At 71.4% G+C, this 111,388-nt stretch carries 107 protein-coding genes, 1 tRNA gene, 1 other RNA gene, 4 pseudogenes and 1 riboswitch (1 of these 114 cut by a window edge); of the genes and pseudogenes, 56 read left to right on the top strand and 57 right to left on the bottom strand.

The genetic code is table 11. From position 1 onward, the window contains the following. Positions 1 to 196, top strand: partial view of an iron uptake transporter permease EfeU gene (gene efeU / locus ACIHIX_RS42375; protein WP_399965911.1) — the final stretch only. 677 nt of this gene lie to the left of the window's left edge; only the last 196 of its 873 coding nucleotides appear in the window; its start codon lies off the left edge, out of view; the stop codon is at positions 194 to 196. After that, complete coding sequence (locus ACIHIX_RS42370; RefSeq protein ID WP_399965910.1) at positions 156 to 1,160, top strand: hypothetical protein; 1,005 nt, start codon at positions 156 to 158, stop codon at positions 1,158 to 1,160. Before efeU ends, ACIHIX_RS42370 begins: the two co-directional genes overlap by 41 nt. A 12-nt stretch (positions 1,161 to 1,172) precedes the next feature. Here ACIHIX_RS42370 and ACIHIX_RS42365 read toward each other — a convergent pair whose 3' ends face one another. From ACIHIX_RS42365 to ACIHIX_RS42340, 6 genes are all read right to left on the bottom strand, one after another. Further along, complete coding sequence (locus ACIHIX_RS42365) at positions 1,173 to 1,907, bottom strand: bifunctional DNA primase/polymerase (RefSeq protein ID WP_399965909.1); 735 nt, start codon at positions 1,905 to 1,907, stop codon at positions 1,173 to 1,175. A gap of 229 nt (positions 1,908 to 2,136) precedes the next feature. Further along, a complete protein-coding gene (locus ACIHIX_RS42360; RefSeq protein WP_399965908.1) occupies positions 2,137 to 2,766 on the bottom strand; it encodes a TetR/AcrR family transcriptional regulator in 630 nt (209 codons plus the stop codon). A gap of 45 nt (positions 2,767 to 2,811) precedes the next feature. Then, entirely contained in the window at positions 2,812 to 3,645 is an 834-nt protein-coding gene (locus ACIHIX_RS42355; protein WP_399965907.1) for a ricin-type beta-trefoil lectin domain protein, read from the bottom strand. 151 nt (positions 3,646 to 3,796) lie between these two features. Next, entirely contained in the window at positions 3,797 to 4,792 is a 996-nt protein-coding gene (locus tag ACIHIX_RS42350) for a small ribosomal subunit Rsm22 family protein (RefSeq protein ID WP_399965906.1), read from the bottom strand. 52 nt (positions 4,793 to 4,844) lie between these two features. Further along, a complete protein-coding gene (locus tag ACIHIX_RS42345; protein WP_399965905.1) occupies positions 4,845 to 6,020 on the bottom strand; it encodes a serine hydrolase domain-containing protein in 1,176 nt (391 codons plus the stop codon). After that, positions 5,972 to 7,267, bottom strand: coding sequence for a multidrug effflux MFS transporter (locus tag ACIHIX_RS42340; protein ID WP_399965904.1), 1,296 nt, complete (start codon positions 7,265 to 7,267; stop codon positions 5,972 to 5,974). Before ACIHIX_RS42340 ends, ACIHIX_RS42345 begins: the two co-directional genes overlap by 49 nt. A gap of 107 nt (positions 7,268 to 7,374) precedes the next feature. On the opposite strand from ACIHIX_RS42340, the gene ACIHIX_RS42335 reads away from it, so the two are divergent. Beyond that, entirely contained in the window at positions 7,375 to 8,397 is a 1,023-nt protein-coding gene (locus ACIHIX_RS42335; RefSeq protein WP_399965903.1) for a Gfo/Idh/MocA family protein, read from the top strand. Here the strand turns inward: ACIHIX_RS42335 and ACIHIX_RS42330 are convergent. Further along, complete coding sequence (locus tag ACIHIX_RS42330) at positions 8,384 to 10,027, bottom strand: alkaline phosphatase D family protein (protein ID WP_399965902.1); 1,644 nt, start codon at positions 10,025 to 10,027, stop codon at positions 8,384 to 8,386. The two genes, ACIHIX_RS42335 and ACIHIX_RS42330, sit on opposite strands and share 14 nt — an antisense overlap. Before the next feature lie 132 nt (positions 10,028 to 10,159). Between ACIHIX_RS42330 and ACIHIX_RS42325 the strand changes: the two genes are divergently transcribed. The 3 genes from ACIHIX_RS42325 (at position 10,160) to ACIHIX_RS42315 (ending at position 13,549) form a co-directional block, all read left to right on the top strand. Next, positions 10,160 to 10,918, top strand: coding sequence for an SDR family oxidoreductase (locus ACIHIX_RS42325; protein WP_399965901.1), 759 nt, complete (start codon positions 10,160 to 10,162; stop codon positions 10,916 to 10,918). A gap of 380 nt (positions 10,919 to 11,298) precedes the next feature. Continuing rightward, entirely contained in the window at positions 11,299 to 12,771 is a 1,473-nt protein-coding gene (locus tag ACIHIX_RS42320; RefSeq protein ID WP_399965900.1) for an ABC transporter permease, read from the top strand. A gap of 76 nt (positions 12,772 to 12,847) precedes the next feature. Beyond that, positions 12,848 to 13,549 (top strand): ABC transporter ATP-binding protein, encoded by a 702-nt coding sequence (locus tag ACIHIX_RS42315; protein ID WP_399965899.1) that lies wholly within the window; start codon positions 12,848 to 12,850, stop codon positions 13,547 to 13,549. Between the two features lie 47 nt (positions 13,550 to 13,596). On the opposite strand, the gene ACIHIX_RS42310 is transcribed toward ACIHIX_RS42315, so the two are convergent. Next, on the bottom strand, positions 13,597 to 13,923 hold the full coding sequence (locus ACIHIX_RS42310; RefSeq protein ID WP_399965898.1) for a nuclear transport factor 2 family protein: 327 nt from the start codon (positions 13,921 to 13,923) through the stop codon (positions 13,597 to 13,599). A 132-nt stretch (positions 13,924 to 14,055) separates the two neighbouring features. On the opposite strand from ACIHIX_RS42310, the gene ACIHIX_RS42305 reads away from it, so the two are divergent. From ACIHIX_RS42305 to ACIHIX_RS42290, 4 genes are all read left to right on the top strand, one after another. Continuing rightward, positions 14,056 to 14,622 carry a DoxX family protein gene (locus ACIHIX_RS42305; RefSeq protein ID WP_399965897.1) on the top strand — a complete coding sequence of 189 codons (567 nt, stop codon included), beginning with the start codon at positions 14,056 to 14,058 and terminating at the stop codon, positions 14,620 to 14,622. Between the two features lie 73 nt (positions 14,623 to 14,695). Continuing rightward, positions 14,696 to 15,100, top strand: a complete 405-nt coding sequence (locus tag ACIHIX_RS42300; RefSeq protein WP_399965896.1) for a DUF6153 family protein — start codon at positions 14,696 to 14,698, stop codon at positions 15,098 to 15,100. Between the two features lie 77 nt (positions 15,101 to 15,177). After that, positions 15,178 to 15,816, top strand: coding sequence for a DUF305 domain-containing protein (locus ACIHIX_RS42295; RefSeq protein ID WP_399965895.1), 639 nt, complete (start codon positions 15,178 to 15,180; stop codon positions 15,814 to 15,816). Between the two features lie 23 nt (positions 15,817 to 15,839). Further along, a complete protein-coding gene (locus ACIHIX_RS42290) occupies positions 15,840 to 16,202 on the top strand; it encodes a MazG-like family protein (RefSeq protein WP_399965894.1) in 363 nt (120 codons plus the stop codon). Here the strand turns inward: ACIHIX_RS42290 and ACIHIX_RS42285 are convergent. Genes ACIHIX_RS42285 through ACIHIX_RS42270 form a run of 4 tightly spaced genes read right to left on the bottom strand, consistent with a single transcriptional unit; the run spans position 16,141 to position 20,723 of the window. Then, positions 16,141 to 17,442 (bottom strand): hypothetical protein, encoded by a 1,302-nt coding sequence (locus ACIHIX_RS42285; protein ID WP_399965893.1) that lies wholly within the window; start codon positions 17,440 to 17,442, stop codon positions 16,141 to 16,143. The two genes, ACIHIX_RS42290 and ACIHIX_RS42285, sit on opposite strands and share 62 nt — an antisense overlap. A 1-nt stretch (position 17,443) precedes the next feature. Then, positions 17,444 to 18,802, bottom strand: coding sequence for a dipeptidase (locus ACIHIX_RS42280; protein WP_399965892.1), 1,359 nt, complete (start codon positions 18,800 to 18,802; stop codon positions 17,444 to 17,446). Continuing rightward, the gene (locus ACIHIX_RS42275; RefSeq protein WP_399965891.1) at positions 18,799 to 19,242 is read right to left on the bottom strand and encodes a hypothetical protein; all 444 of its coding nucleotides are present in this window, start codon (positions 19,240 to 19,242) and stop codon (positions 18,799 to 18,801) included. The genes ACIHIX_RS42280 and ACIHIX_RS42275 overlap by 4 nt, the downstream gene beginning before the upstream one ends. After that, on the bottom strand, positions 19,239 to 20,723 hold the full coding sequence (locus ACIHIX_RS42270) for an APC family permease (RefSeq protein WP_399965889.1): 1,485 nt from the start codon (positions 20,721 to 20,723) through the stop codon (positions 19,239 to 19,241). The genes ACIHIX_RS42275 and ACIHIX_RS42270 overlap by 4 nt, the downstream gene beginning before the upstream one ends. 268 nt (positions 20,724 to 20,991) lie before the next feature. Between ACIHIX_RS42270 and ACIHIX_RS42265 the strand changes: the two genes are divergently transcribed. The 4 genes from ACIHIX_RS42265 to ACIHIX_RS42250 all read left to right on the top strand — a co-directional run bounded on the left by ACIHIX_RS42265 (position 20,992) and on the right by ACIHIX_RS42250 (position 23,454). Then, complete coding sequence (locus ACIHIX_RS42265; RefSeq protein ID WP_399965887.1) at positions 20,992 to 22,233, top strand: threonine/serine exporter family protein; 1,242 nt, start codon at positions 20,992 to 20,994, stop codon at positions 22,231 to 22,233. Positions 22,234 to 22,404: 171 nt separating this feature from the next. Continuing rightward, the gene (locus tag ACIHIX_RS42260) at positions 22,405 to 22,863 is read left to right on the top strand and encodes a hypothetical protein (RefSeq protein WP_399965886.1); all 459 of its coding nucleotides are present in this window, start codon (positions 22,405 to 22,407) and stop codon (positions 22,861 to 22,863) included. 7 nt (positions 22,864 to 22,870) lie between these two features. Continuing rightward, entirely contained in the window at positions 22,871 to 23,116 is a 246-nt protein-coding gene (locus tag ACIHIX_RS42255; protein ID WP_399965884.1) for a hypothetical protein, read from the top strand. 209 nt (positions 23,117 to 23,325) lie between these two features. Next, positions 23,326 to 23,454, top strand: a complete 129-nt coding sequence (locus ACIHIX_RS42250; RefSeq protein WP_399965883.1) for a DUF6408 family protein — start codon at positions 23,326 to 23,328, stop codon at positions 23,452 to 23,454. Between the two features lie 52 nt (positions 23,455 to 23,506). On the opposite strand, the gene ACIHIX_RS42245 is transcribed toward ACIHIX_RS42250, so the two are convergent. The 6 genes and pseudogenes from ACIHIX_RS42245 to ACIHIX_RS42220 form a co-directional block, all read right to left on the bottom strand. Further along, the gene (locus tag ACIHIX_RS42245; protein WP_399965937.1) at positions 23,507 to 25,624 is read right to left on the bottom strand and encodes a DNA/RNA helicase domain-containing protein; all 2,118 of its coding nucleotides are present in this window, start codon (positions 25,622 to 25,624) and stop codon (positions 23,507 to 23,509) included. A gap of 180 nt (positions 25,625 to 25,804) precedes the next feature. Continuing rightward, positions 25,805 to 27,715 (bottom strand): DNA/RNA helicase domain-containing protein, encoded by a 1,911-nt coding sequence (locus ACIHIX_RS42240; protein ID WP_399965882.1) that lies wholly within the window; start codon positions 27,713 to 27,715, stop codon positions 25,805 to 25,807. A 238-nt stretch (positions 27,716 to 27,953) separates the two neighbouring features. Further along, positions 27,954 to 28,358: RNase P RNA component class A (rnpB, locus tag ACIHIX_RS42235), an RNA gene on the bottom strand. 115 nt (positions 28,359 to 28,473) lie between these two features. Then, positions 28,474 to 29,187, bottom strand: a pseudogene (locus ACIHIX_RS42230) (DMT family transporter); the annotation flags it as partial. A gap of 82 nt (positions 29,188 to 29,269) precedes the next feature. Next, positions 29,270 to 30,088, bottom strand: a complete 819-nt coding sequence (locus ACIHIX_RS42225) for a helix-turn-helix domain-containing protein (protein ID WP_399965881.1) — start codon at positions 30,086 to 30,088, stop codon at positions 29,270 to 29,272. Between the two features lie 236 nt (positions 30,089 to 30,324). Beyond that, on the bottom strand, positions 30,325 to 31,755 hold the full coding sequence (locus tag ACIHIX_RS42220) for an RNB domain-containing ribonuclease (protein WP_399965880.1): 1,431 nt from the start codon (positions 31,753 to 31,755) through the stop codon (positions 30,325 to 30,327). 64 nt (positions 31,756 to 31,819) lie between these two features. Between ACIHIX_RS42220 and yaaA the strand changes: the two genes are divergently transcribed. Both yaaA and ACIHIX_RS42210 read left to right on the top strand, forming a co-directional pair. Next, a complete protein-coding gene (yaaA, locus tag ACIHIX_RS42215) occupies positions 31,820 to 32,605 on the top strand; it encodes a peroxide stress protein YaaA (RefSeq protein WP_399965878.1) in 786 nt (261 codons plus the stop codon). A gap of 72 nt (positions 32,606 to 32,677) precedes the next feature. Further along, positions 32,678 to 33,319: a bifunctional 4-hydroxy-2-oxoglutarate aldolase/2-dehydro-3-deoxy-phosphogluconate aldolase gene (locus ACIHIX_RS42210; protein WP_399965877.1), complete on the top strand. Its 642-nt coding sequence runs from the start codon at positions 32,678 to 32,680 to the stop codon at positions 33,317 to 33,319. Here the strand turns inward: ACIHIX_RS42210 and ACIHIX_RS42205 are convergent. Genes ACIHIX_RS42205 through ACIHIX_RS42195 form a run of 3 tightly spaced genes read right to left on the bottom strand, consistent with a single transcriptional unit; the run spans position 33,291 to position 36,257 of the window. Further along, positions 33,291 to 34,607: a bifunctional RNase H/acid phosphatase gene (locus ACIHIX_RS42205; protein WP_399965876.1), complete on the bottom strand. Its 1,317-nt coding sequence runs from the start codon at positions 34,605 to 34,607 to the stop codon at positions 33,291 to 33,293. The two genes, ACIHIX_RS42210 and ACIHIX_RS42205, sit on opposite strands and share 29 nt — an antisense overlap. A gap of 31 nt (positions 34,608 to 34,638) precedes the next feature. Further along, positions 34,639 to 35,382: a zinc ribbon domain-containing protein gene (locus ACIHIX_RS42200; protein WP_399965936.1), complete on the bottom strand. Its 744-nt coding sequence runs from the start codon at positions 35,380 to 35,382 to the stop codon at positions 34,639 to 34,641. Then, positions 35,379 to 36,257, bottom strand: coding sequence for a Nif3-like dinuclear metal center hexameric protein (locus tag ACIHIX_RS42195; RefSeq protein WP_399965875.1), 879 nt, complete (start codon positions 36,255 to 36,257; stop codon positions 35,379 to 35,381). The genes ACIHIX_RS42200 and ACIHIX_RS42195 overlap by 4 nt, the downstream gene beginning before the upstream one ends. A gap of 187 nt (positions 36,258 to 36,444) precedes the next feature. Here ACIHIX_RS42195 and ACIHIX_RS42190 point away from each other — a divergent pair, with 187 nt between their 5' ends. Beyond that, positions 36,445 to 37,722, top strand: a complete 1,278-nt coding sequence (locus tag ACIHIX_RS42190; protein WP_399965874.1) for a hypothetical protein — start codon at positions 36,445 to 36,447, stop codon at positions 37,720 to 37,722. A 96-nt stretch (positions 37,723 to 37,818) separates the two neighbouring features. Then, the gene (locus ACIHIX_RS42185) at positions 37,819 to 37,977 is read left to right on the top strand and encodes a hypothetical protein (RefSeq protein ID WP_399965873.1); all 159 of its coding nucleotides are present in this window, start codon (positions 37,819 to 37,821) and stop codon (positions 37,975 to 37,977) included. Positions 37,978 to 38,030: 53 nt separating this feature from the next. Here the strand turns inward: ACIHIX_RS42185 and ACIHIX_RS42180 are convergent, their stop codons facing one another. From ACIHIX_RS42180 to ACIHIX_RS42170, 3 genes are read right to left on the bottom strand one after another with little or no spacing between them, the layout of a single operon-like run. Further along, positions 38,031 to 38,969 carry a 3-oxoacyl-ACP reductase gene (locus tag ACIHIX_RS42180; protein ID WP_399965871.1) on the bottom strand — a complete coding sequence of 313 codons (939 nt, stop codon included), beginning with the start codon at positions 38,967 to 38,969 and terminating at the stop codon, positions 38,031 to 38,033. Positions 38,970 to 38,981: 12 nt separating this feature from the next. After that, entirely contained in the window at positions 38,982 to 40,058 is a 1,077-nt protein-coding gene (locus ACIHIX_RS42175; protein ID WP_399965870.1) for a Zn-dependent alcohol dehydrogenase, read from the bottom strand. A gap of 46 nt (positions 40,059 to 40,104) precedes the next feature. Then, complete coding sequence (locus tag ACIHIX_RS42170) at positions 40,105 to 40,980, bottom strand: MaoC/PaaZ C-terminal domain-containing protein (protein WP_399965869.1); 876 nt, start codon at positions 40,978 to 40,980, stop codon at positions 40,105 to 40,107. 269 nt (positions 40,981 to 41,249) lie between these two features. Here ACIHIX_RS42170 and ACIHIX_RS42165 point away from each other — a divergent pair. Both ACIHIX_RS42165 and ACIHIX_RS42160 read left to right on the top strand, forming a co-directional pair. Beyond that, a pseudogene (locus ACIHIX_RS42165) lies at positions 41,250 to 42,599 on the top strand (sensor histidine kinase); the annotation flags it as partial. 745 nt (positions 42,600 to 43,344) lie between these two features. Further along, positions 43,345 to 43,977: a response regulator gene (locus ACIHIX_RS42160; protein ID WP_399965935.1), complete on the top strand. Its 633-nt coding sequence runs from the start codon at positions 43,345 to 43,347 to the stop codon at positions 43,975 to 43,977. A 21-nt stretch (positions 43,978 to 43,998) separates the two neighbouring features. Here ACIHIX_RS42160 and ACIHIX_RS42155 read toward each other — a convergent pair whose 3' ends face one another. From ACIHIX_RS42155 to ACIHIX_RS42145, 3 genes are read right to left on the bottom strand one after another with little or no spacing between them, the layout of a single operon-like run. Then, positions 43,999 to 44,838 (bottom strand): hypothetical protein, encoded by an 840-nt coding sequence (locus tag ACIHIX_RS42155; RefSeq protein ID WP_399965868.1) that lies wholly within the window; start codon positions 44,836 to 44,838, stop codon positions 43,999 to 44,001. Beyond that, positions 44,838 to 45,377 (bottom strand): SigE family RNA polymerase sigma factor, encoded by a 540-nt coding sequence (locus tag ACIHIX_RS42150; RefSeq protein WP_399965867.1) that lies wholly within the window; start codon positions 45,375 to 45,377, stop codon positions 44,838 to 44,840. The genes ACIHIX_RS42155 and ACIHIX_RS42150 overlap by 1 nt, the downstream gene beginning before the upstream one ends. 51 nt (positions 45,378 to 45,428) lie before the next feature. Continuing rightward, the gene (locus ACIHIX_RS42145) at positions 45,429 to 46,886 is read right to left on the bottom strand and encodes an MFS transporter (RefSeq protein WP_399965866.1); all 1,458 of its coding nucleotides are present in this window, start codon (positions 46,884 to 46,886) and stop codon (positions 45,429 to 45,431) included. Between the two features lie 147 nt (positions 46,887 to 47,033). Here ACIHIX_RS42145 and ACIHIX_RS42140 point away from each other — a divergent pair, with 147 nt between their 5' ends. Beyond that, positions 47,034 to 48,767, top strand: coding sequence for an MFS transporter (locus ACIHIX_RS42140; RefSeq protein ID WP_399965865.1), 1,734 nt, complete (start codon positions 47,034 to 47,036; stop codon positions 48,765 to 48,767). A 164-nt stretch (positions 48,768 to 48,931) separates the two neighbouring features. After that, complete coding sequence (locus tag ACIHIX_RS42135; RefSeq protein ID WP_399965864.1) at positions 48,932 to 49,582, top strand: class I SAM-dependent methyltransferase; 651 nt, start codon at positions 48,932 to 48,934, stop codon at positions 49,580 to 49,582. A 13-nt stretch (positions 49,583 to 49,595) separates the two neighbouring features. Here ACIHIX_RS42135 and ACIHIX_RS42130 read toward each other — a convergent pair whose 3' ends face one another. After that, positions 49,596 to 49,811, bottom strand: a complete 216-nt coding sequence (locus ACIHIX_RS42130; protein ID WP_399965863.1) for a chaplin family protein — start codon at positions 49,809 to 49,811, stop codon at positions 49,596 to 49,598. A 118-nt stretch (positions 49,812 to 49,929) separates the two neighbouring features. On the opposite strand from ACIHIX_RS42130, the gene ACIHIX_RS42125 reads away from it, so the two are divergent. The 4 genes from ACIHIX_RS42125 (at position 49,930) to ACIHIX_RS42110 (ending at position 53,311) form a co-directional block, all read left to right on the top strand. Further along, positions 49,930 to 50,895 carry an N-acetylmuramoyl-L-alanine amidase gene (locus ACIHIX_RS42125; RefSeq protein WP_399965862.1) on the top strand — a complete coding sequence of 322 codons (966 nt, stop codon included), beginning with the start codon at positions 49,930 to 49,932 and terminating at the stop codon, positions 50,893 to 50,895. A gap of 167 nt (positions 50,896 to 51,062) precedes the next feature. Beyond that, complete coding sequence (locus ACIHIX_RS42120; protein ID WP_399965861.1) at positions 51,063 to 51,863, top strand: DUF5336 domain-containing protein; 801 nt, start codon at positions 51,063 to 51,065, stop codon at positions 51,861 to 51,863. A 104-nt stretch (positions 51,864 to 51,967) separates the two neighbouring features. Continuing rightward, on the top strand, positions 51,968 to 52,978 hold the full coding sequence (locus ACIHIX_RS42115; RefSeq protein WP_399965860.1) for an LLM class F420-dependent oxidoreductase: 1,011 nt from the start codon (positions 51,968 to 51,970) through the stop codon (positions 52,976 to 52,978). 42 nt (positions 52,979 to 53,020) lie between these two features. Next, complete coding sequence (locus ACIHIX_RS42110; protein ID WP_399965858.1) at positions 53,021 to 53,311, top strand: hypothetical protein; 291 nt, start codon at positions 53,021 to 53,023, stop codon at positions 53,309 to 53,311. 19 nt (positions 53,312 to 53,330) lie between these two features. On the opposite strand, the gene ACIHIX_RS42105 is transcribed toward ACIHIX_RS42110, so the two are convergent. From ACIHIX_RS42105 to ACIHIX_RS42095, 3 genes are read right to left on the bottom strand one after another with little or no spacing between them, the layout of a single operon-like run. Further along, a complete protein-coding gene (locus ACIHIX_RS42105; protein ID WP_399965857.1) occupies positions 53,331 to 54,401 on the bottom strand; it encodes a prenyltransferase/squalene oxidase repeat-containing protein in 1,071 nt (356 codons plus the stop codon). After that, the gene (locus tag ACIHIX_RS42100) at positions 54,398 to 55,132 is read right to left on the bottom strand and encodes a class I SAM-dependent methyltransferase (protein WP_399965856.1); all 735 of its coding nucleotides are present in this window, start codon (positions 55,130 to 55,132) and stop codon (positions 54,398 to 54,400) included. Before ACIHIX_RS42100 ends, ACIHIX_RS42105 begins: the two co-directional genes overlap by 4 nt. Further along, a complete protein-coding gene (locus ACIHIX_RS42095) occupies positions 55,126 to 56,529 on the bottom strand; it encodes a glycosyltransferase family 4 protein (protein WP_399965855.1) in 1,404 nt (467 codons plus the stop codon). The genes ACIHIX_RS42100 and ACIHIX_RS42095 overlap by 7 nt, the downstream gene beginning before the upstream one ends. 214 nt (positions 56,530 to 56,743) lie before the next feature. Between ACIHIX_RS42095 and ACIHIX_RS42090 the strand changes: the two genes are divergently transcribed. After that, positions 56,744 to 57,406, top strand: coding sequence for a TetR family transcriptional regulator (locus tag ACIHIX_RS42090; RefSeq protein ID WP_399965854.1), 663 nt, complete (start codon positions 56,744 to 56,746; stop codon positions 57,404 to 57,406). Between the two features lie 67 nt (positions 57,407 to 57,473). On the opposite strand, the gene ACIHIX_RS42085 is transcribed toward ACIHIX_RS42090, so the two are convergent. The 3 genes from ACIHIX_RS42085 to ACIHIX_RS42075 are packed head-to-tail and all read right to left on the bottom strand — an operon-like array spanning position 57,474 to position 60,083. Then, positions 57,474 to 58,337: a tetratricopeptide repeat protein gene (locus ACIHIX_RS42085; protein WP_399965934.1), complete on the bottom strand. Its 864-nt coding sequence runs from the start codon at positions 58,335 to 58,337 to the stop codon at positions 57,474 to 57,476. A 46-nt stretch (positions 58,338 to 58,383) separates the two neighbouring features. Then, complete coding sequence (locus ACIHIX_RS42080) at positions 58,384 to 58,617, bottom strand: ferredoxin (protein WP_399965933.1); 234 nt, start codon at positions 58,615 to 58,617, stop codon at positions 58,384 to 58,386. Positions 58,618 to 58,625: 8 nt separating this feature from the next. Continuing rightward, entirely contained in the window at positions 58,626 to 60,083 is a 1,458-nt protein-coding gene (locus tag ACIHIX_RS42075; RefSeq protein WP_399965853.1) for an aldehyde dehydrogenase, read from the bottom strand. Between the two features lie 170 nt (positions 60,084 to 60,253). Here ACIHIX_RS42075 and ACIHIX_RS42070 point away from each other — a divergent pair, with 170 nt between their 5' ends. Then, positions 60,254 to 61,291, top strand: a complete 1,038-nt coding sequence (locus ACIHIX_RS42070; protein ID WP_399965852.1) for an MBL fold metallo-hydrolase — start codon at positions 60,254 to 60,256, stop codon at positions 61,289 to 61,291. 12 nt (positions 61,292 to 61,303) lie between these two features. Then, complete coding sequence (locus ACIHIX_RS42065; RefSeq protein WP_399965851.1) at positions 61,304 to 61,774, top strand: nuclear transport factor 2 family protein; 471 nt, start codon at positions 61,304 to 61,306, stop codon at positions 61,772 to 61,774. Here the strand turns inward: ACIHIX_RS42065 and ACIHIX_RS42060 are convergent. Together ACIHIX_RS42060 and ACIHIX_RS42055 are read right to left on the bottom strand one after the other, a co-directional pair. Beyond that, positions 61,755 to 61,904, bottom strand: a complete 150-nt coding sequence (locus tag ACIHIX_RS42060) for a hypothetical protein (RefSeq protein WP_399965850.1) — start codon at positions 61,902 to 61,904, stop codon at positions 61,755 to 61,757. The two genes, ACIHIX_RS42065 and ACIHIX_RS42060, sit on opposite strands and share 20 nt — an antisense overlap. 53 nt (positions 61,905 to 61,957) lie before the next feature. Then, entirely contained in the window at positions 61,958 to 62,602 is a 645-nt protein-coding gene (locus tag ACIHIX_RS42055; protein WP_399965849.1) for a phosphotransferase, read from the bottom strand. A 101-nt stretch (positions 62,603 to 62,703) separates the two neighbouring features. Next, a riboswitch (cobalamin riboswitch) is annotated at positions 62,704 to 62,784 on the top strand. Positions 62,785 to 62,919: 135 nt separating this feature from the next. Between ACIHIX_RS42055 and ACIHIX_RS42050 the strand changes: the two genes are divergently transcribed. From ACIHIX_RS42050 to ACIHIX_RS42020, 7 genes are all read left to right on the top strand, one after another. Beyond that, entirely contained in the window at positions 62,920 to 64,152 is a 1,233-nt protein-coding gene (locus ACIHIX_RS42050; protein ID WP_399965848.1) for a prenyltransferase/squalene oxidase repeat-containing protein, read from the top strand. Next, the gene (locus tag ACIHIX_RS42045) at positions 64,152 to 64,793 is read left to right on the top strand and encodes an SCO2322 family protein (protein WP_399965847.1); all 642 of its coding nucleotides are present in this window, start codon (positions 64,152 to 64,154) and stop codon (positions 64,791 to 64,793) included. Before ACIHIX_RS42050 ends, ACIHIX_RS42045 begins: the two co-directional genes overlap by 1 nt. Before the next feature lie 55 nt (positions 64,794 to 64,848). Continuing rightward, positions 64,849 to 66,024: a CbiQ family ECF transporter T component gene (locus ACIHIX_RS42040; protein ID WP_399965846.1), complete on the top strand. Its 1,176-nt coding sequence runs from the start codon at positions 64,849 to 64,851 to the stop codon at positions 66,022 to 66,024. Then, positions 66,021 to 67,754, top strand: coding sequence for an ABC transporter ATP-binding protein (locus ACIHIX_RS42035; RefSeq protein ID WP_399965845.1), 1,734 nt, complete (start codon positions 66,021 to 66,023; stop codon positions 67,752 to 67,754). Before ACIHIX_RS42040 ends, ACIHIX_RS42035 begins: the two co-directional genes overlap by 4 nt. Continuing rightward, entirely contained in the window at positions 67,751 to 68,551 is an 801-nt protein-coding gene (locus ACIHIX_RS42030; protein ID WP_399965844.1) for an ECF transporter S component, read from the top strand. Before ACIHIX_RS42035 ends, ACIHIX_RS42030 begins: the two co-directional genes overlap by 4 nt. 308 nt (positions 68,552 to 68,859) lie before the next feature. Next, positions 68,860 to 69,279, top strand: a complete 420-nt coding sequence (locus ACIHIX_RS42025) for a transglycosylase SLT domain-containing protein (protein ID WP_399965843.1) — start codon at positions 68,860 to 68,862, stop codon at positions 69,277 to 69,279. 100 nt (positions 69,280 to 69,379) lie between these two features. Next, a complete protein-coding gene (locus tag ACIHIX_RS42020; protein WP_399965842.1) occupies positions 69,380 to 70,063 on the top strand; it encodes a YoaK family protein in 684 nt (227 codons plus the stop codon). A gap of 120 nt (positions 70,064 to 70,183) precedes the next feature. Here ACIHIX_RS42020 and ACIHIX_RS42015 read toward each other — a convergent pair. Continuing rightward, a pseudogene (locus ACIHIX_RS42015) lies at positions 70,184 to 70,794 on the bottom strand (alpha/beta fold hydrolase); the annotation flags it as partial. Between the two features lie 162 nt (positions 70,795 to 70,956). Between ACIHIX_RS42015 and ACIHIX_RS42010 the strand changes: the two are divergent. After that, on the top strand, positions 70,957 to 73,269 hold the full coding sequence (locus ACIHIX_RS42010; RefSeq protein ID WP_399965841.1) for an ATP-binding protein: 2,313 nt from the start codon (positions 70,957 to 70,959) through the stop codon (positions 73,267 to 73,269). 12 nt (positions 73,270 to 73,281) lie between these two features. Here ACIHIX_RS42010 and ACIHIX_RS42005 read toward each other — a convergent pair whose 3' ends face one another. Then, positions 73,282 to 73,689 carry an ATP-binding protein gene (locus tag ACIHIX_RS42005; RefSeq protein ID WP_399965840.1) on the bottom strand — a complete coding sequence of 136 codons (408 nt, stop codon included), beginning with the start codon at positions 73,687 to 73,689 and terminating at the stop codon, positions 73,282 to 73,284. 74 nt (positions 73,690 to 73,763) lie between these two features. Here ACIHIX_RS42005 and ACIHIX_RS42000 point away from each other — a divergent pair, with 74 nt between their 5' ends. Beyond that, on the top strand, positions 73,764 to 74,588 hold the full coding sequence (locus ACIHIX_RS42000; protein WP_399965839.1) for a Scr1 family TA system antitoxin-like transcriptional regulator: 825 nt from the start codon (positions 73,764 to 73,766) through the stop codon (positions 74,586 to 74,588). Beyond that, positions 74,572 to 74,760 (top strand): DUF397 domain-containing protein, encoded by a 189-nt coding sequence (locus ACIHIX_RS41995; protein ID WP_399965838.1) that lies wholly within the window; start codon positions 74,572 to 74,574, stop codon positions 74,758 to 74,760. The genes ACIHIX_RS42000 and ACIHIX_RS41995 overlap by 17 nt, the downstream gene beginning before the upstream one ends. On the opposite strand, the gene ACIHIX_RS41990 is transcribed toward ACIHIX_RS41995, so the two are convergent. Continuing rightward, complete coding sequence (locus ACIHIX_RS41990; RefSeq protein WP_399965837.1) at positions 74,744 to 75,913, bottom strand: steroid 3-ketoacyl-CoA thiolase; 1,170 nt, start codon at positions 75,911 to 75,913, stop codon at positions 74,744 to 74,746. The two genes, ACIHIX_RS41995 and ACIHIX_RS41990, sit on opposite strands and share 17 nt — an antisense overlap. Positions 75,914 to 76,149: 236 nt before the next feature. On the opposite strand from ACIHIX_RS41990, the gene ACIHIX_RS41985 reads away from it, so the two are divergent. Further along, complete coding sequence (locus ACIHIX_RS41985) at positions 76,150 to 77,385, top strand: cytochrome P450 (protein WP_399965836.1); 1,236 nt, start codon at positions 76,150 to 76,152, stop codon at positions 77,383 to 77,385. 79 nt (positions 77,386 to 77,464) lie between these two features. Here ACIHIX_RS41985 and ACIHIX_RS41980 read toward each other — a convergent pair whose 3' ends face one another. The 4 genes from ACIHIX_RS41980 to ACIHIX_RS41965 all read right to left on the bottom strand — a co-directional run bounded on the left by ACIHIX_RS41980 (position 77,465) and on the right by ACIHIX_RS41965 (position 82,537). Beyond that, entirely contained in the window at positions 77,465 to 78,610 is a 1,146-nt protein-coding gene (locus tag ACIHIX_RS41980) for a flavin-containing monooxygenase (protein ID WP_399965835.1), read from the bottom strand. Then, a complete protein-coding gene (locus ACIHIX_RS41975; protein WP_399965834.1) occupies positions 78,607 to 78,792 on the bottom strand; it encodes a tetratricopeptide repeat protein in 186 nt (61 codons plus the stop codon). Before ACIHIX_RS41975 ends, ACIHIX_RS41980 begins: the two co-directional genes overlap by 4 nt. Before the next feature lie 78 nt (positions 78,793 to 78,870). Further along, complete coding sequence (locus ACIHIX_RS41970) at positions 78,871 to 80,523, bottom strand: LuxR C-terminal-related transcriptional regulator (protein ID WP_399965833.1); 1,653 nt, start codon at positions 80,521 to 80,523, stop codon at positions 78,871 to 78,873. 43 nt (positions 80,524 to 80,566) lie between these two features. Next, the gene (locus ACIHIX_RS41965) at positions 80,567 to 82,537 is read right to left on the bottom strand and encodes a bifunctional glycosyltransferase 87/phosphatase PAP2 family protein (RefSeq protein ID WP_399965832.1); all 1,971 of its coding nucleotides are present in this window, start codon (positions 82,535 to 82,537) and stop codon (positions 80,567 to 80,569) included. Positions 82,538 to 82,892: 355 nt separating this feature from the next. On the opposite strand from ACIHIX_RS41965, the gene ACIHIX_RS41960 reads away from it, so the two are divergent. After that, on the top strand, positions 82,893 to 84,026 hold the full coding sequence (locus ACIHIX_RS41960) for a DUF2330 domain-containing protein (RefSeq protein ID WP_399965831.1): 1,134 nt from the start codon (positions 82,893 to 82,895) through the stop codon (positions 84,024 to 84,026). Then, positions 84,023 to 84,694 (top strand): O-methyltransferase, encoded by a 672-nt coding sequence (locus ACIHIX_RS41955; RefSeq protein WP_399965830.1) that lies wholly within the window; start codon positions 84,023 to 84,025, stop codon positions 84,692 to 84,694. The genes ACIHIX_RS41960 and ACIHIX_RS41955 overlap by 4 nt, the downstream gene beginning before the upstream one ends. A gap of 19 nt (positions 84,695 to 84,713) precedes the next feature. Here ACIHIX_RS41955 and ACIHIX_RS41950 read toward each other — a convergent pair whose 3' ends face one another. Then, positions 84,714 to 85,106 (bottom strand): hypothetical protein, encoded by a 393-nt coding sequence (locus ACIHIX_RS41950; protein ID WP_399965828.1) that lies wholly within the window; start codon positions 85,104 to 85,106, stop codon positions 84,714 to 84,716. Positions 85,107 to 85,209: 103 nt separating this feature from the next. Here ACIHIX_RS41950 and ACIHIX_RS41945 point away from each other — a divergent pair, with 103 nt between their 5' ends. Further along, positions 85,210 to 85,641, top strand: a complete 432-nt coding sequence (locus tag ACIHIX_RS41945; RefSeq protein WP_399965827.1) for a DUF1992 domain-containing protein — start codon at positions 85,210 to 85,212, stop codon at positions 85,639 to 85,641. Here ACIHIX_RS41945 and ACIHIX_RS41940 read toward each other — a convergent pair. The 3 genes from ACIHIX_RS41940 to ACIHIX_RS41930 all read right to left on the bottom strand — a co-directional run bounded on the left by ACIHIX_RS41940 (position 85,627) and on the right by ACIHIX_RS41930 (position 89,145). Continuing rightward, positions 85,627 to 86,115: a hypothetical protein gene (locus ACIHIX_RS41940; protein WP_399965826.1), complete on the bottom strand. Its 489-nt coding sequence runs from the start codon at positions 86,113 to 86,115 to the stop codon at positions 85,627 to 85,629. The two genes, ACIHIX_RS41945 and ACIHIX_RS41940, sit on opposite strands and share 15 nt — an antisense overlap. Positions 86,116 to 86,120: 5 nt before the next feature. Then, on the bottom strand, positions 86,121 to 86,765 hold the full coding sequence (locus ACIHIX_RS41935; RefSeq protein ID WP_399965825.1) for a hypothetical protein: 645 nt from the start codon (positions 86,763 to 86,765) through the stop codon (positions 86,121 to 86,123). A gap of 325 nt (positions 86,766 to 87,090) precedes the next feature. Continuing rightward, positions 87,091 to 89,145: a DHA2 family efflux MFS transporter permease subunit gene (locus ACIHIX_RS41930; protein WP_399965824.1), complete on the bottom strand. Its 2,055-nt coding sequence runs from the start codon at positions 89,143 to 89,145 to the stop codon at positions 87,091 to 87,093. Between the two features lie 160 nt (positions 89,146 to 89,305). Between ACIHIX_RS41930 and ACIHIX_RS41925 the strand changes: the two genes are divergently transcribed. Further along, complete coding sequence (locus tag ACIHIX_RS41925) at positions 89,306 to 90,259, top strand: peptidoglycan-binding domain-containing protein (RefSeq protein WP_399965823.1); 954 nt, start codon at positions 89,306 to 89,308, stop codon at positions 90,257 to 90,259. Between the two features lie 617 nt (positions 90,260 to 90,876). Here ACIHIX_RS41925 and ACIHIX_RS41920 read toward each other — a convergent pair. Together ACIHIX_RS41920 and ACIHIX_RS41915 are read right to left on the bottom strand one after the other, a co-directional pair. After that, complete coding sequence (locus ACIHIX_RS41920) at positions 90,877 to 91,545, bottom strand: HAD-IA family hydrolase (RefSeq protein WP_399965822.1); 669 nt, start codon at positions 91,543 to 91,545, stop codon at positions 90,877 to 90,879. A gap of 167 nt (positions 91,546 to 91,712) precedes the next feature. Continuing rightward, positions 91,713 to 92,294 (bottom strand): TMEM165/GDT1 family protein, encoded by a 582-nt coding sequence (locus tag ACIHIX_RS41915; RefSeq protein WP_399965821.1) that lies wholly within the window; start codon positions 92,292 to 92,294, stop codon positions 91,713 to 91,715. A 348-nt stretch (positions 92,295 to 92,642) separates the two neighbouring features. On the opposite strand from ACIHIX_RS41915, the gene ACIHIX_RS41910 reads away from it, so the two are divergent. The 4 genes from ACIHIX_RS41910 to ACIHIX_RS41895 all read left to right on the top strand — a co-directional run bounded on the left by ACIHIX_RS41910 (position 92,643) and on the right by ACIHIX_RS41895 (position 97,556). Beyond that, positions 92,643 to 93,287 carry an HNH endonuclease family protein gene (locus ACIHIX_RS41910; protein WP_399965820.1) on the top strand — a complete coding sequence of 215 codons (645 nt, stop codon included), beginning with the start codon at positions 92,643 to 92,645 and terminating at the stop codon, positions 93,285 to 93,287. 62 nt (positions 93,288 to 93,349) lie between these two features. Further along, positions 93,350 to 94,984, top strand: a complete 1,635-nt coding sequence (locus ACIHIX_RS41905) for an alkaline phosphatase D family protein (protein WP_399965819.1) — start codon at positions 93,350 to 93,352, stop codon at positions 94,982 to 94,984. 132 nt (positions 94,985 to 95,116) lie between these two features. Further along, positions 95,117 to 97,027, top strand: a complete 1,911-nt coding sequence (locus ACIHIX_RS41900; protein ID WP_399965818.1) for an FAD/NAD(P)-binding protein — start codon at positions 95,117 to 95,119, stop codon at positions 97,025 to 97,027. A gap of 85 nt (positions 97,028 to 97,112) precedes the next feature. After that, complete coding sequence (locus tag ACIHIX_RS41895; protein WP_399965817.1) at positions 97,113 to 97,556, top strand: DoxX family protein; 444 nt, start codon at positions 97,113 to 97,115, stop codon at positions 97,554 to 97,556. A 71-nt stretch (positions 97,557 to 97,627) separates the two neighbouring features. Here ACIHIX_RS41895 and ACIHIX_RS41890 read toward each other — a convergent pair whose 3' ends face one another. Then, positions 97,628 to 98,161 (bottom strand): superoxide dismutase family protein, encoded by a 534-nt coding sequence (locus tag ACIHIX_RS41890; RefSeq protein WP_399965816.1) that lies wholly within the window; start codon positions 98,159 to 98,161, stop codon positions 97,628 to 97,630. A gap of 160 nt (positions 98,162 to 98,321) precedes the next feature. Here ACIHIX_RS41890 and ACIHIX_RS41885 point away from each other — a divergent pair, with 160 nt between their 5' ends. Beyond that, a complete protein-coding gene (locus ACIHIX_RS41885; protein ID WP_399965932.1) occupies positions 98,322 to 98,915 on the top strand; it encodes a DedA family protein in 594 nt (197 codons plus the stop codon). Positions 98,916 to 98,949: 34 nt separating this feature from the next. On the opposite strand, the gene ACIHIX_RS41880 is transcribed toward ACIHIX_RS41885, so the two are convergent. Continuing rightward, positions 98,950 to 99,177 carry a DUF2277 domain-containing protein gene (locus ACIHIX_RS41880; protein WP_399965815.1) on the bottom strand — a complete coding sequence of 76 codons (228 nt, stop codon included), beginning with the start codon at positions 99,175 to 99,177 and terminating at the stop codon, positions 98,950 to 98,952. A gap of 59 nt (positions 99,178 to 99,236) precedes the next feature. Between ACIHIX_RS41880 and ACIHIX_RS41875 the strand changes: the two are divergent. Next, positions 99,237 to 99,994 (top strand): annotated as a pseudogene (locus tag ACIHIX_RS41875) (MBL fold metallo-hydrolase). A 76-nt stretch (positions 99,995 to 100,070) separates the two neighbouring features. Next, positions 100,071 to 100,994: a ketopantoate reductase family protein gene (locus ACIHIX_RS41870; protein WP_399965814.1), complete on the top strand. Its 924-nt coding sequence runs from the start codon at positions 100,071 to 100,073 to the stop codon at positions 100,992 to 100,994. A 12-nt stretch (positions 100,995 to 101,006) separates the two neighbouring features. Here ACIHIX_RS41870 and ACIHIX_RS41865 read toward each other — a convergent pair whose 3' ends face one another. Next, positions 101,007 to 101,528 (bottom strand): hypothetical protein, encoded by a 522-nt coding sequence (locus tag ACIHIX_RS41865; protein WP_399965813.1) that lies wholly within the window; start codon positions 101,526 to 101,528, stop codon positions 101,007 to 101,009. A gap of 108 nt (positions 101,529 to 101,636) precedes the next feature. Between ACIHIX_RS41865 and ACIHIX_RS41860 the strand changes: the two genes are divergently transcribed. Further along, complete coding sequence (locus tag ACIHIX_RS41860) at positions 101,637 to 101,969, top strand: hypothetical protein (protein ID WP_399965812.1); 333 nt, start codon at positions 101,637 to 101,639, stop codon at positions 101,967 to 101,969. Between the two features lie 54 nt (positions 101,970 to 102,023). On the opposite strand, the gene ACIHIX_RS41855 is transcribed toward ACIHIX_RS41860, so the two are convergent. Then, positions 102,024 to 102,095 (bottom strand) — tRNA-Val (locus tag ACIHIX_RS41855). 252 nt (positions 102,096 to 102,347) lie between these two features. Between ACIHIX_RS41855 and ACIHIX_RS41850 the strand changes: the two genes are divergently transcribed. The 3 genes from ACIHIX_RS41850 (at position 102,348) to ACIHIX_RS41840 (ending at position 104,819) form a co-directional block, all read left to right on the top strand. Continuing rightward, complete coding sequence (locus tag ACIHIX_RS41850; protein ID WP_399965811.1) at positions 102,348 to 103,115, top strand: DUF4097 family beta strand repeat-containing protein; 768 nt, start codon at positions 102,348 to 102,350, stop codon at positions 103,113 to 103,115. 74 nt (positions 103,116 to 103,189) lie between these two features. Further along, a complete protein-coding gene (locus tag ACIHIX_RS41845; RefSeq protein WP_399965810.1) occupies positions 103,190 to 104,581 on the top strand; it encodes a hypothetical protein in 1,392 nt (463 codons plus the stop codon). A 16-nt stretch (positions 104,582 to 104,597) separates the two neighbouring features. Continuing rightward, the gene (locus tag ACIHIX_RS41840) at positions 104,598 to 104,819 is read left to right on the top strand and encodes a zinc ribbon domain-containing protein (protein WP_399965809.1); all 222 of its coding nucleotides are present in this window, start codon (positions 104,598 to 104,600) and stop codon (positions 104,817 to 104,819) included. A 17-nt stretch (positions 104,820 to 104,836) separates the two neighbouring features. Here the strand turns inward: ACIHIX_RS41840 and ACIHIX_RS41835 are convergent, their stop codons facing one another. Genes ACIHIX_RS41835 through ACIHIX_RS41825 form a run of 3 tightly spaced genes read right to left on the bottom strand, consistent with a single transcriptional unit; the run spans position 104,837 to position 109,295 of the window. After that, the gene (locus tag ACIHIX_RS41835) at positions 104,837 to 105,643 is read right to left on the bottom strand and encodes an HAD family hydrolase (protein WP_399965808.1); all 807 of its coding nucleotides are present in this window, start codon (positions 105,641 to 105,643) and stop codon (positions 104,837 to 104,839) included. Then, the gene (locus ACIHIX_RS41830; protein WP_399965807.1) at positions 105,643 to 108,105 is read right to left on the bottom strand and encodes a phosphoribosyltransferase; all 2,463 of its coding nucleotides are present in this window, start codon (positions 108,103 to 108,105) and stop codon (positions 105,643 to 105,645) included. The genes ACIHIX_RS41835 and ACIHIX_RS41830 overlap by 1 nt, the downstream gene beginning before the upstream one ends. A 23-nt stretch (positions 108,106 to 108,128) precedes the next feature. Then, positions 108,129 to 109,295 carry an HpcH/HpaI aldolase/citrate lyase family protein gene (locus ACIHIX_RS41825; RefSeq protein ID WP_399965806.1) on the bottom strand — a complete coding sequence of 389 codons (1,167 nt, stop codon included), beginning with the start codon at positions 109,293 to 109,295 and terminating at the stop codon, positions 108,129 to 108,131. A gap of 223 nt (positions 109,296 to 109,518) precedes the next feature. On the opposite strand from ACIHIX_RS41825, the gene ACIHIX_RS41820 reads away from it, so the two are divergent. After that, complete coding sequence (locus ACIHIX_RS41820) at positions 109,519 to 110,313, top strand: TerD family protein (protein ID WP_399965805.1); 795 nt, start codon at positions 109,519 to 109,521, stop codon at positions 110,311 to 110,313. 94 nt (positions 110,314 to 110,407) lie between these two features. Here the strand turns inward: ACIHIX_RS41820 and ACIHIX_RS41815 are convergent, their stop codons facing one another. Then, complete coding sequence (locus ACIHIX_RS41815) at positions 110,408 to 111,145, bottom strand: Tellurium resistance (RefSeq protein WP_399965804.1); 738 nt, start codon at positions 111,143 to 111,145, stop codon at positions 110,408 to 110,410. Between the last annotated feature and the right edge of the window lie 243 nt (positions 111,146 to 111,388).

Here is a 111,388-nt window from a genome sequence, read left to right as displayed (position 1 = left end):
CTGGTACGGCACCCTGCTCAAGGGCGTCCTCAACTTCCAGCCGGACCCGACGGTCCTCCAGGTCACGGTGTGGCTGCTGTACCTGATCCCGACGCTCGCGCTGTTCCTCGCCCCGGTAGGGTTCGCCTCCGGGAAGGGGAAGGTGAAGGTACCCGATGAGCAGGGATCGCAGCCCTCGAAGGCTTCGCAGTCTTGACCGCAAGGCGCTGATAGCGGCCTCGGTGACCGCTTTGTCGCTGACGGCGAGCGGATGCGTGGTGGTGCACGGGGAACGCGAGGTACTCCCCGCCACCACCAAGGCCGAGGCCGCGAAGGCACTTCAGGAGTTCACGACCGCGTACAACAACGCGGACAGCGCGTACGACAGTTCACTGGACGCGGACCGGGTCACCGGGCCCCTCGGTGACATCGACGCGGCCCGGCTGAAGGCCGGTTCGGTGACCAGCCCGGACGGAAACCCGGCCCACACGCCGCTGAAGCTGTCCGACGTGAAGTACACGATCACCGAGAAGGCGGGCTGGCCACGCTGGTTCGTCGCCGACGCCGCCGCCAACAAGGGCGGCGCCGCGCGCTGGCTGTTCGTGTTCACCCGCAACGGTCTCGACGAGCCGTTCCAGGCGGCGTATCTGACGCTCGTCGCCCCGGACGCCGTACCGGAGTTCAAGACGGACGAGGACGGCCGGGCCGAGGCCGTCCCCGTGAACTCCACCGAACTGGCCGTCGCGCCCGAGGACTTGAGCCAGGACTACGCCACCTATCTGAAGGACGGCAAGGGCGGGGTCTTCGCGGACGGCGCGCACACGAGCGGGTGGCGCGCCGAGCGCCAGAAGCAGGCCAAGAAGCCCGGCCTGGTCCGGCAGTACATCGACGAGCCGCTGACGAGCGGCGCGTACGCCCCGCTGGCGCTGCGCACGAAGGACGGCGGCGCCGCGGTGTTCTTCACCACGCGGCACTACGAGAAGCAGACCGCCGCGCCCGGCACCTCGGTGCCCACGCAGACCGCGGCCGTGCAGGCGCTGACGACCGGAGAGGTCAAGCAGTCGCTGACGCTGGAGACCATCTCCAACGAGCTCGCCCTGGACCCGCCGAGGAACGCGGACGGCGGACGGGTGGCGGTGCTGGGCCGCATCCAGGGTCTGACGGCCGGCAAGGGCGAATAGCCCCGGGGGGTCTCAGCCGCGCAGGGGCCAGGCCGTGGAGACGTGGTCGGGCTCCGCGCCGGCGTAGCGGGCGCAGGCGTCGGTGAGGACTTCCAGCAGGCTCAGCGGGTCGGGCAGCGGGTGTTCGAGGCCGCGGACCCAGTGCACGTCCTGCCCGTCACCGGGCAGTCGCGCGGGCGGTACGAGGACGTAGGACCCCCGGCAGTGCCAGCGCAGTCCGGGATGCTCGTCCGCCGTCTCGGGGTGGCAGTCCAGCTCGCAGGGCCACCACTCGTCCTCGTCCTCGGGGGTGCCGCGGGTGAGGGTGAAGAAGAGGAGGCGGCCGTCGCTGCTCTCGGCGACCGGGCCGACCTCGATACCGGAGGCGAGCAGCCGCTCCATGGCCTCCAGACCGGCGTCCAGGGGGACGTCCAGGACGTCGTGGACCATGCCGGTGGCGGTGATGAAGTTGGCCTGCGGCTGGTGCCGGGCCCAGCGCTCGATCTGGCCGCGGTCGGTGGTGGACTGGGTCTGCCACGCGAAGGAGACGGGGTGCCGGGCGGGGGTCGGACAGCCGACCCGGTCACAGGAACAGCGGTAGCCGGGAGCCGGATGCGCGGCGGGAGCGAGGGGGAGCCCCGCCTCGACGGCGGCCACCAGCAGGGCCTCACGACCGCTGTCGTCAGCGGCCTCCTTGGGGCGGCGTCCGCGCAGCCACTGGGTGAGTTTGCCCTGAAGGCCGGTCCGGCCGCCGAACTCCTGGCTCATCTATCCCCTCGCCTCGCTGTGGTGCGGTCAGCATGCCCTATGGTCCCACCATCCTGCGCTCCGGGGGGCCGGAGCCGACAACCGGGGTAGGTGGGACAGGGCGTACCGGGGGTATGGATCGCGCGCCATGGCCCGCTTTGCCGGGATTTAGCCCCCTGTCGCGCCGGTGGTTGTCGTCCTGGTCACAGGGATCGCGCCGGCGACGGGTCCGCTGCCGCGGCTCGGGGGCTCAGCGGGGTGCGAGGCCGTGGAGGGCGTAGTCGACGAGGGTGTCGGTGTACTCGTACGAGATGGGCGCGGTGTGCTGGAGCCAGCGCTGGGCGAGGGGCGAGACGAACAGTTCGAGGGCGATGCGCGGGTCGACCTCGGGACGGACCTGGCCCGCGGCCTGCGCGGCCCGCAGCCGCTCGACGTACAGCTGGAGCGACGGTTCGAGGAGCTTGGCGACGAACTCCCGGCCGAGCTCCTCGTTGACGAGGCCCTCGGCGGCCAGCGCGCGGGACGGCGTCTCGAAGCGGGGGTCCTGGAGCTCGTCGACGGTGGCCCGCAGGACCGCCTTGAGGTCGGCGGCGACATCGCCGGTGTCGGGGATGGCGTACGGCTCCTGCCCCGCCGCCTCGGCCGCCTGGCCGCTGAGATCGAGGAAGGCCTCCAGCAGGACGTCCGCCTTCGACGTCCACCAGCGGTAGATCGTCTGCTTGCCGACGCCGGCGCGGGCCGCGATGCCCTCGATGGTGGTCCTGGGGTAGCCGACCTCGCCGACCAGCGCGAGGGCGGCGTCGTAGATGGCCCGGCGGGACCGCGCGCTGCGGCGGCTGGAGTCGGGCTGCTGGGGGGCGGGGGCGGGCTGGTTGGGCATGGGGCGACGGTACCAGGGAGGTGAGACGGAACGTCTCGCCGAGCGCTAGAGCGCGGTCGTCCTCCACTGCTGCTGCGGCACGCCCTCGCAGGTCCACAGCTGCACGCGTGTCCCGTCCGTCGTGCCCGGCCCCTTGATGTCGAGGCAGTAGCCGTCCGGCCCGTGGAACTCCTCCCCCACCCGCCGCCACCGCTGCCCTGCGCCGCCGTCGCAGGGACGCATCTCCACCGGGGTGGCGTCCGCGGCCACGCCCGCCGCGGTGAGGCAGTTGTCGCCGTAGCCGACGAGGGTGCCGTCCGTGCCGTATCGCCACTCCATCTCGGCGACGCGTTCGCAGTGCCAGATCTGTACCGGGGTGCCGGGGTCCGTCAGCGGTCCGTAGACGTCCAGGCACATACCGGACCACGGGGCCTCGGCGCCCTGGATGCGGATCCTGGCCGGGCTGGAGCGGGGAGCGTTGTCGTGGCCGGTGGGGGTGTCGGCGGACGTCGCCGCCGGTGCCCCTCCGGGCGTCTCGTCCGGCGCCTTGTCGGGGGTTCGCTCCGGTATGGACGAGGAATGCCGGGTGACGGGCGACGACTCGTCCGCCGGGGGTGCGGTCTGCGGTGGGGTGGACGTCGGCGGGGTCGTCGTGGACGGGGTGGACGGCATGGCGGAGCGGGCGACGGCGGCGCGGTCGTCCTCGGCGCCGACCGGGTGGCCGCCGGTGTCGTCCAGGTGCGCCAGTGTCCCGAAGAAGACCGCGATGGAGATGGCCACGACTGCGAGGAGGATCTTGACGATCTGCTGGGTGGCGGTGCCGGTGCGCCTGACGACGACGATCAGCAGGCCGGACACGACGGCTGTACCGCCGGTGATGACGAGCGCCAGGACGAGCACGGGTACCTCCGAAGGAGCCGTCCCCGGTCCGCCCCGAGTCCCCCACAGCCCCTCACTCCCGCTTCAACGTGCCGGTGGCACGGGGCGGTTCCGCGCGGGGAGGGGCGTGCGGAGGTGTTCGTACGGGGAGGTGTGCGCCAGTGCGACCGCCTCAGTCCTGATCCGGCTCCGGCGGCCAGGCGTCTCCCCATTCGGCGTCGCGGGCCGCCTTGTAGAGGTCACCGTGGCGTTTGGTGACCGTCGTCCGGGTCAGGCGCTCGTCCGTCTCGCAGAGGTCGAGCAGGACCTGGCCCTTGCGGATCTGCGGGCGCCGGACGATGCGGGCGGGCGCCGGGGTGACGGGGAAGCGGGTGGCGGCGACGTAGCTGAACTTCTCGTCCTCGTAGGCGAGGGAGCCGCCCTTGACCTTGCGGTGGAGGGAGGAGCGGCTGACCCGGGCCGAGAAGTGGCACCAGTCCTCGCCGGGGACGATCGGGCAGCGCGCGCTGTGCGGGCAGGGGGCGGCGATGTGGAAGCCGGCGGCGATGAGCCGGTCCCTGGCCTCGATCACGCGCGCGTAGCCGGCCGGGGTGCCGGCCTCGACGATCACCACGGCCTGTGCGGCGGTCGCGGCGGCGTCGACCAGGGCGGTGCGGTCGGCGGGGGTGAGTTCGTTGAGGACGTAGGAGACGGTGACGAGATCAGTGCTCTCGATGGTGAGCGCCGCTCCGATGCGAGAGCGCTGCCACTTCGCCGCGCCGAGTACCGGGTTGGCGGCGGCGATCTCCCGGCCCAGGGCCAGCGCGGGCTCGGCCCAGTCCAGCACGGTGACCGGGCGGGCACCGTCCCAGGTGGCGGTGACGGCCCAGGTCGCGGCGCCGGTGCCGCCGCCGACGTCGACATGGCTGTGCGGCGCCCACTGCGGGGTCGCGGCCGCGAACTCCTCCAACGCCGACCGCACCGCCTCGAAGGTCGCGGGCATCCGGTAGGCGGCGTACGCGGCGACGTCCGCGCGGTCGCGGAGGATGGGGGCGTCGGTCGGGGTCGCCCCGCGGTAGGTGGCGATCAGCCGCTCCACGGCCTGTGCGGCCTGTCTGGGCGGGAGACCGTCGAGGAGGCCGGCCAGTGCGGTGCGGAGGGTCTCGGCCGGGGGTACGGGGGCGTTCACCCGGTGATTCTATGGGCGCGGCGCGCAGGCGCGGACCTGCCCGCCGGCGCGCTCACTTCTCCCTGACCGCCCGTGCCACCCGCGTCGCCGCGTTCGCCCTCGGCCCGTTCACCGCCGGGCGGCGTCTGGGGTGGACCGTGTTCGCCAGGAGGACCAGGAACGTGTCCGTGGCCCGGTCCAGGACCAGGGACGTGCCCGTGAAGCCGGTGTGGCCCGCGGCGCCCCGGCCCGACAGTTCGCCCATGAACCACGGCTGGTCCAGGGCGAAGCCGAGGCCCGGTGGGGTCAGCAGCAGCTCCACGAAGTCGGGGCCCAGGATGCGGGCGGGGCCGTAGGAGCCGCCGGCCAGGATCGTGCGGCAGAACACCGCGAGGTCGCGGGCCGTGGAGAAGAGGCCCGCGTGGCCGGCGACGCCGCCCAGGGCCCAGGCGTTCTCGTCGTGGACGACGCCCCGCAGCATCCCCCGGTCCGCCTTGGCCCACGGCCGGCGCTGGTCCTCCGTGGCCGCCGCTCCGGGGCAGGGGCCGAACGCGGTGGACGTCATGCCGAGGGGGCGGGTGATGCCCTCGTGGATCAGCACGTCCAGGGCGCGGCCCGTGATGCGTTCGAGGACGTGGTGCAGCAGCAGGAGGTTGAGGTCGGAGTAGCAGTACGTGCCCGGCACCCCGATCGGGCGTTCCCGCTGGAGTGCCCTCAGGCGTGCCGGGTCGTCCGGGTGCTCGTACAGCGGGAGTTCGGGGCGCAGGCCCGAGGTGTGGGTGAGCAGCTGGCGGACGGTGATGTCGTGTTCGGCCGCCGCCCGGAAGTCGGGGAGGTACGCGCCGACCCTGGCGTCGATGCCGAGCGTGCCGCGTTCGATCTGCTGGATCGCGGCGACCGCCGTGAACAGCTTGGTGAGGGAGGCGAGGTCGAAGGGGGTGTCCGTGGTCATCGGGACGCGGGTCCTGCGCGGCAGCTCCACGCCCGTGTCCGTCCTCGGGTCGTAGGACGCGTACCGGACCGCCCAGCCCGTCGCCTCCTCCACGGCGACGACCGGACCCCGGCCGGCCACCACGACCGCGCCCGCCGCCCAGGGGCGTTCGCCGGTGGTGAGTGCGTGGACGTCCTGGACGAGGAGCCGCAGTTCCTCGGGGTCCAGTCCGGCCCGCTCCGGTGTGTCGCTGCGCAGTTTCGGCGCGCTCAGCTCTCCGCTCCCTCCACACTCGCACGTCTGTTCCAAGGACGGCACATTCCCATGAAACAGGTAAGCGCTACCAGTGAAGCCGACAACTGGACGACCGCCATCGGAACGGCCGTGTCCTCCCCGGCCACCCCGACCAGCGGCGAGGCGACCGCCCCGACGAGGAAGGAGGACGTGCCGAGCAGGGCGGACGCGGAGCCCGCGGCGCGCTTGGTGCGCAGCAGGGCCAGCGACTGGGCGTTGGGCAGGGCCAGGCCCATGGCCGACATCAGGACGAAGAGGGCCGCCGCCACCGGGGCCAGGCCCACCTCGCCGAAGGCGCCGAGGGACATCAGCAGCAGTGCCGCCGCCGCGACCGTGACGATCGCGAGGCCGACGCCGAGCACCTTCTCCAGGCTGACCCGGCCGACCAGCAGCTTGCCGTTGATCTGGCCCACGGCCACCAGGCCGACGGAGTTGACGCCGAAGAGCAGGCTGAAGGTCTGCGGGGAGGCGCCGTAGATCTCCTGGATCACGAACGGCGAGGCCGATATGTAGGCGAACAGCGCGGCGAAGGCGAAGCCGCCGGTGAGCATGTAACCGGCGAAGGGCAGGTCGGCGAGGAGCGCCCGCATCGAACGCAGGGCCTCGCCGACGCCGCCGACGTGCCGCGCCTCCACGGGGAGCGTCTCCGGGAGCCGCGCCCAGACCAGCCCGGCGAGCAGCAGTCCGATGACCGTCAGGACGACGAACACGCCCCGCCAGTCGGTCACGCGCAGGATCTGGCCGCCGATGACCGGCGCCACGATCGGGGCGACCCCGCCGATCAGCATGAGGGTGGAGAAGAAGCGGGCCATGGCGTCACCGTCGTAGAGGTCGCGCACGACGGCCCGGGCGATGACGATCCCGGCCGCGCCCGCGAGGCCCTGGGTCAGCCGGAAGGCGACCAGTGTCTCGACGTTCGGGGCGAGGGCGCACAGGGCGGTGGCGAGGACGTACACGACCAGGCCGGCGAGGAGCGGGCGGCGGCGGCCCCAGCGGTCGCTCATCGGGCCGACCACCAGCTGTCCGAGGGCCATGCCGGCGAGGCAGGCGGTGAGGGTGAGCTGGACGGTCGCCGCGGGGGCGTGCAGGGACTCCGTGACCTCGGGCAGCGAGGGCAGGTACATGTCCATCGCCAGCGGGGGCGTGGCGGTCAGACCGCCGAGGACGAAGGTGACGAGCAGGCTGGTGCGGCGCACAGCAGGGGCGGCCGTCTCCGTCTCCGGTACGGCCGCCTCGTTGAGATCCGATGTCGATGCCCCGCGCTCGGGCATGCGCCCCTCCCTCTCCCGGTGACCCGCGTGGTCCGCCACCTATGCTCTCAGTTCGTACACAGTGGCAAGGGTCACGCGGACGAGCGCGAGCAGGGGCGGGCAGCGGAATGACGGAGAGAAACGTGCGCTGGGGCATTCTGGCGACGGGCGGGATCGCGGCGGCGTTCACGGCGGACCTGGTGGACCTGCCGGACGCGGAGGTCGTGGCGGTGGCCTCGCGCAGCGAGGAGTCGGCGAAGGCGTTCGCGGACCGGTTCGGGATCGAGCGGGCGTACGGCGAGTGGGGTGCGCTGGCCGAGGACGCGGACATCGATGTCGTGTACGTCGCCACTCCGCACTCGGCGCACCGGGCCGCCGCCGGTCTGTGTCTGGAGGCCGGGCGGAACGTGCTGTGCGAGAAGGCGTTCACGCTGAACGCGCGCGAGGCGGCGGAACTGGTCGCGCTGGCCAGGGACCGCGGGAGCTTCCTCATGGAGGCCATGTGGATGTACTGCAACCCGCTGGTGCGGCAGTTGAAGGCGCTGGTGGACGACGGCGCGATCGGTGAGGTGCGCAGTGTGCAGGCCGACTTCGGCCTGGCGGGCCCCTTTCCGCCCTCGCACCGGCTGCGCGACCCCGCACAGGGCGGCGGCTCGCTCCTCGACCTCGGGGTGTACCCGGTGTCGTTCGCTCAGCTGCTGCTCGGGGAGCCCTCGGACGTGGCAGCGAGAGCGGTGCTCTCCGACGAGGGCGTCGATCTCCAGACGGGTGCACTGCTCTCGTACGAGAGCGGCGCTCTCGCTTCGGTGCACTGCTCCATCATCGGCGGTACGGCGACCTCGGCGTCGGTCACCGGCAGCGAGGGCCGTATCGACGTGCCGTACGGCTTCTTCTTCCCGGACCATTTCGTGCTGCACCGGGACGGTCGTGACCCCGAGGAGTTCAAGGCGGACGCGGCGGCCGGTCCCCGCAACAGCCTCAAGCACGAGGCCGTCGAGGTCATGCGGGCCCTGCGGGCCGGCGAGACCGAGTCCCCGCTGGTCCCGCTCGACGGCACGCTGGCCGTGATGCGGACGATGGACGCGGTGCGGGAGCGGATCGGGGTGCGCTACCCGGGAGAGGTCGCCGGGGAGGCCGTCACGCCGGCGTGAACCCGTGGTTCCCCACCTCCGTCACGAGAGAGGTGGCCGTGACGATCGGCGCCCCGGGGGTGGTGACGTACGGCAGAGCCTTGAAGTCGGCGCGGGCGCCGGCCCCGTCGAGGGTGACGGTCGTGTAGCCGCGCCGGCCGTCGTAGAACTTCAGGTGCGGGTTGGCGGCCGTGTAGGTGGTCCAGTTCGAGGGTTTCTCCTCGCCGTCCTTGCCGCTGGTGACCGATGTGGCGACGACTTCGGTGCCGAGGGTGCGGGAGAACGGGTCGTCGAAGTCGTCCTTGATGTCGAAGGCGTACCCCCGGTGGAGGTCGCCGGTGAGCACCATCAGGTTCTCGATCCCGGCCGCCTCGGCGCCGTCGATGATGCGGCGGCGGGCGGCCGGGTAGCCGTCCCAGGCGTCCATGGAGACCGCGGCCACGGGGTTGAGGTCCAGTCGGCGCTGCGCGAAGCAGACCTGCTGGGGCACCACGTTCCACAGGGCCCGCGAGGTGCTCCAGCCGTCCAGGAGCCAGCGTTCCTGGGCCTCGCCGGTCATCGTCCGGGAGGGGTCCTCCGACTCCGGGCCGGGGACGTGCTTGGCGCCGCCGTAGGCCTGGTCGGAGCGGTACTGGCGGGTGTCGAGGACGTCGAACTGGGCCAGCGGGCCCCACTGGAGCCGTCGGTAGAGCTGCATGTCGGGGCCGACGGGCAGCTGCGCGAGGCGCAGCGGCTGGTTCTCCCAGTAGGCGCGGTAGGCGGCGGCGCGGCGCAGCAGGAACTGCTCCGGGGGGACGTCGTTCTCGGGGAAGGGACCGGCGTAGTTGTTCTCGGTCTCGTGGTCGTCGAAGGTGACCACGAAGGGGTGCCTGGCGTGGGCGGCCCGCAGATCCGCGTCGCTCTTGTAGAGGGCGTAACGCAGCCGGTAGTCCTCCAGCGTCTCGGCCTCGTGGTCGAAGAGGGCAGGAAGCGACCGGTCGGTGTAGTCGCGGGCGCCGCCCGCCGGGTCGACGGCGTACTCGTAGAGGTAGTCGCCGAGGTGGAGGACCAGGTCGACGTCGTCCTCGGCGAGGTGGCGGTAGGCCGTGAAGTAGCCGTCGTAGTAGGCCTGGCAGGAGACGGCGGCCAGGGTCATGGCGGACACCGGGCTGTCGGCGCCGGGCGCGGTGCGGGTGCGGCCGGTCTCGCTGAGCCAGTCGCCGACCCGGAAGCGGTAGTAGTGGACGCGGCCGGGTACCAGGCCCTCGGCCTCGACGTGCACGCTGTGGTGGAACTCCGGGTGCGCGACGGCCGTGCCCCTGGCGGCGACCGTCGCGAACGACTCGTCCTCGGCGATCTCCCAGTCGACGTCGACGCGCTCGGCCGGCAGTCCGCTGTCGGGCTGGAAGGGGGCGGGCGCCAGCCGGGTCCACAGGACGACCGAGCCGGGCAGCGGGTCCCCGGAGGCGACGCCGAGCGTGAAGGGGTAGTCGGTGATGCGTTTCGCCTTGAGTTCGGCGGCGGCCGCGGTCCCGGTCGCCGGCAGGTCCATGGCGAAGGCGAGGGCGGCGGCCGCGGTGGTCAGGCCCAGGAAGCGGCGGCGGCCGATGTGGCGGGCGGCGGCGCGCAGTTCACGGCTGCGCCCGGCCGGTCGGCCCGGTGTGATGGTCATTCATTCCTCCCGTCACAGTTGAGGGAAGGGAAAGGCGCGGGCCCGGCGCCGACACACGGTCACGGGGGTGGCAGCACCCGGATGGCGGACAGTGGCTTCCGTATCGCGGAGGCTCACCTACGCTGCGCGCTCATGGACACCAAAAACGTGAGGATCGCCGTGGTGACCGGAGCGGGCTCCGGGATCGGCCGCGCCGTCGCCGTGGAACTGCTGCGTACGGGCTGGTCGGTGGCGCTGGCGGGACGGCGGACCGAGACGCTTCAGGAGACGGCGGCACTCGCCCCCGAGGGCGCCGCTCTCGTCGTACGCACCGATGTGGCCCAGCCGGACGACGTGGCCGCACTGTTCGCCGCGACCGTGGACCGGTTCGGGCGGGTGGATCTGCTGTTCAACAACGCGGGGACGTTCGGGCCCGGTGGGGTGCCGGTGGAGGAACTGCCGTACGACGCCTGGCGGCACGTGGTGGACACCAACCTCAACGGGGCGTTCCTGTGCGCGCAGGCGGCGTACCGGCAGATGAAGGAGCAGGACCCGCAGGGCGGCCGGATCATCAACAACGGGTCCATCTCCGCCCACACCCCGCGCCCGCACTCCGTGGCCTACACGGCGACCAAGCACGCCCTGACCGGCCTCACCAAGTCCCTGTCCCTGGACGGGCGGCCGTACGGCATCGCGGTCGGGCAGATCGACATCGGCAACGCGGCCACCGACATGACCGCGCGGATGCAGACGGGTGCGTTGCAGGCCAACGGGGAGGTCGCGCCGGAGCCGGTGATGGACGTCGCCGACGTGGCGCGCACGGTGCGGCACATGGCGGAGCTGCCGCTCGCGGCGAACGTGCAGTTCGCGACGGTGCTGGCGACGGCGATGCCGTACGTGGGGCGCGGCTGAGCCCGACGGGCCCCACTGTCGGCTTCACAACATGCACAAACGGAATAGTTCACTCCGCTCCATTGCGGCCGGTGACGGACCTATGCTCAACTCATCTCCACAAGAGCTTCACAGTTGGAGCAGTGAGCTTCCGGTCCAAAACCGAGGGGGGAGACGGCAGCCGTTCCACCACGCCGGTTGGGGGTGGGCTCCGCGTGGGACCGCGGAGTGCACACCGGCGGGTGGAACGGCTGCCGTGCAGTTCGGGACGGTCCGCGGATTCTCAGCTCACGCACATCGCCTCTCAGGTCCCGCACATCCCTTACTCACGGCTGCTCAACATTTCGTCCCTAACTTGAGGCCGCGCCCACATGCGGGCGCCACGAACCTCGAGGAACGGGATGTTTGGCATCTATCTCAAGCGCGAGCTGGGCCGGCGCAAGAAGGCGGCTCTGGTCATCGCACTGGGTCTGGCGCTCGGTATCGCGCTGGTCATCACCGTCAACTCGGTGTCGGCCGGTATGACTCAGGCTCAGGACAAGGTCCTGAAGTCGCTGTACGGCCTCGGCACCGACATGACCGTCACCAAGGCCCGGTCGGCGCCGACCGGCAACAGCTCCGGCAGACCGAACTTCGAGTTCGACGCCAAGTCCAACGACAGCGACGAGACGCAGAGTTCGGACCGGGTCATGACCCAGGGCGGCCAGGCCCTCAAGGCCGCGCTGGTCGCGAAGGTCGCGAAGCAGGACGGCGTCGCGAACGCCGTCGGCGCGATCACCCTGAACGTCACCAAGGTCGACGGCTCCTTCACCCAGGGCAAGGCCCAGTCCACGACCGGCAGCAGCAGCCAGTCCCAGGGCCAGGGCGGCCCCGGTGGCGGCAGCGGCGGCAACAGCACGGCGGCGCCCCAGGTGCAGGGCGGCGGCGCCTCGTTCGACGTGAACTCCTACTCGGTCGCCGGCGTCGACGTCACCGACCAGACCCTCGGCCCGCTGGCCGGCATGGAGATCACCTCCGGCAAGACCTTCACGGCCGCGCAGACCAACGCGAAGGTCGTGGTGCTCAGCAAGTCGTACGCCAAGGAGAACAAGTACAAGGTCGGCAAGACCCTGAAGATCTCCGGCACCAAGTACACGATCATCGGCATCGCCACGGCCTCCAGCAGCGAGTCCACCACCGACGTCTACCTGCCGCTGAAGCAGGCCCAGACGCTTGCCGACGCCAAGAACCAGGTCACCACGATCTACGTCAAGGCGACCGACTCGAAGCAGATCGACACCGTCAAGGCGACCATCCAGAAGAACATCTCGGGTACCACGGTGACGACCTCCGCCGACCTCGCCGACACCGTCTCCGGCTCCCTGTCCACCGCCTCCAACCTGGCCACCAGCGTCGGCAAGTGGCTGTCGATCGCGGTGCTCGTCGCGGCCTTCCTGGTCGCCGCGCTGCTCACCTCCTCCGCCGTGTCCCGTCGGGTGCGTGAGTTCGGCACCCTGAAGGCCCTCGGCTGGCCGAGCCGCCGGGTGACCCGGCAGGTCGTCGGCGAGTCGATGGTCAACGGCCTCCTCGGCGGCGCCCTCGGCATCGGCCTGGGCCTCGCGGCGGCCTACGCGGTGACCGCGATCAGCCCGAAGCTGACCGCTCAGCTCGGCAGCACCGGCGGCGGCGGCATGGGCGGCGGCCCCGGCGGTGGCGGTCCCGGCCAGCAGTCTTCGCAGAACACCATGGAGATCGCCCTCTCCGCGCCCGTCTCGCTGACCACCATCGCGCTCGCGGTCGGCCTCGCGGTGACCGGCGGTCTGATCGCCGGCGCCATGGGCGGCTGGCGCGCCTCCCGGATGCGGCCGGCCGACGCGCTGCGCAGCGTCTCCTGACCCCTCATGAGCTGGGGCGCCGCGTCCGTTCCCCCCGGGTCGCGGCGCCCCGTCCCCCTTACTTCTGGAGCACCCCATGTACAGACTGACCGGCGTCACCAAGCGCTACACGCGCGGCAAGGAGACGGTGGAGGCGCTGCGCGGCATCGACCTCACCATCGAGGACGGCGACCAGCTCGTCATCCAGGGCCCCACGGGTGGCGGCAAGTCGACGCTGCTGCAGATGATCGGCGGCCTGGACCGGCCGACCGAGGGCAGCGTGGAGCTGGACGGTGTCGACCTCGCACGGATCAGCGAGGCGAAGCTGACGCGGCTGCGGGCCGAGAAGATCGGCATCATCTTCCAGTCCTTCAACCTCATCCCGACGCTGACCGCCCAGGAGAACGTCGAGACGGCCCTCGTCCCGCTGGGCGTCAAGCCGTCCGAGCGGCGTGAGCGGGCGGCGGAGGCGCTGCGGTCCGTGGGCCTCGGCGAACGTCTCGGCCACGCGCCGTCCGAGCTGTCGGGTGGCCAGCAGCAGCGGGTCGCCATCGCCCGCGCACTGGTGAAGAAGCCGAAGGTCCTGCTCGCCGACGAGCCGACCGGAAACCTCGACGAGGGCACGCGCGACGACATCATGGGCCTGCTGGAGGGCCTGTGGCACGAGTACGGGCTGACGTTCATCATGGTCACCCATGACTCGTCGATCGCCCGGCGGGCGCCGCGGCTGGCGACGATCAAGGCGGGGCAGATCACGCTGACCGAGCAGCGGCAGCAACAGTCCTACGCGCAGTACTAGACAGTCCCGCGCCCCTGAGAACAGGCGTAGCCGCTCATCGCGAGCAGCTACGCCTGGCCCGTTTCGAAGCGGGAGATCCGGCCGTCGTCCTCGACGTCGAAGTGCCACCTCGTACGCATCTCGCCCCAGGTGTCGTTGCTGTAGCGGGCGATGAGGTCACGGCCGCCGCGGGACTCGTTGTCGACCTCCATGTGACCGTGGGAGGTGAAGATCTCCCGGTCGATCCAGTCGGAGAGGTCGCGGTCGGAACCGTCGTCCGACATGGTCGCGCCGGGCGTGAGGAGCGCCATGAAGCCGTCGCGGTCGTGGGCGTTGACGGCACCGACGAAGGCACGGACGGCCGGGTCGCTGAGTTTGGACGTCTGAATCGTCATGCCAGTCAGACTCACACCGCGCTCCGGGCCCCGCCACCCGAACGGCGGGCCTGGGCGACCCGGGCAGGTGTCAGGGATGCGACGGTGGAAACGCGGGAGGGGTTGTTGTTGCCGTCTGCTCCGGGAGCCATCGTGACGACGTACGACCGACGTGATCTAGGCCTGCTGCTGCTCCGGTTGGGAACCGGAGGTGTGCTGGCCGCGCACGGCGCGCAGAAACTGCTCGGCTGGTTCGGCGGCCACGGCCTCGAAGGGACCGGCCAGTTCATGGAGTCCGTGGGCTATGCGCCGGGCAAGGCCAGCGCGACCGCGGCGGGCCTCGCCGAGGCCGGTGGCGGAACGCTGCTGGCGCTGGGCCTTGCGACGCCGGCCGCGGGTGCGGCGGCGGCCGGGGCGATGGCGGGCGCGTCCGCCGTGCACGCCCCCAACGGCTTCTTCAACGCCGAGGGCGGCTTCGAGTACGCGGCGACGCTCGGCCTGGCGGCCACGGGCCTGGCCGTCGCGGGACCCGGGCGGCTCTCCCTCGACCATGCGATCGGGCACGTGTTCGACCGCGGTTGGATGGTCCCCACGGCACTGGCGGCGACCGCCGCGATGACCGCGGTCGTCGTGGGGGCGCGGAACCGGCGGGTACGGGACGCGAAGAAGGACGAGGCCGCGGAGATGTTCGATGAGCAGGAGGCGTTGTTCGGGGAGTGACTCCCCCTGGACGGCCCGCGTTCTTCGCGGGCCGGTCACAGCCGGCGCCGCGCCTGCCCCTAGGCTGTGCCCCGTGAACCACCCCGAGCAGTACCCCGTGCGACCGCCCTCGCGGCGGTGTCGGGCGCTGCTCGTGCTGGCGGTCCTGGCCGGCGTCCTGGGGATGCACGCCCTGGCACCCGGCGCGGCCCTTCCGGGCGATCACCCGCACACCTCCCCGATGAGCAACGCCCTCTCGATGGCGGTGACCCTTGACGACTGCGGTGGCGAGGGCCACTGCGGCTCCGGTCATGTGACGCATGCCGACGCGACCTGTTCGGCGCCCGCGGTGAACGGGGGGCCGGTGCTCCCCGCGCTCGTGGCCGACCCGGTCGCCGGCGTCGTACGGGACGACGTACCGCGTGCGTGGGCGGTCGCGGACCCGGACGGGGCCCGCGCTCCCCCGACCCTGGCGGAACTCCAACTCCTGCGGATCTAGAGACGGCTGCCGTGCGCACGTCGTGCGCCTCGGCATGCCCGCAGTCCAGATCCCTTTCCCTCAGCAGGAGTTCCAGCATGAGCACCATCCGTACACGCCGCGCCGCCGTTCTGGCCGTGGCGACCGTCACCGCAGCCCTCGTCCTCACCGCGTGCGGGAACGACGACGACAGCGCTCACGAGGGCGGTCACGGCACGTCCGCGTCCGCCTCCAGCACCTCCACGGCCTCCACCGCCGCCCACAACGCCCAGGACGTCTCCTTCGCGCAGGGCATGATCCCGCACCACCGGCAGGCCCTGGAGATGGCCGAACTCGCCGCCGACCGGGCCTCGTCCGCGGACGTCAAGGACCTCGCCGCGCGGATCGAGAAGGCGCAGGACCCGGAGATCGAGACCATGTCCGGGTGGCTGAAGGCATGGGGCGAGGACGTCCCGCAGGCCATGGAGTCGACGGGCTCGATGTCCGGCATGGACCACTCCGGTATGCCCGGCATGATGGACGACGCCGACATGGCCAAGCTGAAGAAGGCGTCCGGCAAGGACTTCGACACCCTGTTCCTGACCCAGATGGTCGAACACCACGAGGGCGCCGTCGACATGGCGCGGACGGAGAAGTCGAAGGGCGCCTATGAGCCCGCCACGTCCATGGCCGACGACATCGTCACCGGCCAGAGCGCCGAGATCAGCGAGATGAACAAGCTCCTCGGCAAGGACTGACCGCACCGTGCCAAGCTGCGCCCATGAGCGATCAGGACCCCGACATCTGGTCGGGCATCGAGGACTTGTGGGCGTGGCTCGACTCGCACAGCCCGGGTGACGGGCAACAGAACCTCCTCCTGCGGATGTTGAAGCTGTCGGAGGAGGTCGGCGAGGTGGCCGAGGCGGTGATCGGCGCGATGAACCGCAACCCGCGCAAGGGCGCCTCCCACACCTGGGAGGACGTCGAGAGCGAGCTGTGCGACGTCGTGATCACCGCCTTGATCGCCCTGCGCACGCTGACGCCGGACACCCGTGAGGTCTTCGTCCGGCATCTGGCGCGGGTCAGGGAACGGTCGCTGGGTCCCGGTCCCGGTCCTCGTCCGGCGGATCCTCGTCCGGCGTGACGGCGAGGAACTCCACCACCGCGAGCGCGAACAGCAGCGCGAGCGCCAGCCCCACGACCACCCAGCCCGTCGGGTACGACCACAGCAGATACGCGAGGACGGCCGCGCCGACCAGCACCCACACGATCCAGGTGCGGTACCGGCGGACGAACGGGCCGACCGGGCCGGTCCGCAGGCCCGCGCGGTCGGCGACGCCGCGCAGCGCCCGGATGCACGAGCTCCACAGCCGCCGAAGGTACGTCGCCCGGCGGCCCGACCCGGTCAGCCAGGCCGCCAGCGCGAGCACCACGCCCAGGGCGACCACGACCCGGACGCCGCGGCGCAGGAAGCGGGTCAGCGTGTCGTACACGGACCCGGCGGCGGGCTGCGAGACCCCGGCGGGGAGGGCGTCGAGGTAGATCACGCGCCCCACGGTGAGTCCGATGCCGAGCAGCGCGGTGGCGACGGCGAAGCCCAGGGCCGCCGCGATCAGGGCCCTGCGGCGGCGGCCCGCGAGCAGGATCCCGGCGGCGGCCAGGACGACGGCGACGACGGGCAGCCAGGTGCCGGCGAGCTGCAACAGCCTGAAGTACGTACGGATCTGGCCGAGATCCTCGGACTTGACCAGGGTGAAACTGGTGTGCACCTCGGGGATCTTGGCGGCGACGGTCATCCCCGAGTCGACCAGACGCTGTTTGACCTGCTCGACGACCGGGGCGAGGTCGAGGGTGACGGTGTCGTCGTCGAGGTGTACCGCGCCGCCGCCGTTGCCGGTGAGCGCCTTGTCGACGGCGCTGTGGACGCGGCGGTTGGCCTCGGTCCAGATGGTCTGGAAGGCGTCCGAGGCCATGACGGCCTGCGCCTTGTCGTGCACGAAGCTGCGCACGGCGCCTTCCAGCGAGTCCCCGAGCTTGCCCAACGCCTTTTCCAGGCGGGGGCGTTCGGTGGGGGCGACGTCGGAGAGCAGGGCGGTCAGATCGAGGCGGGTCATCACCGCGTCGGTGACGCGCCGGGCCGCCGCCTCCTGGATGTCGGTGTCGGAGGCGAGCGGCTGGACGGTCTTGACGTAGCGGTCGGTGTCGCCGATGACGTCGGCGGTCCACGTGGCGACGACGGACAGCGGGGCGAGCACACAGCCGATGATCACCAGCAGGGCGGCGAAGAACGAACGCAGCCGGTGCTTGCGGGGCCGCCGCTCGGCCTCCAACTGCACGACACGGGCACGTAGTTGCGCCAGCTCATCCTCTTGTGGGTCGGTCATGTCATCGCTCCCGGGCGGCGGCGTACTCGTGCAGGAACAGTGCCTCCACGTGCGCCATGTGCTCGATCTCGGACGGGTCGACGCTCTCGTTGGGCGCGTGGATGAGACATCGGGGCTCCTCGACGCCCATGAGGACGATCTCGGCGCGGGGGTAGGTGGTGGCGAGGACGTTGCACAGCGGAATCGATCCGCCCTGGCCGAGGAAGGCGAGGGGCTTGCCGTAGACCTGCCGCATGGCCTTGCCGAGGGCCGTGTAGGCGGGGCCGTCGGTGGCGGCCTCGAACGGGGAGCCGGTGCCCTCCGTCTCGACCGTCACCCGGGCGCCCCAGGGGGCCGCGTCGGTGAGGTGCCGGGTGAGCGCCGTGAGCGCGGCGTCGGCGTCGGTGCCGGGCGGCACGCGCAGGCTGACGCGGGCGCGGGCGGTGGGCGGCACGGCTGCGGCGGAGCCGACGACCGGAGGGCAGTCGATGCCGAGCACGGTGACGGCCGGACGGGCCCAGAGCCGGTCGGCGACCGTGCCGGTACCGGTGAGCTGTACGCCGTCCAGGACGCCGGCATCGGCGCGGAACTGTGCCTCGTCGTAGCCGACGCCGTCCCAAGTTCCGTCGCAGTCGAGGCCGTTGATACGGGTGGCGCCCGTCTTCGGCTCGCGGAGGGTGGCCAGCATCTGGATGAGGGCGGCCAGCGCGTCGGGGGCGGGACCGCCGAACATGCCGGAGTGGACTTCCCCTTCGAGCGTGTCGACGGTGACGACGAGGTTGGCGAGGCCGCGCAGGGTGATGGTGGCGGTGCCGGTGCCGACCTCGGCGTTACCGGTGTCGCACACGAGCAGGGCGTCGGCGAGGAACTGTTCCGGGTGCTGGGCGACGTACGCCTCCAGGCCGCCCGTGCCCTGCTCCTCCGAGCCCTCCGCGACGAACTTCAGGCCCACCGGGATGTCCTCGCCGAGCGCCCGGAGCGCGGTGAGGTGCATGACGATGTTGCCCTTGCAGTCGGCGGTGCCGCGCCCGTACCAACGGCCGTCGCGTTCGGTGAGCGTGAACGGCGGGGTGGTCCAGGCGTCGTCGTCGAGCGGGGGCTGGACGTCGTAGTGGCAGTAGAGGAGCACGGTGGGGGCACCGGGCGGGGGCGGGCGGTGGCCGATGACCGCGTGGCTGCCGTCGGGGGTCTCGGCGAGATGGACGTCGCGCAGCCCGGCCTCGGCGAAGGCGTCGGCGACCCACCGGGCGGCCTTCTGGCACTCCTCGGGCGGGTACTGGCGGGGGTCGGCGACGGAGGGGATGGCGACCAGGTCGGTGAGGTCCTGCTGGGCGCGGGGCATCAGGGCGGCGATGCGCGCGGCCAGATCCGTGATGGTCATGCGTCCCGCCTCACCGTGTCGTCGGTCTTCAGGTCGTCGAGCCGGTCCTTGAACTTGTCGAGCTTGTCCGGGCAGTAGATCTCCAGGATCTTGGCCTCGGCCCGCAGCGCCTTGGTGTCGCCGATGACCGGCCGCTGGCCCACGAACGCGGCCCCGTTGGAGACGTTGATCTTCCACAGGGCGGACCGCAGGGCGGTCGCGGGGTCCTCGCAGACGATCCCGCCGTCGGTGCCCAGCGCCCGTTCGATCACCTCGGTGTCGGGGCGGGGGTATCCGGCGTCCTCGGCGGCGTCGGCGAGCTTGTTCGCCTTCTCCGCCGCCTCGTTGGTGGACTTCACGCTCTCGTACTGGATGACGCCGATGATCGCGAGGGCGACGAGGACGACGATCGCGCCGACGTAGATCCACTTGTGCTCGGAGGCGAACCGGGTGGGGCTCATGACGCGCTCCCTTCGGTCGCGGAGGCCTCCTGGGTGCGCCAGGAGGGCTTGCGGAACTTCAGGAAGGCGTACGGGATGAGCAGGCCGAGGATGACCAGGCCGCCGCCGATGAACAGGACGTACGACAGGACACTGCTGCCACCGAACTGCGAGGGCGGCACGAAGCCGATCGCGAGCGCGGCGAGGGAGGAGAGCAGGCCGACCGTGCAGATCAGGCGCAGGGCGGGCACGCGGTAGCCGCGGGGATGGTCGGGCTGGCTCTTCCTCAACCGCATGGCGGCGGCGAACATCAGCAGGTAGACGATGAGATACACCTGCGTGGTGATCGTCGAGAAGATCCAGTAGACGCTGGAGACGTTCGGGATCAGCGCGTACATCAGGGCGATGACGGTGGTGACGACGCCCTGGGTGACCAGGATGTTCTGCTGGATGCCGAACTTGTTGAGCTTCTGCAGGTAGGGCGGCAGATAGCCCTCGCTGCGGGAGATCTCCAGCAGACCCTTGGACGGTCCGGCGAGCCAGGTGAGCATGCCACCGAGGGAGGCGGCCACCAGCATCACGGCGGCGATCGGGGTCATCCAGCCGATGTGGAAGTAGGAGAAGAAGGCGTTGAAGGCCTGCATCACGCCGGCGGTGAGACTGGTCTGGTCGGCGGGCACGACCCAACTGATGGCCAGCGCGGGGAGGATGAAGATGAGCAGCACCAACCCCACGGCCAGGAACATCGACTTGGGGTATTCCTTCGCCGGGTCCTTCAGCGACGAGACATGGACGGCGTTCATCTCCATGCCGGAGTAGGAGAGGAAGTTGTTGACGATCAGCACGAGGCTGGCGAGCCCGGTCCACTGCGGCAGCAGGTGACTGGCGGTCATCGGCGCGGCGGACGGATTGCCCTGTCCGAGGAAGATGATGCCGAGCACGACGAGGATCGTGCCGGGCACGAGCGTCCCGATGATCAGCCCCCAACTGGACAGCCCGGCAAGGGCCTTGGTCCCCCGGGAGGACACCCACACGCCCGTCCAGTACAGGACCATGATGACGATGGCGGTGTAGAGGCCGTTGGAGGCGAGGGAGGGGTCGATGACGTACGCGATGGTGCTGGCGACGAACGCCAGCAGGCTCGGGTAGTAGAAGATCGTCATCGCGAACTGGCACCACACGGCGAGGAACCCGAGCGGCTTGCTCAGCCCTTCGCTCACCCACCGATAGACACCGCCGCTCCACCCCGACGCGAGCTCCGCCGACACCAGCGCGGTGGGCAGCAGGAACACCACCGCGGGGACGAGGTAGAGAAACACACAGGCGAGCCCGTACACGGCCATCGTCGGCGCGGCACGCAGACTGGCCACCGAGGCGGTGGTCATCAGCGCCAGGGTCACCCAGCTCAGGACGGGCGCCGGGGTGGCACGCACCGCCGCCTGCGGCGCCTCAGCCGTCTGCGCCCGCTTCGGCATGTCGGCGGGGACGTCCATCGATGCCATGAAGCCCTCCCGGGGCTGGGCAGTTCGGGTCGGTGCCAGCCTCGCTCCGTTTCGCGGCCCGCGCATGACGGCTTGGGCCGTTGGAGTGAGCGGCGACGGTGGCCCACTGCTCGCCCGGTCGCCCGTACGGCTCACCCGCCTGGCCGTTCCGGTGGGTGGGGCAGCAGGGTGAAGGAGACTGCCTGCGGACGGTCTGTGGACTGTCTGCGGACGGTCTGTGGACTGTCTGCGGCCCGGTTCGGAGTTCGGAGTTCGGAGGAGGCCCGTGGTGGAGTCGCCCCGTGCCGCCGCCCGCGCCCCCGGCCTCGACGAGCTCGCCGGCTTCCTCACCCGACTGACCCGACTCCTCCTGAACACCAGCGGCGAGGGCGCGGAGGGCATCGAGGAGACGGTGACGGCGACGGCCAGGGCGCTCGGCGGTGACGCGTCGCTGCTCCTGGTGCCCGACGCGGCGACGCTGACGGTGATCGCGGCGGACGGTTCCGCACGGACGGTCACGGTGCGCGGCGTACCGGAGGTCTTCCGCCTGGACCAGGTCACGGCGCTGAAGCCGTTGCTGGCGGAGGTGGGTTCGGGGCGTATGGGCGTGGCGGGGGCGGCGCTGCGCCTGACGCGGATCGAGGAGTCGCGCCCGCCGTATCCCTGGTGGGCGAAGCTGATCGGCATCGTGCTGTTCGCGCTGGGATTCGCACCGCTGATGCAGCCGACGTGGTACGAGGTGGCGAGCACGGCGGTCCTGGCCACGATCGCGGCGGCCTTGGCGGTGGCGGCAGACCGCAGACCACGTCTGTCCGCCGTCCTCCCCCTGCTCGTCTCGACGGTGATCTCGATCGTCACGATCGAGGTGTTCGCACGGACCCCGTGCCACGGCGGCCCGGTCCTGCTGATGCTCCCGGCGCTGTTCTTCTTCGTCCCCGGCGACTACTTGAGCGCAGCGACGGCGGAGCTGGCGGCGGGCCGCATGACGACGGGCGCGATCCGCCTGGTGAACGCGGTGTTCCTACTGCTCCAGCTCTACCTCGGCGTCCTCCTGGGCGTCTACGCGACCGGGACCTCCACCCGGGCCCTCTTCGACATCGCCGCGGACTCCGACCTCCCGCGCTGGGCCCTGTTCCTGTCCTGGATCGTCTTCACGGCGGGCACGGTCCTGGCGTTCGCGGTCCCGCACCGCCTCTTCTGGCCCCTGCTCGCACTCGTCTACCTGACGGTCGCGGTCCAGTCCCTGGCGACGAAGCTGATCGGCGAAACGGCCGGCACCTTCGTGGCAGCGGCGGCCCTGTCAGCCACGGCCACCGTCCTGGCCCGCTCCCCCCACCGCCCACCCCGCCTGGTCCTGCTCCTCCCCGGCTTCTTCACCCTCACGGTCGGCTCCCTGGGCATGCGAGGCCTGACGACCCTGGCGGGCGGCTACGTCATCGAGGGCTTCCAGGATCTGCTGAAGCTGGTGACGATCGTTACGGCTATTGCGGTGGGGATGGTGGTGGGGGCGACGGTGGTGGGGCGGGAGTGACACTCCTGTCCTACGCTCGCAATGCCCTCCATGAACGTTTCCGCAGGTCAGCCTACTTACCTCTTGATCACTCAATAGCGGCGAACTAAGCGAAATCATGCAACCGCCAATCACAGGACTCGGTTGTCCGAGGTACTCATCAGGACAGCACCGGAAGGGTCCACGTTGTTCATGCACCGCTTCTCCCGCCTCACCGCGGTTCTGGCCGCCGTAGGGGCGCTCGCCCTCACCGCACCAACGACCGCGCACGCCACGGCGATCGGCTCCGCTCCCGTACGTACCTTCGAGTACAGCGTGGGTGGTATGACGATGAAGGTCCCCACGGGCTGCATGTTCACTCACGTCATCCGCGGCAGCGGCAAGAAGATCACCTACCAGAACGCCGGCGTCGACTGCGGCTTCGTCGCGGCACTCAGCAGCGGCTTCTGCAACTGGCGCATCGACTTCACCTACGCCGACACCAACAACCGTACGTACCGCACGTCACGCGGCAAGACGCACAGCGAATGCAAGATCGACCCCATGCGAAACAACTCTCCGCAGAGGCTGCCTCGTTATGGCAAGGCGTGCGCTCATCTCCATGTCAACGGGGTGCGCCGCGTAAGTCAGTGCCACCACATCACGAAGTGAGTCCTGCATGGTCGAGCAGCACCCAGCGGAGAACCCGCAACAGGAGCGGGAACCCCGACAGCAGCGAGCGGGCATCGCCGCCTTCCTCGTAGGCACGGTCGGCGCACTCGCGTTCTTCGCCTTCTGGCCCGGACTGCCGCATGTCATCGACTGGGGGGCCATTCTCGTGGCCATTGCCGCCGGCGGGCTGGCCCGGTGGGCTTGTCAGTCGTGGATGGCGAAGACGACGCAGAAGAAGTCGAAACGCTTGTGATCGCACCTGCGATCCAAGTCAACTGACGTATGAAGTAGGCTAGTTACTCGCTGCGCACCTTCCCGGAGGGTACGTCGGCGGTGTTCCAGGTCCCGGTTCTCGGCGATGAGCGACGAGTGGTCTCCACCGCGTGCAACACACGGTGTGACTGCGGATGCCCGGTAGGGCGATCCCTGCCATTCCCAGCTCACGCTCAGGAGTGGAAACCGATGAACCCCGTTGAGTACAAGCCTGCACGTCGTGACCGGTTTCGTCAGATTCTGGTCGACGTCACGGTGGGAGTCATCGCCAATCTGTTGGTGACGGCCGTGACCGTGGTAGCGCGCCTGGTCTTCTGACCGGCAGGTGGCGGGCCCGGGAGCCCGCCACTCCACCTACCGGTCTGCCGCTTCAGAAGAGGAACATCTCTCCGGGCGGGCTGTCCTTCTTCTGACGCTTCCTGCGGCGGCGCCGTCCTCGGGCGGGACGGGGCAGATGTGGCTGTCTCGCCTGCTCCGGCAGGTTCTCCCAGGTGGGTCGCAGACCATGGATCTGGACATCGCCGACGAGACCCTTCAGGTAGTCCCGGGTCTCCTCGTCCGTGGAGTAGAGCACGGTCGCCCGGCTGGCCCGGGTCATGAGCACGTGGTACGCATGCCGGACGAGGCGGGCGAACTCGTCATCGTCCACACTCTTCGGCTTCACCTTGGGATCGAACGATCCGGGAACGGCGACCCGCTTCACGCCCGCTTCCTTGTCCGCCCGGTCCTTGCCCCGGCGGAACACCCAGCGGTCGCCCCGGCGCACCATGTCCTCGCCCATGATCACGCCGCACCAGTCCCACTCCAGGCCCTGCGCGGTGTACACACAGCCGATCTGGCCGAGGCCGTTCTCGTGCACGGACCAGATCTTGGACGGCGGGACGGTCTTGTTCTCGCAGAAGGACTCGCTGTCCGCGTTCCACGGCCGATGCCAGTCACCGATCCGGACGTCGGGCTCCAGTCGCTTCTCCTTGCCCATGGGTTTCGTCCAGGGCCAGCAGTATCCGGCGACCATGCGCGCAGACGCTCCCGCCCCGGCCTCGGTACGGATGATCCGCTCGAGTTCCTCCGGACTGTCCACGACCTCGATGTGCATGAGTCCGTCCGGGGTCCACAGCTCCGGCTCCGCGCCGGACACCCCCAGCGCGCCTCGCACCCAGCGGACGTAGCCGTCGCTGCCGCCACACCGGAACTGCTCCCTCAGGCTGTTGCGGACCAGGACGGCGTCGTAGCGCTTTGCCGCGTCCTCCACCAGAGCGGCGGTGCCGACCTCCTGCGGGCGCACGGACTGGCCCTCGTCCAGGAAGAACACCGTGAGCCGGGAGGCGTCGAGGAGCTCGTCCACCTGAGGCTTGGTGCCCCAGTCCTCAGGTTTCCAGAAGCGGTTGGTGGAACGAGCGCGCAGGCGGTGGGCCTCGTCGCAGATGAGCACGTCCAGAGGCGGGTCGGGCGGGGTGACGAAGTTGCTGAAGTAGGTGAAGGTCTCCTTGAACTCCCGGTCTCCGTAGCCGACATGCTCCTGGAGCGCGCCGTTGAAGGCCCTGCTGCCGCTCGCGTACTTGACCGTGTGGCCATCGGCCTCCAGTTCGGCCTTGAGCTGGAGGCCGATGGCACTCTTGCCCGTACCTGCGCCTCCCGTGATGAGGAACACCACCCGCCGCTCGTCGGGGATGAGCGCGGGCCGCTGGGGATCGGGAAGCACCTTGGCGGCAGTCTCGAGTATGTCGTCCGCAACCTTCTTCTGACGGCCGCGCAGGGTGAAGACCGTGTCCTCGCCGTTGGAGCGGATCATGGCGTCGAGCAGCGGAGTGTTACGCAGGCCCATGCTCCGTAGCAGGATCTCGGCCGCCGAGTCGGCCCCGTCGGCGGCGAAGCTGCTCCGCAGGTCCGATCGCAGTTGGGCGCGGCGGTCGTTCGTGTAGACACGAGCGTAGGAACCGGTCGGCGCGTCCACGCCGATCAGCGGGAGCACCGAAGCGTCGGTGGCGTTGTGCAGATAGGCGAAGCCACCACATTCGAAGTCCAGTCCGTACAGCGGACCTCTGTGGCTCGTGAACGCCTCGTAGTACTCGCGCAGTTGTAGCGCGGGATGCCTCTTCTCTCCCATGCCGGGGACATGGACCAATTCCGCGGTGGCTCGCTCCACCCGGGTCACTGTGGACCACCGCTTCAGCTCGACGAGTTGGACGGACAGCCCGTTCTCTTCAGGATGATGACCCACGAGGACTACGTCGATGAGCCGCGGGTCGCCGGCGCGCTCGGCCTCGTCGAGCGTGGCCGCACACTCGACGACCATCTCGACGTTCCCACGGTCGGCGGCGACCAGATCCTCGGCGAGGTGCACCAGGCTCTCTGCCCAGGCGGAACGCTCGGTCAACGATGCGTCGGTGCGGAGGAAGTGCTTCCATCTCGCGGCGAGGTGGGGCACCATACGGCGTCTTGAGTTCAGGGTCAGCAGATCCCGCGCTGCCAGTTTCAGCAGGAGCATGGACACGAGGTGGATCCCCCAGGGCACGAGTGAATCTCGTGCGGATGGGGGCATGTCCACGTGGGGAAGCCCGTCGGGCCGCAATGACGCCTGCGATCTTAGGGAAGGGACGTCCTGGCCCGACGCATATGCCACGTCGGTCGGCTGGAAGCACGGACATCATGGCCGAATATCACGCGCTCACTGCCTCAGAAGGCGCTCCTCACTCGCGGCAGGCTGTAGCTTCGGTCGGCCGGACACCAGCTCCCGCAGCTTCTCCCGGGTCTCCGGGTCGGTCGAGTAGACGATCGTGCCGACCATGCCACGCGTCAGCAGCACCTTGTAGGTGTTCCGGATGAGGCGGTCCACGTCGGTGTCCGATGTGGACTTCTTGAAGACCGGGTCCTTGGACGCGGTGCGGTCCGTGACCCAACGGCCGCCCCGCCAGACCAGATCCGGTCCGATGATGACGCCGGACCAGTCGTACTCGAATCCCTGCGCGGTGTAGACACAGCCGATCTGCCCGAAGCCCGCAGGGTCGGTGGCCCACAGCGCGGACGGAGGCGCGCCGGAGACCGACCGATCACCGCGCAGGTTCCAGGGCCGGGCCCAGCCCCCGATGACGACGTCGGGAGGCAGTGGATCACCGGGCTTGGGCTCCGGGGACCACCGCCAGCAGTACCCCGCCGACATTCGGGCACCGTATTTCTCGGCGCGGCGGGCGGCGAGGAATGCCTCGAGTTCTTCTGGGCTGTCGGCGACCAGCAATTGCATGCGGTCGTCGGGCTCCCACACGACCGGCCCTCCGGGCTCAAGGCCGAGGAGCCGGACCACCCAGCGCAAGTAGGCATCGCTGCCTCCGCAACGGAACTGGCTGTCCAGGGGGACGACATGGCAGTCGATGCCCCGCCTGGACGCGGCGTCGCGGATCTCGTCCACGGTACCCATCTCACCGGGACGCACCACCTGGTGCTCGTCGAGGAAGAAGACCGGTACGTGGGCGACGTCGATGAGTTCGTCGATCTGTGCCCTGCCGGTCCGCAGTGCCGCGCGGGTGTAACGGTTGGCGGAGGTCTCCCGGATGCGGTGCGCCTCGTCACAGATCAGAGCACCCAGGCTGTTCTTCTCCGTGGTCATGAAACTGTTGAAGTACTTGAAGAGATCCTGGACTTCCCGCTTCCGGGAGCCTGCCACCTTGCGCATCGTCTTGGTGAACGACTGCGAGCCGGTCGCGTGGACCGCCGCCACGCCCCTCCGGTAGAACTCGCCGAGCAGTTGGAGCGCGATCACGCTCTTCCCGGTACCAGGGCCGCCGGTGACAATGACGACTTCCTTGTGATCGGCGCGCTTCGCCCGCTCCACCGCGTTGAGCACCAAGCGGTAGGCGACCTGCTGCTCGTCGAGGAGGACGAACTGCTGCCGCTCCCGCACTTCCTGGGCTGCCACGGACATCAACTGCTTCGACGGAACGGTGGCGCCCGCGAGCAGTTCGTCCGCCGCACGGGCACCGGGGTGCTTGTCGCTCAGCTTCGACCGAAGGTAGTCCACGAATTCACCGCGGCGCTCCGCCGTGAAGAGCCGCCCCTGCCCGTCGCCCTCGATCTCCCGCAGCCCGGCCACCCCGAACTCGGTGGCGTTGTGCAGGAAGGCCACTGCGTGGATGCGCTCGCCGTGATCGGCCACGGCGCCGTTGAAGTTGACCAGGTAGTCGCGGTACCGCCGCACCTGCTCGATCGGGTTGAGCACGGGGTGCGCATAGGCGTCGACGTGGCACAGGGTGGGGTCGTCCTCGTGCGGAGCCGCCTGGCTCCACTGCTTCAGCTCCACCACGACGTAGGACGGCTCCTGCGTGGCCGGGTGCAGGCCGGCGAGGACGACGTCGGCGCGCTTGCTGTTCAGCGGTAGGGCGTATTCGAGCATCACCTCGACGTCGCCCAGTCCTGCGTCGTTGAGCGCGGCGGTCAGGAGCGGGATGCTGCGTTCCCAGGAACGCATCTCCGAGGCTCCGGGCCGGTAGCCGTGCATGTGGACGAACTGCTCGGTGAGGTGCAGGAACAGCGAACCGTCGAGTGCCATGACGGCGACCGTTTTCGCGGACGCGCGGAACAGCAAGGACTTCCCCCAGGCAGCACGAAGAGACTCGTGCGGGTGGGGGCATGTCCTTCGAAGCTCCACCGGAGTGGAACGGAAGCCCGTCGGGCCGCGTTGACGATGTGTCTGAGGGTACCCGGCAGTGCTGGGCGTCGTGCGGGTGGTCGCCGTGGCGGCGGCACACGCCACACCCGGTTTTCCGATGCCCGAAAGGTCAACCGCAAATCGGCTGGCCAGGATTCAGTGCGGAGCGGGGGGGCAGACGAGTCGGGCTGTACGCCGGGTTCTGTCACCCGGCTGCCTCGCGGCGGCCGGGGAGACGGCCATCCATCTAGGGCCGGTGTTGCCACCGGCCTCGTGCGGTCTACCCGGGGACTCGGGCGGGCAGCCCTCGAACGTCCTCGCAGAAACACCGGGGTGTTTCCTTTTGACCTTGCTCCAGGTGGGGTTTACCTAGCTGCCCAGGTCACCCTGAGCACTGGTGGTCTCTTACACCACCGTTTCACCCTTACCCGGCGCCGAAGCACCAGGCGGTCTGTTTTCTGTGGCACTGTCCCGCGGGTCACCCCGGGTGGCCGTTAGCCACCACCTTGCCCTGTGGAGCCCGGACGTTCCTCGGGAAGCCCCCGTCAAGGGGACTCCACGCGGCCGTCCGCCCGGCTCGTCTGCCGTGTCGACCATGTTACCGGGCGGCCAGAGCCCCGGACTCCAGACGCCGTCGCCAGGACCGAGCCGGCCAGGATCAGGGCGAACGCCGCCCCGACGCCCGCCGTCAGGTCCTCGCCCAGGAACAGGGCGCCGGCCGCCACCGCCACCGCCGGGTTGACGTACGTGATCACCGTCGAGCGCGTCGGACCGACCTCCTTGATCAGCTCCAGGAACGCGACGAAGGCCACCGCCGTGCAGATCACCCCCAGCCCGGCCAACGCCAGCACCACCGAGGTAGACGGCATCGCCGACGGCCAGGTCATCGCCGCCGGCGTCGCGTACACCAGCGCCGCCAGTCCCAGGCACGACGCCGTGAGCTGCAAGGAGGGAACGTCCCGCAGATACCGTGCCGCGATCAACGGCGCCGTCGCATAGCCCACCACCGTCACCAGCACCTCCGCCATCGACCGTGCGTCCCCGCCCGTCAGGTGCGGCACCGTCAGCATCCCGACCCCCGCCAGGCCCAGTCCCAGGCCCGTCACCCGGCGCGCCCCCAGCCGCTCCGTGGCGCCGAAGAAGCGGGCCAGCAGTACGCCCACGATCGGCACCCCCGCTATCAGCAGACCCGCCGTCGAGCTGGACAGATGCCGTTCCGCGTCCGTCAGCGTGAACCACGGGCCGATGATCTCGATGCACGCGAACGCCAACAGCGGCTTCCAGTGGGACCTCACCGTCCCCGCCAGGCCCCGCGCCGCGAACGGCAGCAGCAGCGCCGCGCCCAACGCACACCGCGTGAACACCACGAAGGACGGGGACAGCGGAGCCTCCACCGCCACCTTGATCATCAGGTAGGGGATGCCCCAGACCACTCCCATCAGGGAGAACAGGAACCAGCCGCGTGCAGTCATGCGTACACCTTCGGCCGGATCAGGGCCCGCCGTCTTGAACGCTGTTGCGGTACGCCGCCGGCGTCACCCCCAGCACCCGCCGGAACCACCTCGTGAGGTGTGCCTGGTCCGCGAAGCCCACGGCGGTCGCCACCTCGGCCGGGCGCAGGCCCGACTCCAGCAGGGTCCGGGCCCGGTGGACGCGGTACTGCGCCAGCCAGGCGTACGGCGGCAGGCCCATCGTCGTACGGAAGGCCCGTAGGAGCTGATAGCGGGACAGGCCCAGGTCCGTGGCCAGAGCGGCCAAGGAGGGAGGGGTCACCATCTCGTCCGCCAGTCGGTCCCGCACGAGCCAAGCGACTCCGTCGCCGCCCGGCACCGCGTCCTCCGCCGCCCGCGCCGTCGAGTGGCGTCTCGCCAGTGCCGTCAGGAGCCACGGCAAGCGGGACTCCGCCTCCAGCGGGTCGGGGCAGGCGCTCAGCTCCGTGTGGGTCACGCGGAAGGCCGCCGCCAACTCCGGGTCGTCTATCAGCGGCTCGCGGAAGTGCGGGAAGCCGAGCGAGCCGTCGGACAGGAGGGAGGTCGCCGCGTACAGGGCCTGGTAGGCGTAACCGTCCGTCGCGCTCCCCGGGCCTCCCGTGTGCACCTCCCCCGGTGCCAGTACGACGATGCTGCCCGGGCCGGTGCGGATATGCCCGCCCCTGTAGTCGATGATCTCCGAGCCGCCCACGCAGACGCCGACCGTGAACTCGGCGTGGGCGTGGGGGGCGTAGACGTGTTTGTCGAAGCGGGCCGTAAGGAGGTCCAGACGGGGGCCACAGCGGCCCAGCCGCGCCCGAGTCCACAGTGCCTGCTCCACGCCCCGCCCCCTGTCCCTCGTTCTCAGGGTGCAACGCCGGGGTGGTCAGAGAAAGTCCGTGAGCGGGATGCCGGCACGTGCGTAACCCAGTCCGAGAGGAGCTTCTGCGTGATCGGATCCAGGGCCACGGCACACCAGACAACAACCCTTCGACCGGCGCGGGACGAACCCCCGGAGATCACCCGTTCGAGACGAGCACCGAGCCCGGGCCCAACCCGACGACCTCGTTCGCACGATCACGCAGGCACGAAACGCACCTTCGCCGGGTGAGAGGGATCTGCCTGTGTGAGACGGACCCGCAGCCGTTCCCCCAGCGGAAGCCCGTCCGGACTCTCGACCCTCCCGATCACCGCCGGCGACTCCAACTGCACCACCCCCACCGACGGCCGGCGCTCCTCCACCTCCACCACGCATCCGTCGAAGACCTCCCCCACCCGGTCCTTCAACAACGCCGCCTCCACGATGTCGACGCACTCCCGCTCGACCGTGCCCGCACGCCGGCCGCCCTCGGCCATCTCGTGCGGGAGTGTCTCCAGCGCCGCCAGCACCCAGTCCGGCGGCGCCTCCCCCGCCACCGCCGCCAGGCAGATCTCCGACGCGTACCGGTCGGCGAGGCGGCGGAGCGGGGCGGTGCAGTGGGCGTACGGGGCCGCCACCGCGGAGTGCGTAGTGATCGCTGGGACCGCCCCGTCCCGGAAGACCGTGTAACCCGCCCCGCGCAGCAACGTCGTGCACTCCTGCAAGAACGCCGCGTGATGCGGGACGGCCGGGTCCAGGGAGCGGACCAGCGCCGCGTACGAGACGTGGTGCGGCCAGTCGATGTGCAGGGCGTGGGCCGTGCGGCGCAGGCGGCCGACCGCGCCGTCGGGGGCGGCGGGGAGCGTGCGGAGTACGCCGGTGCCGTGCGCGAGCATCAGGTCGGCGGCCGCCATGCCGGTGAGCAGGGAGATCTGGGCGTTCCAGCCGTCGGCGGGGAGCGGGGCGCGGTACGTCAACTCGTAGCCTCCGTCCCGCTCGACGATCTCCTGCTCCGGGACTTTCAGGGAGATCCCGCCCCGCTCCACCTCCAGTTCCTCCCGCAGCCGGCCGATCACCTCCAGCAGTGCCAGCGGCTCCTCGGCGGTCTTCTCGGAGATCTGCCTCTGTACGCCCTCGTAGTCGAGCTTCGCCCGGCTGCGGACGAGTGCGCGGCGCACGTCCACCGCCTCCGTCCGGCCCTCCGCGTCCAGGTCGATCGTCCACAGCGCCGCCGGGCGGGTCTGGCCCGGCAGCAGGCTGGCCGCGCCCTCGCTGAGCGCGGGCGGGTGCAGGGGGACCTTCTCGTCGGGGAAGTAGAGGGTCATCACCCGGCGGTGGGTCTCCGCGTCCAGGGCCGATCCGGGTACGACGAACGCGGCGACGTCGGCGATGGCGTACCGGACGCGGTAGCCGGTGCCCCGGCGGGCGAGGTGCATCGCCTGGTCGAGGTCGACGGACGTGGGCGGGTCGATGGTGAACACAGGGATGTCGGTGGCGTCGTACGTCGGGAGTACGGGGGGACGAGCGGCGTCGGCCAGCGCCTCGGGCGGATAGACGTCCGACACGCCGAGTTCGGTGCGCAGAGCGGTGAGGGCGGCCCGGAGAGGGGCTTCTGGGGCGCCGGTCACGCTGATGTGGCGGCGGGGCATACAGCGAGGGTAAGTACATCGAGGCCCGTACGCTGTCCGGGAGCCTAGAGAAGGAGATCCGCCCGTGCTTGTCCTGCTGCCGCCGTCCGAAGGCAAGGCCGCCTCCGGTCGTGGCGCCCCGCTGAAGCTGGAGTCGTTGTCGCTGCCGGGGCTGGCCGAGGCCCGGCAGGCCGTACTCGGTGAGCTCGTGGAGCTGTGCGCCGGGGACGAGGAGAAGGCACGCGAGGTGCTCGGGCTGAGCGAGGGGCTGCGGGGCGAGGTCGGCAAGAACGCCGAGCTGCTGGGGGCCGGGGCGCGGCCTGCCGGGGAGATCTACACCGGGGTTCTCTACGACTCGCTCGGCCTCGCCTCTCTCGACACCGCCGCGAAGAGGCGGGCGGGGCGGCAGCTGCTCGTGTTCTCCGGGCTGTGGGGGGCCGTCGGCATCAACGACAGGATCCCCTCGTACCGGTGCTCCATGGGTGTGAAGCTGCCGGGACTGGGGGCGCTCGGGGCCCACTGGCGAGGCCCCATGGCAGACGTCATGCCGGAGGCCGCGGGGGCGGGGCTCGTGCTCGATCTGCGGTCCTCCGCGTACGCCGCCGCCTGGAAGCCGAAGGGTGAGGTGGCCGGGCGGACGGCGAGCGTGCGGGTGCTGCACGCGCCGACCCGGAAGGTGGTCAGCCACTTCAACAAGGCGACCAAGGGGCGGATCGTACGGAGTCTGCTGTCGGCGGGCATCGCGCCGGCCGGCCCGGCCGAGCTGGTGGAGGCGCTGCGGGACCTCGGGTACGTCGTGGAGGTCGAGCCGCCGAAGGGGGCGGCCGGGAAGGCCTGGACGCTGGACGTGCTGGTGGACGAGATCCACTGACCGACCCGTCCGTCGGTTGCATCCTCTGCAACGCTCGTTGCGCACATCGCTCCGCATCGGCACGATGAAGCCATGAGCGTGCTGGATCTCGCCCCCGTCGTACCCGTCGTCGTCATCGAGGACGCCTCCGATGCCGTGCCCCTGGCACGGGCGCTGGTGGCCGGTGGGCTGCCCGCGATCGAGGTGACGCTGCGGACTCCGGCCGCGCTGGATGCCGTACGGGCTATTGCACGCGAAGTACCGGAGGCCGTGGTCGGGACGGGCACCGTCGTGACGCCGGAGCAGGTGACGGCGTCGGTGGCGGCCGGGGCGCGGTTCCTGGTCAGCCCGGGCTGGACGGACGTACTCCTCGAAGCCATGCGGGCGTCCGGAGTGCCGTTCCTGCCGGGGGTGTCGACCGTGTCCGAGGTCGTGGCGCTCCTTGAGCGCGGGGTGCGGGAGATGAAGTTCTTCCCGGCGCAGGCCGCGGGCGGGACGGCGTATCTGAAGTCGCTCGCGGGGCCGTTGCCGCAGGCGCGGTTCTGCCCGACGGGCGGGATCGGGGCGGCGAACGCTCCCGAGTATCTGTCCCTGCCCAACGTCGGGTGCGTGGGCGGCACTTGGATGCTGCCCGCGGACGCGACCACCGCCCGGGACTGGGCGCGGGTCGAGGAACTCGCCCGCGCCGCCGCCGGACTGCGGGACCTCAGGGACGCAGGTGGGACGTGTCGTTGAAGAGGCGGACGCTGGCGTTGCCGTCGGCGTAGTACGCCACCGCGGAGAGCGAGGCGGCGCTCAGTTCCATGCGGAACAGGGACTCCGGCGGGGCGCCGAGGGCGAGGCGTACGAACGTCTTGATCGGCGTGACGTGCGTGACGAGCAGGACCGTACGGCCCGCGTACGTCGCGATCAGCTTGTCGCGGGTGGCGGCGATACGGGTGGCCGTCGCCGCGAAGCTCTCGCCGCCGCCGGTGGGTTCGGCGTCGGGGTCGGCGAGCCAGCGGGTGAGGTCGTCGGGGTAACGCTCCCGCACCTCGCCGAAGGTCAGCCCCTCCCACGCCCCGAAGTCCGTCTCCCGCAGCCCGTCCTCGACGGTCACGTCAAGCCCGAGGCGCTCCGCCACGGCCGCCGCGGTCTGCCGGGTACGGGCGAGGGGCGACGCCAGGATCTCCTGTACGGTGCCGCGCCGGGCCAGCGCCTCACCGACCAGCCGCGCCTGCTCACGCCCCACCTCGGACAGCGACGGATCGGTACCGCCGCTCCCCGAGAACCGCTTCTGCGGAGTCAACGGCGTCTCCCCGTGCCGCAGCAGCACGAAGGTCGCCGGCGCTCCCATGTCGGCCGGGGCCCAACCGGAACTGGCGACGCTCGTAGCCGCCCGGACATCAGCCTCAGCCTTCGCTGAAGAAGAGTGGGCGGAGGTGGCAGGGGCAGAAGACGCCGGAGCCGCTGGCCCAGAGGCCGCCGCCAGCGCCGCACGCGCCGCCCCCGCCACCGCGTCTCCCGGCGGCCCGGAAGGCTCAGGCACGGCGGACGCGACGCCCTTCGCCGCAAGCTCCGCCACCGAAGCCGAAGCCGAAGCCGAAGTAGAAGTAGAAGTAGACCACTGCTCCCCCTTCGCCCCCGCGTCCATCGCCTCGTTCGCCAACCGGTCCGCGTGCTTGTTGCGTTCGCGCGGGATCCACTCGTACGTCACCCGGTCCGCCGGGAACGCCCGGGACGCCTCCGTCGCGAGCGGCTTCATGTCCGGGTGCTTGATCTTCCAGCGGCCCGACATCTGCTCGACGACGAGCTTGGAGTCCATGCGGACGTGCACGGACGCGGCGGGGTCGAGTTCGGCGGCGGCACGCAGGCCCGCCACCAGCCCCCGGTACTCGGCGACGTTGTTCGTCGCGACACCGATGTACTCGGCCCGTTCCGCCAGCGTCTCGCCCGTCGCCGCGTCGATGACGACCGAACCGTAGCCCGCGGGCCCGGGGTTGCCCCGGGACCCGCCGTCGGCCTCGACGATGAACTCCCGCACGCGCAACGCTCCTTACAGGACCCTCAGGCCCTTACAGACCCGACTCGGCCGTGCGCACCAGGATGCGGCGGCAGTTCTCGCAGCGGACGACGGTGTCGGGCGCGGCCGAACGGATCTCGTTGATGTCCGTGATCGCCAGCTCCTGGCGGCAGCCCTGGCAGGTCCGCTGGTACAGCTTCGCCGCGCCGATGCCGCCCTGCTGCTCGCGCAGCTTGTCGTAGAGCTTGAGCAGGTCCGCGGGGATCGTGCCGGCGATGACCTCGCGCTCCTTGGTGACCGTCGCGACCTCGCCGTCGATGCCCTCGAACGCCGCCTCCCGGCGGGCCGTCGCGTCGTCGATCCTGCCCTGCACCGCGCCGACCCGCTCGGTCAGCTCGGCGACCCGCTCCTGCGCGGACTCACGGCGCTCCATGACCTCCAGGACGATGTCCTCCAGGTCGCCCTGGCGCTTGGCGAGGGAGGCGATCTCGCGCTGGAGGTTCTCCAGGTCCTTCGGGGACGTCACCGCGCCGGAGTCCAGGCGCTGCTGGTCGCGGGCGGCGCGCTGGCGCACCTGGTCCACGTCCTGCTCGGCCTTGGTCTGCTCGCGGGCGGTGTCGCTCTCCTCGGTCTGCGCGGCGACGAGGAGGTCACGCAGCTGCGTGGCGTCCTTGGTCAGCGTCTCGATCTCGGCGTGCTCGGGCAGCGACCGGCGCTTGTGCGCGAGCTGCTGGAGGCGGACGTCGAGGGCCTGGACGTCGAGAAGACGGATCTGGTCGGCGGGCGCGGCGTTCAGTTGGGGGCTCCCAGGTCAGTAGGCGTGGTGGACGCCGCGTGGGCGGTCCAGGGGTCGGTGACCGTGCGGGACACATGGACCCGCAGGTCCCATCCCTCCCGGTCGGAGATCTCGTCGAGCTGGGCGGCGGCCAGCTCGCACCAGGGCCATTCGGTGGCCCAGTGCGCCGCGTCGAGCAGCGCGAGAGGACTGTGGGCGCGGGCCTCGGAGGCCGGGTGGTGGCGGAGGTCCGCGGTGAGGAAGGCGTCCACGCCGGCGGCGCGTACGACGTCGAAGAGGCTGTCGCCGGAGCCGCCGCTGACGGCGACCGTGCGCACCACGGCTTCCGGGTCGCCGGCTACCCGGATGCCCTGCGCGGTGGCGGGGAGGCGCTCGGCGGCCTTCGCCGCGAACTCCCTCAGCGGCAGCGGGTGGTCCAGCTCGCAGATCCGGCCGAGGCCACGACGCCCTGAGGCGTCGGTCGGGTCCGGCACGAGGGGTCGTACGACCCGGAGGTCCAGGGCGCCGGCGAGGGCGTCGGAGACACCCGGGTCTGCGGTGTCCGCGTTGGTGTGGGCCACGTGCAGCGCGATGTCGTTCTTGATGAGGGTGTGGACGGCCCGGCCCTTGAAGTGGGTGGCCGCGACCGTCGTCGTACCCCGCAGATAGAGCGGGTGGTGGGTGACCAGCAGGTCGGCGCCCAGCTTCACCGCCTCGTCGACGATCTCCTGGACCGGGTCGACGGCGAACAGGACCCGCCTGACCTCCTGGTCGGGGTCGCCCACGACGGTGCCGACCGCGTCCCAGGACTCGGCCCGCTCGGCAGGCCAGAGGTTCTCCAGCGCGGCGACGACGTCCGAGAGACGGGGCGGGGAGACTTCAGACAGACGGGGCACGGGAAAAGGCTACCTGGCTGTTCTGTGCCGTTGTACCGGAGCGGGCCGTCGTCGTCCCGTACAGCACAATCGCCCCGGTTTCCTCAGGCGAATCGTTCCTGGGCCACCCCTTTGTGTGAAGCGGTGGGCGCCTCGTCCCCCGTCTGTGCGTGCGAAAACTAGCTTCGTGGCCGGAGGTGACCGAACGATGACGGCCTGTGCGATCGAGCCCACGGCGGCGGACGAGGACGGTACGCCGCAGGCTGGCTGCACGATCACCGCGGACGGCTCCTACGCCGCCCGCCTCACCCTGGACGGCGACTCCTGGTTCCCGGAGCGCTGGACGATGGACGGCCCGGAGCCCTACGCGGTGCCACTGCCCGGCAACCAGCCGGAGGAGCCCGGCACCGAGGTGCAGCCGATGGCCGACGGCCGGGTCCTGATCCGGCGGTTCGCGGACGGACGGCACAACTTCTCGCTGCTCTACCCGACCGGCCCCGGCACCGGCGAGCTGCCCCTGGGCGCGGTCGAGTGCCCGGACGACGGAACCCGGCTGTGGCTGCTGCCCCCGGCTCCGGGCGGGGAGAAGGCGTACGCCCTCGCCGTGGGCCGGCGGACGAGCGCGGTGTGGCTCGTGGCGGGCGGCACCTTCGGCCCGGAGCACCTCGCGGAGATCCCCGGGCGCTGCTCGGGCGGGGTGTGGCTGGACCGGACCGGGCGGATGCTGGCCCTGGACCGGGAGGTCGGCGGCTGCACCAAGGCGATCGTGGTGGACCTGGAACGGGACGGCGAGGTGTCGCCGCTGCTCCAGATCGCGGCCGGCAGCGATGACCGGCTGCTGCTGGCCGACCCGGACAGCGGGCTGCTGCTCATCGGCTCCGACGCGCCCTCGCCCGGGCGGCAGCGGCTGGGCTGGGGGGTCATGGGCAGCACGCTGCCGGTGCGCTTCCCGGAGAGCCTGCGGCTGCCGGAGTGCACGGTGACGCCGTTCGCCATCCAGCCGGGGCAGGTGCTGATGCCGGAGAGCTGCGCGGTGGCGCTGCGCATCGACGGGCCGCTGGGCAGCTGGGTCGGGGTGTGGCGGCCGGACGGACGGCAGGTGCACCATCTCGCGGCGCCCGTGGGGTGGTTGGCGGGCAGCGGGCTGTGGACGCGGGACGGGGTGCTGCGACTGCCGTACGCCACGGACGAAGTGCCGTGCGGGGTGGCCGAGTTGAGGGCACCGCAGCGGGAGGCACGAAGAGCCACTGGGAACGGGGGAACCGCGGGGGACACGGGCCCGGGGGATCCGGACAGGGGCGGGGCGGCCGCCGGGGAGACGCCGGGTGCGGCGTCGGACTCGGGTACCGGCGGGCCGTCGGAGCCGGATCCTCCGGAGCCCGTGGCGGATGCCGCGGATGCGGAGTCCGTGGTGGATGCGGAACCGGTGGTGCCGCGTCCGGTGCCGCTCGGAAAAGCGCCGCTGGGACGTCTTGTAACGAACTAGTGCCGGTTGGCGTGGCCGCCTGGATTCGGCCCGTGGGGTGCCGGTTAAACTCGCCCGGCTGTAAGAAAGATCATGTTGACGGGGTGAGTTCTTCCGATGAGCGACGCACGCACGATCCAGCCGCCGCACACCGATTCCCAGGGTGCCTCCGGCCACGGCCGGCACCGCGGTCAGGTCTCGGCACAGGATGGCGATTCGGCCCCTCGTGGCCGGCACCGCAAGCCGGCCGACGAGAAGACCGAGTCGGCGGCCTAGGGACGACGCAGGACGAAGGCCCCGCCCACCTCGGAGGTGGGCGGGGCCTTCGTCTACTCGCGCTTGAGTCCCAGTACTTCCACCGCCCCGAACGTCTCCCCGTCCGCCCGTTCCGCGAAGTGCGGAGTGAGGGCCGCGTCGAGTTCGTCGTACGTGAACGTCTCCTGCTTGCTGTCGAACTTGGCCTGCACCCGCGGCCGTTCGACCACGGCGACCATCCCGCCGTGGACGACGAGCAGCTGTCCGTTGACGCGGGCGGCGGCCGGTGCGGCCAAGTAGCCGACGAGCGGGGCGACATGCTCGGGGGCGAGCGGGTCGAGCCGGTCCTCGGGGAGTTCGAAGCCGGCGAAGACGTCCTCGGTCATCCGGGTGCGGGCGCGCGGGCAGATGGCGTTGGCCGTGACGCCGTACTTGGCGAGGGCGAGCGCCGTGGAGGTGGTCAGCCCGACGATGCCGCCTTTCGCGGCGGCGTAGTTGGGCTGTCCGGCCGAGCCCGCGAGGAAGGCCTCCGAGGAGGTGTTCACGATCCGCCCGTACACCCGCCCCCCGGCGTCCTTGGCCCGGGCGCGCCAGTGCGCGGCCGCGAAGTGGGTCGTGTTGAAGTGGCCCTTGAGGTGGACGCGGATGACCGCGTCCCACTCCCCCTCGCTCATCGAGAAGACCATACGGTCGCGCAGGATGCCGGCGTTGTTGACGAGGATGTCGAGCTTGCCGAACTCGGATACGGCCAACTCCACCAGTTCCCGTGCCTGTTGGAAATCGGCGACGTCCCCGGTGTGGGCGAGCGCCCGGCCGCCCGCCGCGCGGATCTCCGCGGCGACCTCCTCGGCGGGGCCCGTGGAGGCCGCGCCTGAGCCGTCGCGCCCCGGTTGCCCGAAGTCGTTGACGACGACGGCGGCGCCGAGCCGGGCGAGTTCGAGCGCTTCGGCCCGGCCCAGGCCGCGTCCGGCGCCGGTGACGATCGCGGACAGCCCCTCAAGTGGCAGTGACATGGCCCGGGTTCCTCAGATCTCGATGCACGTACGGAGCGCGGTGCCCGTGCGCATCTGGTCGAGGGCCTCGTTGATCTCGGTGAGCGGCACCCGGTGGGTGATGAGCCCCTCCAGGTCGATCCGGCCGGCCCGCCACAGGGCGATGGTCCGCTCGTAGGAGGTCAGGACGTCACCGCCGCCGTACATGGACGGCAGGATGCGCTTCTCGTCGAAGAACAGCTCGAACATGTTGAGCTGGAGGAAGTCGTCCATGGCGCCCGCGCCGACGACGACCAGGGTGCCGCCGCGCCGGGTGTTCTCGTAGGCCGTGCGGGCGGTGGCGGACTTGCCGACGACCTCGAAGACGTAGTCGAAGCCCTCGCCGCCGGTGACCTGTTGCTTGGCGTCGGCCAGCTCGTCGGGTGAAACGGCCCTGGTGGCACCGAACTTGAGGGCGGACTCGCGCCGGGAGACGACCGGGTCGACGGCGACTATCTCGGCCGCGCCCTTGAGCCTGGCCCCCTGGATCGCGGAGATCCCGACGCCGCCGCAGCCGATGACGGCGACGGACGAACCGGCGGCCACGTCAGCGGTGTTGAGGGCGGCGCCGAGTCCCGTGGTCACGCCGCAGCCGATGAGCGCGGCGATGTCGAAGGGCACGTCGTCGGGGATCGGCACCGCGCATCCGGCGTCGACGACGACCTCCTCGGCGAAGGTGCCGGTACCGGCGAAGCCGAACAGGTCGCCGCCGGGCCGCTTGAAGTTGGGGGTGCCGGCGTTCATGAACCCGGCCAGACACAGTTCGGTCTGGCCGCGCTTGCAGGCGGGACAGACGCCGCAGGCGGGCAGCCAGCAGACCACGACCCGGTCCCCGGCCTTCACGTTCCCCACCCCCTCGCCGACTTCGATGATCTCGCCGGCGCCCTCGTGCCCCGGCACGAAGGGTGCGGGCTGCGGCAGGACGCCGCCCATCGCGGACAGATCCGAGTGGCACAGGCCGGTGGCCCGGACCCGGATCCGCACCTTGCCCGGGCCGAAGCCCACCGCCTCGACGTCGTCGAGGACCTCCAGCTTGTCCTGGCCGATCTCGTGCAGTACGGCTGCGCGCATGGTGCGGCTCCCCTCAGATCATGCGGAGTTCAGGCGGGTTCGAGGTTCAGGAGTGTGCGACGACGGTGTCGGCGAGGACGGGCGCGTCGTCCCGCTCGACGGCGCTGACGGCGACGCGGGTGGACGTGGGCGAGTGCCACATACGGATGCGCAGGGTCTCGCCCGGGTAGACAACCCCGGCGAACCGGGTGTCGTACGACCGCACCCGCGTCACGTCCCCGCCGAGGAGCGTGTCCACGACGGCCTTGAGCGCGATGCCGTAGGTGCACAGCCCGTGCAGAATGGGCCGTTCGAACCCGGCGACCTTGGCGAACTCGGGGTCGGCGTGCAGCGGGTTCCAGTCGCCGGAGAGCCGGTAGAGGAGCGCCTGGTCGGGGCGGACGGCCCGCTCGACGACCCGGTCGGGTTCGCCGGTGGGGGGTGCGAGACGGGCGGACGGTCCGCGGTCGCCACCCCACCCGCCCTCCCCCCGTACGAAGATCTGGGCGTCGTTGGTCCACAACGGACCCTCGGCGTCCGCGACTTCGGTGCGCATGACCAGGACGGCCGCCTTGCCCTTGTCGTGGATCGCGGCGATCCGGCCGATGGCGGTCGCGGTGCCGTCGACGGGCAGCGGGCGGTGGATCGTCAGCGACTGTCCGCCGTGCAGCACCCGGGCCAGGTCGACCTCGATGCCGGGCATGGAGAGGCCGCTGATCACGCCGGGTGATCCGGAGCCGGCGACCGTGGCGAAGCTCGGCAGGACGTGGAGCCGGGACTCCAGGGTGTAGCGCAGCTCGTCCGGGTCGGTGGCGGGACTGGCCTTGTCGGGGTTCGCGCCCGCACCGATGCCGAGGTGGTAGAGCTGCACGTCCTTGGAGTTCCAGGAGATCTCACCGGAACGGGGTTCGGCGGCAAGGGCCTTGGCGGCGTCGATGGGCAAGGCGGCTCCCTCGGGTTCGGAGTCGGGCTCAGAGACCTCGGTGCGGACGTCCGCACCGTCGGCCGCACCGAGGTCGTCACGGGCCGATCTAGAACGCGTTCCAGTCCGGCGCCCCCTGTATAGCCCAGCGCACGGGAGTTGTGAAGACTCCTGACGGAGTGTCAGCTAGGTGTTCCCGGCCGTATGACATTTGTCCCGCGGGATTCCGTACGACTGGCTCTGCCGTGCGGGTGGGTGGGGTTCGTAGCGTGGGAGCCATGACACAGGGGATGCGTGGAACAGGGAAGAAGCGGCACTGGCGGGCGTCGGCGGCCTGCCGTCTCGAGGCGCGTCGCGCCCGCAAGTCGTCGCAGACACCGGGCCCGCCGCCCACCGGTTTCTCCCTCCTGCCCTGGCTACTGCTGGGCATGGGCGCCTTCTCCAACCTCTTCCAGGCGGGCACGCAACAGCCGGTGCTCGGCGCCATCGGCCTGTTCGCCTTCAACTCCCTCTACATCTACGTGGTCTTCCGCGCCTTCGTGAAGGAGACCCGGCAGTCCCGCTCGACCCGGGCGGCCCTGGTCCTCATGGGCCTGATCACCTGCGCCCTGGCCCTCGCCTACGGCGGCAGCTGGCTCTACTTCTTCCCTCTCCTCGGCCTGGCCACCGGCGCGGTCACCCGGGGCCCGTGGCTCGGCCGGACCGGCCTGGCCCTGACCGCCCTGGCGGCGGCCGTCTCCGCCTACCGGGAGGGCTGGGACGCGGTGAACATCGCGTACGGCACGTTCCTGTCGACGATGGTGACGGCGGCGATCCTGTCGCTGTCCGAGGCGGTACGGGAACTGCGCGCCGCCCGCGAGGAACTGGCCCGGCGCGCGGTCGAGGAGGAACGCCTGCGGTTCTCCCGTGACCTGCATGACCTGCTCGGCCACACCATGTCCGTGATCGTGGTCAAGTCGGAGGCGGCCCGCCGTCTGGCCCGGCGCGACCTGGACGCCGCACTCGCCCAGATCACCGACATCGAGTCCGTCGGCCGCCAGGCCCTCACGGAGATCCGCGAGGCGGTGACCGGCTACCGCGAGGGCAGCCTCGGCACGGAGCTCGACCGCGCGACCTCGGTCCTGGAGGCCGCCGCCATCACCCCCGCCATCCACCACTCCGGCCCACCCCTGGCCGCCCAGACGGAGGCGCTGCTGGGGTGGGTGGTCCGGGAGGCGGTGACCAATGTCCTGCGACATGGGCGGGGCGTCACACGGTGCGAGATCTCGGTGGAGGGGGAAGTTGAGCGGGTTCGGGTGCGGGTGGTTGACGACGGGGAGGGCGAGCGGGTCCTTCGGGTGCGGGGGGCCGGTGACGGGGAGGGCGAGCAGGTCCTTCGGGTGCGGGGCGCCGACGACGGGGAGGGCGAGCAGGTTCCGGCGCGGGTGACCAACGGCGGGGAGAACTGCGGGACATCGGAAGGAGCGAGGGTCGGCGCGGCTGGGGGCACGGGCTCGCGTGGGGTGGTGGTCGGGGGCACCGGCCTGCGGGGGCTGGAGGAGCGGCTTGCCGCGGCGGGGGGCCGGTTGACCGCCGGGACGGCAGGGGCTCGGGGCGGGTTCGTGGTGACGGCGGAGTTGCCGGTGGGGGCCGGGGACTTGGGGGCGGCGGGGGCGCCTGGAACTGTGGCGGGCACGAGCGTGGGCGCAGTGGTCGCGCGCGAGACCGTGGCGGACGCGGGCACGCCGGTCGCGTCCAAAGCCATGGTCGGCATGGGCACGGCGGTCACCTCCGAACCCACGGCCGACACAGGCACGGCGGTCACCTCCGAACCCACGGCCGACACAGGCACGGCAGTCACCTCCGAACCCACGGCCGACACAGGCACGGCAGTCACCTCCGAACCCACGGCTGACACAGGCACGGCAGTCACCTCCGAACCCACGGCTGACACAGGCACGGCAGTCACCTCCGAACCCACGGCCGACACGGACATGGACGCGGCGGTCGCATCCGAAGCCACGGCCGAGACAGGCACGCCAACCGCACCCGCAGCCACGGCCTACGCCGGCACGCAAGCCGCAACCTCAGCCGTGGCCAACGCCGGCACGCAAGCGGCAGCCTCAGCCGTGGCCAACGCACCCAGGCCGGCCGCACCCGAGCCCGTGGCCGAGGCGGGCGCACAGGCGGGAGCCGGAACCAGGGAAGGGTCGGGTACGCCAGGCGCATCCGGAGCCGTGGCCGACACGGGCGCGCCGGTCGTGCCCGGGGCCACGGGCAAGACGCCCACGCCAGTTGCCCCCGGAACCACGGACGGCACCGCAGTCGCGTCCGCGTCCACCCGAGAATGACCCCGCATGCCAAGCGACCCGGCCCCCCTCGCCCTACCCTTGGGCCGTGAACGAGATGCCGCGGGATCATCGGCCTGCCAAGTCCATCCGGGTGCTCCTCGCCGAGGATCAGGGCATGATGCGGGGCGCTCTCGCGCTGCTGCTCGGGATGGAGGCGGACATCGAGGTGGTCGCCCAGGTCGGGGCCGGTGACGCGATCGTGGACGCGGCACTGATCCACCGCCCGGACGTGGCGCTCCTCGACATCGAACTGCCCGGCAAGAGCGGCCTGGACGCCGCCGCCGAGCTCCGCGACCAGGCCCCCGACTGCCGGGTGCTGATCCTGACCACCTTCGGCCGCCCCGGCTATCTGCGCCGGGCCATGGAGGCCGGGGCCGCCGGTTTCCTGGTGAAGGACGGCCCGGTGGAGGAACTGGCCGCGTCGATCCGCCGCGTACTGACCGGTGAGACGGTCATCGACCCCGCCCTCGCCGCGGCCGCCCTCAGCGCCGGCCCCAACCCTCTGACGGCCCGTGAGGTCGAGGTCCTCGGCGCGTCCGCGGACGGCGCGACGGTCGCCGACATCGCGGACGCCCTCCATCTGTCGGAGTCCACGGTCCGCAACTACCTCTCCGCCGCCATCGGCAAGACAGGCACCCGCAACCGGACCGAGGCGCTGCGGGAGGCCCGGCAGCAGGGGTGGCTGTAGCGCCCGTCCCGCCGCCCCCTGTCACCCCGCCGCCGGCACCTGCCTCTCCGTCACGTCCGCCGACTTGTACTGCGTCCCCTTCGGCGCCAGGCACACGAACCAGTCCACCGGCGAACCCTCGGCCCTGCGGATCGCCGGCTGGTCGGTGGCGACCTCAGTGTCCTTCCCCGGGCGGTCGACCTTGGTCGCCGTGCCGTTCTTCCAGGCGCACGTGACCTGCTCGGCGTCCCTGCCGACCATGCCGATGACCAGACGCTCCACATGCTCGTCCGTGGTCCTGAAGGGAATCGCGGCGGACTCGACGTCCGTCCCCTTCATCGGGATGTCGGTCTCCTCGAACGCGTCCTCGTAGACGCCCCGGCTCTCGTCGTCACCGTCCCTGAGGTACGTCACGTACGAGCTCTTGCCGATCAGCTCGGAGGCCTTGGTCACGCCCGTCGGGATGTCGCCGTACAGCGCCATCGCCTGGAGCTGTCCCTCGGCCTGCGCCTTGTCGCGCGGTGTCGCCCAGACGTCGATGACGACCTTCCAGGGCTTGCCGTCCTCGACGCCGCTCGCAAGCGTCGTGCGCTGCGGCGTGAACAGGTCCGCCGGAGCCGTCGTCGGCGTCTGGGTCGCCGCCGGGGCCACCGTCCCGCCGCCTCCCGGGAGTCCTGCCACCGCCAGCGTCGCCGAGGAGCCGGCGATCACCAGGGCGGTGGCCGTGGCCACGGCCCAGCGACGGGCCTTGCGGCGGCGGCCGCCCCGGATGACCGCCTGGTAGGGGGCTATTCCGATCTCGACCTCGTCCGTGGCCTCGGTCAGCAGGGTGGTGATGTCGCTGTTCGTCATGTCGTGGTTCGTCTCCCGGTCCGCGCTCATCACTGCCGCCCTCCCTGCGTCGCCATGTCGACCAGCCCCGGTATGGCCCGGAGTTTCGCGATCCCCTTGGCCGCGTTGCTCTTCACCGAGCCGACGGAACAGCCCATCGCCTCGGCGGTCTGGGTCTCGGTCAGGTCCTCCCAGTAGCGCAGGACCACGGCCTCGCGCTGCCGCGGCGGCAGTTGGGCCAGCGCCTTCAGCAGGGCGCTGCGGTCCTCGGCCTGCGCGATGCGGTCACCCGTGTCGGGGATCTCGCGCGCCAGGCCCGAGTCGTCCTTGGGCGCCAGGAACTCCCTGAGTTTCCTGCGGTGCCTGCGAGCGTGCGCGTTGATCATCACGCGCCGTACGTACGCCTCCGGGTCGTCGGCCGAGCCGACCCTGCGCCAGGCCACGTACACCTGCTCCAGGGTCGACTGGACCAGGTCCTCCGCGGCGTGCTGCTCCCCCGTGAGGAGAAATGCCGTTCTCATCAGCCGCGGCCAGCGGCCGATGACAAAGCTCTGGAACTCCGCGTCCCGAGCCTCCTTGCGATCCCCCATGGGCACCTCCTAGATATTCAAAGGAGTCCATGAGCCGCCCGGACCGTTGCCTCAGACCGAGGACTCTTTCGCCGCGACCGAGGAGACCCTCCGCGGCAGCCACAGCAGCATCAGCAGCACACCGCCGGCCAGCACTCCGGCCCCGGTGCGGAACACCAGCGCGTACCCCTCGGTCAGCCCTTCCGGGCTCAGGTCACCGCCCGTCCGGGACGCCGCGATCGTCGACATCACCGCGAGCCCCAGCGAGCCGCCCATCGTCCGCGAGGTGTTGACCAGACCCGACACCAGCCCGGCCTCCCCTGGCGCCGCCCCCGAGGTGGCCAGCGCGGCCAGGGGTGTCGTCGCCAGTCCCGCGCCCAGCATCATCAGGATCCCGGGGCACATGATCGCCACCACGTACCCCCCGTCGACGCTCAGCGTGGACTGCCAGGCGAAGCCGACCGCCGCCACGCACGTCCCCAGGACCGCCACCTTCCGCGCGTCCAGCGCCCGCATCAGCCGCGGTGCCGTCTTCGAGCCCAGGATCACGGCCAGGGAGCTGGGCACGAGGGCGACCCCGGCCTCCAGCGGCGTGTAGCCGAGGACGTTCTGCGCGTACAGCGTCATGAAGAACCACATGCAGAACATCGCCGAGCCGGACAGGAACATGGCGGCGTTCGCCGAGGCCACGGACCGGAGCCGGAGCAGTCCGAGCGGCATCAGCGGGGCGGCGGTCCGGGCCTCGACGGCGAGGAAGAGCCCGATCAGCGCGGCCCCGGCGAGCAGCGGCACCACCGTCGCCGCCGACGCCCATCCCTCGGCCTCGGTCTGGGAGATGCCGTACGCCAGCGTCGCCAGCCCGGCCGTCACCAGGACCGCGCCCGGCAGGTCGAGCCGCCGCCCGTCCCCGGCCCGGCTCTCGCTCAGCCACCACAGCGCGCCCAGGAGCACGAGAGCCCCGACGGGCACGTTGATCAGCAGTGTCCAGCGCCACGACCACACGTCGACGAGCGCGCCGCCGACCAGCCCGCCCGCCGCACCGCCGCCTCCGCCGACCGCCGTCCAGGTGGCTATGGCACGCGCGCGTGCGGGTCCCTCGGGGACGGCGGACGTCACAATCGTCAGCGTCGAGGGCGCGAGCACCGCCGCGCCGAGCCCCTGCGCGGCCCGGGCCAGCAGCAGCTGCCAGCCGTCCTGGGCCAGTCCGCCGACCAGCGAGGCCAGCGTGAACAGGGCGAGCCCGACCAGGAACATCCGCTTGCGCCCGTACAGGTCGCCGGCCCGCCCGCCGAGCAGCATGAACCCGGCGAAGGCGATCGCGTACGCGTTCACCACCCACTGCAAGCCGGAGGCGCTCATGCCCAGGTCCGCCCGCATCGAGGGCAGCGCCACGTTCACGACGGACACGTCCAGGACTACGAGGAACTGTCCGGCACACGCGAGCGCCACCACCACCCAGGCGGGCGGAGCGGTACGACGAGGGGGCGCGGCTGCGGTGGGCACTTCGGCGGCTCGGGACATGGATGTCATGCTCTCAACCGCCGTGCGCCCCTTGCATCGGGATTTGGGTCTAGGCCCACTGGCCCACAGACCCACAACGTCAAGAGAAGATAAAGAAATCGTTAGCTGGCCAAAGCATCGGAATAGTTGCCCTGGCACACCGAGTTCATTGCTCACATGAGACCTACGCCGACCGACCAGCCCACCCGCACAGCAAGCGGCGCCGTCGTCCCGGTGCTCGCGTTCGCGGGCATCGTCGTCGCGGTGATGCAGACCCTGCTCGTCCCCGTCATCAAGGACCTGCCGCAGCTGCTGGACACCGCCCCCAGCAACGCCACCTGGGTCCTGACCTCGACCCTCCTGTCGGGTGCCGTGGCCACGCCGATCATGGGCCGCCTCGGCGACCTGTACGGCAAGCGCCGCCTGCTCATCGCCAGCCTCGCGGTGATGGTGGTCGGCGCGCTTGTCAGCGCGCTCACCAGCGACCTCGTCCTGATGATCGTCGGCCGTACCCTCCAGGGCTTCGCCATGGGCGCGATCCCCCTCGGCATCGGCCTGATGCGCGACATGCTCCCCCGCGAGAAGCTCGGCTCGGCGATGGCCCTGATGAGCTCCTCCATCGGTGTCGGCGGCGGCCTGGCCCTCCCCCTCGCGGCCCTGATCGCCCAGCACGCCGACTGGCACGCCCTCTTCTACGGCGCGGCCGGCCTCGGCGCCCTCGCCATCGTCCTCACCCTCCTCGTCGTACCGGAATCGACGATGCGCGCGGAGGGCACCTTCGACCTCCTCGGCGCCCTCGGTCTCTCCACCGGCCTGGTCCTCTTCCTCCTGCCCATCACCAAGGGCAGCGACTGGGGCTGGACCTCCGGCACCACGCTCGGCCTGTTCGCCGCGTCGGCCCTGGTCCTGCTCCTGTGGGGCGTCTACGAGCTCCGCACCAAGGCCCCCCTCGTCGACCTGCGCACCACGGCCCGCCCCGCGGTCCTCTTCACCAACCTGGCCTCGATCATGGTCGGTGTCTCCTTCTACGTCGTCTCGCTCGTCCTTCCCCAGCTCCTCCAGCTCCCGAAGGCCACCGGCTACGGTCTCGGCCAGTCGATGGTCGTCGCCGGACTGCTGGTCGCGCCGCTGGGCCTGACGATGATGATCACGGCGCCCGTCTACGCCCGTCTGTCCGCGAAGTACGGCCCCAAGTTCACTCTCATCCTCGGCATGCTGATCATCGCGATCGGCTACGGGGCGGGCCTCGGCCTGATGAGCGCGGCCTGGCAGAGCCTGGTCATCGCGGTCGTGCTGGGTGCGGGCATCGGTCTGGCGTACTCCTCGCTCCCCGCCCTCATCGTCGGCGCGGTCCCGGCATCGGAGACGGGCGCGGCGAACGGCCTCAACACCCTGATGCGCTCCATCGGCACGTCGGTGTCCAGCGCCGTCATCGGCATGGTGCTCGCCAACACCGCGAACACCGTGAACGGCGTCGCGATCCCCACGATGCACGGCTTCCGCGTCTCCTTCCTCATCGCGACCGGCGCGGTGGCGATCGGCCTGCTGATGGCCCTGTTCCTGCCCAAGCCCGACCGCGCGCCGCAGCTGCGCGCGAGCAGCGAGGAGGAGGAGAACCTGGCGCGTGCGGAAGAGGTTCTGCGGGGGTTTCGGGGCCGGGTTCTCGGCGCCGACGGCGTTCCCGTCGCCCGTGCGAAGGTGACGCTCATCGACCGGCGGGGGCGGCAGGCGGGGGCGACGCTCTCGGCCGAGGACGGCAGTTACGCGCTCGCCGTGCCGACGCAGGGTGCGTATGTGCTGGCCGCCCGGGCCTCCGGGCATGGTCCGCTTGCCTCGTCCGCGAGCCACGCGGGTGACGACGGTGCCGTGGACCTGGATCTTTCGTTGCCCGGTGAGACGGTGACCGCGTAAAGGTCGTACGCCGTCCGCACGTCCGCCGTGGCTGGTCGCGCCCACGCGGCGGAGCCGCAGGTTGATACAGCCCCGCGCCCCTGAAAGCGCCCCCGTCACCCGGCGTGACGGGGGCGTGGTGCACCATGGGGCGGCCACGAACCGTACGATCGAAAGAGAACCCTATGAGCTCGGCCCCCAAGCCCGAGATCCTCGCCGCGTTCGAGGGCGCCAAGGGGTTCATGCCCGCGGATGAAGGGCTTGCCCTGTACGCGGCGGCCGTCGAGGCCGGGCGGCTCGGGCTGCCGCTCCTCGAAGTCGGGACGTACTGCGGGCGTTCCGCGATCCTGCTCGCCGACGCGGCCCGGGCGGCCGGGGTGACGGCGCTCACCGTCGACCACCACCGGGGCAGCGAGGAGCAGCAGCCGGGGTGGGAGTACCACGACCCGGAGACGGTCGACCCGGAGATCGGGCTGATGGACACGCTGCCGACGTTCCGCAGGACGCTGCACCGGGCGGGCCTGGAGGACCACGTCGTCGCCCTCGTCGGCCGGTCCCCGCAGGTGGCGAAGGTCTGGGGTGCTCCCCTCGGCCTGGTCTTCATCGACGGCGGCCACACCGACGAGCACGCGAGTGCCGACTACGAGGGCTGGGCGCCCCACGTCGCCGAGGGCGGCCTTCTCCTCATCCACGACGTGCACCCGGACCCGAAGGACGAGTTCACCGGCCAGGCGCCGTACCGGATCTATCTGCGGGCGCTGGAGTCGGGGGCGTTCGAGGAGATCTCCGTCACGGGGACGCTGCGGGTGCTGCGGCGGGTGGGCGCCGGGATCTGAGGCTCTCGCGGCCTCAGGGCTGCACGTTGATGTCGAAGTCGACGGGGGTCTGGATGACGTTGCCGGTGCCGACGCCCGGCTGGTCGTAGACGTAGTCGACGGCACAGGCGTCTTCCGGCGGGGTGCAGGGGAACGGGGACGCCTGGGCCGCGGGCGCGCCCAGTACGACCGCCCCGGCGACGGTGACGGTGGTGAGGACGCTCGCTATGGCACGCACATGTGATCTCATGGGCGATTCTTCGCATACCGCCCAACCGTGAGCGACGCCGGTGTGCCGTTCGGATGAAACGACCCGCTCGGCCGCAGCCGCCCTGCCTCGCCGCTGACCTGTCGCTAGGGTGGCTGTCGTGTCGTACGTAGGCCCGGACTTCGATCCTCCCCAGCCCCGCCGTTCCAGGCGCCGCCCGCTCACGGTCGCGGTGGCCGCTCTCGTGCCGGGCGCGTTGCTCGGCTGGCTGGTGTACGAGGCGGTGGGCGGCTCGGGCGGGGATTCCAGCGAGGCCGCAGGTACGCCGACGTCCTCGTCCAGCGCGCCCGCGTCCCCCACGGCGGCCTCCACCTCCGCCCCCAAGTCCACGGCCTCCACGGACGACGGGAAGCCGAGCCCGACACCCTCCACATCCGCCCCCGCCGCGTCCGGCCCTCTCAAGGGCAAGGTCGTCGTCATCGACCCGGGGCACAACCCGAGCAACTTCCAGCACACGGCCGAGATCAACAAGAAGGTGAACATCGGCACGAACTGGAAGGAATGCGATACGACGGGTACGTCCACCAACTCCGGTTACACGGAGGCCAAGTTCACCCTGGACGTGGCCCACCGGCTGCGCACGCTCCTCGAAAAGCAGGGCGCCACGGTGAAGTTGACGCAGGACGGCGACCGTACGTTCGGCCCGTGTGTCGACGAGCGGGCCCGTATCGGCAACCAGGCCCACGCCGACGCGGTCGTCTCCCTCCACGCCGACGGCGCGGGCGCGGGCCAACGCGGCTTCCACGTCATCCTCCCGGGCAGCGTCCACGCCGGCGCCGCCGACACCCGCCCGATCGTCGCCTCCTCCGCGGACCTCGGCGAGCGCATCGCGGGCAACTTCGTCCGCGTCACGGGCAGCGCCCCCTCCAACTACGTCGGCGACGGCACCGGACTCGTCACGCGTAAGGACCTGGGCGGTCTCAATCTGTCAACGGTTCCCAAGGTGTTCATCGAGTGCGGCAACATGCGCGATACCAAGGACGCGGCACTGCTGACCAGCGGTGCGTGGCGGCAGAAGGCGGCGCAGGGAATCTCTGAAGGAATCGTGAGTTTCCTGCGCGGCTAGTGGATCCCGGGCTGATCCCCGGGGACAGCTTCGTCGGACGGACGATAAGGTCGTCTTTACGATGAGGGGCCACCCCCGCGCTTCACACCGGGGCCTGACGGCGACATGGTGACAGCGACGCCTCCAGCGATGCCGATGATGAGACGACTGAACCGAAGGACCTTGAAGTGAATATCCGCTCCCTCACTCGAGGCGACGGCGTGGTGATCGGAGCAGCGGTTCTGCTGTTCATCGCGTCGTTCCTCGAGCTCTACTCCGTCTCCGGTTACGACCTTGACGTGAACGCGTGGGACAGCCTCGGCATGGGCCTCGGCATCTACATGGGCGGGGTCATCGGTGCGGCCCTGATCGTGGTCAACCGCTGCCTGCCGCAGCCCCGTAAGATCGCCGGCCTGGATCTCGGCACCGTCGGTGTGGCCTTCACGGTCCTCGCCGCCTGGAGCCTGTTCTGGTCGCTGGTGGACTCCGGCGACAACACCGACGCCGGATCCGGCCTCATCCTCGGCTTCATCGCGTCGCTCCTCCTGGCCGCCGCCGCTGTAGCCACCCCGCTGGTCGGCGCCCTTCAGGCCGCCCTCCTCCCGGCCCCCGGCCCCCAGGCCCCCCAGCCCTACGGCGCCCAGCCCCCCGGCGGTTACGGCTACCCCGGCGCCGGTGCCCCGCAGCCGGGTCAGCCCTACGGCGGTCAGCCGCAGCCGACTGCCCCGTTCAACGCCGGTCAGCCCCAGCCGGGTCAGCCGCAGCCGGGTCAGCCGACGCCGTCGGCCGGGGACTTCTCCCCGTTCTGGTTCGCGGTCCCCGTCGCGCGCCCCCTCTTCGCGGAGGACGGTTCGCAGACGCCGATCGCCGAACTGGCGCCGGGCACCTGGTACCTGGCCGTCGAGCAGCGCGGTCCGTCCCTCGTGGCACAGACGCAGGACGGCCGTCGCGGCGTCCTCCAGGACACCTCGGGCATCCAGCGCGGCTGAGCCCGGAGGACAAGCAACGCACGGCCCCTCTCCCTTCCGGGTGAGGGGCCGTTGTCGTACAGTCGCCTACCGTTTCCGGTCTGACGTACCGTCAGGAGGCAGGCATGCGGCTCGGTCTCGCGCTCGGCTACTGGGGACGTGGCCCCAACCCCGACCACGTGCCGCTCGCTCAGGAGGCGGAGCGGCTCGGTTACGACTCCGTGTGGACGGCCGAGTCCTGGGGCTCGGACGTCTTCACGCCGCTCACCTGGATCGCCGCTCACACCACAACCATCAAGCTGGGCACCGCCGTTGCCCAGATGGCGGCCCGCTCCCCCACCACCACCGCCATGCACGCCCTCACCCTCGACCATCTCTCCGGCGGTCGCATGATGCTCGGCCTGGGGCTGTCCGGTCCCCAGGTGGTGGAGGGGTGGTACGGGCGCCCCTTCCCGAAGTCACCCCTCACCGCGACCCGCGAGTACGTCGACGTCGTACGCCAAGTCCTGCGACGCGAAGCACCTGTCGAGAGGGCAGGACGTTTCCACTCCCACCCCTACACCGGCCCCGACGCCACCGGCCTCGGCAAGCCCCTCAAGCCCATCACCCACCCCCTCCGCCCCGACCTCCCGATCCTCCTCGGCGCCGAGGGCCCGAAGAACATCGCCCAGACCACCCGCATCGCCGACGGCTGGCTCCCCCTCTACTGGTCCCCGACCCGACCCGAGGTCTACGAGGCCTCCCTCGCCGACACCCCGGACGGCTTCCTCGTCGCCCCCATGGCCCAGGTCCGCGTCTGTGACGACGTACGCGAGGGTCTCCTCCCCGTGAAGACCATGCTCGGCTTCTACATCGGCGGCATGGGCCACGCCCGTCGCAACTTCCACGCCGACCTCATGGCCCGCATGGGATATGAGGCGGAGGCACGCAGGATCCAGCGGCTGTTCCTGGAGGGACGCAGGGAAGAGGCCGTCCTCGCCGTGCCGGACGCCTTCGCCGACGAGATCTCCCTCGTCGGCCCGCGTGAACGCATCGCCGAGCGGCTGGAATTGTGGCGCAAGGGGCCGGTGACCGATCTGCTCGCCCTGGCGCCGGACCGGCGCACGCTGCGGGTGCTCGCCGAACTCAACCGGTAGGCAGCGTGGTTTCATACGGGATTGAGCGGCAACCCGAGAGTCATGTCCCCTCGATATCGCGGTGCCAACTCGGCCGGCACGGTCATAGCGATCGTCGCCGACATCATGGCCCTCATCCTGGGCCTCTGGATTCTGATGTACCTGCTGGACGCGAACCGCGCGAACGACTTCGTGCAGTTCATCCATGACGCGGCGTTGTGGCTGGCGGGCTGGAGCCACGACCTGTTCACGTTCGACGAGGCGTGGGCCCGGGTCGTGGCGGGTTATGGTCTCGCCGCGGTGGTGTACCTGTTCGTCGGGCACGCCATCGCGAACCGCGTCCACCGCCACTGACCCGTACGGGCTGCTGTGCTCAGTCGCAGCAGTCCGGGTCCAGGCCCCTCGGCAGCTGCTCCCCGCCGAACACCTGGCACGTGGCCTCGTCCCCGCCCAGCGCGGCGACGGCGAGCAGCAGCGACCCGGCCGTCCATGTCGTGAGTTCCCGCGGCCAGATCGCGTCGTCCTCGAAGACATAGCCCGTCCAGTACAGGCCCGACTCCGCGTCGCGCAGGTGCTGGATGGACTGGAGGATCTCCAGCGCCCGGTCGGACTCGCCCATCGCCCAGAGGGCCAGGGCGAGTTCGGCCGACTCGCCGCCCGTCACCCACGGGTTGGGGACGACGCAGCGCACGCCGAGGCCGGGGACGACGAAGCGGTCCCAGTCCTTGTCCATACGGGACTTGGCCTCCGCGTCCGTCAACGCGCCGCCCAGGACGGGGTAGTACCAGTCCATCGAGTAGCGGTCCTTGTCCAGGAACCGCTCGGGGTGGCGGCGGATGGCGTGCCGGAGTGCCCCTACCGCCAACTCCCAGTCCGGCTGCGGCTCTTCGCGTTGCTCGGCAATCGCCAGGGCGCACCGCAGGGCGTGGTGGACGGAGGAGGAGCCGGTCAGCAGCGCTTCGTTCGTGAAGCTGCCGTCGTCCTCGCCCTTCCAGCCGATCTGGCCGCCGGGCTGCTGGAGTCGCAGGACGTACTCCATCGCCGCGTAGACCGCGGGCCACATGCGGTCCAGGAAGGTGTCGTCGCCGGTGGAGAGGTAGTGGTGCCACACGCCTACGGCTATGTAGGCGACGAAGTTCGTCTCGCGGCCGCGGTCGGTGACGTCGTCGAAGGCGCCGTCCTGGTACGCGGCGTACCAGGAGCCGTCCTCGTTCTGGTGCCGGGCCAGCCATTCGTACGCCCGCCCCGCCGCCTCGTGTTCACCCGCCGCGTCCAGGGCCATCGCGGCCTCGGTGTGGTCCCAGGGGTCGAGGTGATGGCCGCGGAACCACGGGATCGCGCCGTCCTCGCGCTGTACGGCGAGGATGCCGGCGACGGTCGCGGCGGCCTGCTCGGCGGTCAGCACCCCGGGCAGGACGAGGTGTTCTGTCCGGGGAGTGGTCACTTGGCGTCCACCCGCGGCAGGTGCGGCTTGGTCGCGTACGCCACGAAGCTCTTGCCGATCAGGGGGTTGAGGGCCTGTTCGGCGACCCGGGTCGCGAGCGGCTTCTTCATGATGTCCCAGACCAGGAGCTTGTGGTACGCCTTCACCGGCAGCGCCTTGTCGTTGTCGACGCCGAACGCGCACTTCAGCCACCAGTAGGGGCTGTGGAGCGCGTGCGCGTGGTGGGTGCCGTACGGCTTCAGGCCCGCCTCGCGGATCTTCCCCAGCAACTCGTCCGCCTTGTAGATGCGGATGTGGCCGCCCTCGACCTCGTGATAGGCGTCGGAGAGCGCCCAGCAGACCTTCTCGGGGCCGTAGCGCGGGACGGTGATGGCGATCCGGCCGCCGGGCTTGAGCACCCGGACCATCTCGGCGAGGACGCCCTTGTCGTCGGGGATGTGCTCCATGACCTCGGAGATGATCACGACGTCGAAGGACTCGTCGGGGAAGGGGAGCGCGAGCGCGTCGCCCTCCATGGCCGTCGCGGTGGCGCCCTCGGGGGCCTCGCCCGCCTCCTTCATCGCCGCGAACCACTTCGCGACCTCGCGGATCTCCTCGGCGTTCTGGTCCAGGGCCACGACCTGGGCGCCTCGGCGGTAGCACTCGAAGGCGTGCCGGCCGGCTCCGCAGCCGAGGTCCAGGACTCGGTCGCCCGGGGCGAGCGGGAACCGGGAGAAGTCGACGGTCAGCACGTGGCCCTGCTTTCGGAATAGACACCGGTGTCACTGGTGGGGGTCGCGGACTCGGCACCCTGGAAGGCCGCGGAGCGGTCGGGGTTCGTGACCGCGGAGCGGGCGAGGGCCTCGCGGTACCTGGCCACGGTGCCCTCTGCGGCTCTGGCCCAGGTGAAGCGGGCCAGTACTCGCTCACGGCCCGCCGAGCCGAGGCGAGCTCTCAGGGCCGGGTCGCTCAGCAGTCGGCCCAGACCGGCGGCCAGCGCGCCCGCGTCGCCGGGCGGTACCGCAAGGCTCGTCTCCCCGTCCGGCCCGGCGACCTCGGGGATCGCTCCGCCGGTCGTGGCCAGCAGCGGCGTGCCCGTGGCCATGGCCTCCGCCGCCGGGAGGGAGAAGCCCTCGTAGAGGGAGGGGACGCAGGCGATCTCCGCCGAGCGGACCAGGTCGACGAGTTCGGTGTCGGTGATGCCCTTGACGAAGTCGACGGCGCCTTCGAGGCCGTACCGCTCGATGGCCTGGGCGACGGGTCCGTCCTCGGCGCGCTTGCCGACGACGACGAGGTGGGCGTCGGGGTGCTCGACACGGACCTTGGCGAGGGCCTCGACGAGATAGACGAGGCCCTTGAGCGGGACGTCGGCGCTGGAGGTGGTGACGATCCGGCCGGGGACACGGCGCACGGACGCATCCGGCTTGAACAGGTCGGTGTCGGCGCCGATGTGGACGACGTGGATGCGGTCGTCGCGGACGCCGAGGTGATCGACGATCTCCTGGCGGGAGGTGCCGGAGACGGTCAGGACGGAGGGCAGCCGGCGGGCGACCCGCTTCTGCATCCGGGTGAAGGCGTACCAGCGGCGCACCGAGAAGCGGCGCTGCCAGCCCTCGGCCGCGTCCAGCTCCAACTGCCGGTCCACGGTGATGGGGTGGTGGATGGTGGTCACCAGGGGTGCGCCGACGTCGCCCAACAAGCCGTATCCGAGCGTCTGGTTGTCGTGGACGACGTCGAACTCGCCTCGCCGGGCGCGCAGATGGCGGCGGGCGCGGAGCGAGAAGGTGAGGGGCTCGGGGAAGCCGCCGGTCCACATCGTGCCGACTTCCAGGGCGTCGATCCAGTCGCGGTACTCGTCGCGCTTCGGGGTGCGGAAGGGGTCCGGGGAGCGGTAGAGGTCGAGGCTCGCGAGCTCGGTGAGCGACAGCCGGTCCTCCAGTCCCTCGTCGAGGACCGGGTACGGCTGGGAGCCGATGACCTCGACGCGGTGGCCGAGGCGGGCCAGTTCGCGGGAGAGGTGGCGGACGTAGACGCCCTGGCCGCCGCAGAACGGGTTCCCCTTATAGGTGAGGAGTGCGATGTTGAGCGGTCGCTCGCCGTCCGCGGCCGGGTCCGCCTGGGACCCCGCCTGACTGGCCTCAGCGGTCACTCCGGGCCCCCTTCTCCCTGCTATTTCCCGCGAGGTTACGCCGGGACGCTAATCTAGAACAAGTTTCAGACTTGATCGTTCAAGAGGCTCTGAATCTACCGGCAGGTAGGGGCGGTGTGAGCAGTGGATCAGGTGATTCGCGCCACGGCCGAGGCCCCTGTCATGCTGTGCGATCATTCGCCCTCACCGACTGTCACGGAACGGGACCCGACCCATGCCTGCGCAAGCCAAGCCGCCGGTCAAACCGGCCAAGCCGGTCAAGGTGGAGGCCGGTGCCGCGCGGACCGACTCGCCGCCGCTCACCGAGCGGCAGGAGGCCCGGCGGCGCCGCATCCTGCACGCGAGCGCCCAGCTGGCGAGCCGGGGCGGTTTCGACGCCGTGCAGATGCGGGAGGTCGCGGAGTCCTCCCAGGTGGCGCTCGGCACGCTGTACCGGTACTTCCCGTCCAAGGTGCATCTGCTGGTCGCGACCATGCAGGACCAGCTGGAGCACATGCACGGCACGCTGCGGAAGAAGCCCCCGCAGGGGGACACGGCGGCGGAGCGGGTCGCGGAGACGCTGATGCGCGCGTTCCGGGCGCTCCAGCGCGAACCGCACCTCGCCGACGCGATGGTCCGCGCGCTCACCTTCGCCGACCGCAGCGTCTCCCCCGAGGTCGACCAGGTCTCCCGGCAGACCACGGTGATCATCCTGGACGCCATGGGCCTGGCGGACCCCACCCCGGCCCAGCTCTCCGCGGTCCGCGTCATCGAGCACACCTGGCACTCCGCCCTGATCACCTGGCTCTCGGGCCGTGCCTCCATCGCCCAGGTGAAGATCGACATCGAAACGGTCTGCCGCCTGATCGACCTGACGGCCCCGGAGGAGACCACCTGACACCCCCGGCCGCCGGACCCCGGATCGGGCGGCCCCCAAGGGCCAGGCAGCCCACCCGGCGAACCGGTCAGCCCACCGGCTCCAGGCCGCTCCAGGTCCGTCCGGTCGCCGTCCCCGTCGCCCACTCCTCCAGCAGTCGCCGCGCCTCCTCCGGCGGGGCCGCGAGGGAGAGGCGTTGGGCGCCTGCCTCTACGCTTCGCTGCTGCTCGTGGGTGCCCTCGCTGCAACAGGCGCACAGCATTCGGACGCTGCTCGCGGGCTCGGCGCCGTAGCCGTGCTCGGTGAAGAGCCCGACCAGCGCCTCCAGGTCGGCCCGCTCGCCCGCGGCGACCGTCACCTCCAGGGTGGGCAGTTCGGAGGCCTCGAACAGCAGCAGCTCGTCGAAGACGGAGAAGGTCCTGCCGTCGACGATCCGCTCGCCGTTCGGCTCGCCGTCGTGGACGACGATCTCGCCGTAGCGCCGTCCGCCGGTGACCGGCACATTGAGCACCCGGCCGCGGGTCGGGCACAGCCGTTCGATCCATACGACCTCCTGCTCGCCGCCCGTGTCGAGACGCACGCAGGCGTGTCCGAAACGACCGGTGATCTCGCCCTCCCCGTCCGGGAGTTCGATGCCGAAGCCGGTCCAGGCGTCCCGGGCCGTCGCCCAGTCACGCCGGATCGTCGCCGCGATGCCGAGGTTCCAGTACGCCGGGTCGCCCTCCCCGCGCGGTGCGCGGGCGGCGGCCTCGCGTCCCAATTCGTACGCCTTCTGCCAGTCGCGCAGGAACTTGTGGGCGAGCGCGGCGTCGTACCACCACACCGCGCTCGGCTCCACGTCCGGGAAGTGGGCGAGGACCCGCTCGAAGAGCTCGGCGGCACGCAGCCACTCCTCGGCCTCCCACGCCTCGTACGCCTGCTCGATCAGCCGCTTGGCCTCGGACTTCTCCACACCCACCCCAACGATCCCCTGATGACGACCGCAGGAGCCTAAGGGTTCACTCCTCGGGCGGGAACACCGGTTCCCCGCTGCCCAGCAGCGTGATCATGATGGCCTCGACCGGGCAGTTCTCGGCGGCCTCAAGGACCTTCTCGTTGGCGTCGGTCTCCGGCTCGACGGGGTGGGACTGCATGCCGGAGTCGAGCCGGAAGGCGCCCTCGGCGCGGTGGACGCACTGGGCCGAGCCGATGCAGAGCGAACGGTCGACCCCTACCTGCCAGCGGTCCCCCATGGCCGCGCTCACGCCTCCCAGCCGGCCGGGAGGTGGATCATCTTGTGTTCGAGGTATTCGCCGTAGCCTTCCGGGCCGAACTCCCGGCCCAACCCCGAGTTCTTGTAACCGCCGAACGGGCCGAGCATGTCCAGACTGAAGGTGTTGACGTTGTAGGTGCCGGTACGGACTCCGCGCGCGAAGTCGATGCCGTGCGCCACGTCGGCCGTCCACACGCTGCCGCTGAGCCCGTAGTCGGAGTCGTTGGCGATCTTCGCGGCCTCGGCCTCGTCGCCGTACGGGAGAAGGCAGATGACCGGGCCGAAGATCTCCTCGCGGGCGATCCGCATGGAGTTGTCGACGTCGCCGAAGAGGGTGGGCTCCACGTACCAGCCCTTGTCCAGGCCCGGCGGACGGCCGCCGCCGGTGAGGATCTTCGCGCCCTCCTCCTGGCCGATGCGTATGTAGTCGAGGTTCCGGCGCTGCTGGCGCTGGGCGACCAGCGGGCCGACCTGGGTCGCCGGGTCCAGCGGGTCGCCGACCACGAGTGCGCTCGCCGCCGCGGCGAAGGCGTCCGCGAACTCGTCGTAGCGGGAGCGCGGCAGGAGGATGCGGGTCTGGGCGACGCACGCCTGTCCGTTGTTCATCCAGGCGGCCGGGACGACCCCGGCGACCGTCGACTCCACGTCCGCGTCCGGCAGGACGACCGCCGCGGACTTGCCGCCCAGTTCGAGGGTGACCCGGGTGAGGTTCCGTGCCGCGACCTCCATCACGCGCTTGCCCGCCGCCACCGAGCCGGTGAAGGACACCTTGTCCACGCCGGGGTGCCCGACCAGGTACTCGCTGACCTCGCGGTCGGCCGGGAGGATCGACAGCACGCCCTCCGGCAGGCCCGCCTCACGCGTGATCTCCGCGAGCAGATACGCGTCCAGCGGTGACTCCGGCGACGGCTTGAGAATCACCGTGCAGCCGGTGAGCAGCGCGGGCGCGAGCTTGGCGGCGGCGACGAACTGCGGGACGTTCCAGGGGACCACGGCCGCGACGACGCCGACCGGTTCGCGGCGCACGAGGATCTTCCCGAGGACGCCGTCGCGCTGCTCCTCGTACGGGAAGTTCCGTGCGACGGTGAGCGCCGCGTCCCACACCATCATCGCGCCGAGCGCCTGCGCGAGGACGCTCCAGGAGTACGGCGACCCGTTCTCGGACGAGATGACGCGGGCGATCTCCTCGTGCCGGGTGAGGATGCCGTCCTTGATGCGGGTGACGACCTCGATGCGCTCGTCGAGGGACATACGCGGCCAGGGGCCCTCGTCGAAGGCGCGCCGGGCCACGGCGACGGCGGCGTCCACGTCCGCCCGCGCGGCGTGCGGGACGCGTCCGATGACCTCCTCGGTGTGCGGGGAGATCACCTCGATGACGTCCTTGCCGAGGGGGTCGGTCAACTCCCCGCCGATGAACAGCTGTCCGTGTTCCACGAGCTCGGTCATGGCCGACTGCCTTCCCGGGAGCTGACTCTGACGGTTCATCAGATATCGGAACTGATACCAGTTCCCTTCGGAGGAGTCCACAGACCGGCGGCGGCAGCTGAAAGATGACTTGGGCTCCCATCGAAACCCGTTCTAGTTATAGTGGCGGCAACGCGGAGACGGGGGAGCCCATGGCACAGGTCAGCCCACAGGTCACCGACCACGGCGGTGGCGTCCGCTCGATCCGTGTCCCCATCCCGGACAATCCGCTGGGCTACACGCTCGTGTACGTCGTCGACACCGACCTCGGTCCGGTGCTGGTCGACACCGGCTGGGACGACCCGGCCTCCTGGGACACCCTCGCCGCCGGGCTCACGGCCTGCGGCACCTCGCCGGCCGCCCTCCACGGAGTGCTGATCACCCATCACCACCCCGACCACCACGGTCTGTCGGGCCGGGTGCGCGAGGCGTCCGGCGCCTGGATCGCGATGCACGCGGCGGACGCCGCCATCGTCCGCCGCACCGGCGAGACCCGCCCCGAGCGCTGGTTCGCCTACATGACGGCCAAGTTGGTGGCCGCCGGTGCCCCCGAGGAGCATGTGGCGCCCTTCCGCACCGCCCGCCCCCGCCGCCTCCCCGGCTTCTCCCCCGCCGTGCCGGACCGCGAGATCGTCCCCGGCGACCTCCTCCCCCTCCCCGGCCGCCGGCTGCGCGCGATCTGGACGCCGGGCCACACCCCGGGCCATGTCTGTCTCCACCTGGAGGAACAGCACCCCGCCCAACTCCCGGGCCATGGACGCCTGTTCTCCGGCGATCATCTGCTCCCCGAGATCACCCCGCACATCGGCCTGTACGAGGACCCCGACGACGCCACCGTCACCGACCCCCTCGGCGACTACCTCGACTCCCTCGAACGCGTCGGGCGCCTGGCCCCCGCCGAGGTCCTCCCGGCCCACCAGTACGTCTTCACCGACGCGCCCACCCGTGTACGGGAGTTGCTGGCTCACCACGAGGACCGGCTGACCGGGCTGCGAGCGCTGCTCGGCGAGCCGCTCACCCCGTGGCAGGTCGCCGAGCGCATGGAATGGAACCGCCCCTGGGCCGAAATCCCCCACGGCTCACGGAACATCGCCGTCTCGGAGGCGGAGGCCCATCTGCGGCGTCTGGTGAAGCTGGGCCGGGCGGAGGCGGTGACCGGGAGCGATCCCCTCACCTATGTGGCGGTGTGATCCCATCGCGGTATGGACCCTCTGGAGCGGCTCCTCGCCGAACGCGCCTGCGAGCGCCTGATCATCGACTTCGTCCACCGTCTCGACCTCGGCGAACCGGGCTCGGTCGCCGGGCTGTTCACCGAGGACGGCTCCTGGGAGTGGCCGCTCCCGGAGGGGGACGGACGGCGGTCCGTGGGCCGGGAGGCGCTGCGCGCGTACTTCGCCTCCCGCCCCGCCGACCGCCTCTCGCGCCGGGTGATGTCCAACATCCTCGTCACGGTGACGTCCTCGGACACGGCGACGGCGACCTCGTACTTCACGACGTACCGCGTCGACGGCCACGAGAGCGGCCAGGGCCCCGTCCCGCCGGGCCCGCCCGTCCAGGTCGGGCAGTACGAGGACGAGTTCCGCAGGTCGGCGGAGGGCACGTGGCTGCTCGCGTCGCGACGGCTGCGGCTGCCGTTCGGCGGCCCGACCCCGGTCAGGACAGGAACGTCCTGATCAACTCCTCGGCGGCACCGAGCAGTTCGGTCTCCCGTCGGCCCATCGTCGGCCAGGGCCCCGTCCCGCCGGGCCCGCCCGTCCAGGTCGGGCAGTACGAGGACGAGTTCCGCAGGTCGGCGGAGGACACGTGGCTGCTCGCCTCGCGACGGCTGCGGCTGCCGTTCGGCGGCCCGACCCCGGTCAGGACAGGAACGTCCTGATCAACTCCTCTGCCGCGCCGAGCAGTTCGGTCTCCCTTCGGCTCATCGTCGGATTGACCGCCCGCCGCCGGCGTGCCTCGGCGAGCCCCTCCTCCGTGAGTGCGGAAGCGTCGGCCAGCAGGGCGGCCAGCATCGCGCGGGCCGGCCCCGCGATCGGCTCGTCCCCGACGGCGACCTGGGCGAGGATCACCGCGGACATGCCCCAGTCGAGGCCGGGGTCGCCCTCCTCGGCGTTGGCCCAGTCGATGACGTAGGGCCCGTCGTCGGTGAGCATCACGTTGTCCGGATGCAGATCCAGGTGCACCACCCGCCCCGGCACGGCGTGCAGCCGCCGCAACAGCCCCGCCAGCATCTCTCCCGCGTCCCGCGCGTCGATCCGCCCGGCCGCGAACGCAGCCAGCATCGTCGGCCCGTGCAGCCGCTGCATGACGAGGTCGGACCGGGAGGAATCCGCTGTCCGCACCCGGGGCACCGGATACCCATGGGCCCGCACCCGCTCCATGACGGCGGCCTCGGCCAGCGCGTCCGCGTACCCCTCCCGGTCGCGCCGCAGCACCCACGCGTCGTCGATCTCATAGACGTCGGACGCCCGCCCCGAGCCGATCAGTCTCCCCGTGATCTCCACGCGGCCGAACCTATCCCCCGGGCGGGAGCGCCGCACAGGAGCCCCTCAGCCGGTTGTTTACGGGCGGGTAGAGTGGCCGCGTCGTCATCACACCCGTACGGGGGGAAGCCGGTGCAATTCCGGCGCTGACCCGCAACCGTGAGCCTCGGAGGCCCCTGCCTCCCGGGCAAGCCGGATCGCCCCGCACGGAGCAGTTGACCGGCTCACGCGCACCGGCATCCGGCCGGTGCACGGCACCGTCGAGGTCTACGGGGCCGAGCCGCCCGGGGTCTCCCCGCGCTGCCCGGCTCCCTTGCAGGGAGAGGCATCCGCCGATCATGAACGTCCGCCGCAGCGCAGCGGTCCTGGCCGCCACCGCCGTGATCGGCACGGCCACCCCGGCCATGGCCGCCGATCCGTCCGCCTCGCCTTCACCTTCGGTGGCGATACCCGATGGGTTGTACGGGGCGGGTGACCCGACGTACGACGGGGTGTGGCGGCAGTCGCTGACGCTGATGGCGCAGAGCGAACAGTCCGTCGACCCCGCCGACAAGGCCGTCGACTGGCTGGCCGGCCAGCAGTGCGCCAACGGCGCCTTCCCCGCCTTCCGCGCCGACACCACCAAGGCCTGTGACGCCAAGGTCATGGTCGACACCAACAGCACGGCCGCCGCGGTGCAGGCGCTCGCCGCGACCGGCGGTCACGAGGACGTCCCGCGCAAGGCGGTCGCCTGGCTGAAGTCCGTGCAGAACAAGGACGGCGGTTGGGGCTACACCGCCGGCGGAGCGAGCGACGCGAACTCCACGTCCGTGGTCATCGGGGCGCTCACCGCCGTCGGCCAGCAGGCCGCGAAGGTCCAGAAGAACGGCAAGAGCCCCTACGACGCCCTGCTGGACCTCGCCCTTCCCTGCACCGGGACGGGTGCGGGCGCCTTCGCCTACCAGCCCGACAAGAAGGGCGGGCTCTCCGCCAACGCGGACGCCACGGCGGCGGCGGTGCTCGGCGGGCTCGGCGAGCAACAGACGAACGTCCACAGCGACGACGACCGGGCGAGCCAGTCCTGCGAGAAGCCCGGTGACTCCGAGCAGGCCGCCCACAACGGCGCCTCCTACCTCGCGAAGACGATGGCCAAGGACAAATACCTGAAGTCGGCCCTGCCCGGTGCAGAGGACCAGCCCGACTACGGCAACACCGCCGACGCGGTCGTCGCCCTGTCCGCCGCCGACTTCCATGCCGAGGCCACCGCGTCCGTCCACTGGCTGGAGGCCAACGCCCTGAAGTGGGCCGCGCAGACCGGCCCGGCCGCCTACGCCCAGCTCGTCCTCGCCGCCCAGGCCGGTGGCCTGAACCCGCGTGAGTTCGGCGGCAAGGACCTGATCGTCCTGCTGAACGCGACCGGCCCGACGCCGGAGCACGTGCCCGGCCCTGAGGAGGGACGGGCGACCGGGGCGGCCGAGTCCGACGACAGCGATGACGGGCTGTCCGTCGCCTGGACCGTCGGCGGCGGTCTCCTCCTCGGCGCCCTCATCGGCTTCGCCCTCATGCTCCGCGGCCGGAAGCGCCGCCAGTGATGCGCCGCGTCACCGCCCTGCTCCTGACGACGTTCTGCCTCCTGGCCCTCACCGGCCAGGCGGCCCACGCCGCCGGTTACCGCTACTGGTCCTTCTGGGACCGCACCGGCACGGCCTGGACCTACGCCACCCAGGGCCCCGCCACCGCCGTCCCCGCCGACGGCGACGTCCAGGGCTTCCGCTTCGCGGTGAGCGAGGACTCGACGGACGCGACGAAGCCCCGCGGCACGGCGTCGTTCGCGAAGATCTGCGCGAACACCCCCGCCGAGCCCGGCAAGAAGCGCGTGGCCCTGGTCCTCGACTTCGGCACACCGACGGACGCCCCGTCGGGAGAGACACCCCCCGCTCTCCGCACGAAGTGCGCGGTGGTCCCGGCCGACGCGACCACGGCGGAAGCCCTGGCGACGGTGGCCAAACCCCTGCGCTACGACACGAACGCCCTGCTGTGCGCGATCGCCGGATACCCGGAGGCCGGTTGCGGGGAGCAGGTGGCGACGGGCGACAAGAACACGTCGACGAAGAAGCAGAACACCAAGGACTCCGGCCCATCGGTGGGCCTAATGACGGGCGCCGCAGCGGTGGCGACCTTGGCCGCGGCGGCGATATGGCAGACGCGACGGCGCAGAAATGCACAGCCGTAGCGGCGCGCAGCCCCCCACCCCAGCTGCGGGCAGTCGTGCCGCTGGGGCGGCACGGGTGGGCGCTGGGGGTCCCCCCTCCGGGGGAGGCACCCCGCCGGCGCGGGCAAGCGAAACGCCCCCCACCGCAACCCCCACCCACCGCACCCACGGCACCCACGGCACCCACCGCACCCCCCTCCACCCCGCCGCCTGGTGGCTCTGGTCCCTCTCCCTCGGCATCGCCGCCACCCGCACCACCAACCCCCTCCTCCTCACCCTCCTCATCGCCACGTCCGCCTACGTAGTGGCAGCCCGCCGCCCGAACACCCCCTGGGCCCGCTCCTACTCCTCCTTCGTCAGACTCGCCCTCGCCGTCCTCCTCATCCGCCTCACCTTCGCCGTCACCCTCGGCTCCCCCCTCCCCGGCACCCACACCCTCGTCACCCTCCCCGAAGTCCCCCTACCGGACTGGGCCCAGGGCATCCGCCTCGGTGGCAGGGTCACCGCGGAGACCCTCACCTTCGCCTTCTACGACGGCCTGAAACTGGCCACCCTCCTCATCTGCGTAGGCGCCGCGAACGCCCTCGCCAGCCCCACCCGCCTCCTCAAGTCCCTCCCCGGAGCCCTGTACGAGATGGGCGTCGCCGTGGTCGTCGCCCTCACCTTCGCCCCGAACCTCATCGCCGACGTCCAGCGCCTGCGCGCCGCCCGCCGACTCCGCGGCCGCCCCGACTCCGGTCTCCGGGGCCTTCTCCAGGTGGGCCTGCCCGTCCTCGAAGGCGCCCTGGAACGCTCCGTCGCCCTCGCCGCCGCGATGGACGCCCGCGGCTACGGCCGTACCGCCGACGTCCCGCCCGGGATCCGCCGTACGACGAACGCCCTCACCCTCGGCGGACTGCTCGGCGTCTGCGCGGGAACGTACGGCCTGCTGACCGCCGAAGGCGGCACGTACGGCATCCCCGTCCTCCTCGCCGGAGTGACCGCGGCCCTCGCCGGCCTCCGTCTGGGCGGCCGCCGCACGCCCCGCACCCGCTACCGCCCCGACCCCTGGGGCGCCCGGGCCTGGCTGGTGACCGCCTCCGGCGCGGCGGTGGCCGCGGCGCTCGCCCTGGCCTCCGTACGGGACCCGGCCGCCCTCCACCCGGGCGTCATCCCCCTCACCGCCCCGACGCTTCCCCTCTACCCCGCGGCCGCGATCCTCCTCGGCCTGCTGCCCGCCTTCGTCACCCCGCCCCCCGAGGAGCCGTCGTGATCCGTTTCGAGGACGTCTCCGTCACCTACGACGGCGCGACCCGACCCACCGTCCAGGGCATCGACTTCTGGGTCCCCGAGGGCGAACTCGTCCTCCTCGTGGGCCCTTCCGGCACCGGCAAGTCCACGATCCTCAACTCCGTCAGCGGTCTCGTCCCGCACTTCACCGGCGGCACCCTGCGCGGCCGGGTCACCGTCGCCGGCCGCGACACCCGCACCCACAAGCCGCGCGAACTGGCCGACGTCGTGGGCACGGTGGGCCAGGACCCGCTCTCCCACTTCGTGACGGACACGGTCGAGGACGAACTGGCCTACGGCATGGAGTCGTTGGGTCTGCCACCGGACGTGATGCGCCGCCGCGTCGAGGAGACCCTCGACCTCCTCGGCCTCACCGACCTCCGCGCCCGCCCGATCTCCACCCTCTCCGGCGGCCAGCAGCAACGCGTCGCGATCGGCTCGGTCCTCACCCCCCACCCCCGGGCCCTGATCCTCGACGAACCCACCTCCGCCCTCGACCCCGCCGCCGCGGAGGAGGTCCTCGCGGTCCTCCAACGCCTGGTCCACGACCTGGGCACCACAGTGCTCATGGCCGAGCACCGCCTGGAGCGCGTCATCCAGTACGCCGACCAGATAGCCCTCCTGCCAGGGCCCGGCCGGCCTCTGCGGCTGGGCACCCCGGCCGAGATCATGGCCGAGTCGCCGGTGTACCCGCCGGTGGTGGACCTGGGCCGCTTGGCAGGCTGGTCCCCCCTCCCCCTGACGGTGAGAGACGCAAGGCGAAGGGCAGCGGACCTACGGCACGAACTGAACAGAGCCCGCCCTGACGCCCCCAAGGGGCGCGGGGAACTGCGCGACCAGCCACAAACCACCCGCATCCGCCACCAACCCACACCCCCCACCCCCTCAGGCGCCCCCACCCCCCGCCGCTGGTTCAAACGCACCCCCACCCCAACCCACCCATCCCCCCACGCCGCCGAAGTCCAAGCCCTCACAGTCCACCGCACCCCCACCCGCGCCCTCACCAACATCACCCTCACCCTCACCCCCGGCGAAACCCTCGCCCTCATGGGCAGAAACGGCGCCGGAAAGTCCACCCTCCTCAACACCCTCGTAGGCCTCATCCCACCCACCTCCGGCACAGTCCGCACCGGCGGAGCCATCCCTCACCGCACCCCACCCCGCGACCTCATCCGCCGAGTGGGCCTGGTCCCCCAGGAACCGAGGGACCTCCTCTACGCGGACACCGTCGCCGCGGAATGCGAGGCGGCCGACGCCGACGCGAGCGCAGCGCCCGGCACCTGCCGCGCCCTCGTCACCGACCTCCTCCCCGAGATGACCGGTGTCGCCGACGACACCCACCCCCGCGATCTCTCCGAGGGCCAGCGCCTCACCCTCGCCCTCGCCGTCGTTCTCACCGCCCGCCCCCCGCTCCTCCTCCTCGACGAGCCGACCCGAGGCCTCGACTACGCGGCGAAGGCCCGTCTGGCGGCCGTACTCAGGACACTGGCCGCCGAGGGCCACGCCATCGTCCTGGCCACCCACGACGTGGAGCTCGCCGCCGAGATCGCCGACCGTGTCGTCCTGCTCGCGGACGGCGAGATCATCGCGGACGGCCCGGCGGCGGACGTGGTCGTCGCGTCCCCCTCCTTCGCCCCGCAGGTCAGCAAGATCCTCGCCCCGCAGAAGTGGCTCACCGTGGCCCAGGTGAGGAAGGCCCTCGAACGCCCGTGAACGTCATCCGCCTCGGCCCCCGTTCCCTCGCCGCCCTCGCCCTCGTCAGCGCGGTGGGTGTCGTCGCCCTCGGCTGGCCCTTCCTCGCCCCGCCCCGCTCCCAGGTCAACGCGCACGCGGCCGACGCGCCCTGGCTCTTCGCGGGGCTGCTCATCCTGCTCGTGGTCGTGGTCGCGGCGACGATCTCGGAGTCGGGCCTCGGCCCGAAGGCGGTCGCGATGCTGGGCGTGCTCGCGGCGACCGGCGCCGCGCTCCGCCCGCTCGGCGCCGGCACCGCCGGTATCGAGCCCATGTTCTTCCTGATGGTGCTCAGCGGCCGGGTCCTCGGTCCCGGCTTCGGCTTCACCCTCGGCGGGGTGTCGATGTTCGCGTCGGCACTGCTCACGGGCGGGGTGGGGCCGTGGCTGCCGTTCCAGATGCTCGCGATGGGCTGGTTCGCGATGGGCGCAGGGCTGCTGCCCGGCGCGCGGCGCCTGCGCGGACGTACGGAACTCGCGCTGCTCGCGGCATACGGCTTCCTCGCCGCGTTCGCCTACGGCACGCTGACCAACCTCGCGGGCTGGCCGTTCCTCGCCGGGACCGCCTCGAACATCGCCTTCCAGCCGGACGGCTCGGTCCCCGGCAATCTGGCCCGCTTCTACCTCTACTGTCTGGCCACCTCACTGGGCTGGGACCTGGGCCGGGCCCTGTGCACGGTCGTCCTCACCTTCACGCTCGGCCCGGCCGTGCTCAGGGCGCTACGCAGAGCCACCCGGCGGGCCGCCTTCGAGAGCGCGGTCACATTCGAACCCCGTTGATCGGTGAACCACCCCACATGACCCACATCACGAACTAACCACCCTAGTAGTACATATCGGACGCCATGTGCATGCCATAACGGCCCCTGACCTGCGCATTGAGAGCCAGCTCACACGGACCCCTCCCGCCCCGGATACGACCACCACTAGCAAAAGGGGTCATTGCGGACGGGCTCCAAGCCTGTTTCTCTGGACAACGTCGCACGGCGCCGACAAGCCCACGGGCCTCGGCGCCGACGCATGTACCGGATGCCTGGCGCAACCGGCACCGCCCGCGACAGACCACGTCCCCGAAGAAAAGGTTCTCCGTGTCCGTCTCCCGCATCGTTCGCCGCATCGCTTCCCCGAAGAAGGCCATCACCACCGCTGCGATGGCCGCCGCCACCGCCGGTCTGGTGCTGACCGCGGCGCCCGCTCAGGCGGCCACGACCGACTCGGCCGCCCAGGCCAAGTCCATCGCTCACAAGATGATCCCGAACGCCGCCCAGTACTCCGCGTTCAGCCACATCGTCGAGCACGAGAGCGGCTGGGACGTCAACGCCACCAACTCCTCCTCCGGCGCCTACGGCCTGGTCCAGGCCCTGCCGGGCTCCAAGATGGCCACCGCCGGCTCGGACTGGAAGACCAGCGCCCAGACCCAGATCAAGTGGGGCCTCGACTACATGAACTCCCGCTACGGCAGCCCGTCCGGCGCCTGGGCGTTCTGGCAGGCCAACGGCTGGTACTGAGCCGAGCGACAGACGTCGGACGACTGATCGCAGACGTACGAAGGCGGCGACTCCCGTTCCCGGGGGTCGCCGCCTTCGTCGTACGTGGTCCACTGGCCCGGTGAGCACGCAGAGCACACCGAGCACGCCGAGCACGGAGACACCTACGGACCGCGGCCTGCGCCTGGTCCCGGTCCTGCTCGCCCTGACCCTGGTCAGCGGCCTGATCGACGCCGTCAGCTATCTCGGCCTCGGCCATGTCTTCACCGCGAACATGACCGGCAACGTGGTGGTCCTCGGCTTCGCCGCGGCCGGTGCGCCGGGCTTCTCCGTCCCCCACACCCTGACCTCGCTGGTCGCCTTCGCGATCGGCGCGGCCACCGGCGGCCGTATCGCCCAGCGCCTCGGCCGGGGCCCGCGCCGCACCTGGGTCCGCCGCACCCTCGCCGCCGAGGCGCTGCTGCTGGCCGCCTCGACCGTCGTCGCCCTCGCCGCCCCCGACGACACCGCCACCGTCTACACCCTCATCGCCGTCACGGCCTTCGCGATGGGCCTGCGCAACGCGACCGTCCGCAAACTGGGCGTCGCCGACCTCACCACCACCGTCCTGACGATGACCCTGACGGGCCTGGCCGCCGACGGCCCGGGAACGCGCCGGGTACGCCGTACCGCCGCGGTCGGGGCGATGATCGCCGGCGCGGCGCTGGGGGCGTGGCTGGTCGGCGACCACGGGCTGGGCGTCCCGCTGCTGGTGTCGACCGTGCTGGTGGGAGTGCTGGCGGTGACGGCGTCGGGGCGGGAGTAGAGCCGGACGCGGCCGCGCCCGAGCGAGCCGCACCGGCACCCGGTGGTCCGGCCTGCCGTCCTTGGCCGGCATCCAGTGGGTGGCCTCCGGCGAGGGTGGGCGAAACTCGTCGCTCCTCACCGGAATCAGCTCCGTGACGTCGGCGATCCAGGTGGGTAGGCGGGCCACGGTGTGTACGCGGAGGCTCCGGCAGCCACCTTCCAGCTGTTGCGGAGGGCCTCGTCGCTGATCCGACCGCCGGACGTCTCGTCGAGGTTGTAGAAGTCCTGGTAAAAGGCCGTGAAGTAGGCGTACCGGTCCTTGGTGACCGCCTCCACGATCGGGTTGTCGTCGCTCCCGAGGAGAAACGGCTCCAGGGAGGCCAGGAAGACGGCCTTGGCCACCCGGCGCGAGCCGTACCTGCCCAGGTAGCGGCCCACCTCGCCGGTACCCATGGAGAAGCCGACCAGGACCACGTCGGTCAGGTCCAGCGTGGTCAGCACCGCGTCGAGGTCGGCGGCGAAGGTGTCGTCGTCGTAGCCGGCGGCCGGCCGCGAGGATCGGCCGAGGCCTCGGCGGTCGTACGTGATGACCCGGTACCCGGCGGTCAGGAGGGCGGGGAGCTGCTTCTGCGACGAGGGTCCGTCCAGCGGGTAGCCGTGGATCAGGACGACGGGCTGTCCGACTCCGTGGTCCTCGTAGTACAGCTCGACGTCGATACCGTGCTCTTCGCCAACGCTGATGTAGGGCATGCCGATTGCTCTCCGTTCACCGCGATCGCATGGGGGGACGGGCCCAGCCCATCAGCAGCCCACCGCCGGCTCCAGGCAGAACAGCAGGCAGAACTACCGCCCGTGTCACGGCATTTGGCATTCCGCCGCGTCACCGTCCTCGGGTCAGCGACAATCGCCCCGATGACCAGTGACGTCCCACAGGGCACCGCGTTCGGTGTCACGCTGCGCTCGCTGCGCCGTGCCGCCCGGCTGACCCTGGAGGAGCTCGCCGGGCTCTCCGGGGTCAGTGTCCGTGCCCTCGGTGACATGGAGCGCGGTCGCAGCCGGGGCCCGCAGCGCCGTACCGTCGAGGCGCTCGCCGACGCCCTCAAGCTCGACGCCGCGCAGCGCGGCAGCCTTCGACGGTTGGCGGACGCGGGACGAGAGCGCGGCGGGGAGAAGCCGGCGCCGTATCTTCTGCGCACGGTCCCGGACTTCACCGGCCGGAAGGACGAACTGGCCGCCCTCGCGGCCCTGGCCGCCGACCCGGCGCACACCCGTGGCGTGGTGCTGTTCGGACCCGGCGGACAGGGCAAGACGACGCTCGCCGCCGAGGCCACCCGGCGGCTCGCCGAGCACTTCCCGGACGGCTGTGTCACCGTCCAGCTGCACGGTATGAGCGAGTCACCGGTGCCCGCGGCGGAGGCGCTGGTACTGCTGCTCACCGCCCTCGGCCACCCACCCGACCGCATCCCGGTCGACCCCGCCGCCCGCGAGGCCGTCTACCGTGCGACCCTCGCCGACAGGCGCGTCCTGGTCGTCCTGGACGACGCCGCTGACGAGGCCCGCACCCGCCCGCTGCTGCCCGACGCCCAGGGCTGCTTCGCCCTGGTCACCGGCCGCCGCCCGCTGACCGGACTGGAGGGAGTCCGGCGGATCCGGCTCGGCGGACTGTCCACCCGGGAGTCGGCGACCCTGCTGGAACGGATCCTCGGCACGGGGCGCACGGCCGGGCAGGGCGACGCCATCGGACGGCTCACCGGCCTGTGCGGCTACCTGCCCCTCGCACTCCGGATCGTGGGGAACCGCCTCTCCAGCCGCCCCACCTGGACTCCCGACCACCTTGCCGCTCAACTGGCGGACGAAGAACGCCGGTTGAGCGGCCTGGTGGCCGGAGACCTCGCGGTGCGCAGCGCCTTCAGCCTCTCCTACCGCCAACTCACCGGCCCCCGCCGCCTTCTGCTGCGCCGCCTCGCCCTCACCCCCGGCCGCGACACCTCCCCGGAACTCGCCGCCGTCCTGGTGGAGGGGGACCCGATCACGGTCGAGGACTCCCTGGACCAGCTCGTCGACCAGGGCCTGCTGGAGGAGACGGCACTCGGCCGTTACGCCCTGCACGACCTCGTACGGCTCTTCGCCCGAGAGCAGTTGACCGAGGAGGACCCGTCGGAGGTCACCGAGGCGGCCCGGCTCCGTATGGCCGACTGGCTGCTGCGCTCGGCCTCCGCCGCGGGCCGGGTCTTCGAGCCGTCGGGCGCGCCGGAGCCGTGGCCGGGCGCCATCCCGCCGTTCCACCCGGAGTCACGGGAGGACGCGGAACGGTGGCTGATCGCCGAGCGCGCGCAATGGGCGGGGGCGTTGGAGATACTTTCCACGGCGGAGGCGGAGGCGGAGGCGGGGACGGGGACGGGGACGACAACGGCATCGGCATCGGTGCCGGGGGCTCACGGCCGGATCCTCCACACCTCCCGCACCCTCTACTGGTTCTCCGACCGCTGTGGCGAATGGCCCGAATGGCGCCTGCTGTTCGCCTACGGCGCCCGCTCCGCCGCGGCCCTCGGCGACCGCGCGGCCGAGGCCCAGCAGCTCAACTGTCTCGCCTGGGCCCACTCGGTGGGCGCCGCACAGTTCGCTCAGGCCGAGGAACACGCCCGACGCGCGCTGGAGTTGGCGACAGAGGCTGAGGATCTGAACCAACAGGCCTGGGCCTTGACCTACTTGACCGGCGCTCTCATGTACCTCAACCGGGCGACGGAAGCCGTACCAGCGATCCAACGCGCCCTCCACCTCTTCGAGTCCCTCGACGACGCGGTGGGCACGACGGTCGCCGCCCGCCAGCATGCGAGCGCGCTCCGCGAAGCCGGTCGCGCCGAGGAGGCCCTCGCCCTGCACCAGGCCCAACTCGGCGTCGAGGCAAGGGACGTCCCGGACCTGAGCGAGTACATCCAGGCCCACCTCCAACGCGAGATAGCCGCCGACCTGCTGGCCCTGCGCCGCTGGCCCGAAGCAGCCGCCGCCTACCGCGCCACCACGGCTCCGGCCACCCACAAGGGCATCGAACTCTTCCGCGCCGTGGCCCTCACCGGCCTGGCGACGGCTCTGGAACACATGGGTGAGTCGGCGGAGGCCCGCCAGCACTACGAAGAGGCCCAGCGGCTGTACGAGTCGGCGGGTGACACGACGTCGGCGGCGCAGGCGCGGGCGCGGGCCGGGGCGGCGCGCCTGAAGGGATGACCGGGGAGTGCGTCAGCCGTTCAAGTGACACTCGAACCACACCGTCTTGCCCTCCCCCGGCCTCCCTCCCACCCCCCACTTGTCCGCCACCGCGTCCAGCAGCAGCAGCCCGCGCCCGCTTTCCCCCTCCAGCGGCAAATCGGCAGTGACACGCGGCAGTCCAGGTGCCCCGTCCGCCACCTCCACCCGGACCCCCGCCTCCGCCGTTCTCAGTACGACGACCTCGCACCGCTGGTCAGGAACATGCCGTACGACATTGGTGACCAGCTCCGTCACGCCCAGCTCCACGGCGTCGACCAGCTCGGCCAGTTCCCACTCGGCGAGCAGCGAGCGGACGATACGGCGGATGTGCCGGACCGAGTGCTCACCGACGGTGACGCGCATGCGGTAGTGCGTGGTGGGGGGAAAGTATGTGTTCACGGGACGAGCCTGAACCGCCGCGACTACGCTGGGCTACATGCCGGATACAACCCGTTCGGGAGTGGGGGCTCTTCGTGACGCACGTCAACGTCCTTGACCCGGGAGCCTCGCCGCTCGACTACTACGGCTACGAGCTCCGGCGGCTGCGGGAAGCGGCGGGACTGAGCCAGAAACAGCTCGGGGAGATCCTCAACTACACCGGCTCCCTCATCGGCCAGATCGAGACGGCGAGGAAGGTCCCGACCCCGGAATTCAGCGAACGGGCGGACGCGGCGCTGGGTTCTGACGGACTGCTGTCCCGGCTCGTGGAGCTGGTCCTGCGGAGCCAACTCCCGGCGTGGTTCAGGCAGGTGGCGGAGCTCCAGACGCGGGCCACGGAGATCTGCTCCTTCGAGGCGCACATCGTCCATGGCCTCCTGCAGACCGACGGCTACGCCCGTGCCGTGCTCGGCGCACTGGACGAGACCAACTTGGACGACCGCACCGCGGTCCGCCTCGCCCGTCAGCGCATCTTCGAGAACGCGAGGCCGCCCGTCTTCTGGGCGGTGCTGAGCGAGGCCGCGCTCTACCAGGTCATGGGCGGCCCGGACACCATGAGGGGCCAACTGGCCCACCTGTTGGCCTTCGAGAGCAATCCCCGGATCAACATCCAGATCCTGCCGTTCGCTACCGGAGCGCACGCGGGACTGCAAGGCTCGTTCGACGTCTACCGTTTCGCGAGCGACCCGACCATCGTCTATACGGAGGGCTACAACAGCGCGCACCCGACCGCGAACCCGGACACGGTCAACGACTGCACACTCCGTTACGATCATCTTCAGGCTGCCGCGCTCTCCCTCAAGGAGTCGGCGGCGACGATCCGGCGCGCGATGGAGGAACGCTATGGAGAGCCAGACTGACTGGCGTAAGTCCAGCTACAGCGGCGACCAGGGCGGCAACTGCGTCGAGGTCGCCGAAGGCACCGCCACCATCGCCGTCCGCGACTCCAAGAACCCGGCGGGACCGATCCTCACCCTCGACCCCGCCGCGTTCACGAGCTTCGTCAACTGGACTTCTACAGACGCTGGATGATCGTGCCGGTGGCCAGTCCACCGCCCGCGCACATCGTGATCAGGGCGAACTCCTTGTCCAGGCGCTCCAGTTCATGAAGGGCCGTCGTGATGAGCCGTGCTCCGGTCGCGCCCACCGGATGACCGAGGGCGATCGCACCGCCGTTGACGTTGACCTTCTCCAGGTCCTGCTCGAAGACCTGCGCCCAGCTCAGCACCACCGACGCGAAGGCCTCGTTGATCTCGACCAGGTCGATGTCCTTCAGTGACATCCCGGCCTTGCCCAGCACTGCCTTGGTCGCGTCGATGGGCCCGTCGAGGTGGAAGTGGGGATCGGCACCGACCAGCGCCTGGGCGACGATCCGGGCCCTCGGCCGCAGCTTCAGCGCCCGCGCCATCCGCTTCGAGGCCCACATGATGGCGGATGCCCCGTCGCTGATCTGGGACGAGTTGCCCGCCGTGTGGACGGCGGTCGGCATGACCGGCTTCAGTCCGGCCAGCGCCTCCATGGACGTGTCGCGCAGCCCCTCGTCCCGGTCGACCAGCCGCCACATACCCTGTCCGGCGTGCTGCTCGTCCTCGGTCGTCGGGACCTGGACGGCGAACGTCTCACGCTTGAAGCGCTCCTCGCTCCAGGCGACGGCGGCCCGTTCCTGCGAGATCAGCCCGAGCGCGTCGACGTTCTCGCGGGTCAGTCCGCGATGCCGCGCGATCCGCTCCGCGGCCTCGAACTGGTTGGGCAGATCCACGTTCCACTCGTCCGGGAACGGCTTCCCCGGACCGTGCTTCGAACCCGACCCCAGCGGCACCCTGGACATCGCCTCGACGCCGCAGGAGATCCCGACGTCGATGACGCCCGCCGCGATGAGGTTGGCCGTCATGTGCGAGGCCTGCTGCGAGGAGCCGCACTGACAGTCGACCGTCGTCGCGGCCGTCTCGTACGGCAGGCCCATGGTCAGCCAGGCCGTGCGCGCGGGGTTCATGGACTGCTCGCCGGCGTGGGTCACGGTGCCGCCGACGATCTGCTCGACACAGTCGGCGGGGATGCCGGTGCGGCCGAGGAGTTCACGGTAGGTCTCGCCCAGCAGATAGGCGGGGTGGAGGTTGGCGAGCGCGCCACCGCGCCTGCCGATGGGCGTGCGTACGGCTTCGACGATCACGGGTTCCGCGGCCATGAAAGGAGTTCCTCTCCTTGCGTACCCGCGCGGCGCGGGGGCGTCCCGGCCCGGCCCGCCACGCGGAACTAGTACGTGTTCTAGTTCCACGTGCAGTCTGCTGACAGGGACTCCATCGCCGCAAGAGTCGTGCACGCCTCTTGCTACTTCTAGAACCCGTTACTACGTTCACCGGACAACCTGATGGACCGTCAGAAGACCGCCGAGCAAGGCTGGAACACGGCTGGAGCTGCCCCATGACCTGTCCAGAGCTCCCCGACGGGTTCGACCTCACCGACCCCGATCTGCTGCAACAGCGCGTTCCGCTGCCGGAGTTCGCCGAACTGCGCCGGGTGGAACCGGTCCGCTGGATCCCCCAGGCGGGCAACATCGCCGGTTTCCAGGACGAGGGCTACTGGGCGGTGACCCGGCACGCGGACGTCAAGTACGTCTCCACCCACCCCGAGCTCTTCTCCTCCACCCTCAACACGGCGATCATCCGCTTCAACGAGCACATCGAGCGCGACGCCATCGACGCCCAGCGCCTGATCCTGCTCAACATGGACCCCCCGGAGCACACCCGGGTCCGCAGCATCGTCCAGCGCGTGTTCACCCCGCGTGCCATCCGCGCCCTGGAGGACAACCTCCGCGCCCGCGCCACCGCCATCGCGGCGAACGCCCGCCAACACCCCGGCTCCTTCGACTTCGTCACCGAGGTCGCCTGCGAACTGCCCCTCCAGGCCATCGCCGAACTCATCGGCATCCCGCAGGACGACCGGGCCAAGATCTTCGACTGGTCCAACAAGATGATCTCGTACGACGATCCCGAGTACGCGATCACCGAGGAGGTCGGCCAGCAGTCGGCGATGGAGCTCATCGCCTTCGCGATGAACATGGCGGCCGACCGCAAGCAGTGCCCGGCGAAGGACATCGTGACGACCCTGGTCGCGGCGGAGGACGAAGGCAACCTGAACTCCGACGAGTTCGGCTTCTTCGTGCTGATGCTGGCGGTGGCCGGCAACGAGACCACCCGCAACGCCATCACCCACGGCATGCACGCCTTCCTCACCCACCCCGACCAGTGGGAGCGGTACAAGGCGGAACGCCCGTCGACCGCGGCGGAGGAGATCGTCCGCTGGGCCACCCCGGTCAACTCCTTCCAGCGCACCGCCACCCAGGACACCGAGCTGGGCGGCAAGCTGATCAGGAAGGGCGACCGGGTCGGCATCTTCTACGCCTCCGCCAACCACGACCCCGAGGTCTTCACCGACCCCGACACCTTCGACATCACCCGCGACCCCAACCCCCACCTCGGTTTCGGGGGCGGCGGCCCGCACTACTGCCTCGGCAAGTCGCTCGCGGTCCTGGAGATCGACCTGATCTTCAACGCGATCGCCGACGCGATGCCGAACCTGACCCTGACCGGCGACCCGCGCCGCCTGCGCTCGGCATGGATCAACGGCGTCAAGGAACTCCAGGTCAGCATGGTCTGACCCGGAACCGGGCCCGGGTCGGCGGCTTCCCGGCGCCGCCGGCCCGTCCGGACCCGGGGGAGGCGGGAGCATCCGTCCCTCACGCCCCGTTCCTGCCTCCCCCGAGGCGTACCGCGTCCGGCGCGACCGCCTGGGGCGCGGCCGTGGGCCGGGCGCCGAGGTGCCGGACGACGTGTTCGGCGTCCCGGCCCACGCCCTGGATCATCGACGAGGCCATGGCGTACTGGAAGAGCCGCCCCACGAAGTACAGCCCGGGCTGCGAGGGGACCACCCCGCGCCGTTGCGCCGGTTCACCGTCCTGGTCGTCGAAGACCGGCAGGTCGATCCAGGAGGTGTCCGGCCGGAAGCCCGTGCACCACAGCACGTTCGCCACCTCCGCCCTGCGCCCGTCAGCGAGTTCCGGCAGCCCGTCGCGCACCCCGACGACACGGTCCACCCGCTCGACACCCGCCGCCTTCAGGTCGGCGGCCTTCACCCGGATCAACGGGGCGCTGTGCGCGAGCACCTTCGGCCGCAGCCTGCGGCCCATGGGGGTGCGCACGGTCAGCACGTGCCGGAAGAGGAAGAACAGCGTCGGCGTCAGCACCCGCGAGGCCCGCCGCTCGATCCGCCACGGGATCTGCCCCGGATGCGGCCCGGACAGCTGCACCCGACGGCTCGCCGCCAGCTCGACGGCGATGTCCGCCCCCGAGTTCCCGGCCCCGACGATCAGCACCGGACCGTCCCGCAACTGCCCCGGGCCGCGATAGTGGACGGCGTGCAACTGCGTGACGTGTGGGGCGAGTTCACCGGCGTACGCGGGCATCTTGGGCAGCCGGTCGTATCCGGCGGCGACGACCACGTTATCTGCCTCGTACCGCACCTCGCCGTCCGTCTCCACGACGTACCGCGTGCCGTCGTACGACAGCCGCCGCACCCGGAGCCCGGTCCGCACCGGCAGTTCAGCCCAGACGGCGTACGCCTGGAGGTAGTCGGCGAACTCGTCGCGGGTGGGGAACGCCCAGTCGGGCCCCGGGTAGGGCAGTCCGGGCAGGCCGTCGAAGCGGGCGGGGCTGAACAGACGCAGGGAGTCCCAGCGTGCGCGCCAGCTGTCGCCGACACGCTCCCCGGCCTCCAGGATCACGAACGGCCGTCCGGCGCGGGCCAGGTGGTACCCCGTGGCGAGCCCGGCCTGGCCGCCGCCGATGACCACGGTCTCGATACGTTCGGTGAGTTCGGTGTTCATGCCAGCTCCTCGGTCGTGGTGCGCTCGGCCTCGTAGATCTCCACGGCCTGCCGCAACAGCCGCTCGGCCTCGGTGAGTTCACCGCGCAGCCGCAGCAGGGTGCCCAGCTCGGCGGCGCTGTCGGCGTACCTCAGCCGGGCCGTTCGCAGCTGTTCGCGGAGGGTGAGCGCGTCGTCGGACACGCTTCGATGCTGCGGGCGGGGCGCTGCCGCGCGCATCGACAGCAATACCCATTCAGTGGGCCGGGGGTATGGGTATTCCTACGCGCCCGGGGAGTGGACCAACCCGTGCTCGAAGGCGTACGCGGCGACGGCGGTACGGGAACCGAGGTCGAGCTTGGCGAAGATGTTGCTGACGTGCCGGGCGACGGTCTTCTCGCTGAGAACGAGCTCCGCGGCGATGGCGTGATTGGTGCGGCCCTGCGCGATGAGGCGTACGACATCGAGTTCCCGGGGCGACAGGACCGACCGCCGCTCCCCGCCCCGGAGCCCCTCGACCCGCCGTACGTCCGGTGCCGCCCCGAGCCGCGCGAAGATCTGCCCGGCCGCGTCCAGCTCAAGCGCCGCGCAGTCCTCGTCCCCGAGCGCCCGGCAGGCCAGCGCGACGAGCACCCCGACCCTGGCCGCCTCGTAGGGCACGTCCAGCTCCCGCCACCCCCGCCCCGCCTCCCGCAGCACCCCGAGCGCCTCCCCCGCGGCCCCCTGCGCGAGCAGCACGGCGCCCCGGGCCTGGCAGGCCATGGCGTGCAGCGCGGCGATGCGCTGCGCACCGGCGACGGCGGCGAGTTCGTCGGCGGCCCGGAGAGCCTCCTCGGGAACCTCACCGTCCCGGTCGGCCAGCAGGATCTCCACCGCCGCGGGCAGCAGCCGCGCCCGCCGCATCGGGTCCGTGGTCTCCGCGAGCGCCCGGCGGATCGCCGCCGCGGCCGGGGCGGGCCGGTCCTGGGCCAGTCTGAGCAGGGCGAGCCCCGGCTGGGTGTCCCAGCCGTGCCGCAGGGTGTCGCGGTAGGCCTGCTCGGCCTCGGTGTGGGCGCCGCGCAGCCGGTGGAGTTCGGCCAGCTGGTAGAAGGCGCTGCCCGCGGCGCTCTCGCCGTAACCGGCGGTGAGCTGGGCGCAGGCCAGCCGTGCCTCCCGGTCGGCCTCCGGCCAGGCGCCGCCGAGCTGGAGGAGCGCGGCCCGGTGCACCCGGCACAGTCCCCGGTAGGCGCCACTGAAGTCGGGCTGGGCCGCGCACCACCGGGCGAGCGCCTTGGCCCACTCCTGGGCGCGGCGCAGTTCCTGGAGCTCCTGGCAGGTGCCGATGACGACGCAGTACGTCATGCCGATGGACCGCGCCGAGGGCGTCCCCTCGGCGACGACGACCATCGCCTCGTCGAGCTGGGCGAGCCCGGCGGCGACCTCGCCGTTGCTCACCAGGGCGAGGCCGAGCGTCATCGCCGTACCGGCCACGAGGTCGGGGTCCGCGTCGGGTCCGGTGGTCGCGGCGAGGCGGCGGGCGAGGGTGAGCATGTCGGCGGGTTCACCGGCGCGGAAGTGCAGTTCGGCTTCCAGCATCGTCAGATAGCCGCAGCTCGGGCAGTCGGGTTCCGTGGCCGCGAGCCGCTGGGCGCGGGCCAGCCAGGCGCCGGACTGGGCGAGGTCCCCGCCCCAGGCCAGGCCCTTGCACAGCCAGTAGGCGCACCGCAGCGCGGCCCCGACCTCGCCCGTCCCGGCGTACGCCGTGAAGGCCCGCCGCAGCAGCGCCACCGCGTCGTCGCCCCGGCCGAGCATGTCGGCGGCCTCGGCGAGCGCCTCGACGTCGGCGGCGTCGAGCGGTCGTACCGTGTCGGCCTTGCCGAGCAGCGCGTACGCCTCCGCCCAGGCCTGCCGGCGGCAGGCCTGGCGTCCCCGGTCCAGCTCCGCGTCCGCGTCCATGGGCGCCTCCGCCCCCCATTGCACCCCCGCGGGGGTACGGCTGTCACCCGCTCCCGGAGGAACGCACCAACACGGGTTCCCCATCGGCCGCCGCGTCCTTCACCAGCCGCGCCCTGGGCCCCTGGAAGAGATACGACAGCCCGAAGCCCGCGCTCACCACCACCGCGCCGCCGACCGCGTCCAGCACCCAGTGGTTGCCGGTGGCCACGATCGCCGTGACCGTGAAGAACGGGTGCAGCAGCCCCAGCGCCTTCATCCACCACCTCGGCGCGACGATCGCGATGACGACCCCGCACCACAGGGACCAGCCGAAGTGCAGCGAGGGCATCGCCGCGTACTGGTTGGTGAGGGCGGTCAGGGTGCCGTAGTCGGGCTTGGAGAAGTCCTGGACGCCGTGGACCGTGTCGATGACGCCGAGGGACGGCATGAGGCGGGGCGGGGCGAGCGGGTAGAGCCAGAAGCCGACGAGGGCGAGGAGGGTGGCGAAGCCGAGGGAGGCGCGGGCCCAGCGGTAGTCGACGGGCCGGCGCCAGTAGAGGACGCCGAGGACCGTCAGCGGGACGACGAAGTGGAAGGACTCGTAATAGAAGTCGAAGAAGTTCCGCAGCCAGTCGACCTTGACGACCGCGTGGTTCGCCCAGTGCTCGATGTCGATGTGCAGCCACCGCTCCAGGTCCAGGACCTGCTGCCCGTGCTCCTCGGCCCGTGCCCGGCCCTCGGAGTTGGTGCCGCCCGTCGCCGCGAGCCGCACCTTCTGGTACGCGGCGTAGGTGACACGAATAAGCAGCAACTCAAGGAGCAGGTTGGGACGCGTCAGCACCCGCTTCAGGAACGGCAGCAGCGGCACCCGCCGGAAGCGGGCGGCGACCGGCTCGGCGTACTCGGTCGGGACCGGCGTCTGGTAATAGGGCGAGGTCCGGGACAGGAACGGCACGAGCGTCGCCGCGGCCAGCGCCGCCAGCAGGACGACGTTGTCGCGCAGCGGGTAGAGCGAGGCCATGTTCGGCAGGATCATCTTCGCGGGCAGCGTCATCACCAGCACCACCGCGACCGGCCACACGTACCGGTCCGAGGCCCGCTTGCCGACCCTGCCGACCACCGCCAGCAGCACCCACAGCAGCTGGTGCTGCCAGGCCATCGGGGCCACGAGGATCGCCGCGCAGCCGGTGACCGCCACCGCCAGCAGCAGCTGCCCGTCGCGGGCGTAGCGCACGGCCCGCCGCAGGGCGAGCGCCGCCACCGCGACGCCCAGCGCGAGGAACAGCACCACCTCGGCCGGCCCGGCGAATCCGGCCCGCAGCAGCGCCCCGTGCAGCGACTGGTTGGCGAGATCGTCGGCGTCACCGCCGAGCCCCGTGCCGGCCATGTGGTGGACCCAGTAGGTGTACGAGTCGTGCGGCAGCGCCGCCCACGCCAGTGCCGTGCTCGCCGCGAACGTGGCTCCGGTGGCCGACGCGGCCCGCCGCCGCCCGGTGAACCACAGCAGTCCGGCGAAGAGCAGCACGGTCGGCTGGAGCGCCGCGGCCAGGCCGATGAGCACGCCGCTCGCCCGCTGCCCGCGTACGACGAAGCAGCCGACCAGCACCAGCAGCACCGGCATGATGCTGGTCTGCCCGAGATACAGCGTGTTGCGGACCGGCAGGGACAGCATCAGCAGGCTGATCGCGACCGGCGCGGCGAAGAAGGACGTACGTCTGTTCACCGGATGAGGCAGCGCCCGCGCGACGACAAGACCGAGCGCGACCACCAGAAGCAGCGTCCCGAAGGTCCAGCCCCAGCCGAGGGCCTGCTCGGCCGCCTTGGTGAGCGGTTTGAGGACGAGTCCGCCGAACGGCGTGCCCGTGAACTCCGTCGAGTCGTACAGCGAACCCTTCACATGGAGGACCCCGTCGGGGCCGACCCAGGTCTCCAGATCCGTCAGCCGCTCTCCGCTGGGGGTACTGAGGACGACGGCGACCTGGCGGACGGCGAGTATGGCGGCGACCACCCACAGCAGGAATCTGGCCACGCGCATCCGGGCTCTGGCCGTGTCGACGGCCGTCGCTCCGAACGCTTCCGCCGGTCCTCCACTGGGGTTGGTGTTCACCACGCGCCCAGGCCTCCCGCCCAGTTCGTCCCTCACGTCCGATACGTGAGGTCTGTCGTGCGCACCCTATGAGGCGCGCACCGCCCCCCGGAGAAGAGACGCAGGAGGTTCCGCTTTGCCTGACACCCGTCCCGCGTTTGTCCGAATGACGATAGTCCGCACCATCTCGCACCGTCTCGCTGAGCGCGCAGTGGATCACTTACGTAGCTATCTGACGCGGACCCGTATGCTCCGCGTAACCGTCTGAAGGCCCGGCGAGCGTGCAGCGGAGGGTTTGGGGGGAATGATCGAATTCCTGAGAGGCCGGGCGCGCCGACGCCTGCTCGCGGTGGTCCTGGCGTTACTCACCACCCAGGTGGGTTCCCTGGTCGCCCCGGCGTACGCCTGCGGCTGCGGCGCCATGATCCCGGACACCGCCCGGCGGGTCGGCGTGGCGCGCGAGGTGTCGGTGGTGCGCTGGGACGGCGGCCGGGAGCGGATCGTGATGCGGCTGACGGTCGACGGCGACAGCGACCGCGCCGCCTGGATCATGCCGGTCCCGCACCGCGCGGACGTGCGGCTGGGCGATCCGGCCCTCTTCGACGAGCTGGACGCCGCCACCGCGCCCGTGCACCGCACCCGGTACCACTTCTGGCCGCAGGACGGCGACTGGCCACTGGTCTCCGGCGGCGGCCGCGACGCGGGCGCGCCCCCGCCCGGCGTCGGCAGGGCGCCCGGTGTGGGCGTGGTGGGCCGCCAGAGGCTGGGCCCCTTCGACGTGGCCCGCCTGACCGCCACCGACCCGGACGCCCTCGGCGACTGGCTGACCGCCAACGGCTTCAGCCTCCCGCCCCGCCTGAGCGGCGCCCTCCAGCCATATGTGGAGCGCCGCTGGGAGTACGTGGCGATCCGCCTGGCCCCGGAAACCACCGGCACCGCCCTCCAGGGCACCCTGGACCCGCTGAGCCTGTCCTTCGCGGCCGACGAGCCCGTCTACCCGATGCGCCTGTCCCGCCTGGCACGGACACCGCAGTCGCTGGGCCTGTACGTCCTGGCCGCCCACCGCATGGAACCGACGTCCCGCATCGGCGGCTCCCGCCCCCGGGTCACCTTCGCCGGCCGGATCACCCCCCGGCGCGACAGCCCCCTGGCCGAGCTGACCGCGGGCACCCCGTTCCTGACGGCGATCGGCCAGGAGTTCCCGTCCCCGAACCTGATCGACGCCGACCACACCCTCCGCCGAGCCGCCACGGACGCCACGTTCCAGCAGGTGATCTACGAGGACCGCCTCCGCACACTGGCGGGCATCCCGGCCTGGCTCCTCACCCTCGCGGGCACCTTGGCCGCACTCACCACCGCGGTGGCCTTGTTCGTCGTACGACACTCCAGGCGCCCGGCAACATCACCAACCACCCCCCACCCGAATGAGGTCGCATGAGCGAGTCGCAGCGCTGGGAAGCCGTAGACGCCTACTTCGCCACCCATCTCGCGCCCGACGACGAAGCACTGACAGCCACCCTGCGGGAAAGCGAGGCGGCCGGGCTCCCCTCGATCGCCGTCTCCGCCCCGAACGGCAAGCTGCTCCACCTCCTGGCCCGGATCCAGGGCGCCCGGCGGATCCTGGAGATCGGCACCCTGGGCGGCTACAGCACCATCTGGCTGGCCCGCGCCCTGCCCGCCGACGGCCGCCTGATCACCCTGGAGTACAGCCCGAGGCACGCCGAGGTCGCCACCGCCAACATCGCCCGGGCCGGCCTGGACAAGCTCGTGGAGATCCGCGTGGGTGCGGCCCTCGACTCCCTCGCCGTCCTGGCCGACGAGCACCAACCGCCCTTCGACCTGGTCTTCATCGACGCGGACAAGGCGAACAACCCGCACTACATCGAGTGGGCCCTGAAGCTGACCCGCGTGGGCAGCCTGATCGTCGTCGACAACGTCGTACGAGGCGGCCGCGTGGCCGACCCGGACGACACCACCCCCGATGTGGTCGGCACCCGCACCGCGATCGAACTCCTGGGCTCACACCCCCGAGTGACGGCCACGGCGATCCAGACGGTAGGAGCGAAGGGCTACGACGGCTTCGCGCTGGCAAGGGTGACGTCGTAGCCCCTCATCACCAGCCCCCTCAAACCTCGTGATAGAAGCCGACGTTGACGCTGCGCGGCGCGGTGCGGTCCACGACGACGATCTCACCGCTGCCGCCGCGGGGCAGCGCCACGGTCCCCCCGTAGACCAGCGGCTGGGCGTACTCCCCGACGGTCAGCCGCACCTCGCTCGACGGCTCCGCCTGCGACCCGCGCAGCCACGTCACCTGCCAGGTCCCCTCCGGCCCGCACAGGAACTCCAGATGCACCCGGGAGACGAACAGCCAGTCGTCGGGCGTCGCCAGCCGGCACACGGACTGATCGCGGCCCACCCGCAGCAGCGCGCCCGGCTCGCTGGGCGCGTCGGCCATGAGCATGCCGGCCGTGGCACCCTCCTCCGCCGCGGAGACGGCGGCCATGGTGAGTTCGAGCACGTGCGCTCCCTTTGCAGTTCCTGAACCGTTCCTGAGCAAGTGTCCTTGCACAGCGGCCGCATGATAAATCGCCCGGCCCCATCGCGTCCGGCACAATGGACTCATGACCGAGCGAAAGCCACCCGGCGTCCCGTTCGAGTCCTGGGTCGACAAACAGATCCGAGACGCGCAGGGCCGCGGCGACTTCGACCGACTCCCCGGCACGGGCGAGCCGTTGCCACCGGAGCTGGACACGCCCTACGACGAACTCTGGTGGATCAAGCGCAAAATGGCTCGCGAGGGCCTGTCCGCACTCCCCCCGTCCCTGGCCCTGCGCAAAGAGGCCGAGGACACCCTGGCCGCCGCCCGCACGGCTCCTTCGGAACACACGGTCCGCAAACTGATCACCGACGTCAACGTCAAGATCCGCGCCATGATGTACATGCCACCGCCCGGCCCCCCGCTGGGTCTGAAGCCGTACGACGTCGAAGAGGTCGTACGCCAGTGGCGGGAGCGCCGGGCGGAGTCGAGCCGCGCGAAGTCAGAGTCGCAGTAGCCGCTCCGTGAGCTCGCGATAGTCACGCAGGGCCAGCCGAAGCTGCTCGGTGTCACCCGAGCCGCCGTCGCCGGCCGTGGGGCCGTCCGTGTGCTGGGCCCCCTGCCAGGACTGCCGCAGGGTGCGCCGCCGCTGCGCCATGGCGTCCGTGAACCGCGAGGCGACCTCTTCGAGCACATGGTCGGCTTCCTCTACGGCAGCCCGGGGCCCGTCCACGAACCCGGTCATGGCGTGCTGCAACTGCCCGGAGAGCTTGTCGCACTGCTCATCGCCGAGCAGCTTGCCCTCATGGGCCTCACGCCCCGCGGTGTCATGACCGGCGACCAGGGGAGCCTTCTCACGCCCCTTGTCCAGGCCACGCCCGTCGTCCAGGCCACGCCCCTCGCCCTCGTGCCCGGCCACGAGGGGCGACCCGTCCCCCTGGCCCCGCTGCGGGACGCTCTCGGCGCCCCGACCGCTCATGGCATCCGTCATGCCTCTCAACTCCCCTTCGCCTGACGCCGGGTGAACGTCCACGGCTGATGGCCGTGACCGTCATCGCGCACGGTCCGATGACCGGCCGCCTCACGCCGCCCACCGGCTCCCACCAACTCCTCGAACAGGGCCCGGGCCTCGACCATGGCCTCGCGCATCTCCTCGGTGCCGCCCCGCGCACCGTCCTCCGTGCCGCCGCGCGTATGAGCCGCGCGGTGCACACGCCGGTAGCCGTGCACATGGTCCGCGTGGTGCACGGACAGGGCGGCGAGCTGCTCCTCGTACTGCCCCCCATCAGGGAACCCGCGGGCTCCGGCCACCTCTGCGAGCAGCCGGTCCGCCTCGTCCACCGCCTCCCGGGGCGACTCGACGAACCGCTCCTGGGCGGCCGCCCACCGGGCCTCGTACTCCTGCCGCTGCGCGGGCTCCAGGTCCCGCTCACGCAGCGACCCGTGCTTGTCCACCCGCTCGGCGAGCTCGCGCTCGGCCGCCTGCGAGTCCCCGTCATGCCGGGCGACGACCCGGTCGTACTCGGGCCCGAAGCGCCGCTTCAGGTCCCGTCCACCGGGCTTGCGCCGGGCCAGGACGACCGCCACCACGACGACGGCCGCCACGATCACGATCAGAGCGATGATCACGCCAGTTGTCATAAACCCCGAGTAGCCCCACCCACGCCCCTCAAACAGCCGCCGCACCCAGAAGCCGGCCGCGAGCGCCCACCGGACGCCTGCGGGCACGTCGTGGCCGCTCGCGCAGTTCCCCGCGCCCCTGAGCGGCACGGCCCGGACGTACCCGCAGTGCGCAACGGCGGTGAGGGGACGTGTCGGGGGGTGTCCGCCCGCAGCGGTTGGCGCGTCAGCACGGGTGCCCCTTGTCGAGGACCGATTCCGCGCCGTTCCGAGGACGGACACCCCCCGGCGCGGCCCCGACCCACAACGCACCCACACCGCACCCGCACCCGCGCCGCCCGACGGCTCACCCGCCCCCAGCCACGGCCGCCGCCGCCCCGCCCTGCGGCTGCTCCCGGTCCGAGCCGCACAGTTCCGCGGTCAACTCGCCCACCAACTGGACCAGATCGGTAGGCCGGTCAGCCCCCCACCAGTCCCCCAGCAGCTCCGCCAACGACTCCTCCCGAGCCGCCGCGAGCCGCTCCGCGACCGCCACCCCCTCCGCGGTCAGCACCAGATCCACCCCCGACCGCACCGCCAGCCGCCGCTCCTCCACCTGCCGGGCCGCGGCGATGACGACCTGCAACGGCACAGAACTCCCCGCGGCGAGCGCCCCTGGCTCCACCGACCCGTACTTGTTGATCCGCAGCAGCAGCCAACTCGCCCCGGGCAACAGGTCGTACCCCGCCCGATCAGTGATCGTCCGATAGATCTCCCGCCGCCCCTCGCGCGTCCCGAGCACCGACAACGCCCGGCACACCTCGTCGTAGGACGACCGTTCCACCGGATTGCTGGCCAGCGTCTCCGTCACGTCCGGCGCGGTGACCGACGCCCGCAGCCGGTCCTCCTTGAGGAACCAGGCCAGCACGAACCCCAACAGGGCCACAGGCGCCGCGTACAGGAAGACATCCGTGATCGACGAGGCGTACGCGTGCAGCGCCGCCGGCCGCAGCGCCGCCGGCAGATTCGCGATGTCCCGCGGATCGGCCTCCAGCCCCTCCACGGTCACCCCACCCGGCAACTGCCCTCCTGCGAACGCGTCCGCCAGCTTGTCCCCGAGCCGGTTCGTGAACACCGTGCCGAAGATGGCCACCCCGAACGACGCCCCGATCGACCGGAAGAACGTCGCCCCGGACGTGGCGACGCCGAGGTCCTCGTACGACACCGCGTTCTGCACGATGAGCACCAGCACCTGCATGACCAGCCCGAGCCCCAACCCGAACACGAAGAAGTAGCTGCTCATGACCCATGTGGAACTGCCCTCGTCGAGCCGGTGGAGCAGCAGCAGCCCGATCGTGGTGACCGCGGTGCCCGCGATCGGGAACACCTTCCACCGCCCGGTGCGGCTGACGATCTGCCCGGACGCGGTCGACGACAGCAGCAGCCCGAACACCATCGGCAGCATGTGCACACCGGACATGGTCGGCGAGACGCCCTGCACGACCTGGAGGAACGTGGGCAGATAGGTCATGGCACCGAACATGGCGAACCCGACGACAAAGCTGATCACCGCGGACAACGCGAACGTCCGGATGCGGAACAGCTTCAACGGCAGCACAGGCTCCACGGCCCGCCGCTCCACCGCCACGAAGGCGACACCCAGCACGACCCCGAGCACGGCCAGCCCGATGATCTGCGGCGACCCCCAGCCCCACGTGGTGCCACCGAGGGACGCGACGAGCACGAGACACGTGGCGACCGAGGCGATCAGCAACGTCCCCAGATAGTCGATGACATGGTGGGTCGGCTTGCGCGGAATCCGCAGCACGGCAGCGATGACGGCAAGCGCGACCACACCCACCGGAAGGTTGACGTAGAACACCCACCGCCAGCTCAGATGCTCGGTGAACACCCCGCCCAGCAGCGGCCCGAGCACACTCGTCGCCCCGAACACCGCACCGAACAGCCCTTGGTAGCGCCCGCGTTCCCGCGGCGGTACGAGGTCGCCGACGATGGCCATGGACAGCACCATGAGCCCACCGCCCCCGAGCCCCTGAAGCGCCCGGAACGCGATGAGTTGGGGCATGTTCTGTGCCATCCCGCACAGCGCCGACCCGATCAGAAAGATCACGATCGCGGTCTGGAACAGCCTCTTGCGGCCGTACTGGTCGCCGAGTTTGCCCCACAGCGGGGTCGCGGCCGTGGAGGCGAGCAGATACGCGGTGACGACCCACGACAGATGCTCCAGGCCGCCCAGGTCACTGACGATGGTCGGCAGCGCGGTCGACACGATCGTCTGGTCCAGCGCGGCGAGCAGCATCCCGAGAAGCAACGCCCCGATCGACACGAGGACGTTCCCGGGCACGTGCTCCTCTCGCGCGTCCCGCACATCTCCCGTCATAGCGTCCGCATCCGCGGCCATGAAGACCTCCCGTGAGACTCGTTACGACTCCATCGTGGTCGGTGTGACCACTTATGGCCTGTCGAGTCCTGTTGGAAGCCGTTGTTCCGGGGGTTGGCGGGAGACGGGTGTGAAGAAGGTCTGCATAATCTCTGGAGTTCGCGAGGGGAGGGACGAACACATGACGGAGTCGAAGGGCCACCTGTGCCCGGAGTGCGGGGCACCCAGGGGGGCCGACAACACCCCGTCCTGCGGGTGCACACGGCGGGCGTCCGACGCCCTGCGCGACGCGCGCGAGGCGGAACAGGCGGCAGCGGAGGACTTCGATCCGCTGCGCATACGCCCGTACGTCGACCTGGACGGCGAGAGCCCCGAGGCCCCCGCCCCCACCCTCGCCGCGCCCCCCGACGCGACGATGCGGTTGCGCCCGATATCCGTCCCACCCCCGCCCAGCACCACGGACCTGAGCCTCTTCGAGAACGCTCCGCCGCACGAGGGCACCCCCACCGAGCCCCGCCCCCGTAACCGCACACCCCACCGCCGCACCCTGATCCTGGCCTCGGCCGCCGCCCTCGTGGCGGTGATCGCGGCGGCGGGCCTGGCGAGCGGCCTGCTCTCGTACGACTCCCCGCAGCGCGACACCGCGCTTCCCGAGGAGATCAGGGCGAGCGTCCCGGACGCGTCGACCAGCTCGGCGCAGGCGTCCCCGTCGACCAGCACGACATCGGCCGGGCCGACCTCGGCGTCCCCGTCCGCGAGCGTGAGCGCGTCGGAGTCCCCGTCCCCGTCGCCGTCCCGCTCCAGCGCCTCCCCGACCCCGTCGTCACCCTCCGAGAAGCCCACGGCGACCACGACAAGCGCCGCCCCCACCGACACGGCGGACAACTCCAGCACGTCCCGGGAGAGCACCCCGCCCGTACTGCGCCGGGGCTCCCAGGGTGACGAGGTGGTGGAACTGGAGCTGCGCCTGACCCAGCTGAACCTCTACCCGAGGAAGGCGAGCGGCCACTACAACGAGGGCGTCGAGGACGCGGTCACCCGCTACCAGTGGGCACGGGGCATCCAGGTGACGGAGTACGGCGTCTACGACCTGGCGACCAGGGAAACGCTGGAGTCGGAAACAACAGAGCCGTAACCCCCGACCTCAGCCCCGCCACACGACCCGAGGCCGAACCACCCGCCCCGCGACACCGACCCCGCCACGCAACCCGAGGCGGACCACCCGGCCTCAACCCCGCCACGCGACCCAAGGCCGAGCCACCCGACCCCTGGCCCAGCCCCGCCACGCAACCCAAGGTCCAACCACCCGCCCGCAGCCCCGCCACGCACCCCAAAAGCCGAACCACCCGACCCGCGACGCCGACCCCGCCACACGACCCGCGGCCGAGCCACCCGACCTCCGGCCCGGCCCCGCCACGCGACCCAAGGTCCAACCAGCCGCCCGCCCGACCTCAGCCCCGCCTCGCGCCCCAAAGCCGAGCCACCCGACCCCCAGCCCGGCCCCGCCACGCAACCCAAGGCCCAACCACCCGCCCGCCGGACCTCAGCCCCGCCAGGCGACCCAAGGCCGAGCCACCCGACCCCCGGCCCAAAAGCGCCACGCAACCCAAGGCCGAACCACCCGACCCCCGGCCCGGCCCCACCACGCAACCCGAGGCCGAGCCACCCGGCCCGCGACACCGGCCCCACCACGCGACCCAAGGGCCGAACCACCCGCCCCCGGCCTCAGCCCCGGCTCCGCCCCCGGCCCCCTCACCCGATATAGAGCCGAACCCGCCCATCCCCCAAAGCCTCCACCCGCACCTGCGCAAGGTCCCGCACCACCACATCCGGCTCATGGAAGTCGGCCCGCGGCCCGACCCCCACCACCTGCATCCCCGCGGCGCGCCCCGCCGCGATCCCCGCCCCGGAGTCCTCGAAGACGACGCACTCCGAGGGCGCCACACCGAGTTCGGCGGCGCCCTTCAGGAACCCCTCGGGGTCGGGCTTGCTCGCGCCGACGCTCTCCGCGGTGATCCGCACCTCGGGCAGGGCGAGCCCCGCCGCGGCCATCCGGGCGGTGGACAGGGCGACGTCGGCGGAGGTCACCAGGGCGTGCGGCACCCCGGCCAGCGAGGCGAGGAAGGCCTCCGCGCCGGGGATGGCGACCACGCCGTCCATGTCGGCGGTCTCCTCGGCGAGCATGCGCGCGTTGTCGGCGTGGTTCTGCGCCATGGGCCGGTCGGGCAGCAGCAGCGCCATGGAGGCGTACCCCTGCCGCCCGTGGACGACCTTCATGACCTCGTCGCCGTCCAGCCCGTGCCGCTCGGCCCAGCGCCGCCAGCAGCGTTCGACGACGACGTCGGAGTTCACGAGGGTGCCGTCCATGTCCAGCAGCAGGGCACGGGCGGTGAGCACGGTGGGCACGGCGGTGGCCGTCATCGGCAGCTCCAGTACGCGGGAGGGGGAGCCGGGGGTCGCCCGGCGGGACAAGGCGGCCCCGCCCGCCGGTCAGGGAAAACGGACGGGAGCCACTTTGTTTCTCTACGGTACAAAACGCGACCATGATCCCGCCACCGTCTCCCGGAACAGTTCACCCGGCGTTCAGCTCACGCGCTCACGGCCTCCCACAGGCTCCACACCCCGAGCGCCAGCATCAGCACGGCCGCGATCTTGGTGATGAGCGCCAGCGGCACCCGCTTCATCAGGGCCTTTCCGCCGACGATGCCGAGCCCGGCCACGGCCCAGAGGGCGAGCACGGCGCCCAGGCCGACGGAGAGCGGGTCGTCGTAGCGGGCGGCGAGATTCGCGGTCATGATCTGCGTCAGGTCACCGAACTCGGCGACGAGGATGAGCATGAACCCGGCCCCGGCGACCTTCCAGAAGGACTGGTTCTCGGGCTTGCGGATCTCCTCGTCGTCCTCGTCCTTGTTGCGCAGCAGGACGGCCGCTCCACCCAGGAACAGCACACCGGTGATCGCGTGCACGATCTGCTGCGGCAGCAGCGTGAGCACGCTGCCGGCCGCGACGGCGAGCGCGACATGCAGGGCGAAGGCGGCGGCGACCCCGGCGAAGACGTAGGACGCGCGGTACCGGGTGCCGAGCACCAGCCCGGCGAGGGCGGTCTTGTCCGGGAGCTCGGCAAGGAAGACGACGCCGAAGACGACGGCCGTCACGGTGAAGCTGATCAAGGTTCCTCAATCGGTCGGGCTGCCCCACCGAGAGTGTTACCGCAAAACGACACCTCGGCATGGCAGCACACGGTCAGTGCACTGCTTGCCGAAGGTCTCGCTGGCGAGGTCCACAAGGGACCCGCCTCCGGGCGCCGGCTCAGACGAGCTGAGCAGTATGTCGACGGTCCGGCGAAGAGCTACTCCCCTTCAACTCCGTCAATCATACGAGATCGTTTCGCCGCAAAGCTTGTCATGTCATGTACGCGTCATTAACTTCTCACCCAACGCACATCTCCCCGCAACACGGCGCGGCGAGCATTCCTTCGCCCGCACGCCTCAACACCCCCACACCCCCAGGGAGTTCGCATGCCGAAGTTCTACGCGCGTCGACGGCTGAGCATACTCGCGGCGTTCACCGGTCTCATAGCCTCGGTCGGACTTTTCAACGGTCCGACCGCCTCCGCCGCCCTCCCGACGCCGGTCAGCGCCGCCACCGCCCGCACCTACCTCGCCTCGCTCACCGTGGCCACCGAGAACCGCACCGGTTACGACCGGGACCTGTTCCCGACGTGGATCACCATCAGCGGCACCTGCAACACCCGGGAGTACATCCTCAAGCGGGACGGCTCCAACGTCGTCACCAACTCCGCCTGCACCGCCACCAGCGGCAGCTGGTACTCCCCGTACGACGGCGCCACCTGGACCGCCGCCTCCGACCTCGACATCGACCACCTGGTCCCGCTCGCCGAGGCCTGGGACTCGGGCGCGAGCGCCTGGACCACCGCGCAGCGCCAGGGCTTCGCCAACGACATCACCCGCCCCCAGCTCATCGCGGTCACCGACAACGTCAACCAGTCCAAGAGCGACCAGGACCCGGCCGAGTGGATGCCGTCGGTCACCTCGTACCGCTGCACCTACGTCCGCGCCTGGGTCCAGGTGAAGTACTACTACGGCCTCTCGGTCGACTCCGCCGAGAAGAGCGCGCTCACCAGCTACCTGAGCGCCTGCTGATCCCGACCCTCCCCAAGCTCCCCCGTCGTTCCGTACCGTACGGGGCGACGGAGGAGGATCACGTGGCCGAACTTCGGTTGGGACCGCTGCTGAGGTACGCCGACGGCTCGTCGGCGACCATCTGGGTCGAGGCGAGCCGTCCGTGCACCGCAGAGGTGCGCTGCGCGGACGGCACCCGCGGGCAGGACCGCACCTTCCAGATCGCGGGCCACCACTACGCGCTGATCCCGGTGACCGGCCTGACACCCGGGACTTCGACGGCGTACGAGGTGTTCCTGGACGGCACCCGGGTGTGGCCGCTGCCCGGCTCCCCGTTCCCGGAGTCGGTGATCCGCACCTCCGCCGAGGGCGACACCGTCCGCGTCAGCTTCGGCTCCTGCCGCTGGGCCGCCCCGCCGGACGGCGAGAAGGACCCCAAGGGCCCGGACGCGCTGGACACCCTCGCGGCCCGGATCGCGGCCGACCCGGACGGTGAACGCCCGGACGTGCTCGTGCTGTTGGGCGACCAGGTCTACGCCGACGAGACCTCCCCCGCCACCCGCCGCTGGCTCGCCGCCCGCCGCGATCTCGGCGACCCGCCGGGCAGCCAGGTCGCGGACTACGAGGAGTACACGCGCCTCTATTACGAGTCCTGGCTCGACCCGGAGATCCGCTGGCTGCTGTCCACCGTGCCCAGTTGTCAGATCTTCGACGATCATGACGTGATCGACGACTGGAACACCTCGGCCGCCTGGGTGGAGGACATGCGGGCCACCCCGTGGTGGCGGGAACGGCTGCTGAGCGGTCTGATGTCGTACTGGGTGCACCAGCACCTCGGGAACCTGTCCCCGGCCGAACTCGCCGCCGACCCGCTCCACGCCGCCGTCCGCCGAACCCCGGACGGCACCGACGCGTTGCGCGCCTTCGCCTGCGAGGCCGACGCCGATCCCGCCTCGGTGCGCTGGAGTTACCGGCGCGACTTCGGCCGGGTTCGGCTGCTGATGGTGGACACCCGCGCGGCCCGCGTCCTGGACGAGGAGCACCGGGCGATGCTCGACCCCGGGGAGGCGGCCTGGCTGCGTGAACAGGTCCTCGCCGACAAGGAGTCGTACGACCATCTCCTCCTCGGCACCTCCCTGCCCTGGCTGCTTCCGCACCTCGTGCACCACGCCGAGGCGTGGAGCGCGGCCCTGTGCCGGGGTGACCGCGGGGCGCGCTGGGCGCGGTTCGGGGAGGATCTGCGGCGCCGGGCGGATCTGGAGCACTGGGCGGCGTTCCCGGCGTCCTTCGACGCGCTGGCCGGTCTGATCGCCGAGGCGGGCTCCGGGCCGGGGGCGCCGGCGACGGTGCTGGTGCTCTCCGGGGACGTGCACCACGCGTACGTGGCCGAGCCGGCCTGGCCCGCGGCCGACGGCGGCCCGGACGCCCGGGTGCTGCAACTGACCTGCTCGCCGGTCCACAACTCCATCCCGCTCTCCATACGCCTCGGTTTCCGCTTCGGCTGGAGCGCGGCGGCCCGGGTCCTGGGCCGCCGTTTCGCGGGCCACGGCGGCTGCCCCCGCCCTTCGGTGGACTGGCGGCGCACGGGCGGCCCGTGGTTCGGCAACCAGCTCATGACACTGACACTGCGGGGGCGTTCGGCGCGGCTGCGGCTGGAACAGGCGCGGCCCAAGGGCGAGTTGAGGACGGTGACGGACTCGGTACTCACGGAGGGGTGAGGACTCGGTACTCACGGAAGGGTGTGGACTCGGTACTCACGCCCGGGTGAGCGCACGGCATGATGAGGCGGACCGTCCGCTTCCAGCGGCCGACCACCCGCCCAGCGCCCCACACGCCCGGGAGTCACCCTTTTGTCTGCACCGGCATCGTCCGCCGCGGAACCGTCGTCCCTCTCCCTCGCCGTGGTCGGCGCCGGACCACGAGGCACCAGTGTCCTGGAGCGGCTGTGCGCCTCGGCCCCCGAACTCCTGCCACGCGGCGCCGAGTTGACCGTGCATCTCGTCGACCCCGCGCCACCCGGCGCCGGAAGCGTCTGGCGCACCTCGCAGTCGCCCGAGCTGCTGATGAACACGGTCGCCTGCCAGGTGACCCTGTTCACCGACGACAGCGTGGACTGCTCGGGGCCGATCCGGCCCGGCCCCAGCCTGTACGAATGGTCGGCCGGCGAGCTGGGCCCGGACGCGTACCCGACCCGCGCCCACTACGGCCGCTACCTGGAGTGGGTGTTCGCCCGCACCGTCCGCGAGGCCCCGCCCGCCGTGCGCGTGCGGACCCACACGGCCCGCGCGACCCGCCTCGACGACACCGCCGACGGCCGGCAGACCCTCACCCTGGACGACGGCCGGACCTTGACCGGCCTCACCGCCGTCGTCCTCACCCAGGGCCATCTCCCCACGCTCGCCACCGCCGAGGAGGCGCGCCTCACGGCGTACGCCGCACGCCACGGTCTGCGCCACATCCCGCCCGCCAATCCGGCCGACGTCGACCTCTCCACCATCTCCCCCGGCGAACCCGTGCTGTTGCGCGGCCTCGGCCTCAACTTCTTCGACCACATGGCCCTGTTGACGACCGGACGCGGCGGACGCTTCGACACCGGCCCCCAGGGCCTGCGCTACCTCCCCTCCGGCCGCGAACCCCGTCTCCACGCGGGCTCCCGGCGCGGCATCCCGTACCAGGCGCGCGGCGACAACGCGAAGGGCCCGTACGGCCGGCACACGCCGCTCGTCCTGACCCCGGAGGTCATAGCGGGCTTCCGCAAACGCGCCGACTCGGGCGAGGCACCCGACTTCCTCGCGGAGATATGGCCGCTCGCCGCCAAGGAGGTGGAGACGGTCTACTACGCGGCCCTGACCCGGCACCCCGACTTCGCCGACCGCTTCCTCGCCGTCCCGCACGGCGACCCCCAAGAGGCCCTGATCCTGGACGAGTTCGCCGTTCCGGACGCCGAGCGCTGGAGCTGGGACCGTGTCTCCCGGCCTTACGCGGGCAGCGGTTTCGCCCACCCCGGCCAGTGGCGGAACTGGCTCCTCGCACACCTGCGCGAGGACGCCGCGCAGGCCGCCCTCGGCAATGTGGACGGCCCCCTCAAGGCGGCCCTCGACGTGCTGCGCGACCTGCGCAACGAACTCCGTCTGATCGTCGACCACGGCGGCCTCACCGGCGTCTCGCGCCGCGACCATCTGGACCGCTGGTACACCCCGCTCAACGCCTTCCTCTCCATCGGCCCGCCCCGCCGCCGTGTCGAGGAGCTGGTGGCGCTGATGGAGGCGGGCGTGGTGGAGGTGGTGGGGCCGCGGCTGGAGGTCACGGAGCGGGAGGGGGCATGGGTGGCACGCTCCCCCGACATCCCCGGGTCCGCCGTCTCCGTGACGACCCTCATAGAGGCACGGCTACCGGAAGCGGACGTTCGACGCACCGCCGACCCCCTGCTCGCCCGGCTGCTGGAGACCGGGCAGTGCCGGCCGCACACGGTCGACGGTTACGAGACCGGCGGACTCGACGTCACCGCGCGCCCGTATTATTTGATGGACCGTCAAGGGACGGCCCACACAAGGCGGTTCGCCTTCGGCGTGCCGACGGAGGGAGTGCACTGGGTGACCGCGGCGGGCGCCCGGCCAGGTGTGGATTCGGTCACGCTTTCGGATGCGGACGCGGTGGCGAGAGAGGCGCTACGGACCGCTCTACGTGCGGCTTCGAGCGAAACGGAATCCCAAGCGGAAGCAAACTCATGGCTAGATGTTGAACTTGCAAGCATTGATTAGGCGCGCCTACCGTGGAGTGCTCGAACGGTTCCGTCCCCCACGCCGGTCCTCCCCACGGACCGGTCCGACCGTAGGAGTACCCCCCATGACCGGACGCCTCAACAGCGCCCAGCCGTACGCCCTCGGCCTGTTCCGCATCGTCGTCGGACTGCTCTTCGCCTGCCACGGCGCCGCCTCGCTCTTCGGCCTCCTCGGCGGCGACAGCATCCCCGCCGGCACCTGGCCCGGCTGGTACGCGGCCGTGATCCAGCTCGTCGGCGGCTCCCTCGTCCTGCTCGGCCTCGGCACCCGTGCCGCCGCGTTCATCGCCTCGGGCTCCATGGCCTACGCGTACTTCAAGGTCCACCAGCCCGCCGCCCTGTGGCCGATGGAGAACGGCGGCGAGGCCTCGGCGATGTTCTGCTGGGCCCTTCTGCTGCTGGTGTTCACCGGCTCCGGCGCCTTCGGCCTCGACCGGCTGTTCAGCCGGAAGCGCACATCGGCCACCACCGAGCGCCCCGCCGCGAAGCAGACCCCCGTGGCGGCCTGAACCGCCCCGCACCACCCCACGACGGCGCCCTCCCCACCCGGGACGGGCGCCGTCCCGCTCTCCTGGATCCCTCAGACCGTCGTCCACCCGAACGGCACCGTGAAGCAGGCCACGCGCGCGCCCTCCGTGCCCGGCGCGTCATGAAGGACCACCGAGGACGCCTCCCCCTGCCGGAACCCCCAGTCGTGCCGGGCAGCGGCCTCGCCGGAGCCCTGCGCGTCGGCGGTGAAGTCGAGCCACACCTCGTTGTCGGCGTCGCCGCGCTCCGTCGCCGCGGCCGGTTCGTGCTGGTACGCCCCGCCCGCGGCGGCCGGGTCGGCACCGCACGGCTTCCGGTGCACCTGGACGCCGTACGCGTGACCGGGCACGAAGCCGGTCACCTTCAGCGTCACGGTCGTCGGCCCGCGTTCCGCACTGCGCTGCCCCACCTCGATCCACGAGGCCGCCGGGACGAGCGCCATGTCGTACGTCACCGCGGCCGAGCGGACGAAGGCGGTAGGCGGCGCGAACCGCGCGTCCGTCCGCATCTCGTAGCCGTGGGTGCCCGCGGCACCGGCCGCGAACACAGCCGCGGCGACCGCACCCACACACATTCCTGCCACCATGGTCCGCCCCGTTTCTCACGTATGTCAGCAATGGTGCCCCCTCCTCCCGCACTACGGGACACGCGAGCCCCCCATGAACCTCCTGTCACACCCCACGCGTACGCTGTATGGCTGTTACGGGGGAAAACGGGGAGTGACGGTGTTCGAGAATTTCGGGAGTATGGGCGCGCTGACCGGCAGCCCATGGATCTACGCGCTGGTGGCCGCGTCGGTCCTGCTCGACGTGTTCCTTCCGGTCCTGCCCAGCGGCGTCCTCGTCATCACGGCGGCCACCGCGGCGGCCGCGGGCACAGCGGCGGGCAAGGTCCCGGCCGACGTCCCCGACATCCTGCTCCTCACCCTGTGCGCCGCCACCGCCTCCGTCCTCGGCGACCTGGTGGCGTACCGCCTGGCCTGGCGCGGCGGCGACCGCCTCGACCGCGCCATCGCCCGCTCCCGCCGGCTGACCACCGCGCAGGAACGTCTCGGCGCCGCCCTCGCACGCGGTGGCGGCGCCCTGGTCGTGGTGGCCCGCTTCGCCCCCGCCGGCCGCTCGGTCGTCTCCTTCGTCGCGGGCGCCGCACACCGCCGCATCCGCGAGTTCCTGCCCTGGTCCGCCCTCGCGGGCCTGGCCTGGGCGGCGTACAGCGTCGCCCTCGGCTACTACGGCGCCCAGTGGCTCGGCACGACCTGGCTGGCGACCGGCGTGTCCGTACTGGCCCTGTTCGGCGCGGGCGCCGGAGCGGCGTACGTGATGCGCCGCCAGCCCGCGTAACCCCCGACCTTCCACGCGCCGCCGGCCCGTGCGACTACCCGGCCCTCCGCGCGGCCCCGCGCACTTCCAGGCCGGCCAGCAACTCGGCCGTGGCCTCGGCGATCACCTCGACCGCACGGTCGAACACCTCCTGGTTGTGCGCGGCGGGCGCCCGGAACCCGGACACCTTCCGCACGTACTGGAGAGCGGCGGCCCGGATCTCCTCCTCGGTCGCCTCCTCGGGCAACACGGGCGGGCGAAGGGTCTTGATGCTGCGGCACATGCCTCAAGTGTCGCCCGGCGCGAGGAATAGCGCGGGCCCTCCACCGGATTGTGCAGAACATGACCACTGTGGAGATCCAATACGTCGGCGGCCCGACCTCCCTGATCACCCTCGGCGGGATCCGTCTGCTGACCGACCCCACCTTCGACGCGCCCGGCGAGTACACCGTCGGCACCCGCAAGCTGGTGAAGACCACCGGCCCCGCGCTGCGGCCGTCCGACCTCCCCCCGGTGGACGCCGTCCTGCTCTCCCACGACCACCACCCGGACAACCTCGACACAGCCGGCCGCACGCTGGTGACGTCGGCACCCCTGGTCCTCTCCACGCCCTCGGCGCACGACCGACTCGGCGCCCCCGTCCGAGCCCTCCCCGCCTGGGAACACACCGAGGTCGGCGACGTCCGCGTCACCGCCGTCCCCGCCCTGCACGGCCCCAAGGGCTCCGAACCCCTCGTCGGCGAGGTCACCGGCTTCGTCCTGTCCGGCCCCGGCCTGCCGAAGGTGTACGTCAGCGGCGACAACGCCGACCTGGACCTGGTCCGGGAGATCGCCGACCGCGAGGGCCCCGTCGACGTGGCGATCCTCTTCGCGGGAGCCGCCCGCACCCCCCTCGTGCCGGACGCGACCCTCACCCTGACCAGCGAACAGGCGGCGCAGGCGGCGACCCTGCTCGGCGCCCGGCACGTCGTACCCCTGCACTTCGAGCACTGGGGCCACTCACCCAGGACGGCCCGACCCTGACCAAGGCCTTCGCGGAGGCGGGCCTGACGGACCGACTGCACCTGCTGGAGCCGGGGTCGAGCGTGCGCCTGCCCTAGGTCATCGACCCGTCTGCGATGATCCTTCCGAGGCGGCCACCGTCCAAGGGGCCGACCGGAGAAGGGACTTCACGTCATGACGTACGACGACCAGCGCCACGACAGCGACCGGCTCACCGTGGCGGTGCTCGGCCCCGGCGGCATCGGCGGCCTGCTCGCCGGGCTGCTGGCCCGGGCCGGGCACCGGGTGATCTGCCTGGCCGGCGAGGAGACGGCCCAGACCCTGCGCACGACCGGGGTCCGGGTCCGCAGCGGAGTGTTCGGCGACTTCACGGCCGAGGTCGAGGCGGACACCGCGCTGCGCACACCGGTGGACGTCTGCCTGGTCGCCGTCAAGCACACGACGCTGGACGCGGCCCTGGACCGTGTCCCGCCGCAGGCACTGGGCGACGCGCTCCTCGTCCCGTTCCTCAACGGTGTGGAGCACCCGGAGGCGTTGCGCGCCCGCTACCGCGCCGATCTGGTGGCCCCGGCGGTGATCCGGGTGGAGTCGACCCGGGTGGCGCCGGGCGAGATCGAGCACGGCAGCCCGTTCGCCGAGATCGACCTGACGGGGGACGGGGTGGCGAAGGAACGCCTGTCGTCGCTGGCCGACGTGCTCGGCGCCGCGGGCCCGACGACCCGCGTCCTGCCGGACGAGACGTCGGCGCTGTGGGCGAAGATGTCCTTCCTCGCCCCGCTGGCCCTGCTGACCACGCGATACGGGGTGCCGCTGGGCGAGGTGCGCACGACCCACCGCGACGAGTTGACCGCCCTGGTCGAGGAGACGGCCGCGATCAGCCGAGCGGCGGGCGGCCCGGCGGACCCGGCCGCCGCCCTCTCCCGCTACGACGCCTTCCCCCCGCAGACCAGGTCCTCCATGCAGCGCGACGCCGAGGCGGGCCGCCCCCTCGAACTCGACGCGATCGGCGGGGCGTTGCTCCGCGCGGCGGAACGCTCCGGGGTACCGGCGCCGGTGACGGCCCGCCTGGTACGGGAGGTACGGGCCGCCGGTCACTAGGCAGCGCCGCGATCAGTCGTCGGCCGCGACCACGAGGGAGAGAACGCCGAGGGTCCGGTCGACGAGGACGAGTTCGTGGAACTCGATGTGGACGGGTACGTGGTCGTGCCGGGCGTCCTCGGGGAGCTCTCCGAGGACGTAGCGGCCGGTGGCCCGCCGGACGGGCTCGTAGACCGCCTCGTCCAGCCGCTCGTCGAGGGCGTCGGGCACCGGCCCGAGCCCACCGGCCCACTCCCGGACGACACCGACCGCGGCCTCCGCGTCGACCGGCACATACGCCTCCGGTCCGATCCGGTCCGCCCACCACCGCCCGTGCCGCGACTCCTGCCAGATGCCGGAGCCGTCGTAGAGATCCCGGAACTCGGGGTGCGCGATCAGTCCGGCGAGCAGCTCACGGTCACCGGCCGGCTCGGCCGGCAGCCGGAAACGCTTGACCTGCACCCACCGATACCCATGCCCGCCGGCCTCGGAAAAGGCGAAGTCCCGGAAGTTGACGAAGGGGCTGTCCCAGTAGGTCAGCCCAACGGAACGCATCACCCGCCCCACCCTCCCACAGGCGGACGGAAGGACCCCCACAACCCGTTCGCATGAACCACCCCAAGAAACTCGCACCCCTAAATCGAACAGGCGTAGCATTGCGCCGTGGCTACGACCTATGACTTTCCGAGTGACCTCCTCGCCGGTCAGGAGGAGCTGCATCAGGTCAGGGCCGAGCTCTCGGCCCTGCTCAAACGGCTGCCCTGGTCGGTCGAGCCCCTGGACGGATTCAGCGACACCGCCGGCTGGCGCAAGGTGGAACGCCCCGCCTCCCCCGGCTGGACACCCGACGAACAGGCCGAGGTGGAAAAGCTCCGCCAACGCGAACACGAACTCGCCGTCTTCATCAGCGGCCACCGCTTCTGGGCGGAGGTCGCGGCGGCGGACCGGGTCGACGCCCGGACGAACCTGAAGCACACACAGGACCGCCCGGCCTGACAGAACGAAGAAGACCCCGGCCACGACAGGCCGGGGTCTCTACGTCAAAACCGGTGGGCGCGGACGGTTTCGAACCGCCGACATCCTGCTTGTAAGGCAGGCGCTCTACCCCTGAGCTACGCACCCGCACCCCGAGCCGATGCGCCCAGGACGAGTCGACAGCCTACATTGCCCGGGGCCCTGTCCCGCAAACCCGTATCCCAGGAACCGGACGTCAGGGCCGCCGCCGCGCCGCGTCAGGGTTCTTCCGGGGGTTTTCCCCCGGGCGTATCCGGGAGGTTCCCGGATACGGCGGTGGGCGTCCGGGCCGTACGGTCGAAGTGGCTCGGCGTCGGGTTCGGCGCGGGGTCTCATCGGTCCGTTCAGGGGGAGATTCTCATGGCCCGTTCCGTCACCGCCCGCGTGGTTCTCGCCGCCGGGGCCGTCGCGCTCGTCGGGGTCGTCAGTGCGTGCGGGGCTTCCGCGGGGGACGACAAGGATCCTGACCAGCGGGGCTTCGCGCTGCGCGGGGACACCCTCACCGTCGACTCCGACGACTCCGCGCTGGAGATAGTCGTCGACGACGACGCCAAGGCGGGGACGGTCGAGGTCACGCGGTGGTTCCAGGGGACCGTCGCGCTGGGCAAGGACCCCGAGGTGACCTGGTCCATGAAGGACGACCGGCTGAAGCTGCGGATGCACTGCACCGGCGTGGTCGCCGACTGCGCGGCCAAGCATCGGATCGAGGTGCCGCGCGGGGTCGCCGTGAAGGTGGAGGACGGGGACGGGAGCGTGCGGGCCAAGGGGTTCGAGACCGCGCTGAGCATCAGTACCGGTGACGGGTCCGTCCATGTCACCGACTCCAGCGGTCCGCTCGACCTGAGGACCGGGGACGGGTCCGTGCGCGCGGAGGTCACCTCCCGCAGGGTGCAGACCCGGACCGGGGACGGGTCCGTGCATCTCGAACTGGGCGCCGTACCGGACCTGGTGGAGTCCCGGAGCGGGGACGGATCCGTGACCGTCGAGCTGCCCGAGGCGGCCTATCGCGTCACGACGCAGACCGGCGACGGCGGGGTGGATGTCTCCGTCCCGCGCGACGAGTCCAGCTCGCACGTCATATCCGCGCACACCGGCGACGGCAAAGTCACCGTCAGGACCGCGAACTAACGGGCCCGTGTGTTCGTCCTTAACCGGTGGGAGAATGACACCGGGCCGGACGGATGACAGCACGGGAGAGGGATGTGACGGCGACACCAGCGCAGCCGCACTCGCCGGCACAGCCGCACTCGCCGTCGGTGCCACGCGCGCCTCACGCGCTGCGCGACACCCTCACCCTTCTCGCCCTGCCGCTCGTCGCCGCCCTCGCCCTGCCCGCCGCGTTCGCCGGCGGCGGCACCCGGCGCTGGTTCGGCGGCCGGGCCGAGGGCCAGCGGGCCGAGGCGCAGGCCGCGAAGGACGCCGCCGCGGCCGCGTTCTACGAGCTCGACACCGCCCAGCGCGACCTGCGGATCTCGATAGAGACCATCACGGCCGTCGACGACTCCCCCGCCGCCCGGCGGGCCGTCTCCGACTTCGAGGCGCTGGGCCGGCGCATCGACGAGGCCAGCAGCCAGTACATCAACGCGGTCGACGCGCACGACCTCGACCGGGACGACCTGGAGGCGTCGGTCGCGGCCCGCGCGCGCACCGAGCTGACCGCCGCCAAGGACGAGCTGGGCCGGGTCAAGCGGGACCTCGACCGGTTCGCGGACGGCCTCGGGCCGCTGCTGGGCAAGGCCGAGACGCAGCTGGCCCGGCTCGCTCCGGCGGTGGAGCGGGCCCGGCAGGGGCTGCTGGCGGCGTCCAACGCGCTCGACGCGGTACGGCAGTCGGGGCTGACGGCCGACGACCTCGCCGCCCGTCTCGCCGCCCTCGGCCCCGAGCTGACGAAGCTGAACCAGGGCGCCGCGGCGCATGGCGTCCCGCAGACCCTGGAGCGTGCCGAGCGCGTCGCCCGTGCGGCCGAAGCGGTCCGGGTGGAGGCCGAGCGGCTGCCGGAGAAGGCCGCGGAGATCGACCACCGGCTGGTCTCGCTGCGCACGCGCGCGCAGGCGCTGACCACCCGTGCCGGTCAGGTCGAGCCGGTCCTCAGCGAGCTGCGGCGGCGTTTCGCGGCGGCCTGCTGGCAGGACCTCCAGCAGGTTCCCGACCAGGCCGTGGAGAACGTACGGCAGGCCGAGCTGAAGCTCACCGAGGCGCGCGCCGCGCGGGACGCGCAGCGCTGGCCGGACGCGACGGCGCTGCTGTCCACCGTGCGGGCGCTGCTGAACTCCACCGACGAGTCCGTGTCGGCCGCCGGTGACCGGCTGCGCCGGCTGAACGCCGTGCAGAAGGATCCGCAGCAGGAGATCGACCGGACGCGGTTCGCGATCCGGGACGCGCAGCGGCTGGCCATGTCGGGGCGGAACACGCCCGATCCCCGGCACGCGCGCCCGCTGGACGAGTCGGTGGCCCGTCTGGAGCGGGCGATCGGCACGCTGGAGGGGCGGCATCCGGACTACTGGCATTTCCTCACGGAGACGGAGGCGGTGCGGCAGTCGGTGGCTCGGGTGGTGGGGCAGATCCGGGACGAGCGGGGGGCTGGGCCGCACTGACGGTTAGCCTGTGCGCATGCCTCGTTATGAGTACCGCTGCCGGAGCTGCGGCGACACGTTTGAGTTGAGTCGGCCGATGGCTGAGTCGTCCGCGCCCGCCACGTGCCCTGTGGGGCATGAGGACACGGTGAAGTTGTTGTCGGCGGTTGCGGTGGGGGGTACGGCGCGGGGTTCCGCAGCGCCGGCGCCCCAGGGAGGAGGGGGCGGCGGCTGCTGCGGTGGAGGGTGTTGCCCCTGAAGACAAAGACAGGGCGTTTATTGCCTCGTTGCCTTCAAGAACTCCCTGAGGATTCGCTCCCCGGCCAGCACGCCCCTCTCCGGCAGTGCCGTGATGGTCGGTGCTGTGAAAGCCTCGTCCGCCAGCTCGCCGTGGCCCGGCCTCCAGCCCCGGTCCGCCGCCAGGAGCAGGTCGGCGTCGAGCAGCGAGTCGCCCGCCGCCAGCGTCAGCTCCGCGCCCGTCCGGCGGGCGACCTCCCTCATCGCCGCGCTCTTGGTGAGCGGCTTCGGGACGGCGTAGATCTTGCGGCCCTGGAGGGAGACCGTCCAGCCGCGGTTCTCCGCCCAGACCGCGAGTTCCTTGACCCAGTCCTCGGGCAGCAGCTCGCGCTCGACGACGAGGTAGGCGAAGAGGTCCTCGGCGACCCGGTGCTTGCGCACCCAGACGGGGTCGGCGGTGCGCAGCAGATGCTCGCGCACCTCGTCCAGCGGCGCGCATTCGTCGGCGAGCCGTGCCTGGACGCGGGCGTGCCAGTCGGCGTCGGTGACGCCGTCCACGAGGAGGTGTCCGCCGTTGGCGCAGATGGCGTACGTGGGTGCCGGGCCCGGCAGGTTGATGCGCTGGTACTGCTTACGGGTCCGGGTGGTCGTCGGCACGAACACCGCCGCGTCACCGAGGTCGGCCAGCAGTCCGGCGGCCGTCTCGGTCATGTAGGACAGGGGTCTGCTCTCGTGGACCTCGACGCAGAGCAGCCGCGGCGCCCGCGGGTCCGGCATGGTCAGCGCGAGGGCCGCCGAGGAGTAGATGAGGGTACGGTCGAGGTCGCTCGCCACCAGCACCGGCATCAGACCGCCACCGCCTTGCCGTCGGCGCCGGTCGCGCCCCGGGTGTACTTGGGGTGGATCAACCCCACGCAGGTGTAGGGGAGTTCGGCGACCTCTTCGACGGGTACGCCTCTCTGCTCGGCCAGCAGCCTTACGTGGTCCAGGTCGGCGCCCGCGCCGGCCTTCGCGAGGATCTTCCAGGGCACGCGGCGCAGCAGCACCCGGGTGGTCTCGCCGACGCCGGGCTTGACGAGGTTCACGTCGTGGATGCCGTACTCCTCGCTGATGCGTTCGACGGCCGCCCAGCCCTCCCAGGTGGGCTCGCGGTCGCCGGAGAGCAGCTCCTTGACCTGCTGGTCCACCGTGTCGGTGACCTCGGGGAAGGTGGCGGAGACGGCGTCCAGGAAGTCCACGGAGACGTCCGCGCCGGCGAGTTCGCGGTAGAACTTCGCGCCGTGGAAGTCGTTCGGGCCGACGAGGTCGGCGCGCAGGACGGTGCGGGAGATCAGGCCGGAGACGGTGGAGTTGAGGCAGGCGGAGGGGATGAGGAAGTCCTCGCGGGTGCCGTACGTCTGCACGCACGAGCCCGGGTCGGCGAGGACGGCGATCTCCGGGTCGAAGCCGGTGGCGCCGCCCGCCGCCTCGAACTCCTTGACGGCGTCGGCGAGTTCACGGGTGATGGCGCCCTTGCCGGTCCAGCCGTCGACGAAGACGACGTCGGCGGGGTCGTGGTGGGCGGCGAGCCAGCGCAGCGCGTTGGCGTCGATGCCGCGGCCGCGGACGATCGAGACGGCGTAGTGGGGAAGGTCGAGGCCGTGCCGGAACTGGGCCCAGCGGCGCATCAGCACACCGACGGGGGTGCCGGCGCGGGCGAGCGAGACGAGGACGGGCCGGGGTGAGCGCTCTTCGAGGACGATCTCGGTCACGGCGCCCACGGCCTGCGCGAGGCGGGCGGCGGAGGCGTCCAGGGCCGTGTGGAACAGCTGCTGGTACTGCTCGCTGGGCTGGTACTCCACCGGCAGCGACTCCGCGTAGTGCGCGCCGCCGCTCTGGATGGCCTCCTCGCGCTCCTCGGTCGGCGCCTCCAGTGTCACGTCCGAGAGGTCCTGGAGCAGCCAGCCGACCTCGTCGGGGGCGTACGAGGAGAAGGCTGGGCCGCGGAGGGGCTCGGGGAGCATGGGGGGCCTTTCGGGGACGTACGACGGGACGACCGCGAGCAGTATGTGCGGGGCGGTTTCGGCCAGCTTCGCCAACAGGCCGTCGGCGGCGTGCAGTTCGGGGGTGTCGGCGGTGGAGTCGACCACGGCGACGACCACGTCGAAACCGGCGCCGGCGATGTTGTACGCGTAGCGGTCGCCGGGGCCGTCGGCGGGGGTGTCGTGGGCCGGGAAGACTATGCGGCTGCGTATCGCGTAGCCGGGGTCGTCGACGGCGAGGACGGGTGAGCGGGTGGTGGTGGAGTAGGTGACCTCGGTGCCTTCCGCGACCTGCTCCAGTTCGCGGGCGAGGCGCAGGGGGGCGTACATCAGCTCTTCGAAGCCGAGGATGTGTATGCGGCGGGCGTCTGCCGGGATGGCCTCTGCGAGGCGGGCGGTCATCTCGGGGAGAGCAGCTTCGAGACGGGTGCGGTGGGTGGGGGTGAAGCCGTGGCGTCCGCCGTCCGGGAGGCCGTGGGGCCAGTGGAGGTCGACACGGTCGTGTGTCGGGTGCGGGTGCGTGGGGGCTGGTCGCGCAGTTCCCCGCGCCCCTGGGGCATCCAGGTGCTCGGCGACCAGTTGTTGGCCCTTCTCCAGCACCCCTTCCGGCAGCCGTACGTTCCCCGACGCCGCCGCCACCAGGTCCACCCTCGCGTCCATCTCGCGCGCGAACTCGTCCAGTCGGCCCGCGTCCGCCTGCGAGCGCATGTCCACCAGCGCGACCACGACGTACCGGCCGCGGGGGTACCGCTCGTGCAGGTCCCTGATCGTGTTCAGGACCGTGTTGCCCGTCGAGAACTCGTCGTCGACCAGGACCAGGGGGCCGTCGCCGGCCAGCAGTCCGGCATCCTCCGGCAGCAGCAGGTGGGACGTCGCGTGGGAGTGGGACTCCTCGAAGCCGCCTGCCTGGGCGACCCCCGCCACCGGGCGGCGGGTGGAGTGGAGGTAGGGGGCTGTGCCGAGGCCGTCGGCGACGGAGTGGCCGAGGCCTGTCGCCGTCTCCGCGTAGCCGAGGACGACCGCGGTGGCCGCCTCCTCGCCGAGCAGGTCGCGGACTCGGCGGCCGAGGGCGAAGCCATGGCCGTACACCACCGTCGGTGACTGCGGTACGTGTTTGCCGAGCACGTTGGAGACGAGGAGGTGGGCCCGCTTGGGGTTGCGGCGCAGGGCCAGACCGAGGAGGTCGGTCAGGCTCTCGTCGCCGACGAGTGCGACCCCGAGGCGCTCGGCGACCCAGGTGCCGGACCAGAGGGTGTCCGGCACCTTGCTGTTCACTGCGTTGTTCATGCGTCCCTTGGGTGGAGGTGGGTTCAGCCGGGTATGCCGGCGGCGAGCAGGTCGACGAAGCTGACGTCCTCGTTCGCGACGCCGAAGACCTCCGCGCGCAGCATGGTCCGCTCGGCCCAGGCGCGGTGCGGCTTCACCTCGTTCATCTTGTTCGTGTACTGCGAGCGCAGGACGCCTCCGCCGCCTCGCTCGGGCCGCAGGATGTCGGCCGCGTCGCTGTACTCCTCGTGGCTGACGACGGACAGCGCGTGGACCGCCGGCACGTGGGAGGGGTGGATGCAGGTCTTGCCCAGCAGGCCGTTGGCGTGGTCGAGGGAGATCTCCCGCAGCAGCCCGTCCATGGCGTGCTCTATCAGTTTCTCGCGCAGTTCCACCGCCTGCCCCTCCAGGAAGGGACTGTTCCGCAGCTGCGGCTTGAACATGCGTTCGGGGACGCGGAAGTACTCCCACACCGGGCCGGTCACGGTGAAGCCGGTGCCGTCGGCCCGGCCCAGCATGTTGACGACGTCGGCGATGACGGAGGCGACGATCTGGACGTCGTAGGCCGTCATGTCGGGGGCTCTGCGCAGGCCGTACGAGGAGCAGAAGTCGGTGACGCCTAGGCGCAGCGCGAGGACGCGGTCGCGGTACTTGTCGACGGCGCGGGCGATGCCCTCCAGGGCGTCGACCCGGGACTCGCGGTACATGAGCTCGGGCGTCTCCAGGACGGGCATGCCGAAGAGACGGCGGCCGCTCGCGTGCTCGGCGACGGCGAGGGCCTCCAGGAAGGGGATGCCGCGTTCCTCGGTGAACTTGGGGAACACGAAGCCGGACAGCAGCCGCACGGTCTCGCCGAGGCGCTGGACGAGGTCGGGGATCTGCTCGGGCGTGCGCACCCGGATGAAGAGCAGGGGCGGTTCCAGGTCCTCGCGGGCGGCGAGATCGGCGAACTGCCTGACCAGGTTCTCCTCACCGGCGGCGACGTCCTCGTCACCGATGGAGTCCTCCAGGCACAGCACCATCGAGACCACGCCGCGTCCGGTCTGCTTGACGATGTCGTCGGCGAGCCGGGGCCGGGTGGCCGGACTGTAGAGCGTGGCGCCCAGGGCCGCGGAGAGCAGCCGGGCCGGCGAGTCCGCGTCGAACGCGCAGGGCTCGCGATGGAAGAGACGCTGTCGCACCTCAGGGGCGATGTGCCCGAAATGACGCATAAAACTCCCCCGTGGCGCAAGGTAAGCCTGTGGATTTTGAGAACAGGTGGCCGGTAATAGTACGTACCGAGCCATGTCAGAGGTTCCCGTCGGGCATGAATTTCAGGTAACGCCCGTGGGGACATCGGCAGGGACACCATTGTCGAGCACCCGTGCCGAGTACCCATCTCGAGCCACCCACCCCGCGTTGTCGTGAGCAGGACCGAGAAGGCAGGATGACCGCATGACGCACGCCATGCTGAAGGGGTCGAACGTCCCGCTGGACGTCACCACGGTTCGCGCCGTGGTGCGCTGGACGCCCGGGCAGGGGGTCCCGGACGTCGACGCCTCGGCGCTGCTCCTCGGCCCCGACGGTCGCGTACGTTCCGACGAGGACTTTGTCTTCTACAACCAGCCCCGGCACCCTTCCGGGAAGGTGTGGCGGCTCGGCAAGAAGCGGGTCGCCGAGGGCCTCACCGACACGATCCAGACAGATCTCTCCGGTGTCGAGTCCGGCGTCGGTCAGATTCTGCTGGTCGCATCGGCGGACGGCGTCACGTTCGACCGCGTACGCGCGCTAAGCATCGTGCTGTACGACGCCGCGGTCACCGAGGGCGAACCGCTGGCCTACTTCGACATCAAGCCGGAGACCGGCCGCGAGACGGCGATGATCTGCGGAGAGCTGTACCGCCGCGGCGACGGCTGGAAGTTCCGCGCCCTGGGCGAGGGCTACTCGGACGGTCTGAAGGGCCTGGCCAGCGATTTCGGCATCTCGGTGGACGACTCGGAGGTCTTGGAGGATCCGGCGCCGAGCCCGGAGACTTCTCAGCCCCTGCCCCCGGAACAGCCGACCGCGGTCCCCCAGCAGCCGGCCTACGGCTACCCCCAGGCCCCGCCGCCGACCCAGCCGGCCTACGGCTACCCCCAGCCGACGAGCCAGCCGTCGTACGGGTACCCCCAGGCTCCGGTGCCGACAGCGGCAACCTTGGACCCGGATTTCCGGCTGCCTCCGCAGGGCCCCCAATTCATCGGCCGCTAGGGGAAACGCCCTAAGGGGCGCGGGGAACTGCGCGAGCAACCACAACCGGCCCGCACCCGCCGAACAACAGGACCCCCGAGTTCCTGGGCGACCCTCACCGCTCCGCCTTGGTCTTATATCCCCGCCCCCACTGAAGTCCCCACCCGTACAACCGGTCCAGCTCCGCCTGGAACCCGTACACGAACTTCACCTCACGCCGGACGATGATCTCCCCCTTCACGTTCTCGATCATCACCACCGCGCACGACCGGGCCTGAGGGTGCCGTTCGTCGAGGCCTATCTCGATCCGCGGCCCGTTGCTCGGATACAGCGTCACGCTCGCGTGCGTCCGGTCGAACGCCGGCGTCTGGTCGTAGATGTAGACGAACACCAGGATCCGCTTGATGGACTCCCGGTGGTCGAGGTTGACGTAGATCGTCTCGCCGGACGCCGACCCGAACCGGTCGTCGCCGCTGAGCTTGACGTACGGCGGTGAGTTGACGTCCCCGAAGAGTCCGCCGAGGGGTTGTACGACGCCCTTGGAGCCGTCCGTCAGCTCGTACAGACACCCCAGGTCGAGGTCGACGTTGACCATGCTCTGGCTGTGGCCCATGACCTCCGGCGGCTTGAGCGCCTTGAAGGGGTGGCGCAGCAGTGACTCCCGCTGGGAGCCGCCGATGTCGGACGTCCGCATCCGCCAGGCGAGGTTGATGCGCAGATGCCCGTGCTCCGCGCCCTGCTTGGTCAGGGAGACCCGGTCGTGCCGTTTGGTCAGCTCTATCGCGTTGCTCGCCGCGCTGCCCGAGTCGAACTCGGCCGCCCGTCCGGGCCAGAGTCCGTCCAAGAAGCCCATTGCCGCCCCCACCTCACTGACCGCGTCCATCTGCACTGACGAAGACCGGCGGGGCGGCGTCGAGGAGTCGCCTCGATGCCGCCCCGCTCAGAGCGTTCCCTCACGTCGAGGGGTGTCACACCCCGGACGAGACCTCAGTCTTCTCGTCCGAGCCGGTTCCGCCCTCGGCCGCGGCGAGTGCCTTGTTGCGGCGGACGGAGGACCAGAAGGACCAGGCGATGAGGATGACGCCGACGAGGCCGG

Origin of the sequence: Streptomyces sp. NPDC051913, assembly GCF_044593635.1 — a bacterium.
In the GTDB taxonomy this organism is placed as follows: domain Bacteria; phylum Actinomycetota; class Actinomycetes; order Streptomycetales; family Streptomycetaceae; genus Streptomyces.
Note: the sequence above shows the minus strand (reverse complement) of the source record. Positions and strands in the feature narration are given on the sequence as shown.

Coding starts and splice junctions, on each gene's coding strand:
- ACIHIX_RS42370 (WP_399965910.1), top strand. CDS start 156: ATGAGCAGGGATCGCAGCCCTCGAAGGCTTCGCAGTCTTGACCGCAAG.
- ACIHIX_RS42365 (WP_399965909.1), bottom strand. CDS start 1,907: ATGAGCCAGGAGTTCGGCGGCCGGACCGGCCTTCAGGGCAAACTCACC.
- ACIHIX_RS42360 (WP_399965908.1), bottom strand. CDS start 2,766: ATGCCCAACCAGCCCGCCCCCGCCCCCCAGCAGCCCGACTCCAGCCGC.
- ACIHIX_RS42340 (WP_399965904.1), bottom strand. CDS start 7,267: ATGCCCGAGCGCGGGGCATCGACATCGGATCTCAACGAGGCGGCCGTA.
- ACIHIX_RS42335 (WP_399965903.1), top strand. CDS start 7,375: ATGACGGAGAGAAACGTGCGCTGGGGCATTCTGGCGACGGGCGGGATC.
- ACIHIX_RS42330 (WP_399965902.1), bottom strand. CDS start 10,027: ATGACCATCACACCGGGCCGACCGGCCGGGCGCAGCCGTGAACTGCGC.
- ACIHIX_RS42325 (WP_399965901.1), top strand. CDS start 10,160: ATGGACACCAAAAACGTGAGGATCGCCGTGGTGACCGGAGCGGGCTCC.
- ACIHIX_RS42320 (WP_399965900.1), top strand. CDS start 11,299: ATGTTTGGCATCTATCTCAAGCGCGAGCTGGGCCGGCGCAAGAAGGCG.
- ACIHIX_RS42315 (WP_399965899.1), top strand. CDS start 12,848: ATGTACAGACTGACCGGCGTCACCAAGCGCTACACGCGCGGCAAGGAG.
- ACIHIX_RS42310 (WP_399965898.1), bottom strand. CDS start 13,923: ATGACGATTCAGACGTCCAAACTCAGCGACCCGGCCGTCCGTGCCTTC.
- ACIHIX_RS42295 (WP_399965895.1), top strand. CDS start 15,178: ATGAGCACCATCCGTACACGCCGCGCCGCCGTTCTGGCCGTGGCGACC.
- ACIHIX_RS42290 (WP_399965894.1), top strand. CDS start 15,840: ATGAGCGATCAGGACCCCGACATCTGGTCGGGCATCGAGGACTTGTGG.
- ACIHIX_RS42285 (WP_399965893.1), bottom strand. CDS start 17,442: ATGACCGACCCACAAGAGGATGAGCTGGCGCAACTACGTGCCCGTGTC.
- ACIHIX_RS42280 (WP_399965892.1), bottom strand. CDS start 18,802: ATGACCATCACGGATCTGGCCGCGCGCATCGCCGCCCTGATGCCCCGC.
- ACIHIX_RS42275 (WP_399965891.1), bottom strand. CDS start 19,242: ATGAGCCCCACCCGGTTCGCCTCCGAGCACAAGTGGATCTACGTCGGC.
- ACIHIX_RS42270 (WP_399965889.1), bottom strand. CDS start 20,723: ATGGCATCGATGGACGTCCCCGCCGACATGCCGAAGCGGGCGCAGACG.
- ACIHIX_RS42260 (WP_399965886.1), top strand. CDS start 22,405: ATGCACCGCTTCTCCCGCCTCACCGCGGTTCTGGCCGCCGTAGGGGCG.
- ACIHIX_RS42255 (WP_399965884.1), top strand. CDS start 22,871: ATGGTCGAGCAGCACCCAGCGGAGAACCCGCAACAGGAGCGGGAACCC.
- ACIHIX_RS42250 (WP_399965883.1), top strand. CDS start 23,326: ATGAACCCCGTTGAGTACAAGCCTGCACGTCGTGACCGGTTTCGTCAG.
- ACIHIX_RS42245 (WP_399965937.1), bottom strand. CDS start 25,624: ATGCTCCTGCTGAAACTGGCAGCGCGGGATCTGCTGACCCTGAACTCA.
- ACIHIX_RS42220 (WP_399965880.1), bottom strand. CDS start 31,755: ATGCCCCGCCGCCACATCAGCGTGACCGGCGCCCCAGAAGCCCCTCTC.
- ACIHIX_RS42210 (WP_399965877.1), top strand. CDS start 32,678: ATGAGCGTGCTGGATCTCGCCCCCGTCGTACCCGTCGTCGTCATCGAG.
- ACIHIX_RS42190 (WP_399965874.1), top strand. CDS start 36,445: ATGACGGCCTGTGCGATCGAGCCCACGGCGGCGGACGAGGACGGTACG.
- ACIHIX_RS42185 (WP_399965873.1), top strand. CDS start 37,819: ATGAGCGACGCACGCACGATCCAGCCGCCGCACACCGATTCCCAGGGT.
- ACIHIX_RS42180 (WP_399965871.1), bottom strand. CDS start 38,969: ATGTCACTGCCACTTGAGGGGCTGTCCGCGATCGTCACCGGCGCCGGA.
- ACIHIX_RS42175 (WP_399965870.1), bottom strand. CDS start 40,058: ATGCGCGCAGCCGTACTGCACGAGATCGGCCAGGACAAGCTGGAGGTC.
- ACIHIX_RS42160 (WP_399965935.1), top strand. CDS start 43,345: ATGCCGCGGGATCATCGGCCTGCCAAGTCCATCCGGGTGCTCCTCGCC.
- ACIHIX_RS42155 (WP_399965868.1), bottom strand. CDS start 44,838: ATGAGCGCGGACCGGGAGACGAACCACGACATGACGAACAGCGACATC.
- ACIHIX_RS42150 (WP_399965867.1), bottom strand. CDS start 45,377: ATGGGGGATCGCAAGGAGGCTCGGGACGCGGAGTTCCAGAGCTTTGTC.
- ACIHIX_RS42145 (WP_399965866.1), bottom strand. CDS start 46,886: ATGACATCCATGTCCCGAGCCGCCGAAGTGCCCACCGCAGCCGCGCCC.
- ACIHIX_RS42140 (WP_399965865.1), top strand. CDS start 47,034: ATGAGACCTACGCCGACCGACCAGCCCACCCGCACAGCAAGCGGCGCC.
- ACIHIX_RS42135 (WP_399965864.1), top strand. CDS start 48,932: ATGAGCTCGGCCCCCAAGCCCGAGATCCTCGCCGCGTTCGAGGGCGCC.
- ACIHIX_RS42130 (WP_399965863.1), bottom strand. CDS start 49,811: ATGAGATCACATGTGCGTGCCATAGCGAGCGTCCTCACCACCGTCACC.
- ACIHIX_RS42115 (WP_399965860.1), top strand. CDS start 51,968: ATGCGGCTCGGTCTCGCGCTCGGCTACTGGGGACGTGGCCCCAACCCC.
- ACIHIX_RS42110 (WP_399965858.1), top strand. CDS start 53,021: ATGTCCCCTCGATATCGCGGTGCCAACTCGGCCGGCACGGTCATAGCG.
- ACIHIX_RS42090 (WP_399965854.1), top strand. CDS start 56,744: ATGCCTGCGCAAGCCAAGCCGCCGGTCAAACCGGCCAAGCCGGTCAAG.
- ACIHIX_RS42080 (WP_399965933.1), bottom strand. CDS start 58,617: ATGGGGGACCGCTGGCAGGTAGGGGTCGACCGTTCGCTCTGCATCGGC.
- ACIHIX_RS42075 (WP_399965853.1), bottom strand. CDS start 60,083: ATGACCGAGCTCGTGGAACACGGACAGCTGTTCATCGGCGGGGAGTTG.
- ACIHIX_RS42070 (WP_399965852.1), top strand. CDS start 60,254: ATGGCACAGGTCAGCCCACAGGTCACCGACCACGGCGGTGGCGTCCGC.
- ACIHIX_RS42065 (WP_399965851.1), top strand. CDS start 61,304: ATGGACCCTCTGGAGCGGCTCCTCGCCGAACGCGCCTGCGAGCGCCTG.
- ACIHIX_RS42050 (WP_399965848.1), top strand. CDS start 62,920: ATGAACGTCCGCCGCAGCGCAGCGGTCCTGGCCGCCACCGCCGTGATC.
- ACIHIX_RS42045 (WP_399965847.1), top strand. CDS start 64,152: ATGCGCCGCGTCACCGCCCTGCTCCTGACGACGTTCTGCCTCCTGGCC.
- ACIHIX_RS42010 (WP_399965841.1), top strand. CDS start 70,957: ATGACCAGTGACGTCCCACAGGGCACCGCGTTCGGTGTCACGCTGCGC.
- ACIHIX_RS41995 (WP_399965838.1), top strand. CDS start 74,572: ATGGAGAGCCAGACTGACTGGCGTAAGTCCAGCTACAGCGGCGACCAG.
- ACIHIX_RS41990 (WP_399965837.1), bottom strand. CDS start 75,913: ATGGCCGCGGAACCCGTGATCGTCGAAGCCGTACGCACGCCCATCGGC.
- ACIHIX_RS41985 (WP_399965836.1), top strand. CDS start 76,150: ATGACCTGTCCAGAGCTCCCCGACGGGTTCGACCTCACCGACCCCGAT.
- ACIHIX_RS41980 (WP_399965835.1), bottom strand. CDS start 78,610: ATGAACACCGAACTCACCGAACGTATCGAGACCGTGGTCATCGGCGGC.
- ACIHIX_RS41970 (WP_399965833.1), bottom strand. CDS start 80,523: ATGGACGCGGACGCGGAGCTGGACCGGGGACGCCAGGCCTGCCGCCGG.
- ACIHIX_RS41965 (WP_399965832.1), bottom strand. CDS start 82,537: ATGCGCGTGGCCAGATTCCTGCTGTGGGTGGTCGCCGCCATACTCGCC.
- ACIHIX_RS41960 (WP_399965831.1), top strand. CDS start 82,893: ATGATCGAATTCCTGAGAGGCCGGGCGCGCCGACGCCTGCTCGCGGTG.
- ACIHIX_RS41955 (WP_399965830.1), top strand. CDS start 84,023: ATGAGCGAGTCGCAGCGCTGGGAAGCCGTAGACGCCTACTTCGCCACC.
- ACIHIX_RS41945 (WP_399965827.1), top strand. CDS start 85,210: ATGACCGAGCGAAAGCCACCCGGCGTCCCGTTCGAGTCCTGGGTCGAC.
- ACIHIX_RS41940 (WP_399965826.1), bottom strand. CDS start 86,115: ATGACGGATGCCATGAGCGGTCGGGGCGCCGAGAGCGTCCCGCAGCGG.
- ACIHIX_RS41935 (WP_399965825.1), bottom strand. CDS start 86,765: ATGACAACTGGCGTGATCATCGCTCTGATCGTGATCGTGGCGGCCGTC.
- ACIHIX_RS41930 (WP_399965824.1), bottom strand. CDS start 89,145: ATGGCCGCGGATGCGGACGCTATGACGGGAGATGTGCGGGACGCGCGA.
- ACIHIX_RS41925 (WP_399965823.1), top strand. CDS start 89,306: ATGACGGAGTCGAAGGGCCACCTGTGCCCGGAGTGCGGGGCACCCAGG.
- ACIHIX_RS41920 (WP_399965822.1), bottom strand. CDS start 91,545: ATGACGGCCACCGCCGTGCCCACCGTGCTCACCGCCCGTGCCCTGCTG.
- ACIHIX_RS41910 (WP_399965820.1), top strand. CDS start 92,643: ATGCCGAAGTTCTACGCGCGTCGACGGCTGAGCATACTCGCGGCGTTC.
- ACIHIX_RS41895 (WP_399965817.1), top strand. CDS start 97,113: ATGACCGGACGCCTCAACAGCGCCCAGCCGTACGCCCTCGGCCTGTTC.
- ACIHIX_RS41890 (WP_399965816.1), bottom strand. CDS start 98,161: ATGGTGGCAGGAATGTGTGTGGGTGCGGTCGCCGCGGCTGTGTTCGCG.
- ACIHIX_RS41885 (WP_399965932.1), top strand. CDS start 98,322: ATGGGCGCGCTGACCGGCAGCCCATGGATCTACGCGCTGGTGGCCGCG.
- ACIHIX_RS41880 (WP_399965815.1), bottom strand. CDS start 99,177: ATGTGCCGCAGCATCAAGACCCTTCGCCCGCCCGTGTTGCCCGAGGAG.
- ACIHIX_RS41870 (WP_399965814.1), top strand. CDS start 100,071: ATGACGTACGACGACCAGCGCCACGACAGCGACCGGCTCACCGTGGCG.
- ACIHIX_RS41865 (WP_399965813.1), bottom strand. CDS start 101,528: ATGCGTTCCGTTGGGCTGACCTACTGGGACAGCCCCTTCGTCAACTTC.
- ACIHIX_RS41850 (WP_399965811.1), top strand. CDS start 102,348: ATGGCCCGTTCCGTCACCGCCCGCGTGGTTCTCGCCGCCGGGGCCGTC.
- ACIHIX_RS41840 (WP_399965809.1), top strand. CDS start 104,598: ATGCCTCGTTATGAGTACCGCTGCCGGAGCTGCGGCGACACGTTTGAG.
- ACIHIX_RS41835 (WP_399965808.1), bottom strand. CDS start 105,643: ATGCCGGTGCTGGTGGCGAGCGACCTCGACCGTACCCTCATCTACTCC.
- ACIHIX_RS41830 (WP_399965807.1), bottom strand. CDS start 108,105: ATGAACAACGCAGTGAACAGCAAGGTGCCGGACACCCTCTGGTCCGGC.
- ACIHIX_RS41825 (WP_399965806.1), bottom strand. CDS start 109,295: ATGCGTCATTTCGGGCACATCGCCCCTGAGGTGCGACAGCGTCTCTTC.
- ACIHIX_RS41820 (WP_399965805.1), top strand. CDS start 109,519: ATGACGCACGCCATGCTGAAGGGGTCGAACGTCCCGCTGGACGTCACC.
- ACIHIX_RS41815 (WP_399965804.1), bottom strand. CDS start 111,145: ATGGGCTTCTTGGACGGACTCTGGCCCGGACGGGCGGCCGAGTTCGAC.